General features: G+C 41.7%; 124 protein-coding genes, 1 tRNA gene, 1 pseudogene and 1 riboswitch (1 of these 127 running past the window's edge). Of the genes and pseudogenes, 34 read left to right on the top strand and 92 right to left on the bottom strand.

Annotated elements, in window-relative coordinates:
• The 23 genes from aroQ to CEQ75_RS13155 all read left to right on the top strand — a co-directional run.
• On the top strand, positions 1-287 hold the 3' portion of the coding sequence (gene aroQ / locus CEQ75_RS13265; RefSeq protein WP_089611369.1) for a type II 3-dehydroquinate dehydratase. Its footprint begins 154 nt before the window's first position; only the last 287 of its 441 coding nucleotides appear in the window; its start codon lies beyond the left edge, outside the window; the stop codon is at positions 285-287.
• A 51-nt stretch (positions 288-338) separates the two neighbouring features.
• Complete coding sequence (gene efp, locus CEQ75_RS13260; RefSeq protein ID WP_089611367.1) at positions 339-896, top strand: elongation factor P; 558 nt, start codon at positions 339-341, stop codon at positions 894-896.
• A gap of 80 nt (positions 897-976) precedes the next feature.
• Complete coding sequence (locus CEQ75_RS13255; protein WP_089611365.1) at positions 977-1,462, top strand: CD1247 N-terminal domain-containing protein; 486 nt, start codon at positions 977-979, stop codon at positions 1,460-1,462.
• A gap of 82 nt (positions 1,463-1,544) precedes the next feature.
• The gene (spoIIIAA, locus tag CEQ75_RS13250; protein ID WP_089612638.1) at positions 1,545-2,555 is read left to right on the top strand and encodes a stage III sporulation protein AA; all 1,011 of its coding nucleotides are present in this window, start codon (positions 1,545-1,547) and stop codon (positions 2,553-2,555) included.
• On the top strand, positions 2,552-3,070 hold the full coding sequence (locus CEQ75_RS13245) for a hypothetical protein (protein ID WP_157677470.1): 519 nt from the start codon (positions 2,552-2,554) through the stop codon (positions 3,068-3,070). The genes spoIIIAA and CEQ75_RS13245 overlap by 4 nt, the downstream gene beginning before the upstream one ends.
• Before the next feature lie 69 nt (positions 3,071-3,139).
• On the top strand, positions 3,140-3,343 hold the full coding sequence (locus CEQ75_RS13240; RefSeq protein ID WP_089611361.1) for a SpoIIIAC/SpoIIIAD family protein: 204 nt from the start codon (positions 3,140-3,142) through the stop codon (positions 3,341-3,343).
• Positions 3,344-3,362: 19 nt separating this feature from the next.
• Positions 3,363-3,755 carry a stage III sporulation protein AD gene (gene spoIIIAD, locus CEQ75_RS13235; protein WP_089611359.1) on the top strand — a complete coding sequence of 131 codons (393 nt, stop codon included), beginning with the start codon at positions 3,363-3,365 and terminating at the stop codon, positions 3,753-3,755.
• A gap of 42 nt (positions 3,756-3,797) precedes the next feature.
• Entirely contained in the window at positions 3,798-4,970 is a 1,173-nt protein-coding gene (spoIIIAE, locus tag CEQ75_RS13230; protein WP_089611356.1) for a stage III sporulation protein AE, read from the top strand.
• Between the two features lie 9 nt (positions 4,971-4,979).
• On the top strand, positions 4,980-5,519 hold the full coding sequence (gene spoIIIAF / locus CEQ75_RS13225; protein ID WP_089611354.1) for a stage III sporulation protein AF: 540 nt from the start codon (positions 4,980-4,982) through the stop codon (positions 5,517-5,519).
• Positions 5,465-5,653, top strand: coding sequence for a hypothetical protein (locus CEQ75_RS13220; protein ID WP_089611352.1), 189 nt, complete (start codon positions 5,465-5,467; stop codon positions 5,651-5,653). Before spoIIIAF ends, CEQ75_RS13220 begins: the two co-directional genes overlap by 55 nt.
• Positions 5,646-6,260, top strand: a complete 615-nt coding sequence (locus tag CEQ75_RS13215) for a hypothetical protein (RefSeq protein ID WP_089611350.1) — start codon at positions 5,646-5,648, stop codon at positions 6,258-6,260. Before CEQ75_RS13220 ends, CEQ75_RS13215 begins: the two co-directional genes overlap by 8 nt.
• Positions 6,261-6,276: 16 nt before the next feature.
• Positions 6,277-6,834, top strand: coding sequence for a SpoIIIAH-like family protein (locus tag CEQ75_RS13210; protein WP_157677469.1), 558 nt, complete (start codon positions 6,277-6,279; stop codon positions 6,832-6,834).
• A 107-nt stretch (positions 6,835-6,941) separates the two neighbouring features.
• Complete coding sequence (locus CEQ75_RS13205) at positions 6,942-7,337, top strand: Asp23/Gls24 family envelope stress response protein (protein ID WP_089611347.1); 396 nt, start codon at positions 6,942-6,944, stop codon at positions 7,335-7,337.
• A gap of 71 nt (positions 7,338-7,408) precedes the next feature.
• Positions 7,409-7,945, top strand: a complete 537-nt coding sequence (amaP, locus tag CEQ75_RS13200; protein ID WP_089611345.1) for an alkaline shock response membrane anchor protein AmaP — start codon at positions 7,409-7,411, stop codon at positions 7,943-7,945.
• A gap of 12 nt (positions 7,946-7,957) precedes the next feature.
• Positions 7,958-8,179 carry a DUF2273 domain-containing protein gene (locus CEQ75_RS13195; protein WP_089611343.1) on the top strand — a complete coding sequence of 74 codons (222 nt, stop codon included), beginning with the start codon at positions 7,958-7,960 and terminating at the stop codon, positions 8,177-8,179.
• 19 nt (positions 8,180-8,198) lie between these two features.
• The gene (gene nusB / locus CEQ75_RS13190) at positions 8,199-8,615 is read left to right on the top strand and encodes a transcription antitermination factor NusB (RefSeq protein ID WP_089611341.1); all 417 of its coding nucleotides are present in this window, start codon (positions 8,199-8,201) and stop codon (positions 8,613-8,615) included.
• The gene (locus tag CEQ75_RS13185) at positions 8,612-9,562 is read left to right on the top strand and encodes a tRNA (adenosine(37)-N6)-threonylcarbamoyltransferase complex transferase subunit TsaD (RefSeq protein ID WP_089611338.1); all 951 of its coding nucleotides are present in this window, start codon (positions 8,612-8,614) and stop codon (positions 9,560-9,562) included. The genes nusB and CEQ75_RS13185 overlap by 4 nt, the downstream gene beginning before the upstream one ends.
• A 251-nt stretch (positions 9,563-9,813) precedes the next feature.
• Entirely contained in the window at positions 9,814-10,761 is a 948-nt protein-coding gene (locus tag CEQ75_RS13180; RefSeq protein WP_089611336.1) for a tetratricopeptide repeat protein, read from the top strand.
• A gap of 35 nt (positions 10,762-10,796) precedes the next feature.
• Positions 10,797-11,744, top strand: a complete 948-nt coding sequence (locus tag CEQ75_RS13175) for a DUF4037 domain-containing protein (RefSeq protein ID WP_089612637.1) — start codon at positions 10,797-10,799, stop codon at positions 11,742-11,744.
• 39 nt (positions 11,745-11,783) lie between these two features.
• Positions 11,784-12,437, top strand: coding sequence for a DUF4125 family protein (locus tag CEQ75_RS13170; protein WP_198306542.1), 654 nt, complete (start codon positions 11,784-11,786; stop codon positions 12,435-12,437).
• A 55-nt stretch (positions 12,438-12,492) separates the two neighbouring features.
• Positions 12,493-12,705 (top strand): transcriptional regulator, encoded by a 213-nt coding sequence (locus CEQ75_RS13165; RefSeq protein ID WP_242965186.1) that lies wholly within the window; start codon positions 12,493-12,495, stop codon positions 12,703-12,705.
• Between the two features lie 25 nt (positions 12,706-12,730).
• On the top strand, positions 12,731-13,381 hold the full coding sequence (locus CEQ75_RS13160) for a DUF3786 domain-containing protein (protein WP_089611334.1): 651 nt from the start codon (positions 12,731-12,733) through the stop codon (positions 13,379-13,381).
• 93 nt (positions 13,382-13,474) lie between these two features.
• Entirely contained in the window at positions 13,475-13,966 is a 492-nt protein-coding gene (locus CEQ75_RS13155; RefSeq protein WP_089611332.1) for a hypothetical protein, read from the top strand.
• A 124-nt stretch (positions 13,967-14,090) separates the two neighbouring features.
• On the opposite strand, the gene CEQ75_RS13150 is transcribed toward CEQ75_RS13155, so the two are convergent.
• From CEQ75_RS13150 to yneA, 3 genes are all read right to left on the bottom strand, one after another.
• Positions 14,091-14,405, bottom strand: a complete 315-nt coding sequence (locus CEQ75_RS13150; RefSeq protein ID WP_089611330.1) for a DMT family transporter — start codon at positions 14,403-14,405, stop codon at positions 14,091-14,093.
• Entirely contained in the window at positions 14,405-14,746 is a 342-nt protein-coding gene (locus tag CEQ75_RS13145; protein ID WP_089611327.1) for a DMT family transporter, read from the bottom strand. The genes CEQ75_RS13150 and CEQ75_RS13145 overlap by 1 nt, the downstream gene beginning before the upstream one ends.
• Positions 14,747-14,811: 65 nt before the next feature.
• Positions 14,812-14,908, bottom strand: a riboswitch (guanidine-I (ykkC/yxkD leader).
• Between the two features lie 106 nt (positions 14,909-15,014).
• Positions 15,015-15,326, bottom strand: a complete 312-nt coding sequence (gene yneA, locus CEQ75_RS13140; RefSeq protein ID WP_157677468.1) for a cell division suppressor protein YneA — start codon at positions 15,324-15,326, stop codon at positions 15,015-15,017.
• Positions 15,327-15,488: 162 nt separating this feature from the next.
• On the opposite strand from yneA, the gene lexA reads away from it, so the two are divergent.
• On the top strand, positions 15,489-16,103 hold the full coding sequence (lexA, locus tag CEQ75_RS13135) for a transcriptional repressor LexA (RefSeq protein WP_089611323.1): 615 nt from the start codon (positions 15,489-15,491) through the stop codon (positions 16,101-16,103).
• Positions 16,104-16,206: 103 nt separating this feature from the next.
• Here the strand turns inward: lexA and CEQ75_RS13130 are convergent, their stop codons facing one another.
• The 58 genes and pseudogenes from CEQ75_RS13130 to CEQ75_RS12845 all read right to left on the bottom strand — a co-directional run bounded on the left by CEQ75_RS13130 (position 16,207) and on the right by CEQ75_RS12845 (position 75,030).
• On the bottom strand, positions 16,207-17,442 hold the full coding sequence (locus CEQ75_RS13130) for a methionine gamma-lyase family protein (RefSeq protein WP_089611321.1): 1,236 nt from the start codon (positions 17,440-17,442) through the stop codon (positions 16,207-16,209).
• A 15-nt stretch (positions 17,443-17,457) separates the two neighbouring features.
• Positions 17,458-18,417 (bottom strand): AAA family ATPase, encoded by a 960-nt coding sequence (locus tag CEQ75_RS13125; RefSeq protein WP_089612634.1) that lies wholly within the window; start codon positions 18,415-18,417, stop codon positions 17,458-17,460.
• Between the two features lie 327 nt (positions 18,418-18,744).
• Entirely contained in the window at positions 18,745-18,981 is a 237-nt protein-coding gene (gene hfq / locus CEQ75_RS13120; RefSeq protein ID WP_089611319.1) for an RNA chaperone Hfq, read from the bottom strand.
• A 28-nt stretch (positions 18,982-19,009) separates the two neighbouring features.
• The gene (gene miaA, locus CEQ75_RS13115; RefSeq protein WP_089611317.1) at positions 19,010-19,978 is read right to left on the bottom strand and encodes a tRNA (adenosine(37)-N6)-dimethylallyltransferase MiaA; all 969 of its coding nucleotides are present in this window, start codon (positions 19,976-19,978) and stop codon (positions 19,010-19,012) included.
• Positions 19,979-20,010: 32 nt separating this feature from the next.
• Positions 20,011-21,822: a DNA mismatch repair endonuclease MutL gene (mutL, locus tag CEQ75_RS13110; RefSeq protein ID WP_089611315.1), complete on the bottom strand. Its 1,812-nt coding sequence runs from the start codon at positions 21,820-21,822 to the stop codon at positions 20,011-20,013.
• A 64-nt stretch (positions 21,823-21,886) separates the two neighbouring features.
• Positions 21,887-24,513: pseudogene (gene mutS / locus CEQ75_RS13105) on the bottom strand (DNA mismatch repair protein MutS).
• Between the two features lie 154 nt (positions 24,514-24,667).
• Positions 24,668-25,042 (bottom strand): YlbF/YmcA family competence regulator, encoded by a 375-nt coding sequence (locus CEQ75_RS13100; protein WP_089611313.1) that lies wholly within the window; start codon positions 25,040-25,042, stop codon positions 24,668-24,670.
• 21 nt (positions 25,043-25,063) lie between these two features.
• Complete coding sequence (miaB, locus tag CEQ75_RS13095; protein ID WP_089611311.1) at positions 25,064-26,386, bottom strand: tRNA (N6-isopentenyl adenosine(37)-C2)-methylthiotransferase MiaB; 1,323 nt, start codon at positions 26,384-26,386, stop codon at positions 25,064-25,066.
• 157 nt (positions 26,387-26,543) lie between these two features.
• Positions 26,544-26,954: an NUDIX domain-containing protein gene (locus CEQ75_RS13090; protein ID WP_089611308.1), complete on the bottom strand. Its 411-nt coding sequence runs from the start codon at positions 26,952-26,954 to the stop codon at positions 26,544-26,546.
• A 287-nt stretch (positions 26,955-27,241) separates the two neighbouring features.
• Positions 27,242-28,543: an LCP family protein gene (locus CEQ75_RS13085; protein WP_089611306.1), complete on the bottom strand. Its 1,302-nt coding sequence runs from the start codon at positions 28,541-28,543 to the stop codon at positions 27,242-27,244.
• Between the two features lie 108 nt (positions 28,544-28,651).
• A complete protein-coding gene (codY, locus tag CEQ75_RS13080) occupies positions 28,652-29,443 on the bottom strand; it encodes a GTP-sensing pleiotropic transcriptional regulator CodY (protein WP_089611304.1) in 792 nt (263 codons plus the stop codon).
• A gap of 309 nt (positions 29,444-29,752) precedes the next feature.
• On the bottom strand, positions 29,753-31,204 hold the full coding sequence (gene guaB, locus CEQ75_RS13075; RefSeq protein WP_089611302.1) for an IMP dehydrogenase: 1,452 nt from the start codon (positions 31,202-31,204) through the stop codon (positions 29,753-29,755).
• Positions 31,205-31,354: 150 nt separating this feature from the next.
• The gene (locus CEQ75_RS13070; RefSeq protein ID WP_089611299.1) at positions 31,355-31,579 is read right to left on the bottom strand and encodes a helix-turn-helix transcriptional regulator; all 225 of its coding nucleotides are present in this window, start codon (positions 31,577-31,579) and stop codon (positions 31,355-31,357) included.
• A gap of 54 nt (positions 31,580-31,633) precedes the next feature.
• Positions 31,634-32,398 (bottom strand): adenosylcobinamide-GDP ribazoletransferase, encoded by a 765-nt coding sequence (gene cobS / locus CEQ75_RS13065; RefSeq protein WP_157677467.1) that lies wholly within the window; start codon positions 32,396-32,398, stop codon positions 31,634-31,636.
• Between the two features lie 93 nt (positions 32,399-32,491).
• Positions 32,492-32,773: a translation initiation factor 2 gene (locus CEQ75_RS13060; protein ID WP_198306541.1), complete on the bottom strand. Its 282-nt coding sequence runs from the start codon at positions 32,771-32,773 to the stop codon at positions 32,492-32,494.
• Between the two features lie 107 nt (positions 32,774-32,880).
• Entirely contained in the window at positions 32,881-33,723 is an 843-nt protein-coding gene (locus tag CEQ75_RS13055) for a PHP domain-containing protein (protein ID WP_089611295.1), read from the bottom strand.
• Positions 33,724-33,742: 19 nt separating this feature from the next.
• Complete coding sequence (locus CEQ75_RS13050; RefSeq protein ID WP_242965477.1) at positions 33,743-34,675, bottom strand: dipeptidase; 933 nt, start codon at positions 34,673-34,675, stop codon at positions 33,743-33,745.
• 82 nt (positions 34,676-34,757) lie between these two features.
• Positions 34,758-35,018, bottom strand: coding sequence for a stage V sporulation protein SpoVS (spoVS, locus tag CEQ75_RS13045; RefSeq protein WP_089611291.1), 261 nt, complete (start codon positions 35,016-35,018; stop codon positions 34,758-34,760).
• Between the two features lie 111 nt (positions 35,019-35,129).
• Positions 35,130-35,912, bottom strand: coding sequence for a TIGR00282 family metallophosphoesterase (locus CEQ75_RS13040; RefSeq protein WP_089611289.1), 783 nt, complete (start codon positions 35,910-35,912; stop codon positions 35,130-35,132).
• Positions 35,913-35,934: 22 nt separating this feature from the next.
• On the bottom strand, positions 35,935-36,453 hold the full coding sequence (locus CEQ75_RS13035; protein WP_089611287.1) for a hypothetical protein: 519 nt from the start codon (positions 36,451-36,453) through the stop codon (positions 35,935-35,937).
• Between the two features lie 320 nt (positions 36,454-36,773).
• Positions 36,774-38,312, bottom strand: a complete 1,539-nt coding sequence (rny, locus tag CEQ75_RS13030; RefSeq protein ID WP_089611285.1) for a ribonuclease Y — start codon at positions 38,310-38,312, stop codon at positions 36,774-36,776.
• A gap of 376 nt (positions 38,313-38,688) precedes the next feature.
• A complete protein-coding gene (locus tag CEQ75_RS13025; protein ID WP_089611283.1) occupies positions 38,689-39,216 on the bottom strand; it encodes a regulatory protein RecX in 528 nt (175 codons plus the stop codon).
• On the bottom strand, positions 39,194-40,240 hold the full coding sequence (gene recA, locus CEQ75_RS13020; protein ID WP_198306540.1) for a recombinase RecA: 1,047 nt from the start codon (positions 40,238-40,240) through the stop codon (positions 39,194-39,196). Before recA ends, CEQ75_RS13025 begins: the two co-directional genes overlap by 23 nt.
• A gap of 117 nt (positions 40,241-40,357) precedes the next feature.
• The gene (locus CEQ75_RS13015) at positions 40,358-40,834 is read right to left on the bottom strand and encodes a CinA family protein (protein ID WP_089611281.1); all 477 of its coding nucleotides are present in this window, start codon (positions 40,832-40,834) and stop codon (positions 40,358-40,360) included.
• Between the two features lie 139 nt (positions 40,835-40,973).
• Positions 40,974-42,467: an AAA family ATPase gene (locus CEQ75_RS13010; protein WP_338031967.1), complete on the bottom strand. Its 1,494-nt coding sequence runs from the start codon at positions 42,465-42,467 to the stop codon at positions 40,974-40,976.
• A 54-nt stretch (positions 42,468-42,521) separates the two neighbouring features.
• Positions 42,522-43,031: a hypothetical protein gene (locus CEQ75_RS13005; protein ID WP_089611277.1), complete on the bottom strand. Its 510-nt coding sequence runs from the start codon at positions 43,029-43,031 to the stop codon at positions 42,522-42,524.
• Between the two features lie 90 nt (positions 43,032-43,121).
• The gene (gene pgsA, locus CEQ75_RS13000; RefSeq protein WP_089611275.1) at positions 43,122-43,664 is read right to left on the bottom strand and encodes a CDP-diacylglycerol--glycerol-3-phosphate 3-phosphatidyltransferase; all 543 of its coding nucleotides are present in this window, start codon (positions 43,662-43,664) and stop codon (positions 43,122-43,124) included.
• Complete coding sequence (gene rimO, locus CEQ75_RS12995; RefSeq protein ID WP_089611272.1) at positions 43,661-44,983, bottom strand: 30S ribosomal protein S12 methylthiotransferase RimO; 1,323 nt, start codon at positions 44,981-44,983, stop codon at positions 43,661-43,663. The genes pgsA and rimO overlap by 4 nt, the downstream gene beginning before the upstream one ends.
• 31 nt (positions 44,984-45,014) lie before the next feature.
• On the bottom strand, positions 45,015-45,806 hold the full coding sequence (locus tag CEQ75_RS12990) for a RodZ domain-containing protein (RefSeq protein WP_089611270.1): 792 nt from the start codon (positions 45,804-45,806) through the stop codon (positions 45,015-45,017).
• A 97-nt stretch (positions 45,807-45,903) separates the two neighbouring features.
• Positions 45,904-48,207 carry an FtsK/SpoIIIE family DNA translocase gene (locus CEQ75_RS12985; protein ID WP_089611268.1) on the bottom strand — a complete coding sequence of 768 codons (2,304 nt, stop codon included), beginning with the start codon at positions 48,205-48,207 and terminating at the stop codon, positions 45,904-45,906.
• A gap of 432 nt (positions 48,208-48,639) precedes the next feature.
• A complete protein-coding gene (locus tag CEQ75_RS12980; protein WP_157677465.1) occupies positions 48,640-48,840 on the bottom strand; it encodes a YlzJ-like family protein in 201 nt (66 codons plus the stop codon).
• 1 nt (position 48,841) lies between these two features.
• Complete coding sequence (locus tag CEQ75_RS12975; RefSeq protein WP_089611264.1) at positions 48,842-49,555, bottom strand: ClpP family protease; 714 nt, start codon at positions 49,553-49,555, stop codon at positions 48,842-48,844.
• A 99-nt stretch (positions 49,556-49,654) separates the two neighbouring features.
• On the bottom strand, positions 49,655-51,316 hold the full coding sequence (locus CEQ75_RS12970; RefSeq protein ID WP_089611262.1) for a ribonuclease J: 1,662 nt from the start codon (positions 51,314-51,316) through the stop codon (positions 49,655-49,657).
• A gap of 229 nt (positions 51,317-51,545) precedes the next feature.
• On the bottom strand, positions 51,546-52,427 hold the full coding sequence (gene dapA, locus CEQ75_RS12965; protein ID WP_089611261.1) for a 4-hydroxy-tetrahydrodipicolinate synthase: 882 nt from the start codon (positions 52,425-52,427) through the stop codon (positions 51,546-51,548).
• Between the two features lie 9 nt (positions 52,428-52,436).
• Entirely contained in the window at positions 52,437-53,648 is a 1,212-nt protein-coding gene (dapG, locus tag CEQ75_RS12960) for an aspartate kinase (protein WP_089612632.1), read from the bottom strand.
• Between the two features lie 170 nt (positions 53,649-53,818).
• Positions 53,819-54,421 (bottom strand): dipicolinate synthase subunit B, encoded by a 603-nt coding sequence (locus tag CEQ75_RS12955; protein ID WP_089611259.1) that lies wholly within the window; start codon positions 54,419-54,421, stop codon positions 53,819-53,821.
• Positions 54,422-54,457: 36 nt separating this feature from the next.
• Positions 54,458-55,339: a dipicolinate synthase subunit DpsA gene (dpsA, locus tag CEQ75_RS12950; protein WP_089611257.1), complete on the bottom strand. Its 882-nt coding sequence runs from the start codon at positions 55,337-55,339 to the stop codon at positions 54,458-54,460.
• Between the two features lie 92 nt (positions 55,340-55,431).
• Entirely contained in the window at positions 55,432-56,235 is an 804-nt protein-coding gene (dapB, locus tag CEQ75_RS12945; RefSeq protein ID WP_089611255.1) for a 4-hydroxy-tetrahydrodipicolinate reductase, read from the bottom strand.
• A gap of 178 nt (positions 56,236-56,413) precedes the next feature.
• Positions 56,414-56,671 (bottom strand): YlmC/YmxH family sporulation protein, encoded by a 258-nt coding sequence (locus CEQ75_RS12940; RefSeq protein WP_089611253.1) that lies wholly within the window; start codon positions 56,669-56,671, stop codon positions 56,414-56,416.
• An 85-nt stretch (positions 56,672-56,756) separates the two neighbouring features.
• Positions 56,757-57,203 carry a dUTP diphosphatase gene (gene dut, locus CEQ75_RS12935; RefSeq protein ID WP_089611251.1) on the bottom strand — a complete coding sequence of 149 codons (447 nt, stop codon included), beginning with the start codon at positions 57,201-57,203 and terminating at the stop codon, positions 56,757-56,759.
• Positions 57,204-57,242: 39 nt separating this feature from the next.
• Positions 57,243-58,481: a M16 family metallopeptidase gene (locus CEQ75_RS12930; protein ID WP_089611249.1), complete on the bottom strand. Its 1,239-nt coding sequence runs from the start codon at positions 58,479-58,481 to the stop codon at positions 57,243-57,245.
• Positions 58,482-58,742: 261 nt separating this feature from the next.
• On the bottom strand, positions 58,743-59,456 hold the full coding sequence (locus CEQ75_RS12925) for a polysaccharide deacetylase family protein (protein ID WP_157677464.1): 714 nt from the start codon (positions 59,454-59,456) through the stop codon (positions 58,743-58,745).
• A gap of 195 nt (positions 59,457-59,651) precedes the next feature.
• A complete protein-coding gene (locus tag CEQ75_RS12920) occupies positions 59,652-61,796 on the bottom strand; it encodes a polyribonucleotide nucleotidyltransferase (protein ID WP_089611245.1) in 2,145 nt (714 codons plus the stop codon).
• 197 nt (positions 61,797-61,993) lie between these two features.
• On the bottom strand, positions 61,994-62,263 hold the full coding sequence (gene rpsO, locus CEQ75_RS12915) for a 30S ribosomal protein S15 (RefSeq protein WP_157677463.1): 270 nt from the start codon (positions 62,261-62,263) through the stop codon (positions 61,994-61,996).
• A gap of 109 nt (positions 62,264-62,372) precedes the next feature.
• On the bottom strand, positions 62,373-63,335 hold the full coding sequence (locus CEQ75_RS12910; RefSeq protein ID WP_089611243.1) for a bifunctional riboflavin kinase/FAD synthetase: 963 nt from the start codon (positions 63,333-63,335) through the stop codon (positions 62,373-62,375).
• A gap of 128 nt (positions 63,336-63,463) precedes the next feature.
• Positions 63,464-64,366 carry a tRNA pseudouridine(55) synthase TruB gene (truB, locus tag CEQ75_RS12905; RefSeq protein ID WP_089611241.1) on the bottom strand — a complete coding sequence of 301 codons (903 nt, stop codon included), beginning with the start codon at positions 64,364-64,366 and terminating at the stop codon, positions 63,464-63,466.
• Positions 64,367-65,344 (bottom strand): DHH family phosphoesterase, encoded by a 978-nt coding sequence (locus CEQ75_RS12900; protein WP_198306539.1) that lies wholly within the window; start codon positions 65,342-65,344, stop codon positions 64,367-64,369.
• Positions 65,337-65,711, bottom strand: coding sequence for a 30S ribosome-binding factor RbfA (rbfA, locus tag CEQ75_RS12895; RefSeq protein ID WP_089611236.1), 375 nt, complete (start codon positions 65,709-65,711; stop codon positions 65,337-65,339). The genes CEQ75_RS12900 and rbfA overlap by 8 nt, the downstream gene beginning before the upstream one ends.
• A 14-nt stretch (positions 65,712-65,725) precedes the next feature.
• Positions 65,726-68,242 (bottom strand): translation initiation factor IF-2, encoded by a 2,517-nt coding sequence (gene infB / locus CEQ75_RS12890; RefSeq protein WP_089611234.1) that lies wholly within the window; start codon positions 68,240-68,242, stop codon positions 65,726-65,728.
• Between the two features lie 23 nt (positions 68,243-68,265).
• A complete protein-coding gene (locus CEQ75_RS12885) occupies positions 68,266-68,574 on the bottom strand; it encodes a L7Ae/L30e/S12e/Gadd45 family ribosomal protein (RefSeq protein WP_089611232.1) in 309 nt (102 codons plus the stop codon).
• A gap of 1 nt (position 68,575) precedes the next feature.
• Positions 68,576-68,851: an RNase P modulator RnpM gene (gene rnpM, locus CEQ75_RS12880; protein WP_089611230.1), complete on the bottom strand. Its 276-nt coding sequence runs from the start codon at positions 68,849-68,851 to the stop codon at positions 68,576-68,578.
• Between the two features lie 12 nt (positions 68,852-68,863).
• Complete coding sequence (gene nusA, locus CEQ75_RS12875; RefSeq protein WP_089611228.1) at positions 68,864-69,925, bottom strand: transcription termination factor NusA; 1,062 nt, start codon at positions 69,923-69,925, stop codon at positions 68,864-68,866.
• A gap of 55 nt (positions 69,926-69,980) precedes the next feature.
• Positions 69,981-70,448 carry a ribosome maturation factor RimP gene (locus CEQ75_RS12870; RefSeq protein ID WP_157677462.1) on the bottom strand — a complete coding sequence of 156 codons (468 nt, stop codon included), beginning with the start codon at positions 70,446-70,448 and terminating at the stop codon, positions 69,981-69,983.
• Between the two features lie 291 nt (positions 70,449-70,739).
• Positions 70,740-70,817 (bottom strand) — tRNA-Pro (locus CEQ75_RS12865).
• Positions 70,818-70,941: 124 nt separating this feature from the next.
• On the bottom strand, positions 70,942-72,171 hold the full coding sequence (locus CEQ75_RS12860) for an aspartate kinase (RefSeq protein WP_089611224.1): 1,230 nt from the start codon (positions 72,169-72,171) through the stop codon (positions 70,942-70,944).
• Between the two features lie 90 nt (positions 72,172-72,261).
• Entirely contained in the window at positions 72,262-73,161 is a 900-nt protein-coding gene (thrB, locus tag CEQ75_RS12855; RefSeq protein WP_089611222.1) for a homoserine kinase, read from the bottom strand.
• A 55-nt stretch (positions 73,162-73,216) separates the two neighbouring features.
• Positions 73,217-74,554, bottom strand: coding sequence for a homoserine dehydrogenase (locus CEQ75_RS12850; protein WP_242965182.1), 1,338 nt, complete (start codon positions 74,552-74,554; stop codon positions 73,217-73,219).
• A 29-nt stretch (positions 74,555-74,583) separates the two neighbouring features.
• Positions 74,584-75,030: an ACT domain-containing protein gene (locus CEQ75_RS12845; protein WP_089611221.1), complete on the bottom strand. Its 447-nt coding sequence runs from the start codon at positions 75,028-75,030 to the stop codon at positions 74,584-74,586.
• 181 nt (positions 75,031-75,211) lie between these two features.
• Between CEQ75_RS12845 and CEQ75_RS12840 the strand changes: the two genes are divergently transcribed.
• Positions 75,212-75,976 (top strand): MerR family transcriptional regulator, encoded by a 765-nt coding sequence (locus tag CEQ75_RS12840; RefSeq protein ID WP_089611219.1) that lies wholly within the window; start codon positions 75,212-75,214, stop codon positions 75,974-75,976.
• Between the two features lie 424 nt (positions 75,977-76,400).
• Entirely contained in the window at positions 76,401-78,053 is a 1,653-nt protein-coding gene (abc-f, locus tag CEQ75_RS12835; RefSeq protein ID WP_089611217.1) for a ribosomal protection-like ABC-F family protein, read from the top strand.
• Between the two features lie 114 nt (positions 78,054-78,167).
• Here the strand turns inward: abc-f and CEQ75_RS12830 are convergent, their stop codons facing one another.
• The 10 genes from CEQ75_RS12830 to CEQ75_RS12785 form a co-directional block, all read right to left on the bottom strand.
• Positions 78,168-78,572: a DUF4279 domain-containing protein gene (locus CEQ75_RS12830; protein ID WP_157677461.1), complete on the bottom strand. Its 405-nt coding sequence runs from the start codon at positions 78,570-78,572 to the stop codon at positions 78,168-78,170.
• Positions 78,573-78,893: 321 nt separating this feature from the next.
• Entirely contained in the window at positions 78,894-80,372 is a 1,479-nt protein-coding gene (gene spoIVA / locus CEQ75_RS12825) for a stage IV sporulation protein A (RefSeq protein ID WP_089611213.1), read from the bottom strand.
• A gap of 258 nt (positions 80,373-80,630) precedes the next feature.
• The gene (locus CEQ75_RS12820; protein WP_089611211.1) at positions 80,631-81,671 is read right to left on the bottom strand and encodes an NAD(P)H-dependent glycerol-3-phosphate dehydrogenase; all 1,041 of its coding nucleotides are present in this window, start codon (positions 81,669-81,671) and stop codon (positions 80,631-80,633) included.
• Between the two features lie 30 nt (positions 81,672-81,701).
• Positions 81,702-82,286 (bottom strand): glycerol-3-phosphate 1-O-acyltransferase PlsY, encoded by a 585-nt coding sequence (gene plsY / locus CEQ75_RS12815; RefSeq protein WP_198306538.1) that lies wholly within the window; start codon positions 82,284-82,286, stop codon positions 81,702-81,704.
• 130 nt (positions 82,287-82,416) lie between these two features.
• Positions 82,417-83,736 (bottom strand): ribosome biogenesis GTPase Der, encoded by a 1,320-nt coding sequence (gene der, locus CEQ75_RS12810; protein ID WP_089611207.1) that lies wholly within the window; start codon positions 83,734-83,736, stop codon positions 82,417-82,419.
• Between the two features lie 142 nt (positions 83,737-83,878).
• Positions 83,879-85,189, bottom strand: coding sequence for a DUF512 domain-containing protein (locus CEQ75_RS12805; protein WP_089611205.1), 1,311 nt, complete (start codon positions 85,187-85,189; stop codon positions 83,879-83,881).
• A 57-nt stretch (positions 85,190-85,246) separates the two neighbouring features.
• The gene (locus CEQ75_RS12800; RefSeq protein ID WP_089611203.1) at positions 85,247-85,693 is read right to left on the bottom strand and encodes a DUF3189 family protein; all 447 of its coding nucleotides are present in this window, start codon (positions 85,691-85,693) and stop codon (positions 85,247-85,249) included.
• A gap of 21 nt (positions 85,694-85,714) precedes the next feature.
• Entirely contained in the window at positions 85,715-86,173 is a 459-nt protein-coding gene (locus tag CEQ75_RS12795; RefSeq protein ID WP_089611201.1) for a DUF3189 family protein, read from the bottom strand.
• A gap of 12 nt (positions 86,174-86,185) precedes the next feature.
• Positions 86,186-87,361 carry a stage II sporulation protein P gene (gene spoIIP, locus CEQ75_RS12790; RefSeq protein WP_157677460.1) on the bottom strand — a complete coding sequence of 392 codons (1,176 nt, stop codon included), beginning with the start codon at positions 87,359-87,361 and terminating at the stop codon, positions 86,186-86,188.
• Positions 87,351-88,094: a DUF1614 domain-containing protein gene (locus tag CEQ75_RS12785; protein WP_089612628.1), complete on the bottom strand. Its 744-nt coding sequence runs from the start codon at positions 88,092-88,094 to the stop codon at positions 87,351-87,353. Before CEQ75_RS12785 ends, spoIIP begins: the two co-directional genes overlap by 11 nt.
• Before the next feature lie 335 nt (positions 88,095-88,429).
• Here CEQ75_RS12785 and CEQ75_RS12780 point away from each other — a divergent pair, with 335 nt between their 5' ends.
• The 7 genes from CEQ75_RS12780 to CEQ75_RS12745 all read left to right on the top strand — a co-directional run bounded on the left by CEQ75_RS12780 (position 88,430) and on the right by CEQ75_RS12745 (position 95,080).
• Complete coding sequence (locus CEQ75_RS12780) at positions 88,430-89,152, top strand: LytR/AlgR family response regulator transcription factor (RefSeq protein ID WP_089611198.1); 723 nt, start codon at positions 88,430-88,432, stop codon at positions 89,150-89,152.
• Complete coding sequence (locus CEQ75_RS12775) at positions 89,145-90,449, top strand: sensor histidine kinase (protein ID WP_089611195.1); 1,305 nt, start codon at positions 89,145-89,147, stop codon at positions 90,447-90,449. The genes CEQ75_RS12780 and CEQ75_RS12775 overlap by 8 nt, the downstream gene beginning before the upstream one ends.
• 102 nt (positions 90,450-90,551) lie before the next feature.
• The gene (locus CEQ75_RS19235) at positions 90,552-90,701 is read left to right on the top strand and encodes a cyclic lactone autoinducer peptide (RefSeq protein ID WP_338031966.1); all 150 of its coding nucleotides are present in this window, start codon (positions 90,552-90,554) and stop codon (positions 90,699-90,701) included.
• Between the two features lie 76 nt (positions 90,702-90,777).
• Positions 90,778-91,269 (top strand): hypothetical protein, encoded by a 492-nt coding sequence (locus tag CEQ75_RS12765; RefSeq protein WP_089611189.1) that lies wholly within the window; start codon positions 90,778-90,780, stop codon positions 91,267-91,269.
• Positions 91,270-91,753: 484 nt separating this feature from the next.
• On the top strand, positions 91,754-92,881 hold the full coding sequence (locus CEQ75_RS12755; RefSeq protein WP_157677459.1) for a hypothetical protein: 1,128 nt from the start codon (positions 91,754-91,756) through the stop codon (positions 92,879-92,881).
• A gap of 345 nt (positions 92,882-93,226) precedes the next feature.
• On the top strand, positions 93,227-93,793 hold the full coding sequence (locus CEQ75_RS12750; RefSeq protein WP_089611184.1) for an accessory gene regulator ArgB-like protein: 567 nt from the start codon (positions 93,227-93,229) through the stop codon (positions 93,791-93,793).
• 69 nt (positions 93,794-93,862) lie between these two features.
• Complete coding sequence (locus CEQ75_RS12745) at positions 93,863-95,080, top strand: IS256 family transposase (RefSeq protein WP_089611181.1); 1,218 nt, start codon at positions 93,863-93,865, stop codon at positions 95,078-95,080.
• Between the two features lie 463 nt (positions 95,081-95,543).
• Here CEQ75_RS12745 and CEQ75_RS12740 read toward each other — a convergent pair whose 3' ends face one another.
• From CEQ75_RS12740 to CEQ75_RS12665, 16 genes are all read right to left on the bottom strand, one after another.
• Positions 95,544-97,697 carry a bifunctional 4-hydroxy-3-methylbut-2-enyl diphosphate reductase/30S ribosomal protein S1 gene (locus tag CEQ75_RS12740; RefSeq protein WP_242965475.1) on the bottom strand — a complete coding sequence of 718 codons (2,154 nt, stop codon included), beginning with the start codon at positions 97,695-97,697 and terminating at the stop codon, positions 95,544-95,546.
• Between the two features lie 96 nt (positions 97,698-97,793).
• Complete coding sequence (locus CEQ75_RS12735) at positions 97,794-98,387, bottom strand: lysophospholipid acyltransferase family protein (protein ID WP_157677458.1); 594 nt, start codon at positions 98,385-98,387, stop codon at positions 97,794-97,796.
• A 4-nt stretch (positions 98,388-98,391) separates the two neighbouring features.
• Complete coding sequence (gene cmk / locus CEQ75_RS12730; RefSeq protein WP_089611177.1) at positions 98,392-99,060, bottom strand: (d)CMP kinase; 669 nt, start codon at positions 99,058-99,060, stop codon at positions 98,392-98,394.
• A 26-nt stretch (positions 99,061-99,086) separates the two neighbouring features.
• Positions 99,087-100,376: a 3-phosphoshikimate 1-carboxyvinyltransferase gene (aroA, locus tag CEQ75_RS12725; protein ID WP_089611175.1), complete on the bottom strand. Its 1,290-nt coding sequence runs from the start codon at positions 100,374-100,376 to the stop codon at positions 99,087-99,089.
• 85 nt (positions 100,377-100,461) lie between these two features.
• On the bottom strand, positions 100,462-101,580 hold the full coding sequence (locus tag CEQ75_RS12720; RefSeq protein WP_089611173.1) for a prephenate dehydrogenase: 1,119 nt from the start codon (positions 101,578-101,580) through the stop codon (positions 100,462-100,464).
• Positions 101,573-102,448 carry a 3-deoxy-7-phosphoheptulonate synthase gene (aroF, locus tag CEQ75_RS12715; RefSeq protein WP_242965180.1) on the bottom strand — a complete coding sequence of 292 codons (876 nt, stop codon included), beginning with the start codon at positions 102,446-102,448 and terminating at the stop codon, positions 101,573-101,575. The genes CEQ75_RS12720 and aroF overlap by 8 nt, the downstream gene beginning before the upstream one ends.
• Before the next feature lie 24 nt (positions 102,449-102,472).
• The gene (locus CEQ75_RS12710; RefSeq protein WP_089611169.1) at positions 102,473-103,030 is read right to left on the bottom strand and encodes a beta/alpha barrel domain-containing protein; all 558 of its coding nucleotides are present in this window, start codon (positions 103,028-103,030) and stop codon (positions 102,473-102,475) included.
• 19 nt (positions 103,031-103,049) lie between these two features.
• Entirely contained in the window at positions 103,050-103,409 is a 360-nt protein-coding gene (gene aroH / locus CEQ75_RS12705) for a chorismate mutase (protein WP_089611166.1), read from the bottom strand.
• Between the two features lie 90 nt (positions 103,410-103,499).
• Positions 103,500-103,925 carry a HutP family protein gene (locus tag CEQ75_RS12700; RefSeq protein WP_089611163.1) on the bottom strand — a complete coding sequence of 142 codons (426 nt, stop codon included), beginning with the start codon at positions 103,923-103,925 and terminating at the stop codon, positions 103,500-103,502.
• A gap of 222 nt (positions 103,926-104,147) precedes the next feature.
• Complete coding sequence (locus tag CEQ75_RS12695) at positions 104,148-104,654, bottom strand: hypothetical protein (RefSeq protein WP_089611162.1); 507 nt, start codon at positions 104,652-104,654, stop codon at positions 104,148-104,150.
• Positions 104,655-104,719: 65 nt separating this feature from the next.
• Positions 104,720-105,961: a BaiN/RdsA family NAD(P)/FAD-dependent oxidoreductase gene (locus tag CEQ75_RS12690; protein WP_089611160.1), complete on the bottom strand. Its 1,242-nt coding sequence runs from the start codon at positions 105,959-105,961 to the stop codon at positions 104,720-104,722.
• A gap of 4 nt (positions 105,962-105,965) precedes the next feature.
• Complete coding sequence (locus CEQ75_RS12685) at positions 105,966-106,730, bottom strand: fumarylacetoacetate hydrolase family protein (protein WP_089611158.1); 765 nt, start codon at positions 106,728-106,730, stop codon at positions 105,966-105,968.
• Between the two features lie 18 nt (positions 106,731-106,748).
• The gene (cobO, locus tag CEQ75_RS12680; RefSeq protein WP_089611156.1) at positions 106,749-107,291 is read right to left on the bottom strand and encodes a cob(I)yrinic acid a,c-diamide adenosyltransferase; all 543 of its coding nucleotides are present in this window, start codon (positions 107,289-107,291) and stop codon (positions 106,749-106,751) included.
• A 244-nt stretch (positions 107,292-107,535) separates the two neighbouring features.
• Positions 107,536-108,279, bottom strand: coding sequence for a pseudouridine synthase (locus CEQ75_RS12675; RefSeq protein WP_089611154.1), 744 nt, complete (start codon positions 108,277-108,279; stop codon positions 107,536-107,538).
• A gap of 83 nt (positions 108,280-108,362) precedes the next feature.
• Positions 108,363-108,896: a spore maturation protein gene (locus CEQ75_RS12670; protein ID WP_089611152.1), complete on the bottom strand. Its 534-nt coding sequence runs from the start codon at positions 108,894-108,896 to the stop codon at positions 108,363-108,365.
• Between the two features lie 66 nt (positions 108,897-108,962).
• Positions 108,963-109,550 carry a nucleoside recognition domain-containing protein gene (locus tag CEQ75_RS12665; protein ID WP_089612626.1) on the bottom strand — a complete coding sequence of 196 codons (588 nt, stop codon included), beginning with the start codon at positions 109,548-109,550 and terminating at the stop codon, positions 108,963-108,965.
• 289 nt (positions 109,551-109,839) lie between these two features.
• Between CEQ75_RS12665 and CEQ75_RS12660 the strand changes: the two genes are divergently transcribed.
• On the top strand, positions 109,840-111,270 hold the full coding sequence (locus CEQ75_RS12660; RefSeq protein ID WP_198306536.1) for a metallophosphoesterase family protein: 1,431 nt from the start codon (positions 109,840-109,842) through the stop codon (positions 111,268-111,270).
• Positions 111,271-111,393: 123 nt separating this feature from the next.
• Here CEQ75_RS12660 and CEQ75_RS12655 read toward each other — a convergent pair whose 3' ends face one another.
• The 5 genes from CEQ75_RS12655 to CEQ75_RS12635 all read right to left on the bottom strand — a co-directional run bounded on the left by CEQ75_RS12655 (position 111,394) and on the right by CEQ75_RS12635 (position 115,296).
• Positions 111,394-111,762 carry a YkvA family protein gene (locus CEQ75_RS12655; protein WP_198306535.1) on the bottom strand — a complete coding sequence of 123 codons (369 nt, stop codon included), beginning with the start codon at positions 111,760-111,762 and terminating at the stop codon, positions 111,394-111,396.
• Positions 111,763-112,045: 283 nt separating this feature from the next.
• The gene (locus CEQ75_RS12650; RefSeq protein WP_242965178.1) at positions 112,046-112,774 is read right to left on the bottom strand and encodes a CPBP family intramembrane glutamic endopeptidase; all 729 of its coding nucleotides are present in this window, start codon (positions 112,772-112,774) and stop codon (positions 112,046-112,048) included.
• A gap of 86 nt (positions 112,775-112,860) precedes the next feature.
• A complete protein-coding gene (locus tag CEQ75_RS12645) occupies positions 112,861-113,982 on the bottom strand; it encodes a D-alanyl-D-alanine carboxypeptidase family protein (RefSeq protein WP_089611147.1) in 1,122 nt (373 codons plus the stop codon).
• Between the two features lie 232 nt (positions 113,983-114,214).
• Positions 114,215-114,631: a GerW family sporulation protein gene (gene ytfJ, locus CEQ75_RS12640; RefSeq protein ID WP_089611144.1), complete on the bottom strand. Its 417-nt coding sequence runs from the start codon at positions 114,629-114,631 to the stop codon at positions 114,215-114,217.
• Positions 114,628-115,296 carry a DUF2953 domain-containing protein gene (locus CEQ75_RS12635; protein WP_089611143.1) on the bottom strand — a complete coding sequence of 223 codons (669 nt, stop codon included), beginning with the start codon at positions 115,294-115,296 and terminating at the stop codon, positions 114,628-114,630. The genes ytfJ and CEQ75_RS12635 overlap by 4 nt, the downstream gene beginning before the upstream one ends.
• Positions 115,297-115,343: the final 47 nt, after the last annotated feature.

Here is a 115,343-nt window from a genome sequence, read left to right as displayed (position 1 = left end):
ATGTGGAAGGGGAGATTATCAATCTTTTGCATGACGAAGGCAGTACCTCTGATTGTGTGATCTTAAATCCTGCTGCATATACCCATTATAGTATTGCCATTCGTGATGCTGTAAAAGCAATTCAAACTCCTGTCATCGAGGTTCATTTATCCAATATATATGCCCGGGAAGAGTTTAGGCATCATTCTGTCATTGCTCCTGTAGCTGCGGGACAGGTGAGCGGATTTGGCCATTTTGGTTATGAAATGGCTTTCTTTGCGGCTTTGAACATGATCAAGCGGCGTTAAAAAAAGTCATTTCAACGCATAAAATTTAGTTGTCAACTAGGAGGTATTTCAATGATTTCAACAAATGATTTCCGCACAGGGGTGACCATTCAATTAGATGGAGATGCCTATCAAGTGGTGGATTTCCAACATGTCAAACCGGGGAAGGGGTCTGCTTTTGTCCGTTCTAAGCTGAGGAATGTTCGTACCGGAGCAACGATTGAAAAGACCTTTAATGCAGGTGAAAAGCTTCCCAAAGCTCATTTGGAACGAAAGGAAATGCAATATTTATACCATGATGGGACAGCCTTTGTGATGATGGATGTCAATAATTTTGAACAAATGTCGTTGAATGATGATCAAATCGGTGATGGCAAAAAGTATCTCAAAGAAAACATGAACATACATATTCTCCTTTTCCAGAATCAGGTAATCGGTGTCGATTTGCCATCTCAAGTAGATCTGGAGGTTACGGAGACGGAACCGGGTATCAAAGGTGATACGGCTTCCGGCGGTTCCAAACCTGCCACAGTGGAAACCGGAGCTGTGGTGCGGGTTCCTTTCTTTATTAATGTCGGGGATCTGATAACCATTAATACGAAAACAGGGGATTATATTGGACGAGCTTAAGATTAAAACATCTTACATTAAGGCATACTAGAAAGATAGAGTTCTTTCAATTATAAGTTAAAATGATAGGAGGTTTTAAAATGAAGGATCTAAAACAACAAATTGCATACTTACAAGGTTTGGCAGAAGGATTGGGGATTTCTGAAGAAACTAAGGAAGGGAAAGTAATTAAACAAATCATCAATGTTTTGGAAGAAATGGCGCTATCCATTACTGATCTGGAAATGCAGCAGTCCGAAATGGAAGATTACCTGGAAGGTATTGATGATGATTTAACTGATTTGGAAGATGATTTCTATGATGAAGATGACGAAGATGATGACGAAGACGACACAGATTATGTAGAAGTAAAATGTCCCAACTGCAACGATATTGTTTGTTTTGATGCAGACATTTTAGAGGATGATGACCTGATCGAAGTCACTTGCCCCCACTGCGATGAAGTAGTATATATAAATGACGGCAGTTATGATGATCCCTGCACATGCTGTGGGGACCACGAGCTGGATGAATTTGATTTCGATGATGATGATGAGGAAAAAGAATCCCATACAGAAGATATTTAAGAAGGCGCAAGCCTTCTTTTTTTTGTTCTAATTTGCTTGTCCTCTTAATATGAATAGGTATAAGGAGGGGACAAAGGTGTCTATGATCTATGAAATACCTGCAATTAAACAAGAAAACCTAATCGAAGAAAAGATAAAAAAGGAAATATTTCCTTTTCTTGCTCCTGATCTGCGCATTTTATTAAACCAGCTGCTCGCTCCGGAAATCCAAACCCTGGAGGAAATCAGACTGCGCATACATGCGCCGGTGTTGCTGAAACAAAGATGCAGAGATCAGTATCTTACATCTCAAGGGGATTTAACGGAGAAATGGGAGACAAGTCTTACCCTGGGCAAGGGAACCTTGGATAAAACCGTTTCCTTATTATCTAATTCCTCCCTCTATGCCTTGGAAGAAGAATTGCAGAAAGGCTTTCTTACCCTTCCCGGCGGTCACCGGGTGGGTTTTGTCGGACGGGCAGTGCTGGAAGGAGGAAAGATCCGTACCTTAAAACAAATCTCCGGGGTCAACATTCGTGTCGCACGTTTTGTTGCCGGTTCTGCTGCCAAAATCATCGGTCATTTGGTGCAGAGGAATACTCTCTGCCATACCTTAATCATCTCTCCCCCCCAGGCAGGGAAAACCACCTTAGTGCGGGATATCATCACTCTGCTTTCAGATGGATTTCCCGGCTTTAAGTCCATCGACGTGGGTTTAGTGGATGAACGTTCAGAAATTGCCGGATGCCTGGACGGAATCCCCCAAATGCCTATCGGACATCGGACGGATGTATTAGACGGCTGTCCCAAGGCAGAGGGGATGATGATGCTGGTGCGTTCTATGGCTCCACAGGTGATCGCCACAGATGAGGTAGGACGTATTGAGGATGGCAAAGCCCTGGAAGAAGTGATCCATGCCGGCATTAAAATCTTAACTACCGTTCATGGTATGGGTAGGGAAGATCTTCTAAACCGGCCTGTGATCAGAGAATTTATCAGGGATAAGGTCTTTGAACGTTATGTAGTTTTAAGTCGCAGAAACGGTCCCGGTACCATTGAACAGATCTATGATCGGGAATGGAAGCCCTTATTGGAAGGGAGGATGAAATCATGATCAAATTAATCGGAGCGGGGATGGTGATCATCACCTGCGGCCTGATCGGTACCCTCTTGGGTAAAAACATCACCAAACATGTGGAAGAAATAAGACAGATCCAGTTTGGTCTCCAAACCCTGGAAACGGAAATCATGTATACTCTGACGCCCCTGCCTCAAGCCTTAAAAGCTGCAGAAAGCCAAACCAAAGGGACGCCGGCCAAATTTTTTCAAGAGGTTGCTCAAAGATTAAAGGATGGTCAGGGCCAGACCGTAGGAGAGATTTGGTCCGAATCACTAAAAAAATTAACTCCTTATTCTTTACTGACCACGGAAGAATTGAGTTATTTAGAACAGTTCGGTCAAGGTTTAGGCTCTTCCGACCGTGAAGACCAATTAAAAAGACTGACCCGTATCAAAAACTATTTATTGCATCGGGAAAAAGAGGTGGAAACGGAAAGGAGTCAATTTCAAAAGGTTTGGCAAACCTTAGGGTGGTCCTGTGGATTGGTGATTACACTGATATTTATTTAGCTTTGATAGCAGATCTCCTTAATATGGTATAAATAATTTGATAAATTATTTTGAGAAAGGAAGATAACAATGATGGGAGATACAGGGGTCATTTTGCTGTTGGCAGGTTTGGCCATTGGCGTGACAATTATTCAATCCTTTTTGAAACAAGCGGGAAGAGATGAATTTGCCTATCTGGTGCTGGTGGTCGGCTTAACCATTGGACTGATCAAGATCATTCCTGTGATTCTCAACCTTTTTCAGCAAGTGAAAACGGTCTTCAATCTTTACTAGCTGTAAGGGAGGAGTTTTTATGGAAGACTTATTTGCCATTATCGGGTTAGCTTTGGTCACAACTATCCTCGTTGTCTTTATCAAGGAGAGCAAAATTCCTGCCTTGGGAATGGTGATCAGCGTTTTTGTCGGGGCAGTGATTTTTATTCAAATTCTGCCTAAAATATCCTACGTTGTTTCTGCCTTTGAGGAATTAGCAACCAGAGCCAGTATCAACACCTTTTATTTAACTACCATTTTTAAGATCATCGGTATTTCCTATATTGCAGAATTTGGCGCCCAGGTATGCCGCGACGCTGGACAAGGGGCCATCGCAACAAAAGTAGAGTTTTCTGCCAAAATACTGGTCATGGTTTTAGCAGTTCCTATTATCGGAGCGATTTTGGAATCTGTTGTACGACTGCTCCCCTGATAAAAGACATATCAAGACAGAGACAGTCTGATAGGAGTGTGCATGATTGTGAAAAAATGGTACGCAACCCTTATATTATCATTATTTCTTCTCGGGTGTATACCTCCGCACCTTCAGGCTGCAGAGGATATTGCCCCCGTTTATGAAGAGGAACAATTTATTCTTTCTGAAATTGAAGAATATGTCAATCAGGTGGACCAGCAAATAAAGGAACATATTCCGGAATTAAGTCTTAAAAAAATCTATGAGGACATCAAATCAGGTGAATTCTCCTGGAATATCAAGGATATTATTCTGAGTCTATTAGGTTATCTCTTTAAAGAAGTGGTGGCCAACGGTGAGCTCATGACTCAACTGTTAATCCTGGCCGTGGCCAGTGCAGTTTTAGCCAATCTCCAGGGCGCTTTTACCCAAGGAAACATTGCCATCCTGGGGCATAGTGTGATCTATCTCGTGCTCATTTCCATAGCTTTAAACTCTTTTTCTTTGGCCGTCAATGCCGGAAAAGAATCCATCGATGCCATGACCAGCTTTTTATATGGTATTATGCCTGTTTTGTTTTCCCTGCTGGCTGCCATGGGAAATATGACCTCGGTTCTTCTTATTCAGCCGACCATGGTTATGATGCTGAGCTTTTCCACCTTCATGATTAAAACGGTGGTTTTCCCTCTCATCTACTTTATGGCGGTTTTAAATATTGTCAGTCAAATTTCTCCGCATTTTAAGGTCACCCGCCTGGCCGGTTTGTTTAAGGATGTGTCAATGGGCCTTTTTGGTATTGTAATGACCGTTTTTGTGGGTTTTCTGGGTATGCAGGGGTTAGCCGGTTCCGTAGCAAATGGATTAACTCTAAAAGCGGCAAAATTTGCCACCGGCGCTTTTATTCCGGTGGTGGGGAGGTCGCTGGCCGATGCCATGGATACTGTCATCGGTACCTCCCTAATCTTAAAAAATGGCATTGGGATTGTGGGTGTGATCGGCATTTTTCTCTTATGCATTATTCCCGGCATTAAAATCATTGCGATTAGCCTGATTTACCGAGTTGTGGCTGCGGTACTTCAACCTTTTGGTGAGAACCAATTATCAGAAGCACTTCATTCCCTGGCCAATTCTCTATTGCTTATTTTTGCTGCCGTTGCGGCAGTCGGATTAATGTTCTTTTTTGTCATTGCCATTACTATTGGTACCGCTAATATTAGTATGATGTTAAGGTAGGTGAAATCAATGCTGGATACCATTAGCAGTATGGTACGCAATGTCACTGTGATTGTGCTGATTGCCGGTTTTTTGGAAATGCTCTTGCCAAGCGGAGAAATCAAAAAATTTGTCAAGTCTGTCTTAGGTTTATTTATTCTGGTCACGATTTTAAATCCTTTAATTAGTTTATGGGATCAGAATAAGTCTGCCGAAGTTTTTGCCTGGCAAGATCCAATAGAGGGGAACAGGAGTCTGGATACGATTTTAGGTCAAAGCCAGGAAATATCTCAGGAAATGAAAGAAAAAGCCATGGTGATGTATCAGGATAATACCGCAAAACAAATGGAAACAGTGGTGAAGTTAATCAAAGGAGTATCCTGGGTGGAAGCGACAGTAAAGGTCGCCGGGGAGAATAATAATGATCCTCAAGGTGAGATTAAGCATGTGAATTTAATTATTGGACTGAAAGAAAAAGGCGTTCCTCCAGGGGAGGAAAGGGGGGTATCCAGCAAGTGGAAGAAATTAAAGTCAGCATATCTCAAGAAGAAAATCATGATCAGGTCATAACCCAAGATCAGAATCAGGATCAGAATCTGGAAGGAGCGATTCGGGAAACAATAAAAAACTATTTTAGTTTGAAAGATGAGCAAATCCAGATACAGATGATGTCGGAAGATGAAAGGAGGGAAGATCATGAGTAAAAATCAAGAGGGGAAAGAGTCCCTATTTCATATCCTTAAGATTACCAAGGATCAATGGCCATTTATGATCAAACTATTCGTTATTGCCATTTTAGGTATTGCCATCATCAACTTTGCCAATATTATGAGCAGTCCCAAGCCAACCACAACGAATATTACTTCACCTGATTCCGGCGAGAGCAAAATCAATGATCAAGGAGAAGTAGAATTGATTCCTGAGGATCAGTCATTAGAAAAAAGACTAGAAGATGTTATCTCCAAAATGGAAGGGATTGAGACGGCTGTTGTATCCATCGTTTATGCAGAAGGATCCACCCGGGAATATGCCGTCAATGTGAGCACGACTGAAAAAGTAATTGAAGAAAAGGATCAGGCTGGAGGTGTACGCACAACCAACGAGCAAACGGAAAGCGGGCAGATGGTCATGGTCCAGGGTAATAATGAACCGGTGTTAGTTAAAGAAAGTATGCCTAAGATTCAGGGTGTTTTAGTTGTCGCCAAAGGCGTTGAGAATCCGGTGGTGAAAGAAAAGGTATTTAAGGCAGTTCAGACCTTACTTCAGATTCCAGCCCACCGCATTACTATTAGTTCGAGAAATGGAGGATAAGCTTATGAAGATGATTATGATTAAAAAAAAGAATTTGTTCATAGGAATTCTTTTCATCTGTTTTCTTTGGTTCGGTTACCAGGCCTTGGATTTACATCAACTGGTGGAGGAAGATAAGGTTGATGAAACTACGGGGAAAATCGAAATTCAACCCGATTTTGCTTTGGACCCTGATCGGAAAGAACTAATAACGGCTGATTCAAATCCGGAAAATACTGCCGGCTATGATGATTTTTTTGTCAATTATCGTATTGAACGTGAAAAAATGCGCAGCCAGCAGGTCGAAATTATGCGGGAAATCGTTGATAATCCCAATTCTCAAAGTGAAATGCGCCAGAATGCTCAAGAGCAAATGCTGACGCTGACGCGCAATATGGAGAACGAATTGAAATTGGAAAACTTAATTAAGGCCAAGAATTTTGAGGAAGCGGTAGTATTAATTCAAGCAGAATCGGTTATGGTAATATTAAAAGGAACGAAGTTAGCCCAAGAAGAAAGTACCCGCGTTGCTGATTTAGTTGCTAACACCACAGGGCATCCTTATGAACAAATTTCAATTACCACCAAAGAATAAGATAAAGGATTTCTCAAATTATTGTTATTTTTCTCCTACCTTGGTATAATGAAGTGCAAAAAGATTTGACAGGACAAGTATGAACAAGGATGGAGGTGTCTTGATATATGGAACATGAGGTAGAGCAATATACAGGATCAGATGGTACCATTCGTATTGCAGATGATGTTGTCGCCGTTATCGCCGGATTAGCTGCGACTGAGGTGGAAGGTGTTGCCGGAATGAGCGGGGGTATTGCCGGTGGTATTGTAGAGATGCTGGGCCGAAAGAATCTTGCCAAGGGTGTCAAAGTAGAAGTGGGAGAAAAAGAAGCCGCAATTGATATTTTTGTCATTGTTTTATACAATGTACGCATTCCGGATGTGGCATTAAAGATTCAGGAAAACGTGAAAAAGGCCATTGAGACCATGACCGGCTTAAAAGTAGTCGAAGTGAATGTTCATGTCCAAGGTGTTTCTTTCCCCTCCATGGAAGTCAAAGAAGAAGATACTAGAGTGAAATAACAGGTTTTCCGGAACCCTGTCTGGGGTTCCGTATTTCTGTTAAAATATTCGGCGTTGCAGAGGTGAGAACATTGAAATTATTGAACAAGATTTTGACGTTGATTTTTTACTTAATCATTGGGATCATCAGCTTAATCACCCTCCTTATGACTTTGGGATGGACAACCCCTTTGCAATATTTGAATGAAGTTTTTAATGCTTTTAATACCCGCTGGATCATCGGGGTTACTGCAGCATTGGTTTTAATCGGGGCTTTATATTTATTGGTCAGTGCTTTTTTAAGGGATCCTGTTTTCAATGTAAAAATTACAAGTAATGAAACGGGAGAAATTAGCATTACCATGCCTGCCGTGGAAGCATTGGTCAAAAAAGCTGCTTTCCAAATTAAAGGCGTCAAGGAAGTTAAGCCGCTTATTAAGCATACCGGGGACGGAATCGCCTTGTTTTTGAAAGTAAGTATGCAACCAGGAACGATTATCCCCCAGTCTGCTGAGGAGCTGCAGACGCTGGTGAAAGAGTATTTGGACCAGGTTGCAGGCCTCTCCGTGGCAGAGATAAAAGTATTGATTACCCATGTGTCTCAAGAAAGTAAAAGCAGAGTAGACTAAGGGGGAAACTTCGTGGAATGGGGAAATCTTTTTCTTGATTTATGGAAACATCATCGGGGGAAAACCATAGGCGTTATCTTAGGGCTGTTTTTTGGCTTGATGGTTGTCGTTTTAGGTTTTTTTGAAGCGGTTTTCATTGCTTTCTGTGTCGTTATTGGTTATTTTATCGGTCGCCGCATAGATGACAATGTAGGATTTCGTGATTTCTTAGATCGAATATTTAATGATCATTAATCCTTAAGGAGGCACTTTAGTGAGCAGGCGGTTAGCAAGAGAAAAAGCTTTACAAATGCTTTTTCAAATGGATGTAGGGCAAAATTCATTGGAAATGGCAAAATTAACTTTACTGGGAGCGGAAATATCCCCTCAAGATGAAAGCTTTGTCCTGAAATTGGTGGATGGAACGAGGAACTGCCTGGAAGAGCTGGATACCTGTATTAATCAATATGCTGAGGAATGGGATATTGGACGCATGGCGAAGGTAGATAAAAATCTACTGCGTATGGCTTTATATGAGATGAAGTATCTTGAGGACATCCCCCATAGTGTAACGATCAATGAGGCGATTGACCTGGCCAAGAAGTTCGGTAGTGAAGAATCAGGTAAGTTTGTCAACGGCATTTTAGACAAAATCCAAAAAGAATCCGATTTTCTTAAGGGCAGGTTATGATGCATTTAGGGATAGATACCAGCTGCTATACTACCTCTATTGCCGTAATGAATGATCAAGGCCAATTAATCAAGGATCTGCGCAAAGTATTAAGGATAAAACCGGGAGACAGAGGCCTCATGCAATCGGAAGCTGTTTTTCAGCATGTGCAGAATCTGCCGCTTTTATTTAATGAGCTGGCCCAGGCATTTGATATGGACCAGCTGCAAAGCGTTTGCGTCAGCACCAAGCCCCGGCCGATAGAAAAATCTTATATGCCGGTTTTTACAGTGTGCCATGGATTTGGCCAAATGATTGCTCAGATCAAAAAAATTCCCTTTTATATGACCAGTCATCAGGAAGGGCATCTTATGGCCGGTATTTGGTCCGCCGATGGTCCCTGCTCCAATGAATTTATTGCTGTCCATCTTTCAGGAGGTACTTCAGAGGTATTAAAGGTTATAAAAGGGCAAGATCATTTTTCCATTGAAATTCTGGGCGCCACCACGGATTTGCATGCCGGACAATTTGTGGATCGTATAGGGGTCTCTTTGGGTCTGCCTTTTCCTGCCGGTGCTCATTTGGAAAAATTGGCGCATACATATCGGGGTGAAATCCCTTATTTAACAACCGGTGTGAAGGGAACTGAATTTTCCTTTTCAGGTCCCGAAACCGGAGCCCGCAAGTTATTAGATCAAGGCTTTCCTCCAGAGGCTGTGGCCAGATCTGTGGAGCATTGTATCGCAACTACCTTAGAAAAGGTTTTACGCCAAGTAATTCAGGGCACAGGATTAAAAGAAATTCTCATGGTCGGCGGCGTGGCTGCCAACGCTTACCTGCGTCAAAGATTAATCTACCGGCTGGAACATCCCGCTGTGGGGGCTATGCTCTATTTTGCAGATCCCAAATATTCGACGGATAATGCCGTGGGTACAGCCTGCCTGGGTTTAAAAAAATATCAAAATTAACGATAACAAAAGAATGCATTTGATGCGTTCTTTTTTTGCCCTATCTGAGGGGTAGAATCATTATTCAGGAGCTGATATTATTGGGATATAGATGACCCAAAACAGAAACACGTTGAATAAAGAGGGAATAGATGGTAGTATTTATACAATGGATCAAAATCTTTTGATCATTTTACCTCATCCGGATTAATATAGATGACCATGGAATGATGATCTTAGAATAATTCATATTGGAATGTGGGGTGTCTTAGATGGCAGATATTAATTCTTTAAATGCTCAAATTGATCAACTTTATCGAGAAGGGCGCTTAAGAGAGGTGGAACCTCTGCTGAAAGAGGTTGTGGAACTATTAAAAATGAAAAATGGGGGACAAATGGACTATGCCTCCGCACTTAATGACCTGGGAGGCTATTATCGGGAAATGCATGAATTTGAAAAATCAGAAACTGCATTTCTGGAAGCCACAAAAATTATATCAGAAATTTTAGGAGAAGATCATCCTGATTATGCCACAGCTATCAATAATTTTGCCGGTTTGTACCGTCTCATGAAAATTTATCCCAAGGCTGAAGAAATGTTCTTTAGGGCATTAAAGATTTATGAAAATACGGTGGGCAAAGAGCATTTTCTCTATGCCACCGGTTTAAACAATCTGGGACTACTCTATCAAGACATGGAAGTATTTGAAAAAGCAGTGGAACTTCATGAAGAAGCATTGGAGATCATTCGCAAGCTGGAGAAAAATAGAATTACCTATGCCACCAGTCTGAATAATTTAGCCAGTGCTTATCGGGCCCTGGGAAAAAATGATGAAACAACTGCTCTTTTAAAGGAGGCTTTAGAAATCTATGATGAAACAGTGGGTAAAAATCATCCATATTACGCCTCCGGTTTAAATAACCTGGGCTCTCATTATCTGGTGATCGGTCAATATCCAGAAGCAGAACCGCTGTTTCTTGAAGCTCTGGATATTTTATCCGGAATTTTTGGTCCTGAGCACCAAAAATATCTTTCCACAGCTTCAAACCTGGGATTGCTCTATGAAAAGCTGGATCAGGATCAAAAAGCAATCCAGTACCATAGTGAAGTTGCTCACACCTGTGGTAAAATATACGGTAAAAATCATCCTGAATATGAGCAAAGTATGTACACCGTCGCTCGATTGAAACAAAAACTGGGACACCAGGTAAAAGCATGATTCCATATCAAAGGGAAGAAAGTGAGGCAAGAAACATGCAGGGTCTGGATTTATCAGAACGCTATTTTAATGAATTCGGAATTCCCATGATCAAAGAAAAATTCCCTCAATATCAAGAACAAATCGCAGCCGGTCTGGTCGGATCCGGTTCAGAATGTTTTTCCTTTGATGATGAAATCTCTCGAGATCATGATTGGGGCCCATCTTTTTGTCTTTGGTTAAATCAAGAAACTTATCAGGCTATCGGTGTAGCACTTCAGAAAGAATATGAACAGCTGCCCGGAGAGTTTGCCGGAGTTCCTTGCCGTAATGTCAGTGTGTGGGGAGAAGGACGTACCGGAGTATTTGAAATCGGTCAATTTTATAAGCAATTTATCGGATTTGACCATGTTCCTGCGGACTTGTTGGAATGGCGTCTGATTCCGGAGACTTATTTGGCTACGGCCACCAATGGCCGGGTCTTTACGGATCCTTCCGGTGAATTCAGCTCTTTCCGCCAACAATTGAAAGCTTTTTATCCGGAGGACATCCGGCTCAAAAAAATTGCGGCCCGTTGCATGACCGTGGCTCAATCCGGTCAATATAACCTGATGCGCACAGTAAAACGCGGGGAACTGGTTGCTGCTCAATGCTGCGAAACAGAATTTATCAATGGGGGAATTTCCATGGTCTTTCTCCTGAATAAAGAGTACAAGCCCTTTTATAAATGGATGCACAAAGCTTTAAAAAGATTGCCAATTTTAGGGGAGGAAATGTATCAGCTTTATTTTGATTTGGTCAGAACCCACCAGGTATCAACGGGACAGGAAGTCTACGAAAAGAAAGCCATGTTTATTGAAGAGATTTGTCGGCAAATCATTGAAGAATTAAAACTCCAGGGGTTAACGGACTCGGACAGTGACTTTTTGCTGGATCATGGGCCTTTGGTGCAAAGGCATATCATGGACCCCAGGATTCAGGCGATGAACGTTTGGGTCGAATAACGGTAATGCTACCTCAAGAGTGAGGAAAGGGAGGTTTAAATGAACATGAACAAAGAATTAATAAAGCAAAACAAAGAATTAATAAAGCAAATTGTAGCAATGGAATGGACTATGTTTCAAAATGTTTCCAATCAGGGAGGGCGGGCGTCCTGTCAGGATGATCCTAAAACCTTTGAAATCATGCGTTCTAGTCAGTGGGTGACTTGGCCGGAGGAGGCTTTGGCAAGTTATCTGGAGGATTTGAAAATAGCTTTTCAAGATGGCCGAAACCTGGTAACGGAAAAATATGCTCGAATGATGCAATCTACAGCTCCCCTGGAATTTGCCCAATTTCAGGATCAACTGCCGCCTTTAAACCAGGAAATGATCCGGTTAATTGATGATATTGTTACGATCCATTTATTTTGGGAAGAAGAATTAATGACAATCTATCCATATCTTTGCCAAAGAGGACGCCCTGTTTATACCAGTGAAGACACACCCTATGCCACTTCCATTGAAACTTATCTGAGAGGGGAGTTGGGAACCTATTCCCAAAAAACGCTGAACCTGTATTATCAACATATTCTTAAGGAAAAAGCAGAGGGGATCAACGGCAGCAAACGTCTTCTGGAAAATACCGTTAAACGGTATGGGTTTAGCTCCCTGGAAGAAGCAAATGAAAATGTGAAGCTTTCGGCGATGAAAAAATAAGGTGCTTTCGAAGGCTCCTTTCTAATCCTGTTTAATAATGATGGAGGATCACAATTTGATATTTGGATTTGGAATCAGGAAAAAAACCGTGAAAGAATTAAGGAAAAACCGGGGCTATACGGCAGCAGAGTTAGCCCAGCGGTTAAAAATTAACGGGTCCGAAATTTTACGTGTGGATGACCTTCAGCTAAAAGATGTAGAAGAACCTCTCTATAGTATGATTCTCCCCATATTAAGAGGAGATGACGATGATAAAATTCCCTGGTAATATATTTGTTAGGGGGAGGGAAATAATGTTTCCTTATATGATAGCCGAGGATAAAGACACTTATAATTATAAACCAGCGTTCGAATATGCCATAAAGTGCTTTGCGGCGGAAGATCCGCTGAAGATGACGGGAAATAGTGGAGCAATCTTTGATCCAAATCAATCTATGATACGGTTAAAAAGCCTTGGTCAAGTCTTTGATATAAAATATCCGGAGGGTAATATTGTTTTTAGCGGTTCAAAGCATATGCCTACCTGGAATTGGAGATGGCTTATTCTCCACTATCTTTCCCGAGCTGATGCTGCTCCCATTAAAAATAAATTAATCACATACCGCGAGTTAGAACATGGAAACGTCAATTACTCGGCTATTTTGAGTAAATGTATTGATCCTCTTGTAAAAAATCTCTTACAGGAACCGGTAGAGCAAATAAAGGCGGCATGTCTGATACTGGATGCTTCCCTGGAGGAAGGAGCCGACGTTTGTGCTAAAATGCACCTTTTTCCCAGATTCCCCTTAACGATTAAGTTGTGGCTGGGTGATGATGAAATCAAGGGTTCTGCTAATATCCTATTTGATTTAAGTGCTAATCATTATCTGGATACAGAAGCCATTAATGAGGCAGCGATTATGGTTTCATCTTTTTTAATTATGCAATATGAATTAATTTTTTAGAGAAGGGTAGGTAAAAAAGGAAATAACTATTGCAGCATATTGGTGAAAAAGAAGACCTCGTAATGCTTTTTATGATAGTAGGAGAAAATAATAATGGGCAATGTGGATGAATATTTAAAGGTTTTTTGGTCTGCAAACACCAAATCAATAGTTAAGTTCGCAGTTTTATTTGCAATCATCATTATAATATCCGGTGGTATAGATGATGGATTAGCTGGATTTTTAGCTTTTATTTTTTTTATTATATTATTAATACGTGTTTTGCATGTTATTACTGGTTCAAAAAGGATTATGTTAACCGATGATGCAATTGAAATAAATAATAAAAAAATTCCTTGGAATACAATTAGAGAAATAAAATTTGATCGGCAGATTTATAAACCTGGTATTTACGGTTTTGAATTTGCAGGAATTTTAGATGCATTAATTCCTAACCAGGTAATAATTATCTCTATAGATGATCAAATGAAAGTAAGAATTTACCCGCGATTTTATAGAGATAATATAAAACTTCGGAAAAATATTGAGGATTTATGCATTCAAAAAAATATCAAATGGATTATTAGAGATAGGGGCTTATTATAAACACACCACGATTGATTTTTTTGACCTCGGGTTTAGGCTGGAGGACCCTCTCCCGGGTTAAAACAATATCCTAGTTTACATAATTATTATTATAGGAAGTTAACAGTATAACGTCCATCTCCCCCTATGAGACGAGCTTTAATCCTATTGCTGCTCCTATCACCATTGCAATTAATACAAGCCTCCTCCAATCCTTTGAGTCACCATAGAAGATCATTCCAATTAATGCTCCGCCAGATGCGCCAATTCCGGTCCAAATTGCATAAGCAGTTCCCATGGGTAATATTTTTATTGCAAAAGAAAGAAATAATAAACTTGCTCCAAATGTGACTAATAAAAGAATCAGGGATTGCCAGTTACGAACCTTATTAAATTTATATATCGAAGTCACACCAAGCATTTCGAATATCCCTGCTAATATCAAAGAAGCCCATGCCATTAACACTCAGCTCCTTCCTGTTCATTTTCTTCAGTTATCAATTTCAAGCCGATTACACCTATTAATAAAAGTAAAATCAAAAGTATTTTAGCTAATTTAAATGGTTCTCCAAAGAATAAAATCTCAGATATAACAGTTCCTGCTGTGCCTAGGCCTACAAAAACAGAATAGGCAGTGCCTACAGGAAGTTTCCGTCCGACCTTAATCAATAAATAGAAACTAAGAAAGAGGGCAATTGCGGTGACCGTCCAAGTCCAAAAATCATCTGCGTGTTTGAAACCAATCACCCATAGAACTTCAAAAAAAGCGGCAGCAAATACTTGTATCCAGTTTGCATTCATACAAAACCTCCGTTCTTATTCCATTTAAATTTTAAAAAAAACCCAGAAGACAACTGTTATACAGTTTCTCCCAGGCTTTTATCCTTCCGTGACACAGTTAAGCTGTGAGTTTTCTCTCGGACCAGACCAACAAAACGTTGCGGAACCCTAGAAAACATTTTTTATTAAGTTACTTATTTATTATACATAAATTTATTATTTACAGCAAGAATGTTTTTATACTTCAGGTTTTCTAATGTTTTACGATGTTTTACGGCGGCATGTTTTCTTATGACTGGGGTATCATGATGATCTGTCCGGGTATAATTTCTGTTTGTTCTAAATGATTGATTTCTTTAATTTGATAGATTATCTTCCTAAGGTCTTCTTGGCCCTGATAATGTTGCTCAGTTAGATCCCATAAGGTGTCACCGTTTTTAACGATGATTTCCAAATATGCCGAATTGTTTTTTTCCTCTGTAAAATTGGCTGCTAAAGCTCTGAAACCGAGACTAATACATACCATAAGGGCTGCAAAAAACAAGCAGAATGTTTTAAATTTGCTTAAATTTACTTTGACCTTAATATATTTTCTTTTCATATGCATCGCCTCCGAACCAATGTTCCTTTTTTCTTATTATAATCGAACAGAGGTACGTTGTCAATAAAAATTCGAACAAATGTTTGAATTTATTTAGGTTTTATGTTACAATTTAACAAAGTAATTCAACACAAAAATATTTTATTTTTGGGGGTGCTATACATGTACGAAGATTTATCAAAAAGACAAATCGAAATTTTAGATTACATAAAACAAGAAATCAAAACAAAAGGGTATCCTCCCACCGTAAGGGAAATTGGGCATGTTGTTGGTTTGAGCTCCAGTTCCACCGTACATGGCCATCTAACGGTCCTGGAGCAAAAAGGATATATCAGACGAGATCCCACTAAGCCCAGAGCAATTGAAATTACAGACGGCAGTTATATTCAGATGCAAAGAGAGATGGTCAATATCCCGATTATTGGTAAAATTACTGCCGGACTCCCTATCCTGGCGGTTGAAAATGTGGAAGAGCACTTCCCCGTTCCCCTTGATTTTATCAATGCAAAAAATGAATTGTTTATGCTGCATGTTTCGGGAGAGAGTATGATTGAAGCAGGGATTCTGGACGGAGATTATGTCATTGTTGAAAAAACAGACATCGCCGGCAATGGAGATATTGTGGCAGCTTTAATTGATGATGAAGCCACAATTAAAAGATTTTTTAAGGAAAAAGATCACATCCGATTGCAGCCTGAGAATCGTTTCTTGCCTCCTATTATTGTGAATGATGTAAAAATTCTCGGTCGTGTGATTGGATTGTATCGGGCAATGTAAGTAAGCCGGGGTATGCTCAGGAACGATCTTGAAAGCATATGCCTAAAAATAGAAAAATGGCTGCTTCCTTGGGATAGGTAGTTCAGCCATTTTTTTATACTTTTTAAAGTAATCCGTTCATGATCATTTCCCTAATTGTTTCTGTTACTGCCAGTTTCACATGCTGGCGGCTGGTTCCTCCCTGCATATAAACAATATAAGGTTCCCGCATCGGTCCATCAGCACTCAGTTCAATGGAGGAGCCCTGGACAAAGGCACCGGCGGCCATAATGACCTGATCTTCATATCCAGGCATATCCCAGGCAACAGGCGTGACATGGGAATCAATTGGTGAATAGCGTTGGATACCTTGGCAAAAGGCCAGGACCCTTTCCCTGTTTCCCATCTTGATGGCTTGGATAATATCTGTGCGTATGCCATCTTCCTGAGGCATCACTTCCAATCCCAATCCGGCACATAAGGAGGCAGTAAAGACCGCTCCCCATAGAGCTTCTCCCACTACGTGAGGAGCATGAAAAAGACCTTGATAGAAGAGCCGGTTATTACCCAAACTGGGACCGATTTCTCCGCCAATACCGGGAGCTGTTAATCTCATTGCTGCGCGTTCCACTAACTCCTTTTTCCCTACGATATATCCTCCGCAAGGTGCAATACCCCCGCCCGGATTTTTGATTAAAGAGCCGGCAATGAGATCAGCACCCACCTCCAGGGGTTCTTTTTTCTCAACAAATTCTCCATAACAATTATCAACAAAAACAATTACATGGGGCCATCTTGATTTTATCCCTTTCGTCACTACAGCGATTTCATCAATAGTGAGAGAAGGCCGCCACTGGTATCCCTTGGAACGTTGCAGGGATACCATCTTCGTTTTGGGAGAAATGGCATCCAGCACAGTGGTAAGATCAATGCTCCCATCTTCAGCTAAAGGTACTTCCCTGTACGCGATGCCCAATTCTCTCAAGGTGCCCATTTCTTTTTTTTCAGAGCCAATCACTTTGAGCAGGGTATCATAAGGTGTTCCTACTGATAAAAGTTCATCTCCGGGGAAAAGATTTCCGAAATAAGCTAAGGTAATGGCATGGGTTCCGGAAACCACCTGATGGCGTACCAATGCCTCTTCGCCGCAAAAGATTTCCCGATATACTGCCTCCAGCCCATCTCTGCCCACATCATTGTATCCATATCCTGTCGATGATTGCAGATGAAGTTCAGAAATTTTATGATTACGAAAGGCAGTTAAAACCTTATGCAAATTATAGCTGACATTTTCATTGATCTCTTGTTGCGTTTTCTCAGCCGCAGTTTCTGCTAAAACGATGCGTGTGTCCAGTTCCATGCTTTCCTCCCAAAACTATAGTTCAGTATTTTTGTTATGTTTTCTCGTCGCTTTCAAAATATCCAATGTTTCAATGGTCATTAAATCTTCCCGGGAGTTTTTGGGCAGCCCGATTAAACGAACCGCCTGCTGACGCATGGCAGATTCGACGATATTTCTAACATAGCGAGCATTACCGTCATACTCGTGTCCTGTCATTAAGTGGGTACGTAAAATTCGTTCCAAAGTCATCTTGGATTCAGAAGTTAATTGATATTGTCTAGCTTGCACCATCAGATTGGCAATTTCCACTAACTCTTCTATTTTATAATCGGGGAATTCAATCTGCAAGGGAAACCGGGATCTTAAACCGGGATTGGTTTTTAAAAACCAGTCCATCTCACGATTATAACCCGCCAAAATTAATATCATTTGGTCCTTCTTGTCTTCCATGGCTTTTACCAGCACATCAATGGCCTCTTTCCCAAAATCTTTCTCTCCGCCCCGGGCCAGAGAATAAGCTTCATCTATAAAAAGAACTCCGCCGCCGGCTTTTTTGAGCAGTTCTCTGGTTTTCTGGGCTGTGTGGCCAATGTATTCGCCGACTAAATCGGCTCTTTCCACTTCGACTAAGTGTCCTTTTTGTAGAACACCGATTTCTTTAAAAAGTTTGCCAACTATGCGCGCCACGGTAGTTTTCCCTGTACCTGGATTTCCCTTATAAATGGAATGGAGCATTGTCGATTCCGCCATTAAGTTTTCTTTGGAGCGCCTTTTTTGGATTTCGATAAAAGCTTGCACTTCGTAAATTTTTTTCTTTACTTCTTGCAGTCCCACAAGGGATTCCAATTCTTTAAATAACTCTTGAACCTTTGGATTATTGAAGGAGGATGCTTCTTCTTTTTCCTCATTTATGAGTGTTTCATCTCTCTTATTATTTTCCGAATGAGATGAAAGAGTTTCAAATATTCTTTTCCCTCCCGGTTTTAAACACATCTTAATTTCCAAATTTTTCACCTCGTGAAAAGAAGAGGTCATAGTATTATTGTATTTCGCAAAATCATGATTGTGCTTAGCGATAGGAAATTTTGACATCATTTTTCGATCCTAAAGTGAACTCGTTCAGCTAAAGCTGAACATCGGGGCTTCAGACGGGGAATCTACCCCACCTGAAGTGAAAATAGGAGCTCCCACTTATAGAAGTGGGAGTCTTGGAATTTGATAAATCAAGCAGACAAAAGGCACAACGTATTGTGCCTTAATGGGTCATCTCTCCTGTTTTTTCAAGGTCCTTAAACCTACTTATTCCGTGCCTGCATTCAATTATTCCGGTTTCTCCATCATCAGGTTCACCGGTCGGTTAGGCATAATTGTGGAAATGGCGTGTTTATAAACCATCTGTTGTTTCCCATCAACATCCATAACCACAGTAAAACTATCAAATCCTCGGACAAAGCCTTTTATTTGAAAGCCATTTACCAAAAAAATGGTGACACCGGTATTATCTTTACGCACCTGATTTAAGAAAAAGTCCTGTAAATTGAAATTACTCTTCGTCATAAAAATCCCTCCAACATTTGGTATTATATTATTCTACAGGAGCTCCTGTAGTCCCTCCCAATATTTCATAAATTTTTTCACCACAAAGGGTTTTTGTGGAAAAATTCATGACATCAAACCATTTGATTCTTGGATCCCTCTTAAACCAAGTAAACTGTCTTTTGGCAAAATGTCTGGTGTCTCTTTTCAACAGACGAATTCCCTCTTCTTTTGTCACAATTCCCGTGAGATAAGCTGCTATTTGTCGGTATCCTAATCCTTGCATGGATTTCAGACGGGGAGAATAGCCTTTTTTTATAAGTGTTGTCACCTCCTCAATTAGTCCATTTTCTATCATCTGATCCACTCTTTGGTTGATTCTGTCATAAAGAATCCCTCTTTCGCAAAATAAGCCAATCATCTCTATATCATAAGGCCTTTCCTGTTGACGATCTTGTTGTACGTGAGAGATCCTACGCCCCGTTTGATAAAATGTTTCTAAGGCGCGGACAATGCGGCGCAGATCATTAGGATGAAATTTCTCAGCAGTTTCCGGATCTATCTGTACTAATTGATTATATAAATATTGGTTACCCCGTTTTTCAGCATCTTGCATCAATTGATTTCGAAGCTGAGGGTCGTAATCCTCCGGGATAAAATTATAAGGGTCAATCACTGCGTTCACATATAATCCGGTACCGCCAACCAGTATAGGTATTTTACCTCTGGTATTAATATCACGAATTTGATTTCTTGCCAATTGCTGAAAATCAGCTACTGTAAAATTCTCGTCCGGATTCCTGATATCAATGAGATGATGAAGGATCCTTTTTCCACCGGTAGAAACCATCTCTTCGGCTTGAATTTTTGCTGTACCAATATTCATTTCCCGATAAACCTGCATGGAATCGGCAGAAATAATTTCACCGTCCAGCAGGTCAGCAAGCTCAACAGAAATGGCCGATTTTCCCACCGCCGTCGGACCCACGACAACAATCAATTTTTCTTCTGCTCCCATATTACTTTCTCCTTTTCAGCGGCCGGCCAAATTTAAGTACGCAGGAATCTCCTTTTGATCTCCTCATGGGTTAAAAGTATCAGCGTCGGCCTTCCATGGGGGCAGGTAAAAGGATTGTCAGTGCGATCCAACTGTTCTAATAAAAAAGTAATATCTGCTGACGTGATAAAACTATTCCCTTTCACAGCGCTTTTACAAGCCAGGGAAAATAATTTTTCTTCATTGATGATTTCTTTAAGCCGAACCGGAGAATCACTACCTAGTTTTTCCAAAATATCTAATAATAATTCCTGGGAATTCCCTTCAATGTGCCATACCGGTACCCCTCTTAATAAAAAAGTGCGGTCTCCAAAGTGTTCCAGCACAAATCCCAAATCCCCTAATTGAATAATATGATTGATCAGCCAGATCGTTTGGCGGGGTGTAAGCTCAATGGTGATGGGCACCGCAAGCATGTTAGATGCAGAAGGTTGTTCTGCAAACAGTTTTTTGATCTTTTCAAAACGAATTCTTTCATGGGCGGCATGCTGATCAATAATGTAGAGACCTTCATCCCCGGAAGCAATAATATATGTACCTTCGATTTGCCCCAATATTTTCAATGAGGAAAAAAACGGCTTAATTTCCTGAGACTCTGCTTGAAGCACTGAAATATGGGGTTCTTCTTGATCAGAAAAAGATGCTTTATGCTGCTCATTTCCTGCCTGATCATGATAAGAGCCGGTTTGTTCCAGAACAACTCCTCCTGGTGGCTGTTTCATTTTTTCCGGATCAAAACTATATTTTTGGAAAATTTCTTGCTGCTCCGCCGGTTTATTATCTTGCTTTACATTTGTCTTAATCTGTGGAATTGATACTGTCGGATCATTCAAAGCATTGTGGATGGCATGGATTAAAGCTTCTTTAATGGGCTGGAAATCTTTAAACTTAACCTCCAATTTTGCCGGATGCACATTGGCATCAAAAAGCTCCGGTGCCATTTCAAAAAACAAAATGGCGATAGGGTATCTTTTTTGCGGGATTCTGGTATGATAAGCTTCCTCCAGAGCTTCGGAAAGGTCCTTGCTTTTGATGAAACGTCCGTTCAGATAAAAATTATAATACTGGCGTGTTGAGCGGGTCGTTTGGACATTGGAGATATAGCCCCTGATCAGAGGACCATGTTTATATTCCACTTTGGTTAAACTACGCGTAATCTCATTTCCATAAACAGAAAAAATAACCTGGGACAAATTATGATTACCCGGCGTCTTCAATAAGGTTCTTCTCTCATGGACTAATTCAAAAGCAATGTCTGGTCTGGAGATGGCAATTCTGCCCACCATCTCGGAAACCATTCCCAGTTCATTGGAGGGTGACTTGAGAAACTTTTTCCGCGCCGGAGTATTATAAAATAAATTATCGACAATGATTTCGGTCCCGACGGGGGACCCAATTTCCCTGAGATCAGATATTTGATCCCCTTCCACTTGTAAAGAAAAGCCCACAGGGCTTTCTTCGGTGCGCGATGATAAAGTCATTTTGGAAACAGCAGCTATGGAAGGCAAAGCTTCCCCGCGAAAACCCAAGGTGCTTAAAGAATTCAAATCATCGAAAGATATAATTTTACTGGTGGCATGGCGCTGAACTGCCGTAGGTAAATCCTGGGCTTCAATGCCCCACCCATTATCCGTAATTTGAATCCGCTTTGTTCCTCCCTCTTCCAAGTATACTTTAATGCGTGTACTCCCGGCATCGATAGAGTTTTCGATTAATTCCTTGACCACAGAGACAGGTCGTTCCACAACTTCCCCGGCTGCAATCTGATTGGCTGTCAATGGATCCAGAATATTAATTTTCCTCATATCTTACTCCTTTTTATGATTAAACATTCCTAACAAGCACCAAAGTTCCCTGATGAGGATGATCTTAATCCTGATTGGCTAGTTTGCGCTGCCACTGATTAATTTTTAGGAGCGCATCCAAAGGAGTCAGATTGTTCAGATTCAGTGATTCTATTTCAGCAATCACCGGATGTTTAGGTGGTTCAGGAACAAAAAAACTCATTTGCAAGGCATGATTTTTTTCATGTATGGTGCTTTTGTTTTCACCTTTTTCATCCAAGGAAATATCTGTTTCCTCCAGATCCAGCAAAATTTCTTTGGCTCTTGTGAGCACCTCATCCGGTAATCCGGCTAATTTTGCCACTTGAATCCCATAGCTTTTATCCGTCCCTCCCGGAATGATCTTTCTTAAGAAAATAATTTCCCCATCTTTTTCTTTTACCGCCACCGAATAATTTTTCACTGCCGGATATTTTTCCGCCAGCTCTGTTAATTCATGGTAATGGGTGGCAAAGAGGGTCTTAGCGCCAATTTGGGGCTTTAAAATATATTCTACTACAGCCCAGGCAATACTAAGGCCATCGTAGGTACTGGTACCCCGCCCGATTTCATCTAGGATAATCAGGCTATCCTTCGTAGCATGACGCAGGATATTGGCGGTTTCATTCATCTCCACCATAAAGGTACTCTGGCCTCCTGCCAAATCATCTGCTGCCCCCACTCTGGTAAAAATTCGATCTACTAAACCAATTTTTGCACTGGCAGCAGGCACAAAACAGCCGATCTGACTCATCAGGACACATAAGGCCACCTGCCTCATATAAGTTGATTTTCCGGCCATATTTGGGCCTGTGAGCAAACATATTTGGTCCTTGTAATTATCCAAGTAGGTATCGTTGGGAATGTATCCACTGCCGGTAATTCTCTCCACCACGGGATGACGGCCATCTATGATCCGGAGAGTCCCATCCTCAGTAATTTCAGGTTTCACATAGCCATGATCCAAGGAAACCTGGGCAAAGGATAAGAGTACATCCAATTGAGCAACCACCAGCGCCGTTTGCTGAATTCTTTTGGCAGCTAAGGCAATTTTTTCTCTGATTTCATTAAACAGACTGAATTCCCTCAGGGCCAGCTTCTCTCCCGCGCCCAAAATTTTATTTTCCCATTCTTTCAATTCCTCTGTGATGTATCTTTCGGCATTGGACAGGGTTTGTTTGCGCATATAATGATCAGGGACCAGGGATAAATTGGCCTTGGTTACCTCCAAATAATAGCCAAAAACTTTGTTAAATCCGATTTTTAAGGATTTAATCCCTGTGCGCGTTTTTTCTTCCCCTTCCAATTGAGCAATCCATTGTTTTCCGTGCAGGGTGATGGCGCGGAGCTCATCCACTTCCTCCTGATATCCCTCTTTAATAATGCCTCCGTCACGTATCGAGACGGGCGGTTCATCCTGAATGGCTTTTTCAATAAGCTGATAAATATCCTGTATGGGATCCAGCCTTTCTGCCAATTGTGAAAACTGATGATGCTGCAAAGTCTTGATTACCTGATCAATCTCAGGCAGAACCCCCAGAGAATTTTTTAAAGCGATTAAATCTCGTGGGTTGGCATTACCAAAGGCAATTCTGCTCATTAGTCGCTCTAAGTCATATATTTTTTTTAATAATTGACGCAGGTCTTCCCGGGCAAATACATTGTTCATCAATTCTTCGACAGCTTTTAGGCGATTAATAATGTCCTGTTTATTGAGCAAAGGTTTTTCGATCCACTGTTTAATCAACCTGGCTCCCAGGGCTGTATTGGTCCGATCCAAAACCCAAAGCAAAGATCCTTTTCTTTGACGATCACGCATGGTAGCAGTAAGCTCCAAGTTTCTTCTGGTGCTTTGGTCAATCATCATAAAAGAAGAAACGGAATAAACCTGAAGATCCTCAAGATAAGCTAAATCTCTTTTTGGGTGCCGGATAAAAATATTAATATCATCCCCACCGCTATAGCAGCTTCTGATAAAGATGATAACCCTAAAGATTCCAAAGAGCGGCCCTTAAAATGTTTTTGAATTTGATCCATCGTATCCGAATATAAGTCTTGATCCTCAGAAAATTTGGTCAAGGTGGGCTGGGAAGTCCTTGTGAGTTGTTTGCGGAATGACTTATCATGATAGAGGGTTGTGGGTAAAATGATTTCCACCGGTTGAATTCTGCTGACTTCATCAAACAGCTTCTCTGCTCCTGGTTCTTCGGATATTTCTGTGGTCATGAATTCTCCTGTGGATATATCAGTATAGGCGATGCCAAAAATTCCATCCCGGGTGGTAATGGCCAAGAGATAATTGGCATTTGTTTCCTGAAGCATATTTGTTTCTAAAACTGTGCCCGGAGTAATAATTCGGACCACTTCCCGCTTAACAATACCTTTAGCGGTTTTAGGATCCTCAACTTGTTCACAAATCGCAATTTTGTATCCTTTAGCAATCAGCTTGGCCAAATATCCGTCTACGGCATGGAAAGGTACACCACACATAGGGATTTTTGTACCGTTTCCCCCATCCCTGGCGGTCAAAGCAATTTCTAATTCGCGGGAAGCAATCATTGCATCTTCGGCAAACATTTCATAGAAATCACCCAAACGATAAAAAAGCAGGGCATCTTTATGGTTGTTTTTTATCGATTCATATTGTTTCATCATTGGGGTAGGGTTGGACACAAAGAAGCTCCTTCCTGTTGCAATGTCTTTTTCAAATGCTACATTTAAATTATATCATTTCACCAAGGGAATTACAGCAAGATATCAAGAAAAGTTGCTTTCTGCCAAAATGAAAAGCCCTTGCAAAAGCATCAAGGGCTTAAAAGATTAAAATTTAATTACATCCGGCGCAGCTGGAACAGCTGCTTTCATCACAACTGCTTTCTCCCTGTAATACCTGAGAGATGGCACGATTGATATACTCCAGAACCCGGCCTAACTTTTCCTGGGCCGTGATATAATCCAAAATTAAAGGGTTTTCCTGTAATTTTGCGCGGAGATTTTCCATTTCCTGTTCTAACTCTTTTGAGGGCTCTTGTCCTGCTACCTGAACGTTATAGACCTCCATTTGCTTATTGCGGAATTCATGCATCAGACTCATGGCGGTTTGATCCTCATTCATCCGTTTTTCTGCTTCGCGCATTTGGAGAAGCTCCTCGCTGTTTTCCAAAGCATTTGCTAATTCTTGAGCCTTATTTAATACCTCCATTATTTTCCTCCTTTATGATTTTTATGATTCTATTTTTTCCCCCTCGAGATGCCAGGTCTTTGCAGCTGTTATTTTGATCCTGATAAGCTCTCCCGCAAGATTGATTTCTCCGGGGAAATTGACAATTTTATTTGTTCTGGTCCGGCCGGTTAGAGTCCGGTCACTGGTTTTACTTTTTCCTTCCACAAGAACCTCTTCTATTTTTCCCACCAGGCTTTGATTAATCCGTAAACTGATACTATTTTGTACATCCATTAATTGCTGTAAGCGTTCCCTTTTGATTTCCTGAGGAATCTGACCGGGCATTTTGGCGGCAGGCGTTCCCGAACGAGTGGAATATAAGAAGGTATACGCCACATCAAATTCAGCTTCGTGTAATAATGCCAGAGTATCCTGGAAATCCTCATCGGTTTCCCCGGGGAAACCGATGATCAGATCGGTGGTAATACTGCAATCAGGAAATTGATCTTTAATAGCCCGCACCAAAGAAAGATAAGTTTCCCTGGTATATCCTCGGTTCATTAATTGCAGGATATGGTTACTGCCTGACTGAATGGGCAAATGAAAATGTTCACAAACACTGCTACACCCAGCAATAGTATCGATCAGTTTTTGGTTAAAATCCCTGGGATGGGAAGTCATATAGCGAATTCTCTTAATCTTTTTTGTTGCATCCAGCTCCTTTAATAAATCTGCAAAGTCATAGGAGGTGGAAAAATCCAATCCGTAAGAATTTACATTTTGACCCAGGAGCATGACTTCCTTGAATCCTTCATTCCCCAAAGCAATAAATTCTTTTTTGATGTTTTCCGGATGTCGGCTTCTTTCCCTGCCCCGTACGTATGGCACGATACAATAGGTGCAAAAATTGTTGCATCCTTGCATAATAGAAATTTGAGCCTTAATATGGCCTTGTCTCTTAACTGGCAAATCGTCCTGGATGTCCTGTTCCTCATTGTCTATCTCCAAAACATGTCCGCCATGACGCACCTCAGTGATTAATTGGGGCAACCGGTGAATGTTATGGGTACCAAAAACAATATCAACATGCCCAGCCTTCTTCAAAAGCTTTTCTCCCGCCCCAGGTTGTTGAACCATGCAGCCCCCGATGCCGATGATCAGCCGGGGATTGATTTGCTTTAATCTTTTGAGATTACCGATATAGCCGCGAATCTTATTCTCGGCACTTTCCCGCACACAGCATGTATTAACAATAATGATGTCACTTTGATTAAGATCATCTTCTGCTTCGTATCCTAAGGATTCCAGCATGCCGCCCATTATCTCGCTGTCATGTTCATTCATTTGACAGCCAAAAGTGGTCACATGGTATTTTGGTCTCATTTAGCACTTCCTTTAATGCAAATCTTTAAATATTATATCACATTGTTCTCCTTGTGACAAAAAGTATTCTCACTTACTTTAGGGACAAAGTACAAAAAAATAAGGAGTTATCACTCCCTATTTTCCCATGAAAATGAGCCCAGAACGCTGTGCTGTTTTATAACTCCTTATGTTGTTTATAAGCAATATTCAGCAAAGCTTTATCTTGACTGTAGGTGACCTTGCTTAAGGCATCAATGATGTTGAAAAACCCGCCATTTTTAAAATTCAGTTCTTTATTAATCTGGTATTTTCCGGAATCGCTTTTCATTAAAAACCAGGTAATTTGATTACAAACAGGCTCTTGTCTCGTACAGGAATAAAACTCATAATTCGTTTCCCCAATGGGACTGACAATTTCAGCTTCAATTCCTGCTTCTTCTTTAACCCGCTGCAAAGCGACCTCATTGGCGCTTCCTAAATTTCTGATGACACCTTTGGGAAATACCCATTCATTTTTTTCGTTTTGCAGCAATAAAACTTTGTCGTTAAAAAAGACTAAGCCACCGGCGCATTGTCTAAAAAGCATAGGCCTACCTCCACTTTTAATTTTATTTTAAATTATTTTCTAATGCTTAAAACTTAAGCATATACTTCGCCAACAAGTAATCTTTTCCTTCTAATCATTAAAAAAATGTTAAATATCGATTAATGATAAGAACGGACTGCATATTCCTTTTATCAATTTCCAAGACTTCCACTTCTATAAGTGGGAGCTCCTATTTTCACTTCAGGTGGGTAGATTCCCCATCTGAAGCCCCGATGTTCAGCTTTAGCTGAACGAGTTCACTTACCTGTTTCATTGGGCAGGAAAATTCACATTTCCGGCGTCACTTCTAACGAAGGATCAGCTGCCTTTTGATCATTAATTCCTGTGTCCAAAATCTCTGCTTCCGGAGCAACCTCTTCGCCCAAAATCTCGCTCTTCTTATTCTCTTCCACAGGAACCGGGGGCAGAACCTCAATTTTTCCTTTGGGAGGAATCTTCTCCGGCAATTTTTCTTCTTCATTGATTTCGATCACGACTTCCTGGTTTACCGGAACTGTCTTTTTCTCTTCCTCTTTCTTATTGTTCTCTTTGATTCGATCCATTACTTTTTTATTGCCGGCTTCTTTTTTGTCTTCAGCTTTTTTGGTGTTTGATTGCTTTTCCACCGGATGTACTTTAGCTGTATTCTGCTCTGCCGAATTATCTTTTTCAGCGATGCGGACAGGTGATGTGGTATCAATTACTGATCCGGAATTTCCTGCAAAAACCTCTAATACCACCTGCTGCGCTTTGGATTCATCCACATACCAATAACTTCCGCCGTTAATGTCCATAAAATTGCCTGGCAAGGTTTGGGAAACAATTGATCCGGAGGCAAATTCGCTGAAATCCTTACCTAAGCCAATCATCTGGGCAATGGTTAAATCAGTTTCTATAGCTTCGTTCATCTGGGGAATCAGCACGGGCAGCTTCACAATATTTTTACTTTGCATCATTTCCGCGGCTAAAGCAGACAAAAACTTTTGCTGCCTTTGTGTGCGTGTAATGTCGCCTAGCTTGTCATGTCTGTAGCGCACATACTGTAAAGCTTTTTCTCCATCCAAGCGCTGAACCCCTTTTTCTAAATCAATCATGCCATCATAAACACGATACTTCATGTTTTGTTCTACATCAAGCTCTACTCCCCCTAAGGTATTAACAATATCAACAAATCCATTAAAATTTGTCAAGACATAATAATCAATAGGCACCTTAATCAACTGGGAAATACTTTCTTTTACTAATTCCACACCTCCAAAAACATTTGCCGTATTAATTCTATTATCTCCATATACTGGAATTTTTACTCGGGTATCCCGGGGGATAGACAGTAAGCTGATTTGGTGCTGTTGCATATCCAAACTGGCAAGAATGATCGTATCAGTGCGGGATTTGTTCATAAATTCTTCATCAGTGCCCAATAGCAAGATATTAATGCGGTCTTTACCTCTGATCCAATCCTCCTGTCCCGGTTCCATCTGGGAATGCTCAAGGTTCCCCTCTGTGCTGATCAAATAAATGGCACCGGCGGAACCAACCAGGAACAAAACTAATAATACGGTCATCAGATTACGAAATTTTGATGACAAAAAATTCACCTGCTCTCATAATAGAAATCTACTAATAATTTACTCTATTTTGCCGCTTAATTCAATGGTTAATCATACCTATATTCAAAGAAAACAGCCTTTCGGCTGTTATATTCTACCATGAGTAGCTTGGATTCTTTTTAATTCTTCCAGAAGATAATCATTCAGCACTCTGATATAAGTTCCTTTCATGCCCAATGATCGCACCTCTACAACACCAGCGCTTTCCAGCTTTCTTAGAGCGTTCACAATCACGGATCTGGTAATCCCAACCTTATCTGCGATTTTACTGGCAACAAGAAGACCTTGGCTATCCCCTAACTCGTTAAAGATATGATCTACAGCTTCCAATTCTGAGTAAGATAATGTATCAAAAGCAATGCTCACGGCTGCTTTTTGCCGGGCTATTTCTTCGATTTTTTCTGTTTTTGCCCGGAGAATTTCCATGCCAATAACAGTGGCTCCGTATTCCGCCAAAATCAAATCACTGCTGTCAAATTCTCCTTCTTTAGAAAGCATCAGAGTACCAACTCGTTCACCACCCCCGACAATAGGTACCACAGTGGTGAATTTGTTTTCTATGGGACATTCCCTTTCCGGAATGAATGCACATAAACCTTTGCGATCAATATTCGCCTTTGTCTCCATTGTTTTCAATAAATGCTCATTATAATCGTCAGGAAATTGGGCATCTTCTTTAACAACTTCTTCCATGGTAGAACAATCAAAGCCGTCCAAAAAATCATAGCCCAACACATTGCCCTTTTTCCCCAATATATAAGTATTTGATTCTGTATTACGAGATAATACCTGCGCCATTTCAGCAAAACTAATAGGATAACCTGCCGCAGTTTGAATTAATTTATTTATTTCTCGTGTCCTCTCCAATAACGTTTTCAAAATAATCCTCCTCAGAATATTTCCATCTTTTTCCTCTAGCTGTCTATGGTGTATCTATTAATGATTTGACATGCCTGCTCGCAAAAGCCTAATGCTTTAAGAGCTTTTGGATCTATAGTTTGTTACCAATAGAACTTTCGTTATTTTTAAAGCTTTCCCTTCTTTTTTTAAAAAAAATTTTATTTAATGTGAATATTCTTTAATGTCGCAATTGTTTTTATAAACAGAGTACTTAGCACAATGTGAAATTTTTATTCCATTAGATGCCGGAACTAAATTTTCCAAGGATTCATAATGTAGAAGCTCATCTTATAAACTATAATTTGGCGCTTCCTTGGTAATCTGCACATCGTGGGGATGACTTTCAGCTAATCCTGCAGCGGTAATTCTGATAAATTTAGAATTTTTCTTCAGGTGTTCAATGGTTGGAGTACCGCAATAGCCCATCCCGGCTCTTAAGCCGCCAATTAATTGAAAAATAGTCTCTGCCAGAGAACCTTTGTAGGGTACTCTTCCTTCAATCCCTTCTGGGACAAGTTTATGGGCATCGTCTTGGAAATAGCGGTCTTTACTCCCTTGTTTCATGGCAGCGATGGAACCCATACCACGATATACTTTAAAACTTCGGCCCTGGTAAATTTCAATGTCTCCGGGGCTTTCTTCTGTACCGGCAAAAAGGCTGCCCACCATCACAACATCTGCTCCGGCTCCAATTGCCTTAACGATATCTCCCGAATACTTGACGCCGCCATCGGCGATAATAGGAATCTCGTATTCAGCAGCTGCCTGAGCACAATCATAAATGGCTGTGATTTGTGGTACGCCAATACCTGCGATTACCCTGGTGGTGCAAATAGACCCGGGGCCTACCCCTACTTTGACGGCATCTGCTCCGGCATTGATCAATGCTTTGGTTGCTGCTCCCGTGGCTACATTTCCCGCGATAATACCTTTATCCGGAAAGGCATTTTTTAATTTCTCAACGGTTTTAATCACTCCTATAGAATGGCCGTGAGCTGTATCTAAAACGATGAGATCTGCTCCTGCTTTAAACAGTTTTTGAGCTCGTTCCATAGTGTCGGAAGTAACACCCACAGCCGCAGCAGCCAGCAATCTCCCATTTTCATCCTTGGAAGAATTGGGATATTGACGGGTCTTCTCTATATCTTTAATGGTAATTAAACCTCTCAGATATCCTTTTTCATCTACAATCGGTAATTTTTCTACTTTATGCTGTTGTAAGATTTCTTTCGCTTGTTCCAAATTTGTGCCGACAGGAGCTGTAATTAATCCTTCTTTGGTCATCACTAGATCGATTTTTTTGGTAAAATCTTTCTCAAAACGCAAATCACGATTGGTCAGAATACCCACCAGTTTACCCTCAACTGTAATAGGTACGCCGGAAATATGATATCTTTCCATGATCGCCAAGGCATCGCTAATCAGGTGGTTCGGGCTGAGAAAAATTGGATCGGTAATAATGCCATGCTCCGATCTTTTTACTCGATCCACTTCCATCGCCTGGGCTTCAATAGACATGTTTTTATGAATAACGCCAATTCCGCCTTCACGTGCAATCGCAATGGCCATACGTGAATCTGTTACCGTATCCATGCCTGCACTCATCAGAGGAATTTTCAAACCGATTTTTTTTGTTAATTTCGTGGCAACATCAATTTCTTTTGGTAAAACTGCCGATTCTTGAGGAACCAGTAATACATCGTCAAATGTCAATCCTTCTTTGCTAAATTTATCCTCCATGATTATGCGCACCTCTCTTATGATCCATCTCCCAAATATTTTTCCTATTATAGCATAACTCACTTAAGGTTGCCATAACTACTTAAAATATTGTATCACAATTATTCTGTCAGGTGAAAATGAAATTTCACCTGACAGAATAAGAAATTTTTAATCCTGCCCTATGACAGAACCGATGCCATACTGTTCAAAATGATTCCTCAAATGCTGCACGGTTTTTTCTGACGTATTTAGGTCGACGGCAATTTCTTGATCACTTTTATTCCCGGCAAATGCTTCAATTAATTGGTTAAAGTCTATGTTTTCCTCGGCACATAATTCATTTAAATGCGGCTGCCAGTTCCATGGAACACGTGCAGGAAAATCATCATACATTATTAACACTTCCTCTCTTTTTTTTAGTATCTCCAAAAGAGAAGGAAAAATGTTTTAAGATCCCATGGTCATAAAAAAATATTCTGTGATCAGGTAAGCCAGAATAAAAACAACCTCCGATAGTTCAGCCACTGCGCCGCATACATCTCCGGTTAAACCGCCCAAGATCTTGGCAATCGATTTGCAAAAGTACCACATGATAAAAAATGCCAGCACAAAAGGAATCAATGTCAGCCATTTTTGAAAAATGATGATGGGTAATAATGTCAGGATCGAGGCCAAGGGGAAATCCCATTTTCTTTGATAGGTCATAAAAATATGACCTAAACCTTCTTTGCGGGCACCAGGGAAATATAAGAGAGAAAACACCATCATCCAGCGGGAAAAAATAAAAGCCATGGGAATGATCCAAAAAATATTCAGATGGTTTTGCCCGATGACCCCATATAGCACGAACTTCAAGAGTAAAAAAACGATGACTGCAGTAACACCATGGGCACCTACATGACTGTCCTTCATAATTTCCAGGATTCGTTCCCTGGTACGGGCAGAAAAGATCCCATCTGCCGTATCTATGAATCCGTCTAAATGCAAGCCTCCGGTTAAAAGTACCCCAGTCAGCAAACCTAAAATTGCTGCTAACTGATAATCGATAAAACTAAAGGCATACAACACTGCGGCAACAGCCAGTCCGATCACCAAACCAACGATAGGAAAATAGCGGGAGGTTTTCCCCATATCTTCCTCTCCATAGATAAAATTAATTTTTAATGGAATTCTTGTTAAAAAGGTAAATACGATTAATATTTCTTTTATCATTGAAACCTCTCCCCGGATCGGAAAATAAAAACGAAAAAACCTCAGCCTTCCAGCTGAGGATATACATTTAACTGCATATCTCTTCATAATATTCTAAATAGATGATGGAAATGAATCTTTCGATGGTTCGGATGGTTCCATATTAGCTTCTAATTCCATAATTCTGCGGTTTTTTGACAGTATATTTTGAGCATAGAGGGCATTGCTTCTCTGCAATTTTCGATTTTCTTTTTCCAGTTTTGTTAAGACATTGCTGCGCTCTTTCTCTAATTTTTCTACTAAATTCATTAAGACCCTGCGGCTCACTCGAAGATGTTCGATTCTTTCCTCCAATTCTTCAATGCGTTTTTTCATCATCAGATTATCTGTGGACATGTATTCTCCCCCAAGACGCATATTTTTATCTATTATATTCCAAGAAGAGAATCTTTAGTCATTTGAGGCTTTAAAATGCTTAATAAATTATTTCAAAAATTATCGTTTCAAAGGGATGGAGCAGAATTTTGTTCTTCTTTAAGGAGCAATAATTCATCCCAGATGGCTGACCCCACATATTTGCTGCCCAAAATGGAACGCTTTCCGTCTGGAATTCCGTGAAAGTCTGAACCACCGGTGATGATCAAGCCATATCTTTGAGCCAGTTTAAGGTATCTTGATTCATCGGACAATTTATGATCCGGGTGATAAACCTCAATGCCCAACAAACCTGCATGACAAAGAGATTGGATCAGATGGTCGGCTTTTGATAATCCAGGATGGGCTAAAACCGGTATTCCGCCGGCTTTTTTGATCATTTGTACAGCTTCTGTCGGTTCCAATTTAAATCTGGGTATATGGGCAGGACATCCTCTGCCGATCAACTTCTGAAAAGCTTCTTGAACCGAAGCGACCTGGCCTTTTTTATATAAGAGATAAGCAAGATGAGGTCTCCCCACAGAACCTGCCCCAGCCAGGGCAAATACTTCTGAACCGGTTATATCATAACCCAATTCAGTTAGTTTATCAACCATTTTGATAATTCTGTCAATACGAGCCTTTTGCAATTGATTCATTTTCTTCCGGAACCAAGGTAAGTGAAAATCTATGAAATAACCTAAAATATGAATTTCTGTATTTTGATAATCTGTACTGAGTTCAATGCCGGGGATAATGGGGAAATTTAACTTCTGTCCCACTTCCACAGCCCTATCTAAGCCTTCTACAGTATCATGATCAGTGATGGCAATGCCGTCCAAATTTACCTCTTGGGCTAATCGAATAATTTCTTGAATGTCAAACGTTCCATCTGAAGCTTTTGTATGAATATGCATATCGAATCCTGGCATGCTTTCTCCTTTAACGGTTTTATGATTGAGGAAGAACAGTTTTAAAAAGTCTGATAAAATTTCCTCCCATTATTTTTTCAACATCCTTCAAAGGATATCCTTTCTTTAATAATTCTTCACCAATGCAGGAAATTTTGGTCACATCCTCCAATCCCCGGGGCATGGTTTCCGTACCGTCAAAATCTGAGCCCAATCCTACATGATCAGGACCGGCTAAAGATACGGCATAATCAATGTGTTCGATAACATGCTCAATACTAATATCTCCGGCCCCTAAAAAATCCGGAACAAAAGTAATCCCCATTACGCCATCATTTTGGGCCAGGGCTTTGATCTGATCGTCATTAAGATTACGCCGATGGGGATATAGCCCATGGCAATTTCCATGGGAAACCATCACGGGATGGTGGGTGTGCTCCAAGACATCCCAAAAACCTGCCGGGGCAATATGAGCTAAATCGATTACCATGCCCAGCTTATTCATTTCCTGAACCACCAGGGTGCCGAAGGATGTCAACCCTCCTTTGGTGACTGATTCCCCGCAGCCATCGGCGATTTCATTTCTTTGATTCCAGGTGAGCCCAATACTGCGCACCCCTAAGCGAAAAATGAGATGCAGTAAGGGGAGCCTGCCGCAAAGGATCTCCCCTCCTTCCACAGCAAGGAGGGCATGGAGGATATCTTTTTGATTAATAGTGGCAAGATCCTCCTGAGAACAAACCAGCTTGACCTGCTCTTGATTCTGCTCCACTGCCTGATGAAATTTTTCAATTAAAATTAATCCCTGTTGCAAGGACTGAAAGGGTTTATAAGATGAGTCAATATAGGCAGCAAAAATTTGTAAATTGACGTTTGCTAATGCTCTTTTAAAATCCAAATGGGCTGCACTGCCTAAATCAAATAAATCACAAATTTCGTTAGTTTTCAGGATGCTGTCACAATGACCGTCCACAACAATCAAAATTCTACCTCCTTGAAATAGTTTTCGGATGAAAAAGGACCTACTTAATTATTAAGCAGGTCTTCATTGATCTTTATCTGGGTTCCACAATTAATTTTATCGCAGTACGTTGTTCACCATCAATCATAATATCGGTAAAAGCTGGGATACAAATTAAATCAACTCCACTGGGAGCAACAAAGCCTCGTGCAATCGCCACAGCTTTCACAGCTTGATTCAAGGCACCTGCACCAATTGCCTGGATTTCAGCTGTCCCTTGTTCTCTTAAAACTCCTGCAAGTGCTCCAGCGACAGAATTTGGACTTGACTTCGCCGATACTTTTAACACTTCCATGATTTTACCCCCTTAGCGTCATCCATTACTATTGCTCTTTCTTTAAATATGTATATTCGCTAAATTAAGGAAAAATCCTCTGAAAAAAAATTTTTTTAAAGCTTCAGGCATTTAAAGTGCTTCCAGCATGGTTTGTACCGGTATTATTGAAATAGCTTTGCCCTGCTTATTTAATTCCAATACAGTTGCATTCAACTGAATATCCCCATGGGCAATTTCAAATTTTACCGGCATCGAGGTAATAAATTTTTTGATCACAAGATCTTTATCCGTACCTAAAACAGAATCTCTGGGTCCTGTCATACCCACGTCTGTCATATAAGCCGTACCCCGGTGTAAAATGCGGGCGTCTGCCGTCTGGATATGGGTATGGGTACCTAAAACAGCACTGACCCGTCCATCTAAGTACCAGCCCATTGCTTGTTTTTCTGAAGTTGCTTCGCCGTGAAAATCTACAATCACATTAGGAGTCAGATCTTTGATCTCTGCTAAGATGCGTTCCATTGCCTGGAAAGGGCAGTCTAAAGCAGGCAAAAAAACTCGTCCGGCTAAGTTAATGACAACAATTTTAACCTGATTGACAGAGAAGATGTTCCAGCCTTTTCCTGGGGTACCGGGGGGATAATTAGCAGGACGAATGATGCGTTCTTCATGATCGATAAAATCCAAAATTTCTTTTTTGTCCCAGACATGATTACCCATGGTCACCACGTCCACACCATAATTACTGATTTCTTCGAATATTCTTTTGTTAATCCCCGTACCATTGGCTGCATTTTCACCATTGGCAATGGTAAAATCAATGTGATATTGATCTTGAATCTCATTTAATTGTTGCCGCAAAATTTCCCGGCCCGGTTTACCTACAACATCTCCAACAAACAATATTCTCAATACTCTTTTCCTCCTAGCGGGACTAACGATTAAAAACCAATACTTTTCCTTCTTCTCTGTAAGCAACTAATTTGTTATCTACGATCCCGTTTTTAATTCCTTCCAACATATGGCCGATCATTTCATCCTGTATTTGGATATCTTCTGCCCACATTTCTTCACTAATATCCACAATGAGAGCATAAGGAAAATGGATTTGAATTAATTCCATTAACAGGGAAATTTCGTCCTTAGTTAAGGTATCCACATCTCTTTTTACATCAATCATCGAATAATGATCATGTTGCTTTTCTTCAACGGCACAAAGCTGAGGTTTAATTATTTCTAATTGATGATACGTTTGCAAAGCCTCCAAAATGGCTTGCCTTTTCTCAGCAATCTGCAGTATTTTTCTATCCCCTGAAATAATAAAGGTTAAACGTATTTCATGAGTTTGTGGATCAAAATGAATTGAGCCCACTTCCGGATAACGTAATAAAATTGAGATGAGGAGGCCTACACATTCAGAGACACCTTCCCCATGCTTATATGATACGGACACAAGTAGCACCACCTTTTTCGTAGGTCATATTCTGATTCTCCAACATATTGATAAACTCCTGCTTTAGGGCGGTAAGAAAAATAATGTTATATCATGTTAATATTTAGTCACAGGTGGCCGGAATTGTTGGATTCCGCACTGGAAGTAATAAATAAAACTTGGTTTCCGCCAAGCCGAAGGCTTTACGGAAACCTTAGTTGCACTTATACTTTCAACTTTAAATTTTTTACTTCCTGAAAGTAAAAAATAAGGGAACCTGAAAGTTCCCCCACAGAAAATTTCATATATATTTAACAATTAAGTCTGCTACAATTTAAACCTTATTTTGCATAATCCACTGATCTCGTTTCCCGAATTACAACAACTTTAATTTGTCCCGGATACTCTAATTCTGATTCGATTCTCTTGACAATATCTCGGGCTAAGCGAGGTGAGGAAATGTCATCTACCTTATCAGGTTTAACCATAATACGGATTTCACGTCCTGCCTGAATGGCAAAAGCTTTTTCTACTCCTTCATATGAATCCGCAATTTCTTCTAATTTTTCTAATCTTTTGATATAAGATTCCAGGGTTTCTCTTCGGGCGCCTGGTCTTGCTGCTGAAATCGCATCTGCTGCCTGAACTAAAGCTGCTTCAATGGTTTTTGTTTCGATATCTCCATGGTGAGCGGCAATGGCATGAACGATTTCCGGTGATTCCCGGTACTTTTTCGCCAAATCTGCACCAATGGTGACATGGGGTCCTTCCACTTCATGATCGACAGCTTTCCCCAAATCATGAAGCAAGCCTGCCCTTTTTGCCATTTGTTCATCGGCGCCTAACTCAGCAGCCATAATTCCTGCCAGATGGGATACTTCAATGGAATGCTTCAAAATATTCTGTCCGTAACTGGTGCGATATTTGAGTCTGCCTATTAAGCGAATGAGTTCCGGATGCAAGCCATGAACCCCTGTTTCAAAGGTTGCTTGCTCCCCTTCTTCCCGGATTCGCTGATCCACTTCCTTTTGGGCTTTTTCCACCATTTCTTCAATGCGAGCAGGATGAATGCGGCCATCCAGAATCAGTTTTTCTAAAGCAACTCGGGCAACCTCTCTTCTGACTGGATCAAACCCGGAAAGAATCACAGCTTCAGGCGTATCATCAATGATCAGGTCAATCCCGGTTAATGTTTCTAGTGTACGAATGTTTCGCCCTTCCCGTCCGATGATCCGACCTTTCATTTCATCGTTAGGCAGAGCAACAACTGATACCGTTGTTTCTGCCACATGATCTGCCGCGACTCTTTGAATCGCCAACGTAATGATTTCGCGCGCTTTTTTTTCTCCGTCTTCTTTCGCTTGCTTTTCAAGATCTTTAATCAAAATAGCAGATTCATACTTAATTTCTTCCTCAATATTGGATAAAAGAAGTTCTTTGGCTTGTTCTGATGTCATACCTGATAATCGCTCAAATTCTTCCACCTTTTTTTCGTGTAATTCAGAAATAGCATTTAATTTGTCCTCTGCTTCTTGCTCTTTTTTAACCAGAGAATCTTCTTTTCGTTCGATGGCATCAGTTTTGCGATCCAAATTTTCTTCTTTTTGAACCAATCTTCTTTCCAAACGTGTTAACTCATTGCGCCGATCTTTATTTTCTCTCTCAGCATCAGATCTCATACGGTGAATTTCTTCTTTTGCTTCTAAGAGAACTTCCCTTTTTTTCGCCTCAGCGTCTTTATAGCCGTCTTCAAGGATCTTTTTGGCTGCTTCTTCAGCGGAATTAATTTTCGCCTCAGCAAGCTTTTTCCGCACTAAGTATCCTATCAAAAAGCCAACGGCAATGCCTGCCAAAATATAAATTACATAGTATAGCCACAAATTGTCCTTTCACCTCCCAGCGTATTTTTTTATTTCATAATCGTAATATTGACAAGGAAATTTCCAGGTTCAATAGATTTCTTACGCCCCAGTGTATTATTTCTCTTGGTGCTTAGATATCATTAAAATAAATGAATCCTGACGATAAAAAAACCGAGTATAAACTCGGTTTTAGAATACAAACGAGATAAACGAGTGCTATGGATCTCAAACCAGCAAAGGAAAATTCTGTTTACATCAGCGCACCATAAAGCAAACATATTAACAAATATGTATCATGATTTGCTCTTCCTCATGTTTTATGCCTCAGTTTTAAGATATATTAAACCCGTTCCAGGTCTTATATTCTAATCCTTGTTCTAATAGAGACATTTTATTATTTTTCTGGATAAATGTCAAGATTAATAGCCTGAAACCTGTCAAGCATCTCCAAAATATGATGCAGTTTAAACCCCTTTCTTACCAGCTGCGCAACCACCTTTTGGTGTTCCTTCTCAATATTTTTACTTTGTTCCAATATTCCTTTAATGGATTTCTTCTCAATCAAGTGCAGCAAACATTTCTTTTCATCCTCTTCAGAATAAAAGGCATCAAAATGTTCTTCCAAATCAAAAGGGGAGACACCTTTGGCAGCCAATTCCTTTCTTACCAGCCAACGGCCTTTCGGTGTAATATGTTGACGATAGTAACACCAGCTTTCGATAAAACTGATATCATCTAAATATTTTAGTTGAATCAGTTGGGAAATTGCTTGATTTATCTCTTCCAGAGGATATTCTCTTTCTAAAAGCAGGGTTCTTAGTTCTTCAATTGACCTGGGGCGAATTGTTAATAATTTTAAAGCCCGTGCCATCAGGCTGCAGGAGTTCTTTGTTTTATTATTATTGATCTTCTTCATCATCATTCATTTCACTGCCGGAAGCGCCAACGCTGATTAATGGGATTCCTTGGGCATTTTCCCGAATTCTCCGCTCAACCTCTTGAGCCATTTCCGGATGAGTTTTAAGATATTCTTTGGCGTTTTCTCTTCCCTGGCCGATTCTTTCATCCCCGTAAGAATACCAGGAACCACTTTTATTAATAATATTCAACTCCGCACCGATGTCTAAAAGATTTCCTTCTTTGGAAATTCCTAAGCCGTACATAATATCAAATTCAGCTTGTTTAAAGGGAGGCGCTACTTTATTCTTAACAATTTTTACCTTGGTTCGGTTGCCGATCATATCTGATCCCTGTTTTAACGTTTCCGTTCTTCTGACCTCCATGCGAACAGATGAATAGAATTTTAACGCCCGCCCCCCCGGTGTTGTTTCCGGGTTACCGTACATGACTCCTACTTTTTCTCTGATTTGGTTGATAAAAATCGTTGTCGTACGGGTCTTGCCAATAACAGCTGTAAGCTTTCTCAATGCCTGGGACATTAATCTGGCTTGTAAACCGACATGGGCATCACCCATTTCGCCTTCGATCTCAGCTCTTGGCACCAAAGCAGCTACAGAATCGATGACTACGATATCGACGGCGCCGCTGCGGACCAAGGCTTCTGTGATTTCCAAAGCCTGCTCTCCGGTATCCGGTTGAGATACCAGCAAATTTTCTAAATCTACGCCGAGATTTTGGGTATAAAGGGGATCAAGGGCGTGTTCCGCATCGATAAAGGCAGCTGTCCCTCCCATTTTTTGAGCCTCGGCTATGATATGCAGAGCCACCGTTGTCTTTCCTGAGGATTCAGGTCCGTAAATTTCCACAATTCTGCCTCTGGGGACTCCACCTATTCCTAAGGCCAGATCAAGGGCCAGGGACCCCGTAGGAATTACATCGATTCCCGCTTTTGCAGCTTCCCCTCCTAAACGCATAATGGATCCTTTACCAAATTGCCTTTCAATTTGACTTAGTGCCTGATCTAAAGCACGTAATTTATCGGACATCTTTATTTCCCCCTCTTCAAACAAATGTTCGTATTTATTGTACTAGGTTTATCTGGAGTTTGTCAACTGTCAATTTGAAAATTATTTCCTGTTTTTAAATAAATTTCACAGCCCCGACTATTTAAAATAATGAAGTACTAAATTGATCCCCTCTTGCACCGTTGCCATCCTGATCTCGTGCCGCGGGCCGGTAAAATAAAATTTCCGCACAACACAAGAATCTTCCAGAGCCAAAGCCATATAAACCAGACCCACGGGTTTGGTTTCAGTTCCACCTGAAGGACCGGCAATACCGGTAAAGGAAATTCCTAAATCAGATTGAGCCAACCTTTTTACTGATTGAGCCATAAAAAAAGCGGTCTGATAACTTACCGCACCAAATTGATTTAAGATTTCCCAGGGAATGCCAAGTTGTTCATGTTTAGCCAAATTACTGTATGTAATTACACCTAAACCGAAACAATCTGAACTTCCTGGAATTTCAGTTAACGCACCGCTAAACAATCCGCCGGTGCACGATTCAGCCACGGCAATTGTTTTTCCTTTTGCTTTTAATCTTTCAATCAATAATTGCAATAATTGATTATTCATCATCCTAATCACCACCTCAATCAATGCACTATTCAGATTTCGTTCTGAACAAGATAAAATCCTTTTATTTGATTAAACATTTTCTAATTAAAAATCAAAACTCAGACCGTGACCGATCCGAGCTTTGATAAAACACCCAAGACTAAATGTTTGAAACATTAAGTGATGGATTTTGAAGCATTTCTCTCAGTGCTTCTCCGGCAATGTGTTCCTGGTCATCGAGGATATCCACCATTCGGTGTAAAATATACTCCCCTTTACGGATCATGGCCCGAGTCATTTTCTCTTGAGCATCGAGAATAAAACCGATTTCTTCGTGGATTAAGTCCTTTGAAATCAATTCATGATCCACAATACCCAGACGGGAAAAGCCACACTCAATGATTTGCTTTGCAAGGGTAATCGCCTGCTTAAAATCGTTTAAAGATCCGGAGCTTTTGCTTCCCAAAAATATTTCTTCTGCAACAGCACCTGCTAAGGCAATTTTAATTTGATGCTCTAAGTATTCCTTGGTGTACAAATAAATATCGGAGGCAGGTGCCTGCCGCATATAACCCAGAGCTTTTCCACGGGAGGTAATGGTAACATAGGCCACAGAATTTTGACGTAAGGTTTCACTCACCAATGCATGCCCTGATTCATGGTAAGCGATGCGTTTTTTTTCTTCTTTCGTAGGTGTTTTTTCCGCCCTTTCACCCATCATCACTTTATCAATGGCTTCCTTGAGATGTTTCTGGCAGATGAATTTTTCTTCCTCTCGCAGGGCATAGATCGCGCCCTCGTTGCAGAGGCTTTCTAGTTGAGCCCCCGAAAAGCCAAAAGTTTCTTTGGCAATTACCGACAGATCAACATCCTGACATAAAGGCTTGTTGTTGGTATGGATCTTTAAGATTTGTAATCTGCCCTCAACATCGGGCAAATCCACATTAACAATACGGTCAAAACGCCCCGGTCTCAGTAAGGCATCATCAATCAAGTCCGCCCGGTTTGTCGCACCCATGAGCAGAATTTGCAATTCGGGATCGGTATTGATACCATCCATTTCCACTAGCAGCTGGTTTAATGTCTGGTCATATTCTAAGTGACTGGAATGACTGCCCCTTTTCCCCCCCAAAACCTCAATCTCATCGATGAAAATAACGGCACTTCTCTTTTTCAGCTTTTGAGCTTGATTTCTTGCTGATTGAAAAATGCTGCGTATCCGCTGCGCGCCCACGCCGGCATACATCTCAATGAATTCTGATCCGGATGCCGCTATGAATACCGAATCCGTGTAGGTGGCCGCGGCCTTTGCTAAAAGGGTCTTGCCTGTTCCCGGAGGACCGGTGAGCAAAATTCCTTTTAAGGGTCGAATGCCCATGACTTGATATTTATCGTAATGTTTCATAAAGTCTAAAGCTTCCTGAATCTCAAGTTTAGCCGGTGCTTGTCCGCCAATATCATCAAACCGTATCCCGGGATGATGGACAGCTGTTCCCATAAAAGAATTCTTTAATAATCCTTTCTTCTCAAGTAAAATATATAGCACCACGCCCATAACAGCCAAGATCAGAACCGGAACCACATCATAACCGGAAAAACCTAAAAAAGCTGCCAGAGCAAGAAGCATCCCGATCACAATTTCTTTTTTCATCATTCAGCCCCCCTTCTTTTGTACTTTTGATAATATTCATGAGTCCAGCGGCATTCTTTAGCTATACATAGAAGGGCTGAAATCCGGCCGCTCGATGATCCGATAAAGATAATGGTTTTCTGAAGAGATAGACAAATAGATTCTCTCTTGATCAAGAAAGATTCTGGCATCTATGCCCCGATTCCGGCAAATTTCCTGAATTACCCGGGTCATTTCTGTAAAGTTGCCCCGCATCAGACCTTCCTGAAGAGGTATTTCACATTCTAAGACAAGAGATTCCAGTTCTTTTGAAGGACGGTCTTTTATGATAATTTCATAATCACGTTTCCCGACAATATTAGCAGCTTCCTGGAAAGATGCTTTGATATTGCTAACTTTGTTCATAGTAAGGATAATCTTTCGATCCTCAATTCGGACCTCTGTTACGCCCGGAATATCTCCCAATTTTGCCTGAAAACGATCTGCCATATATTGGTTTTGATAAAGAAATCGGCCGCCCATCAAAAGGGCGAAAAAAAGGCTGGCAATGACGAAAGTCAATCCCAGACTCTTGATATGATGTTTCACAGATATCACTCTCCTTATCTGATAAGAAAAGTATAACATGTGATCACTATAGAAACCTTATGAAATGTTTGGAAATAACGAGAAATTGGCTTAGTTTTCTTTCAGTAATTTTCTAGCTTTCAAGAAATAATCCACGCCGGAGGCAATGGTAAAACCAACAGCAATATACAATAAATATGAACCGATGGGATTGGGAAAAACAGGCCAGTATAAATCATGTAAAAGAATCACTGAAATTGCCACAATTTGAGAAACTGTTTTAAATTTTCCCAATTTAGACGCAGCAATGATCACACCTTCACTGGCAGCAATTGCTCTTAACCCGGTGACGGCAAATTCCCGTCCGATAATAACAATGGCCACCCAAGCCTTAATCATGTCCAACTCCACCAGAGAAATAAGAGCGGCGGAAATCAATAGTTTATCCGCTAAAGGATCCATCAGTTTCCCTAAATTCGTTACCTGTTTACGGGAGCGGGCAATATACCCGTCCAAACCGTCGGTACTGGCAGCAATGATAAAAATGACTGCTGCCAAAATATCTCCGTATTTTGGAATCCTGGTAAGCAGAATAATCATAAAAACAGGGATTAAAAATATGCGCGCTAAAGTAAGTTTGTTTGCCAGATTCATGATTCGATTATCTCTCCTATTAAATCATAAATGTCAGAACCGGTCACTAGAACTTGTTTGATTTCACCCTCAGGCAGCGTATCTCCTTTTATTAAAACAACTCCGTCAACGTCAGGCGCCTGATAACGGGACCTTCCTTTGTAATATTCGGGGTTATCCGACAATTTTCCTTCAATGATGACAGAAATTGTTTTTCCAACCCATTTACTTTGATTTTGCTGGGAAATCTTGCTTTGCAAGGACATTAAACGATGGTATCGTTCTTCTTTTACTTCCTCAGGAACCTGATCCTTAAATAAAGAGGCAGGGGTATCCTCCTCCTGGGAATAAGTAAATGCTCCCAACCAATCAAACCTGCATTTTTCAATAAAATCCAATAAAACTTGAAATTGTTCCTCTGTTTCTCCGGGGAAACCAACCATGAAAGTTGTCCTGAGAGCCACATCCGGCATCATCGTCCGAATATGAGTAATAAGCTTTTCCAAGGAATCTCTTGACCCTTTGCGGCCCATTCTTCTAAGAATATTCTGGTCGGCATGTTGAAGAGGGATGTCCAGATAATGACAAATATTATCATGTTTGGCCATGACCTGAAGCAGTTCATCAGTAATTCGTTCCGGATAACAGTAAAGAACCCTGATCCACTGAATTTTCTCTTGAGCGATGGTATCCAATAGTTCAGGAAGTTTTTCTTTTCCATATAGATCTAACCCATAATAAGTTGAATCTTGGGCAATAAGGTTAATTTCTTTGACCCCTTTAGCAATGAGAAGACGCACTTCAGAGAGGATTTCTTCTATCGGCCTGCTTCGATAAGCGCCGCGTAATTGAGGAATCAAACAATAGGTGCAATGATTATCACAGCCCTCAGCGATTTTTACATAGGCCATGTGCTGAGGTGTTGTCAAGTAACGATCCGGGTTCAGAGCCTGGATTTTACCGGAGTGTTTCGGGATCATCCCCGCTAGTTTCTCTTGGATTAAATCCCCGATTTGAGAAAATTCAGAAGTGCCTAAAATCCCATCAATTTCAGGAATTTCTTTCAGCAGTTCTTCTCGGTATTTTTCGGCTAAACAACCGGTAACGATGAGCAGCTGACATCGTCCCTTCTTTTTATAGGATGCCATTTCCAGAATCGTTTCAATGGATTCTTTTTTGGCAGGAAGAATAAAACCACAGGTATTCACTACAATAATTTGCGCTTGGGAAAATTCTTTGGTAATAATAAATCTATCATTACGCAAAATTCCCAACATGATTTCACTATCCACAAGGTTTTTAGAACAACCCAAGCTGGTTAAAGCAACATAAAAATCCAATCTTAAACCCCTTTTCCCATATAGTTATGTATCAATTTCTTTCCGGATATTCTTTGGTCAGAACCTGGTTTTTAGCTCCCACCGGATAGATTCGATCCCCATTGGTAATGGTCTCAACCACGCCGGCATTTCCGTATTTAATAACAATCTTTTCCTGCCCGGCAAAAGTGCGGTTATCACCTGCTGTTAAAGTACCTTGGTAATCCTTTTTACCGTCAATGGTCACCCCAATCCAGCAGCTGTCTTCTCTAACGATCACAGTGACGGAAACTCCGTTAATCTCTGTTTCGGGATTTATTCCGGTATTATTTTCAGTTGTCCCCACAAGGGCAGAGGTTTCAGGGTTTTTATCCAACGAGTTTTGACCGTTCGGTATCTTCTGAGGTTCCTGACCATCGGATGACTCACTTCCTGAAATTCCGTCCTTGGGAAGGTCTGAATTCTGATCCCCCAAAAAGGCCGAAACGATCCCGCCTAAAAGAAAAATTCCCAGCAGGACACCGATTAGAAATAATAATCTGGGTTTCTTCACACGAATCTTAATCTTCTTCTGCCCTACTCTTCCTTTTCCTTCTTCACGATGAACTTCTGTTGGTAAATTAGTTTTTAAAATGTGCACTAATTCTTCATCATTCAATCCTAAAAAACGGGCGTATGTTCTGAGGAAGCCAATGAGATAAGCCCTGCCTGGGAGGGCATCAAAATCATTTGCTTCCAGGGCGATCAAATACTTCATTCTGATTTTTGTATTATCTTCAGCTTCACGGAGGGATATGTGCTTAGCTTCCCGCGTCACACGTAGTTTTTCTCCAATGTCATCCATGAAGATCACCTCATTTCTAGGTTTTAAACGGGATGATTCCGACAGAAACAGTATATCAAAGATCAATTTTTGTTACAAGATAGGGCCCGGGAATCCTTTAGAACTCATTTTCCTGCAATCGTTCAAATTGTTCCAAGGTGATAAGAATATTTCTTGGTTTTGATCCTTCATAACCGCCCACAATGCCTTTATTCTCCAGCATATCCATTAATCTGGCTGCTCTGGAATAACCAACACGCAGACGGCGTTGAATCAGGGATACGGAAGCCTGGCCGGTGGTAAGGATTAATTTTGCTGCATCTTCAAAAAGTTCATCTGTCTCCCCACGTTCTTCCTCTTTTGTCAGCTCATGTTGAAAAATCCCGTCCAAATATTCCGGTTTTGCTTGATGGGCGCAATGGGACACGATGGAGCTGATTTCTTCTTCAGATACATAAACACCCTGCACTCGGATGGGTTTTGCGGCCCCCACCGGATAAAAAAGCATATCTCCCCGGCCTAGCAACTTTTCGGCACCTGCCATATCCAGAATGGTTCGGGAATCAATTTGAGAAGAAACAGCAAAGGCAATACGGGATGGAATATTGGCCTTAATCAAACCGGTGATGACATCAACGGAAGGTCTTTGGGTTGCGATCACAAGATGAATGCCGGCTGCCCGCGCCATTTGTGCCAATCTGCAAATGGCATCTTCCACATCATTGGGGGCCACCATCATCAGATCCGCTAATTCATCGATCAAGACCAGCATTTGCGGCAATTCTTCTCCGGTACCCTTTTTTAATTCATTAAAACGGTGTAGATCCTTAACGCCTGTTGAGGCAAAAACATTATATCTGTTTTCCATTTCGTGTACAATCCATTTTAAGGCCCCGGCTGCTTTTTTTGGATCAATAACCACTGGTGTTATTAAATGGGGCAGCCCATTATAATTTGCTAATTCCACCATTTTGGGGTCAATCATTAAAAATTTAACCTCAGAAGGCTTGGCTTTATATAAAATACTGCAAATCAGAGAGTTCATACAAACACTTTTGCCCGAACCAGTGGATCCTGCAATGAGCAGGTGGGGCATGGAGGACAAATCAGCCACAACCCCATTACCGCTGATGTCTTTGCCCAGAGCAACTGTTAATTTAGAAGAGGCTTGTAAAAACTGGGGTGTTTCCAATACTTCACGGAATGAAACCGTGGATATTTCTTTTTTGGGAACCTCAATCCCGATTACGGATTTGCCCGGAATCGGTGCTTCAATTCTTACGGACGGGGCTGCTAGATTTAATGCAATATCATCCGCTAAATTAACAATTTTACTGACTTTTACCCCGGGACAAGGCTGCATTTCAAACCTTGTGATAGCAGGACCACAGCTTACCTGGGTCACTTTTACCTTGACCCCGAAGCTGTCTAAAGTGTCTTCCAAAATACGAATGCTGTCTGTAATTTCCTTGTTCATTCTGGGGCTTTTTATTTTAACCGCACTTTGTAATATGTCCAGGGAAGGCAAACGATAAGAATCATCTTCTATTTTATGATTCATGGGCAGGGCAGGCTGGTCTTCCTGCTCCTTGGTATTTTTATGATTAGCTACTTGAGGCATAAACTCTAAAGGCTTCGGCACGGAAATAATATTCTGATCATTTTCTTCCCAGGGTTTCACAGGTTCCGGGGAGTTGAATTCATGATCAATAATAATCGGCAGTTCTTCATTTTCTTTTATGGCCTTTTTTTTAAAAAGTGATTTTCTAGGGTTTTCTTTCCTTTCTTTCTTTTGTTTCTTTTCGTCCTCATCTTCATAGATAAAATTGGTCACAGCAAGTTGAAATTTATGTAAAATATTGCCTAGCGTCTTCATGAGGCGCTGCAAAACAGAAAAGATTGAAATCTCAGTAATAAGAATAATGCTCACTACGGTTAAGGCGCTTAAGATGATTTGGGTGCCAATCACACCAAAGCCCTTTTGCATGAGATAACAAAGAACGGCCCCGATGAAACCGCCGCCTTCCCCCCTAATTCCGGTGGCAACAAATGATTTAAAATTATCCGCATCAATATAAAGGTGTAACAAAGTAATAAAACATAAGAAAAGCAGTATCATGCCCCATAATTTTTGCTTAATAAAACTGTAAGGCTGCTTTTTAAATAACAAAATCCCAAAAACTATCATCAGTACGGCAACTAAATATCTGCCCATACCAAATATTCCAGCGAGCACCTTGACGGCAAAAATTCCAATGGTCCCCATTTGTTTAGGATCCCCAATATTATTAATCGGAACTAAATAAAAACTGATTAAAAGCAAAATACCCAGAGCGATTAATGAAATCCCCAAAATCTCATGTCTGGCTCCTTCTTTCAGCAGTGCAGCATCTGCTTTTGATTTTTGTTTAGGTTTAGCCATCGTTTCACCTCAGAATCTTATCATGAAAAAATTATTTATTAAACTCTTGAAGAAAGCGCAACATTCAGTTGCGCTTTCAAAAAAATGTAATAGCCATAAATAGTAAAGCTTCTAAGCATGTTAATAATTAAGGATTAAAGCATGCTCCGATTGTTTTAGATCTAAATAATTATACCATATAATTATAACATGCGTCTCTTATCTTTTCTATCATTTCACTAATATATTAATGAAATGCATCCATTACACCCTGCTGGTAACTTGGGATTACCTAATTGCACTCAACCTTTAAAATTTATATCCTTTGAAAGTATAAAGAAAACTTTCTTATACAGGTCAGCCTGCATTAAGAAAGTTTTCTTTTGTACTTTCTGAAAGATGCTCCTCATTCGGACGGATATTCTTTCATTGATCTGAAAATGTTGACCTAGATTAATGGAATCCATTTCCAGGCCCAAAAGATTGTTTTAGAAAATCATTAGGATCTGTACTGAGCAACTGGACAATCACATCCTGATTGTTTTCACCAGACTCGACAATGAAATCTCGCCCCATGAATTTTTTTACCTGGTATTCCCGTTTCTGATCATAACCTTCTAAAATCATTTCTTCCGGCATAATGGTCCATAACAATTTAATGCACCTCGACATTTTTTGTAGTGTTTTCTTCAATCAAAGAGTTCATTTTCCTAATTGCTTCTCCGACACCACCTACTTCATCGATCAGACCCAGCTTGACCGCTTCTTTACCCACGACAATTGTGCCCACATCCCGAGCCAATTCACCTGTTGTCGTCATGAGTTTTCTAAAATTACTTTCATCCATCCGGGAATTTGCTGTGATAAAATTAATCACACGATCCTGCATCTTATCCAAATAGTCAAAGCTTTGCTGCACACCAATCACTAATCCTGTTAAACGAATCGGGTGAATGGTCATCGTTGCGGAATGGGCAATGAAGGAATAGTCTGCCGCTACGGCAATGGGAACACCGATGCTGTGTCCCCCGCCTAAAACTAAAGAAACAGTAGGCTTAGATAAACTACTGATCATTTCCGCAATGGCCAAACCTGCTTCAACGTCACCACCTACCGTATTTAATATGATCATGAGACCTTCAATATCCGGGTTTTGTTCCACCGCAACCAGTTGAGGAATAATATGTTCATATTTTGTCGTCTTATTTTGCGGAGGCATGACCAAATGACCTTCCACCTGACCCACAATAGTAATTACATGAATATTACTTTTTGATACCGGTAATTGAGTTTGTCCCAGCTCCGTAATCAAATCTGCTTTTTCTGGAGATTGGTCATTTTCTTGAGGTTCAATCGTAGGTTCTTCCATTTTTTACTTCACTCCTTCTCATGCTTTAGATCTAGTATGAGAAGAATGAAGAAAAAAAATACACAGTGTCTCCACTGCGTATTCTTAATTAAAATTTTATTACATTTCACTGATAATGGGAATAATCATCGGTTTTCTTTTTGTTTTTTCGTATAAATATTTGCCCAGGGTATCCCGGATGGAAGATTTTAGATTGGACCAATCCTTAATTTTTTCCTGATCATACTTTTCTATAACGGATAAGATTTTTCTTCGGGCATCCTCCATCAGTTTTTCTGATTCTTTTACATAAACAAAACCTCGGGATACAAGATCAGGTCCGGCGGCAACTGTGCCGGACGCCTTGTCCACGGTAAGGGTAATAATCACAATCCCGTCTTGAGATAATTGTTTACGGTCTTTTAGCACCACATTGCCTACATCACCCACACCAAGTCCATCTACTAAAACTCTGCCTGCTTGAACTTTACCGGCCAGTTGTCCTTTTTTCTTGGTAAAATCAATGACTTGTCCATTTTCACCGATGAAAATATTTTCCGCCGGAATGCCCATTTGTTCGGCTAATTTGGCATGTTTATAAAGCATGCGGTATTCACCATGGACAGGCACAAAGAACTTTGGTTTCACGATATTAATCATGAGCTTAAGCTCCTCCTGGCTGGCATGCCCGGATACGTGAATGCCGGCTATCGATTCATAAATCACATCAGCACCCAGTTTAAACAGATGGTCGATGGAACGGGCAACAGATTTTTCATTGCCGGGAATAGGCACTGCTGAAATAATAATGGTATCCCCCGGCACAATATGAATCTGCCGATGATCCCCCATAGCCATTCTTGTCAAACCTGACATCGGCTCACCTTGACTTCCCGTTGTCAAAATCACGACCCGGTTACCTGGTACCTGATCAACTTCATCAATTTCAATCAGAGTATTTTTGGGTATTTTCAAATAACCCAGTTCAGAGGCAACGTTGACCACATTTACCATGCTGCGCCCGATTACGGCCACTTTGCGATTATATTTGGCTGCAGCCCAGATGGCTTGTTGAACCCGATGAACGTTGGAGGCAAAAGAAGCGAGAATAATTCTGCCTTTTGCCTGTCTGAAGGTTTCATCAAAGGTCTCTCCCACAGATCGTTCTGATTGGGTGTAACCCAAGCGTTCCACGTTGGTGCTGTCCGACATCATCAGCAGTACGCCCCGTTCCCCTAAAGCAGCAAATTTATGAAAATCTACAGGCTCTCCGTCAATCGGCGTCATATCAATCTTAAAGTCTCCGGTATGAAGAATGATGCCTAAGGGCGTATGCACAGCCACCGCCACTGCATCGGCAATGCTGTGGCTTACCTTGATAAATTCAACCTTAAAAGGTTCGATTTTTAATATATCTCTTGGTTTCACCACATTCAAAGTTGCGGTAACGTGATGTTCTTTTAACTTCCCTTCAAGTAGACCTAAGGTTAATTTTGTTCCATAAACCGGTACATCCAAATCTTTTAAAACATATGGTAGTGCGCCAATGTGATCTTCATGCCCGTGGGTCAGGATAATTGCTTTTACTTGTTCTTTATTTTCCAACAGATAGGTGTAATCCGGAATGACCATATCCACACCTAGCATTTCATCTTCTGGAAACATCAAACCAGCATCAATTACAATCATGTTTTCTTCGTACTTGATCACTGTCATATTTTTCCCGACTTCACCGAGACCGCCTAACGGTATCAAGGATATCTTTGCATTTTTATCTACCATTTGTCCACCTCCTTTATTAAAAAATTTTGGCAGCAGAAGACCTGCAAGATCAACTGCTGCTCTTATATTGTTATCCAAAGATTGTTTATCACTTTTTCCTGTTATAGGATTGAAATGAATAGTTAAACCTTGGGATAAAAATCATAATCCATAAAAATTCCGTGCACCAAATTATATTATAACATAAACATAATATATTATTGCCATTCTTGCTAGAAGAATCCATAAATTATTTTAGTAATTTGTATTGTTTTAACAGCTGTTTAATAAAACCTTGTTCTTCTGCTGTTGCTTCCGTCAAAGGAAGCCGAAAGCCGCCTACATTCCATCCTAACATATTTAATGCCGTTTTGATAGGTACAGGATTGGTGGTAACAAATATCCCTTTGAACAAATCAAAAAGTTGCAGGTGGATCTCCAGAGCTTTCTGAGAGTGACCGGACTTAAATAATTCGATCATTTGTTTGATTTGCTTCCCTGCTAACTGAGCCGCCACACTGACAACCCCTGCACCACCCAGGGAAAGCATGGGTAATGTGGCAGAATCATCTCCGGAATAAATCGCAAAATCTTCCCCCGTCAATTTTCTGAGCTCTGAAACCTGATCCATATTTCCCGCCGCTTCCTTAATAGCAACGATGTTCTCTATTTCTGCCAATCTTTGTACAGTCCTGGGCAGCAAATTGCACCCGGTTCTGGTGGGAATATTATAAAGCATAATTGGGATGCTGACACTCTCTGCGACCGCCTTAAAGTGTTGATAGAGGCCTTCCTGGGTGGGTTTGTTATAATAAGGGACCACCAGAAGCAAACCGTCCACGCCTACTTTGGCTGCCGCCTCCGATAATTGAATGGTTTCTTTGGTATCATTACAACCCGTTCCTGCAATGATGGCACCTTTCCCGGCGATCCCTTCTTTCACACGGGAAAATAAGGTTAGCTTTTCCTCAAAGTTCAGGGTGGGGGATTCACCGGTTGTTCCAGAAATAACCAGGGAATCAGATCCATTTTCCAATAAATATTGGGCAAATTTCTGAGCCTGATCAAAATGCACGCTGCCATTTTGGTCAAAAGGGGTGACCATGGCGGTGATCACTGAACCAAAATTCATATTTTCACCTCATCCTAAATTAAACTTCTCATGTAAGGCACGAACGGCTTCTTCCATATCCGATTGGGGTACCAAGCACCAAATGCTGGTATATGAGTCGGCGGATTGCAGTATTCTGATATTTTTCTCTGTCAATGCTTCCACAATTTTCGACATGACACCTGGAATTCCTGTCATCCCAGCCCCGACTGCGGCCACTTTGGCACAGTTGAGATGAGTGCTGATTTCCAGACCCAGATCCTGAATCAGCGAGATTGCCCGGGCAGAGACATCATCCCTGACAGTAAATATGGTTTCTGTTTCATTGATCGTAATAAAATCTACGCTGATTTCATTTGCTGCCAGCACTTTAAAAACCTGCTGGGAAACATGTTGATCCTTCGCCGGGTTATGAATAATTAACTGAGATACATTCGTTTTTTGGGTAATTCCCGTAATCGTGTTATCATTGATGCTGTCTGTGACGGTATCACCGGCGGCGCCATTTGCCACCATAGTGCCGTTCCCATCCAGAAAAGTGCTGAGCACCCTTAAAGGAACATTGGCTTGCATGGCAATTTCAACGGCCCGGGGATGAATCACCTTCGCTCCTTCATGAGCCAATTGGCAGATTTCGTTATAGGTAATCCTTTCCAGAGTTTTTGCATTATTGACAATTTTGGGATCGGCAGTTTTAACACCATCCACATCGGTATAGATATCAATACGATGGGCTTTCAGGGCCGCTCCCAGGGCCGCAGCAGTGGTATCGCTTCCCCCCCGGCCCAGGGTTGTGATCTGACCTTCTTCTGTCATCCCTTGGAAACCTGCTACGATCACAACCTGATTTTTTTCCAGTTCCCGATAAATCTCAACCGGGTTTACCCGGACAATGCGGGCATCGTTATAGCTATCATCGGTGATAATACCCGCCTGACCACCAGTTAAACAAGCAGCCTGAATACCTGCGGCAGCCAATTCACTGACCAAAACAACGCTGGAAATAATCTCACCGCAGGACATTAATAGGTCTAAATCTTTTTTGGAAAGGATCTTGGCGTCAGGAACCAGATCTTTCAGGGTATCCGTAGCATATGCCGCACCCCTTCTTCCCATCGCAGAAACAACTGCGACAACTTGATTCCCATCTCCGATTGCCGCGCTGATTTTTTTGATGACAAGTTTTCTTTGTTCTTCGGTAGAGAGGGAAGTTCCGCCAAATTTTTGTACCAGAACCCTCATCTTTTCACCTCTGTCTTCCATTTTCACGATACTTCAAGCCTCAATATCCAAGGTCTTTGATTATTATGTCCAGAAACAGAGTTTTTGACTTTAGTCCGGGTTTTTACCATTAGATGCTTATCGATAGATGAATAGAAAACAAACTTGGCTGACGCCAAGTTTCCGGCCCATTAACAACAGGCTTCTTCATATTGAACTAAGACAGGCTGTATTTGTTTTCCCTGCAAACTGCCCACCACGGTATCGGCGATTTTGCTCATATGTGCAACTAAAGAATTAGATTTTCCGGCAGGATTGTCTTGACCGAAAGGTACAAAATAGATGTTCTTCGAATTTAGTAATATCCCTAAATTACAGGCAGCAAAGCCCAGACCGTCGTTGGTTGAGATTGCCACAACCACAGGATTCTGGTTTCTTAATGTCGCTTTTGCTGCCATTAAGACCGTACTATCGGTGATGCCATGGGCCAGCTTTGCCATGGTGTTCCCTGTGCATGGAGCAATTACCAAAACATCCAGCAAATTTTTTGGACCGATGGGTTCCGCTCCAACAATGGTTGTAATAACTTTGTTTTGGGTAGTTTTTTCCAAAGCTTCTTTCCAGTGGGCTGCGGTGCCAAAACGAGTATCCATACTATCCACCGCATGGGATATAATTGGATAAACCTCTGCCCCTTCTTCATGAATCAACCTTTCGATTTCCTTAATGACTTTCTCAATGGTACAATGGGAACCAGTCAGGGCAAAGCCGATTTTTTTATCCTTCAAACGCATAAAAGCACCTCCCGAAAAATACCAAAGACCAACCTTTTAATGATGAGTTGCAAGGATGCCTGGATAGGCCTCCGCTAAAATCCTGCCTGCAGTGAGGGGCGCAACTTTGCCGGGCAATCCCGGAGCCAAAACAGCTGAGATACCTAATCTTTTTGCTGCCTCAAAATCCGTGCCTCCGGGATGTGATGCCAGATCAATGATCCATACTTCTTTTTTGACCTGCTGCAAAACCTGTTCATTGATGATTAAGGCCGGAACAGTATTAAAGATTAGATCTTCGAGATGAACATCATCGGATAATTCGGCTAAGGTTTTTGTATCATAAGCAAGACTGTGGCATTTAGCTAATTGAATTTTATTTCTCGCGCAAACCGTAACCTTTGCCCCTAAACATTTCAAGCGTATCGCCAATGCCTCGCCAATTCTGCCATATCCGATAACCAAAGCCCGTGAACCGTGGATCGTCATGGGCGTTTTTTCCATCGCCAATTGAATGGCTCCTTCTGCTGTGGGAACAGCATTGGGAATGGCAATCTCATCTAACTCCGCCACCTCAATTAGAAAAAAGCCCAGGGATGCAGCTAATTCTTTTAAATAGCAAGATGCCCGGCCTACCAAAACAGGGACATGTTCTTTGATGCCAGCCAGATCCTCCCGAGAGATGGTTATTTTCTCCTGGTGCAATTTGGTGTAGAGAATGCCCAGATCATTAACCCCCGGCATGGGAAGAATTACTCCTTCAGCATTGTTAACGGCCTCCCGGCAGGTAGTGCAATTATGTATGCGGGAAGGCAAAAGGTTCTTTGGTAAACCAAATGTTTTTATTTCATATCCTTGCTCCAACAATAACTTGATCAGGATAATTTCCCGTTCATCTCCGCCCAACACAGCCAGACATTTTTTTGCAGGGATATCCATTTCCTTACCTCCTCTCGGATAAGGTTACCAGCTTAGCTAGTTATAATATATGATTGGTCAATATTAGAGGTGCCTGAAAGATATGTAGTTTTTTACCAAAGCAATTTCTCTAAACCGTATACAACTCCCTTCATATTTAAAATGTTTCTTATCGCTAATAACACGCCGGGGACAAAGGAATCTCTGCTTAGAGAATCATGTCGAATGGTCAGTGTTTGCCCTTGCCCGCCAAAGATGACTTCCTGATGGGCGATGAGTCCGGGCAGCCGCACACTATGGACACGCATCCCTTGATAATAACCCCCACGACTGCCAGGTATTTTTTCAAATTCGTGACTGGCGCCCTGATGCATCTCTTTTCTGCTTTCTGCAATCATCTCCATCGTTTTCAAGGCGGTACCGGAAGGAGCGTCCATTTTTTGATCATGATGTTTTTCAATCACTTCAACGTGAGGAAAATATTTGCCGGCCTCTTGGGCAAAACGCATCATCAAGACCGCACCCAGAGCAAAGTTCGGGGCAATAAAAACAGGGGTCTGATGTTTTTCTGTCAGTTCTGCTAATTCTTCCACATCATGCGAGGTTAAGCCTGTTGTGCCTACGACAGATGCAACTTTATGAGATAAGGCTGTGCGAATGTTTTTCATCACAGCCTGGGGATTGGTGAAATCAATCATAATTTGTGGTTTTGTATCAATAATTACTTGTTCCAGCTTGTCCTGAATCGTAACGTTAATAGCTTCTTCCCCGGCATAAAATCCAATATCTTTGCCGATCATCTTAAAATCAACTGCGCCCACCACTTGAATATCAGGTTCTTTCATAATTCCTGCTAAAATATCCTTGCCCATTTTGCCGCCGGCACCCGTTAGTATGATCCGATATTTTTCCGTCATTTTTATCACAACCTCCTATAAGATTCTATCACTAGTTATATTCCATTTTACAAAAAAAAATCCTGCCTTCAGACCGAAGAAGCCCTTCAGGTAAAATAAATAGCCAAGGTATGAATGCACAGGCATGTACAAACAAACCTTGGCTCGCGATGCAATCTGACATGGGGATTAAATTCCCTTACCACATCCTCCCATGAGATTCATCAAGATCAACAACAACTACTTCTGAACCGACTTTTTTTACGGACTCCCAGGGAATGATAAGCTGCTGTTTCTGAAACCATAAATTTAAGAGATGACTTTTATTGGGCAGGATGATGGATTCTATGCCTCCGGAAAAGGGGTCAATCACTAAGTCTGAATCTCCGATGGTACCTAAGATTTCTCCATCATAAACATTGACAATTTTTTTTCCGACTAATTCACTTAATCTCATAACGATCACCTTTTCTTCGATTGTTATAAAATTATATGCTTTATTTATGTCGGTTATGCCTGTTTTTTTTATTTGCTTTTAGACATTACAGTCCTGTATGCCCAAAACCACCCTCATTTCTTATGGTTTCATCCAAAACTGCTTTCTCGAGAAGCTCTACCCGTGTTACTTTTCCGATTACTAATTGGGCAATGCGCATACCCCGGGAAATGACAAACCGCTCCCGGCCAAAATTAATTAATAGCACCTGGATTTCTCCCCGATAATCTGCATCAATGGTGCCCGGTGAATTTAATACGGTAATACCGTGATTTAATGCCAAGCCGCTGCGCGGTCGAACCTGTGCTTCAAAATCACAAGGAAGTTCAATCTTGATCCCGGCAGGAACCAATTGATAGGCCCCGGGTTCGATAATAAGGTCTTCCCTTACTGCAGCCAACAGGTCCAGGCCGGAAGAAGCGGTCGTCTGATACACAGGTTTGGGAAGTCCCTGATAATGATCACAATATGAAATATTAATCTTTACAGTCATGGAATTTCCACCTTGCTAATGGCCCGGCTGGGTCAATTGTTATAGATTAAGCTGAGGCTTTTCTGCTCCCACTGCAGCAATCACCAGTTTTTCTTTAACAAATAGTTTATGAGCAATCTGAGCTACGTCTTCATTGGTAACTTGTAATACGCTGTTTACCACCTCTTCCGGAGTGATAATCCGGTCGTAACAAATTTCCGATTTTCCAAGACGGTTCATGCGATTACCCACATTTTCCAAACTTAAAAGCATCGTACCCTTGATATGCTCCTTGGTGTTGGCCAATTCTTCTTTCGTGATCCCCCGGTTTTTGATATCGTCAATCTGTTCTAAGATGATCTCCACTACTTCCGGTGCATTTTGAGCACTGGTTCCGGCATAAATGCCAAACAATCCTGAATTGGAAAAACCGGAGTGAAAGGAATAAATGCTGTATGATAATCCTCTTTCTTCCCGCACCTTTTGAAATAAGCGGGAACTGAGTCCGCCGCCCAGGACATTATTAAGTACAGTCAGGGCATAGATATCATCATCCAAGCTGGGAATACCGGGAAATCCCAAGCACAAATGCATTTGTTCAATCTCTTTATAGACGAAAGCATTTTCATTAAAGGATTGAGGAATGGTAATAATTTTGGGCACCTTATTTCCCTTTAATTTAGAAAATAAGGTTTCAGCACCCTTTAAAACCAAATCCCGTTTGATATTGCCGGCCACAGCAATAACGACATTCTGGGGCACGTAGTGATTTTGATAATAAGAAACCAACTGTTCCCGGGAAATTTCTTCTACGGAATTAACGGTGCCGATAATGGACTGACCCAAAGGATCTTCTTGCCAGACTGTTTTGGTGTACACATCATGCACCAACTCATCCGGTGTATCCTCATACATCTTAATTTCTTCCAAAATCACATTTCTTTCCTTTTCTAAATCCTCAAGGGTAAAAAGAGAATTTAGGAACATATCGGCTAACACATCAAGCGCCAAATCAAAATGGTCATTTAAAACCTTGGCATAATAGCAGGTATATTCTTTGGAGGTAAAGGCATTAATTTGCCCGCCCACAATTTCTAAACTTTCTGCAATTTGTTTGGCCGTCCTATTTTTTGTACCTTTAAACAACATGTGTTCTAAAAAATGGGAAATTCCATGATCCGCACCCTCTTCATGTCTGGAACCTGTTCCGACCCAGATTCCGATGGATACCGAATGTACGAAAGGAATTTCCTCTGTGATCACACGGATGCCATTAGCCAGGTTGTCTTTATACAGCATATTTGCCTCCCTCAATAACTTCTCTTCATCTGAATCAATACCGTGAATCTTTGATCTACTTTCAGAAAGTATAAATTTTAAAGGTTGAAAGTATAAGTGCAACTAAGGCTTCCCCTAAAGGACTGGAATTTCTAAGCATTGCAAAAAACTCAATGCAAGAAATTCTGGCGCGCCTAAGCCTACGGCTTGGCGTAAGCCAAGTTTTCTTTATTTATCTTTGAATAGCACTTCTTCTGATGAGAAGCGTTATTTTCCTCTCTTCTATTTAATATTATCAGATACGGTGACTAAACGATACCCCTGGCTGATGAGATTGGGAATCACTTCAGACAGTGCTTGCACCGTCGGTTCAGTTGGATGCATCAGTACAATAGCTCCATTATGCGCTTTATCCAAAATTTTTGCAACAATAACATCAGAGGAAGGACGTTTCCAGTCGATGGTATCAATACTCCATAAAACTGTCTGATAACCTAATTCATGGGCTGCTTTAATCACATGGTCTTCCCGCTCTCCGGAGGGCGGTGCATAAAGCATGGTATCTTTTCCTGTGGCTTTTCTAATAATCTGGGCACTTTTTTGAATATCACCCTGGAGATTTTCTAAAGACATCTGATTTGGACTATCATGTTTATACCCATGATTGCCAATTTCATGACCATGATCGGCAATCAGCTGCGCCATTTCAGGGAACTTCTCTGTCCATCGTCCTGTCAAAAAAAAAGTGCATTTAATCTTTTGCTGATCCATGATTTTTATCATTTCTGGAAGATACTCTTCTCCCCAGTCTACATTGATGGCAAAGCTCATTACTTTTTGACCGGAGTTACCCTGATATATAGGCGATATTTCTGTGGTAGGTACCGTTAAATTTCCATAAATATAGTGGATGATGAACGCGCATACCAGTATCATCAACAAGCCCAAAATTATTTTTTGTGCAAAGTTCCTTCTCGTAATGTAATAAATTCTCAATCCTTTCTCCCCCATTTTTATCCTTGCTAAGATATTGTCAGATTACATTCCGTGCTGATAAGGATTTTTGTTTTAAGATATTCATCCCTTGAACAATATATGTTGATTCTTTAAGGAAAGATGTGGGGGTGATGAAAAATTCATTGAGGAGGCAAAGTAAAAAAGCACCCTCGGTGCTTTCTTTGGCATTACAATTTATTTTGTTTCTTCTTTAATAACTTCTTTCCTGGAAAGTTTGACCCGACCCTGGTTATCAATACCAATCACCTTAACCCTGATGGGATCTCCTTCTTTCACCACATCAGTAACCTTTTCCACCCTTTTGTCTGACAACTGGGAGATATGAACCATTCCTTCTTTTCCCGGCAAGTCGAGAACACCGGGAACGATTTCCACGAAGGCCCCAAAGTCCATTATTTTCACGACCTTGCCGTCATAAATCCGGCCCACTTCCACATCCTTCGTAATGGATTCAATAATCTCCAGGGCTTTATCGCCGTTTACGCCGTCAACACTGGCGATAAAGATCCGGCCATCGTCTTCAATATCAATTTTTGCACCTGTTTCTTCAATGATTTTTTTAATGATTTTCCCTCCGGCCCCGATGACTTCTCTGATTTTATCCGGATGAATTTGAGCCTTAATGATCCGTGGTGCATAAGGCGAGAGTTCAGTCTTTGGTTTACTGATAACCTCCAGCATTTTACCTAAGATATGCATGCGTCCGTCTTTTGCTTGCGCCAGAGCCCGGCTAAGCACCTCCTGGTCAATACCGGTAATTTTGATATCCATCTGAATAGCGGTAACACCTTCGGCAGTTCCTGCCACTTTAAAATCCATATCGCCTAAAGCATCTTCCATGCCCTGAATATCAGTTAAAACCGTGATATGATCTTCATCTTTAATTAAGCCCATGGCAACACCGGCCACAGGTGCTTTGATCGGTACTCCGGCATCCATTAGAGAAAGAGTACTGCCGCAAACACTCCCCATGGAGGTGGAACCGTTGGATTCTATGGCTTCTGATACTAAGCGAATCGTATAAGGAAATTCATCTTCGGAAGGTATCACTGGTTCTAAAGCCCTTTCCGCCAAAGCCCCATGTCCGATTTCCCGGCGTCCCGGTCCCCGAATAGGCCGTGCTTCCCCGACGCTGTAAGGAGGGAAGTTATAATGATGCATGTATCTCTTGGATTCCTCCACCCCGAGTCCGTCAAGAATCTGTTCGTCACCCACAGCTCCAAGGGTACAGACATTCAAGATCTGGGTTTGTCCTCTCGTAAACAAGGATGAACCATGGGTTCGGCTGAGCACGCTAACCTCCACTTCAATGGGACGCACTTCCGTAATTTGTCTGCCGTCAATTCTGATTTTTTCTCGGGCAATGATACGACGCACCACTTCTTTTTCAAACTTATCTGCCAACCCGGCGATCATCTTGAGATCTTCAGGATATTCCTCTTCGAATTGAGCAATGATGTTACTTTTAATCGCTTTTAAGTATTGCTCACGATCTGATTTGATCATTTTTTCCGCAGCGCATTTATGTACTGCTTCCGTAAACTGATCGATCGCCACGGAACGAACACTTTGTTCCAGTTCTTCCGAAGGCATGGGCGGAACAAACTCAACCTTTTCCTTTGCTAATCCCAAGGCAAGAGCTTCGCGCCGGAATTCCTCAATAAAGTCGACGATTCTTTTAATTTCTTCATGGCCAAACATGATTGCCGCCAGGATTTCTTCTTCCGGAACCTCAAGGGCACTGGCTTCCACCATATTAACAGCATCTCTGGTACCGGCTACGGCAATATGCATATCACTTTTGGCTGCTTCATCCACAGTGGGGTTAATAATTAATTTTCCGTCAATGCGCCCCACAATGACAGCGCCAATGGGACCCAAAAAAGGAATGTGAGAAACATGGAGTGCTGCAGAGGCACCATTTAAGGCAGTCATATCCGGAGGATTATCCTGATCCACAGATAAAACCGTGGTGACTACCTGCACGTCATTGCGATATCCCTTGGGAAACAATGGGCGGATCGGACGATCAATGATGCGTGATGTTAAAATGGCCTTCTCGCTGGGTCTCCCTTCCCGTTTAATAAATCCACCGGGAATCTTTCCGACGGCATAAAGCCTTTCTTCATAATCAACTGTGAGGGGGAAAAAGTCAATCCCTTCTCTCGGTTCAGAAGCACCCGTCGCCGCAGCTAAAACCATGGTATCCCCGTAAACGGTAAAAACGGCGCCGCTGGCCTGTTTTGCCATGCGACCGGTCTCCAGGGTTAAGGTCCTGCCACCAATTTCAATACTTTTTCTTAAATTCTTATTTAACATAAAAGCCTTATTGAACCTCCTGTTTTTTTGTAATTTTCGTTCATTTGATACTGTTTTGTCCGGAGCGAGCAATTATTCTATTCTTCGACATTGATTCTATTATTTCCTTCTTATGCCAATCCTATAAGCAAAAAAACAAAATTGTAAATAAAAAAGCAAAGAGCGGTTAACCCGCTCTTGCCAAGCTTGCACTTTATTTACCTGCGTAAGTTAAGGTCTTCAAGAATTTGACGATATTTGTCAAAACTATTCTTTTTCAAATAGTTTAAAAATCCTCTGCGCTGACCAACCATTTTTAATAACCCTCTGCGAGAATGATGATCCTTTTTATGAATCTTCAAATGCTCTGTCAGATGATTGATTCGTTCCGTTAAAATAGCAATTTGTACTTCGGTGGAACCGGTATCTGTTTCGTGAGCCCGAAATTTTTCAATAATTTCCTTTTTCTTCTCTGTAGTCATGGTCATGCTGCTTCACCTCCTTTATTATTTATCACCGTATCCAAGAAGAGCGTCGGAGTAATCGCTAATCCTAGATTACGGTTATTAAAACGACACAAACAGATTATACTTTATTTTATTTATGATGGCAAGTTATTTTCCAATCCTTTCTATTACGCAGATATTCTTCTGCAGCAGATATATCAGCCTGAACCTGAAAGGTGAGTTCCGAAAGATCAGAAAACTTTTTTTCCCCACGTAATTTTTCCATAAAAAACACACGAATTTCTTGATCATACAAATCCAAATTTTTATTGAGCAGATGCACTTCAACATTTTCCGGCAAATTATCTCCAATGGTGGGCCGGTTGCCTACATTGGCCACCCCATCAAAAAGCTGATCCCCGACTTGAACCTTGACCGCATATACCCCTTTTTCAGGAGTCAGAAGTCCGGGCATAATATTGAGATTAGCTGTAGGAAATCCCAGTTTTCGACCTAATTGCTGCCCAGGCACCACCATACCTGATAAGCTATATGGATATCCCAAAAAACGATTGGCTTCAATAATGTTTCCTTTTTTTAGAAAATTTCTGATCTTTGAACTGCTGACATGGATATCATCAATCTTTATTTCCGGGACAACGTTTACCTCACAGCCATAAGAGGGGCATAGGGATTTTAATAACTCAGGATCGCCCATTGCCTTGCGTCCGAAAGTAAAATTGTAGCCGATAAAAATTGCTTTCGCTCCCAAGCCATCCATGAGGATATCTTTGACAAAATTCTCCGGCATCATCTCGGCAATTTTTTGATCAAAAGGGAAAGGAAAATAAATATCCGTACCCAGACTGCGGATAAGCCATTCCTTCTCTTCCTGAGTGTTCAAAAATAATAAATTGTTTTTCTTTTTCAGAACCAGCAATGGATGGGGGTGAAAAGTAAAAACTACTGCTAGTCCGTTTTCCTGATGTGCTTTTGCGACCATCTGTTGAATTAATTTTTGATGACCCCGGTGGACACCATCAAAGTTTCCCATGGCGACGGCAACAAAATTTGATTCTCTGGGAAAATCCGCTAAATTATTTATGACTTTCACTCAGAATCTCTCCCTTATGTCAAACTTATTCAGTATTATTAAAGTATTTCGATTTTCAAGCATCGGTGGGCATAATCAGAGTTTTTGGCGTCCGGTGGAGCTTTTACTCTGTCTGATGCCTGTCTTGTTTATCCCAAAACCTTTAAGGGCTTAAAAATAAAAGCATCTGCCCCGTCCATGATGATCCTGCCTAAGGCAATCAACTTATGATCAGGTCCTTGTGCCTGATAGATTCGGTCCATTTGATAATGATCCTTTGGCAAGAGAATAGATTTCCCGTGCAGGAGCTCTTTTTCCTGTTCTCGTCCCACGGCAAGGGCCGAAATAAAAGAAATGCCAGCTTCCATAGGCAAGAGGAAACTTTCATCCCGGGCTGCCGCTAAAGATGATATTTCCTCCAGGGTATAAGCATTTTGAATCTGAAATCCGGCTGTTTTAGTTCTGATCAGAAATGATAAACAAGCGCCGACACCCAACTTCATACCAATGTCATGGCAAAGGGTACGAATATAGGTCCCTTTGGAACAGGAAACATCAAAAATTACTTTTGGATGGGGCAAAGACCAATCTTTATGGATGATATCAATGGAATGGATGATCACACTCTTCTGCTTCCTCTCCACCTCAATCCCTTTACGGGCCAAATCATAAAGCCGCTGCCCTTCTACCCGAACGGCAGATGTCATCGGCGGCAGCTGTTGAATTTGCCCGATAAAAGATGGAAGGACGGTCAAAAAGTCTTCATATTGAAGATGGGTACATTCTTTTTCCCATAAAACGCTGCCATAAGCATCCTGACTGTCGGTGGCACGGCCAAAGGTGATTTCACCCCGGTAACCTTTTGTTTGATCTGTGATATATTCCGACAAACGGGTTGCCTTGCCCACACAAACAGGAAGTACACCGGCAACTCCCGGATCCAGGGTCCCGGTATGTCCTGCCTTCTTTTGCTGAATTTTTTTACGTACAAAACCAACCACATCGTGAGAAGTCATGCCCGGCGGTTTCAATACATTAATAAAACCGTCCACCTATGATCTTGCCTCCATCATCTCATTTGTCACAGTAATTACACGCAAAATGGCGGACTGAAGAGGACCTTCTACAGTACAGCCGGCTGCTAATTGGTGTCCTCCGCCGCCAAAAGAACGGGCAATCTTGTTCACATCAAAACCGGTACGACATCTCAATCCCACTTTGACTTCCCCGTTTGTTAACTCGCGAAAAAATAACCCGATTTTTACATTTGCCAGGGAAATGGGATAACTGACAATACCTTCACAATCTTCTGCTTTGGCTTGCAGCCTTTTCATGACAGCCTGATCCAGATAGGTCCAGGCAATTTTACCGTCTGCAGCAAAGCTTATATTACCAATAGCCTCCGCCAGTAAATGATAATTTTTCAGGGATTTTTGCTCATAAAGATGCTCCTTGATACATGAGAGCTGTACCCCTTGCTCTAATAAAGCAGCAGCTGTTTTTAAAGTATGGGGCGTTGTGCTTTCATATTGAAAGGATCCGGTGTCCATCACAATACCTGTGTATAAAGCAGAGGCAATATCTGCCGAGATGGCGATACTCAGTTCCCGAACCAGGGTGTAAACGATCTCTGCCGTTGCTGCCGCTTGAGGATCCACCAAATTATAGGAGGCAAAAAAGCTATTGCTCACATGATGATCAATGTTGATGCTGGGCACATCCTGCAGGTAAGGTTCTGACCAATCGACCCCGGCCCGAGATCTGTCGGTGCAATCAAGAAAAATGACGAGCTTAGGTATTGAGCCAAGTTGATGAGGCAAGGAAATTTTTTCGGTACCCCTTAAAAAACGATACATGGCGGGAACCGGGTCTTGCATCACCATCTCAACCTTTTTTCCTGCAGCTTCCAAAGCCAGTCCAAAGCCTGTCAAAGATCCGATACTGTCTCCGTCAGGTAAAACATGGGCTGTGATCAAGATAGAATCATGGCTCCTGATCAAGCCCAAGATTTCCGAAAGTTGATTATTCATTTTTTTCCTCGTCTGGTTTTTCCTCTTCCGGCAGGACATCGGCGAGGATTTTAGATATTTTGACACCGTGCGCGATGGAATCATCATAAACAAAGGTGATTTCAGGTGTATATCGCAGTTGAATGCGTTTGGAGATTTCGCGGCGGATAAAGCCTGAGGCACTTTTTAAGGCAGCCATGGAATCCTGCACGGCTTTTTCACCTCCTAAAACACTGACAAAAACCTTGGCATGCCTTATATCACCTGACACTTCGACAAAAACAACAGAAACAAATCCCACCCGGGGATCTTTCACATCATTTTTAATAATATCAGCAATCTCTTTTTTGAATTCCTCCGATAAGCGACCGGACCGATATTGCACCATATTTTCTACCTTCCTTATAGTTCTCTTTTCGTTTCTTCCATGACGAAGCTTTCAATGACATCTCCCTCTTTAATATCATGGAAGTTTTCAATGCCAATTCCACATTCAAAACCGCTCAGGACCTCTTTGACATCATCTTTTACTCTTCTCAAGGATTCCACATGACCTTCGTGCACCACGATGCCGTCTCGAATTATCCGTACTTCGGATTGGCGGGTGATCTTACCGTCCAGCACTTTACATCCGGCTACCATACCAACCTTAGGCACCTTAAAGACCTGGCGTACTTCTGCATGCCCGATGATAACCTCTTTGAAGGTGGGATCCAGCAAACCGCTCATAGCCGCTTTAACATCGTCGATCGCTTCATAGATCACCCGATAAAGTTTGATATCTACTTTTTCCTGATCAGCAATTCTTCTGATGTTCATGTCCGGCCGTACGTTAAATCCAATGATGACTGCATTTGCTGTGGTAGCCAGCATCACATCTGTTTCTGTAATGGTACCTACCCCGCTATGCACAATGTTAACCCGCACTTCATCTGTAGAAAGGTTATTCAAAGACTGGGCCAAGGCCTCAATGGATCCCTGAACATCAGCTTTTATGATCAGATTTAAGTCTTTGACAACGCCTTTAGAAATTTGATTAAAAAGGTCATCCAAGCTGACTCGTGATGATTTATTTAATTCTTCTTCCCGTTTCTTCAACTGATACTTTTCTGCAATATACCGGGCGTCTTTCTCTTCTTTGATGCCGACAAATTGCTCTCCCACAGGAGGAACATCAGAAAAGCCCAATACTACCACTGGAGTGGAAGGTCCGGCACTTTTCACCCGGCGGCCTTTATCATCAATCATAGCTCTTACCTTACCAAAGGTCGTCCCCGCCACAATATTTTCTCCGATGGTCATCGTGCCTTTTTGCACTAAAACGGTGGCTACAGGACCTCTGCCTTTATCCAGTTCGGCCTCAATCACCGTTCCTCTGGCTTCCCGGTCAGGATTGGCCTTTAATTCTGCAACTTCTGCAACCAGGAGAATCATTTCCAATAGATGGTCAATGCCTTCATGAGTTTTCGCTGAGACCGGAACCATGACCGTATCCCCGCCCCACTCTTCAGACACCAAGCCGTGTTCTGTCAGTTCCTGTTTTACCCGATCCGGATTGGCATCCGGTTTATCTATTTTATTAATGGCAACAATAATAGGCACTTTGGCTGCCTTGGAGTGATTAATAGCTTCGATGGTTTGAGGCATCACTCCGTCATCTGCCGCGACAACAATAATGGATACATCCGTTACCTGTGCCCCTCTAGCCCGCATCGCTGTAAAGGCCTCATGGCCGGGGGTGTCTAAGAAGGTGATCTTTTTATTATTTATCTCTACCTGATAAGCACCAATATGCTGGGTAATCCCGCCTGCTTCTGTTGCGGTAACCTTCGCTTTTCTGATGGCATCAAGGAGAGATGTTTTACCATGATCCACATGGCCCATGACCGTTACCACAGGCGCACGCTCCACTAAAAGACCCTCATCATCCTCATCATCCTGGTCTTCCATAATTTCCATGGTTTTATCCACGCGTACTTCAACCGGAATGCCTACCTCGGAACCGATTAATACGGCTGTATCCGAATCGATCTCGTCGTTGATAGTTACCATAACGCCCATGCCCATGAGCAGCTTGATCAGCTCAGCAGCGGTTTTACTCATGCTCTTCGCCAATTCTTGTACCGTTACCGATTCGCCGATTACAACCTTTTTAGGAATGGCAGGGGCGATTTCTGCTTTCTGGTAATGACCTTTTTTCATTCTCCTATTCTGCTGATTTTTCTTACCACCGGTGCGAAAGTTCTTTTGTCCTGGTTTTTGGGAAGAAAATTTAGCTTTATTGCCGAAATTATCTCCCGATTCATTTGTGCGCGGAGGCGCACCTTTGCCTTTATTTTGTTCTGTTTGTTTCTGGATATTTTTTTGAGAACCTGGTTTTGAAAAAGCCGATGATGTGGTTTGGTTTCCCTTCCCATCAGCTGGTTTTTGTGCCCCGGATTTACCAACGAAAGCGGGTTTGCCCCCATCCTCCTGTTTACCTTGATTTCTTTTAAAACCGGAGTTTCTGTTTTGATCATTTGGTTTGTAAGGCCCTTTATTTTGAGGACCGGCATGATTGCCGTTGTTTGGAGCGGAACTTGTTCTGCCTTCATGATCATTTTTCTGGTTTTGAGGGCGACGGGACATATCAGTCCGTCTCTCGGCATTTTTTTTCTGCTGATCAAAATGTTGTCCCTTTTTAACCTCATTTTTAACCTCATCAACCTTGTTTCCGGAAGGACGGGCTTTTTCTTCCTCTGCTTTTTCTGTCCTTTTAGGATTAGGCTTCACCATTTGCCTTAATTCATCCGCAAATTTATCATCAACAGTACTCATATGGTTTTTTGCTTCCATGCCCATTTTGGAAAGACGCCGAATAACTTCTTTGCTCTCCATGGATAGTTCTTTTGCCAACTCATATACTCTTAGTTTTCCCATGAATCCACCCCCATCGTTGAAAATCATACACTTGACATCAAAATTTTAAGTATGGCACTGGCAAATCCCTTTTCCGTGACCGCAAGCACGGCCCGGGGAGACTTACCAATACTGTTTCCTAAATCTATTTTTGAACCCCATTCCCGACACTCGATCTTATTTTGCCGGCAAAGGAATTTAATTTGTGTTTTTGTACTTTCCGCAGCATCTGCTGAAAAAATAACCAATAAGGCTTTTTTATGTTTAATGGCAGCAGTACAGCCTGTTTCACCGGAAACAATCTTCCCTGCTTTTTGAGCAAATCCCAATAGAGTAAATACCTGATGATTCATCTTAGCTTTGTGGCTCCTTCGGCATCTGTCCTTTTAAAACCTCATATACTTCCGGAGAAATTCTCGTTTGCAATGACCTTTCCAATCCTTTAGATTTGATGGCCAATTGTAAGCAGGATTCATCCGGACAAACATAGGCTCCCCGCCCGGATTTTTTGCCTGTGATATCAATTAAAATTAAGTCCTCCGGCGTTTTGACAACTCTGATCAAACTTTTCTTCGCCTTCATTTCTTTGCAGCCCACACACATTCTTTGAGGAATTTTTTTGACGCGCATAAAAAAACCTCCTTATTCCATTTCCATATTTTCTGCTGATCCCATGGCCTGAGATTCACTTTTGATATCAATCTTCCAACTGGTAAGCTTAGCCGCCAGCCGGGCATTTTGACCTTCTTTACCGATCGCTAAGGATAATTGATAATCCGGTACCACTACCCGAGCCACCTTTTCGTTCAAATCAATCTCTACGGAAACAACCTTAGCTGGACTTAATGCGTTTTCTACAAAAACGGCCGGGTCGGAACTCCATTTTACAATGTCAATTTTTTCTCCCCGCAGTTCATTGACGATGGCTTGCACTCTCATTCCTTTTGGTCCCACACAGGCACCCACGGGATCAACATTTTCATGTTTGCTGTATACGGCAATTTTTGAGCGGGCACCGGCTTCCCGAGCGACAGATTTTAATTCAACGGTGCCATCATGAATCTCAGGTACTTCCAGTTCAAACAATCGTTTTAACAGTCCAGGGTGTGTACGGGAGAGCAGAATTTGAGGACCCTTGGTGGTCTTTTTAACTTCTACAATATATGCTTTGATGCGATCACCTTGATTATATTGTTCCTTGGCAATTTGTTCGGTGGGCATTAATACTGCTTCTGCCTTTCCCAAATCGATAAAAACATTTTTCATTTCATGTCGCTGTACAATGCCTGTCACAATATCGCTTTCCCGGTTGACAAATTCTTCGTAAATATTTGATCTTTCTGCTTCTCTAATCCGTTGCACCACAACCTGTTTTGCAGTTTGCGCTGCGATTCTGCCAAAGGTTCTGGGGGTGACCTCTGTTTCCAAAATATCCCCTGCTTCATAATCCGGTCTTATAATTCTCGCCTCTTCAAGAGAAACCTCCAAGCGAGGATCTTCCACCTCAGAAACGATATCACGTCTGTTATAGACATGAATTTCACCGGTGTCTCGATTCACTTCAACCCTGACATTCTGTGAAGAACCAAAATTCTTTTTATATGCGGATATTAAAGCAGCTTCGATGGCTTCTAATAAGATATCAATTGAAATATTTTTTTCCTTTTCTAATTCTTTGAGTGCTTCAATAAACTCAGCATTCATCATGACCTCTCCTTATTAAGTTTTTTGTAATACAAAATACCATGCACCAAGCGCTTTAATTAAAATCCACAATTAATTGGGCACTGGCAATTTCATCTAAATCAAATAAAATTTTGCTACTGTCCGTAGCTAGGGCAACTTGATGATCTTCCATGCCCAAGAGAATTCCAATAAATTCTTTTTGTTTATTCTTAGCAGCAAATAATTTAATATGTACTTTTTCTCCGCTAAAGCGTACAAAATCCTTGGCTGTTTTTAGAGGACGCTCAATACCTGGAGAAGAAACCTCTAAAATATAGGAATGGGGAATCGGATCCCTTTGATCTAACTCATCCCCCACCAAATTGCTTACCTGCTCACAGGCAGTATGATCGATGCCGTTGTCATGGTCGATAAACAGGCGCAAATACCAATTACCGCCTTCCTTTTTGTACTCAAGATCCACCAGGTCATATCCGGCGGATTCAACCAACGGCCGTAAAATATTTTCTACCGTCTCTTTGACACTGCTGTTTTTCTGCATATATCCTTCCTCCATGCTTGAAATATTTTCTAAAGGATATGTTTCCCATGTCTGGGGTGGAAATACTTCTGCTAAAAAATCCTCTCTGATCCGATCTGATCTTAAAATGATTTTGCTATACTAAAGGAAAGAGTGGGTTTAGACCCACTCTTTCCAGAATTTTTTGAACTTTATACCATTTGATAGTATACCATATGCTCTAATAAATGGCAAGGCTTTCAGCAAAACCCGGAAAATCATAGATAAATTAAAAAACAAAGAGCCGCAATTAATTGCGACTCTAGAATTTCCTGGTCGGAGCGACACGACTTGAACGTGCGGCCTCTACCACCCCAAGGTAGCGCTCTAGCCAAACTGAGCTACGCCCCGAAACGACAATACCTATATTATAATAAAATATATCAACTGTCAAGGATAAATTTACAATAAAATCAGATCGTATTAAAGTATTTTCATGCTTTCAATTAGCTGTTCATTTAGCTTTATATGCTATTTATTCATGCTCAAGTTCAAAGGCGTCATGAAGGCTGATGACTGCCTTTTTGGCCAGCTCTGCCCTGATTACGCAGGAAACTTTAATTTCTGATGTGGAAATCATTTCAATGTTAATACTCTGATCCGCTAAGGTTTTGAACATGCGTGCGGCTACCCCGGGATTGGTAATCATTCCGGCACCCACGATGGAGATTTTGGCTACCCCGGAATCAAAAGAAAAATCTCCTGCCCCAATTTCCTTGGTAACCTGACCGATGATTTCATTGGCTCGCTCCACATCATCTCTGGTCACGGTAAAAGAGATATCGGTCACGCCTTCTCTTTGCTGACTTTGAATAATCATATCCACATTTATTTTTTCCTCGGCTAACGCACCAAAAAGTTTGCTCGCTGAACCCGGTTGATCCGGAATATCAAAGACGGTAACCTTCGCCGTGTTCAAATCATAGGCAACACCCTGTACCACCATATCTTTTTCCAAAATCTTGTCCACACTCTCAACCTCCTGCACAATAGTTCCTTCGTTTTCATTAAAACTGGACCGAACATGAATTTTTACATTAAACTGTTTGGCCACCTCTACGCTTCTGGGATGCAGCACGGCAGCGCCCAGGCTTGCCAATTCCAGCATTTCGTCATAGGTAATACTGGTTAGCTTGCGTGCCTTTGGTACCAGCCTGGGATCTGTGGTATAAACCCCCTCCACATCGGTAAAGATCTCACATACATCTGCGCCTAATGAAGCAGCCAGGGCAACAGCACTGGTATCTGAACCGCCCCTTCCCAAGGTAGTGATTTCATTATCTTGTGTCACACCTTGAAAGCCGGCGACGATCACAATGTGATTTTGTTTCAATTCTTTTTCTAATCTGGAAGTGTCAATACTTAATATTTTAGATTTGGCATAAACCATGTCGGTGTGAATCCCCGCTTGCTGCCCGGTTAGAGATACAGATGGATAGCCGATATGCTGAAGTGCCATGGCCAATAAAGCCATGGATTGCTGTTCCCCTGTGGAGAGCAGCATATCCATCTCTCTTTTTGGTGGATTTTTGGTCACTTGTTTGGCCAAATCGATTAAATGGTCCGTCGTGTCTCCCATCGCGGAAACGACAACAACGACCTGATTTCCCTGATCAAATGCAGCACCAACTCTTTTGGCAACCCTTTTAATACTTTCTGAATCGGCAACAGAACTTCCGCCGAATTTTTGCACCACAATCGCCATTTATCAAATTTCCTCCCCGCCCAATAATGGGAACCTTTTTATAGTTTAATTTATAAAGTTCATCGAAATCTTTTCAAGCTATTTTCTGAATTAATCTCTGATCAATACTGTCCCTTCTGCATCAGGATATAAGTCTAAAGTACGACATGGAATCCCTTCCGATAAAAATGCGTCTTGCATCGCCAATGCCACTTTTTCTTCATGATCCACCACAAAAGCAATAATCGTGGGACCGGCTCCACTAATGGCTACAGACAAAGCCCCGGCTTCTTTTGCTCCGGAAAAAACCTTTTTGATCCCAGGGATCAAAGACATGCGGTATGGTTGATGCAGCCTGTCCTCCATCATCTTGCCAAATAAAGGCAAATTTCCTTCCATCAAGGCCCCGATCATCACTGAGGTGCGTCCAATATTAAAAACAGCATCACCCCGATCTACTCTGGCAGGAATGACCTGTCTTGCTACATTGGTGGATAAATGAAAATCCGGGATGGCGACAATGGCATGCAACTCTCCGGGAGGAAGGATCTTGATATAATCCACCTCTTGGACTCCCTTTACCGAGGCAGTCACGCCGCCCATTAAAGCAGGGGTAACATTATCCGGATGCCCTTCCATATCTACGGCCATTTTTAAAATTTCTTCTTTTGTCAGATGACCGCCGGAGATCAAATTTGCCCCGACCATTCCGCCGACGATACTGGATGCTGAGCTCCCTAATCCGCGGGACATGGGGATGCTGTTATCCTGAATAATTTTCAGGCCTTGCGGTTGGAAATTGACCCGATTAAAGACCTGCAGGGCTGCCTGATAAACAATGTTGTCTTCTACCCGGGAAAGCTCATCTTCCCCTTCGCCGGAAATTTCAATTTGCAGTCCGGAAGACAAAATATCAAAAGTAAGATAATTATAAAGCTGAAAGGCCATCCCCACGGTATCAAAACCGGGACCCAAATTGCCAGATGTCCCGGGAACGCGTATTTTAATCATTTTTTGACTGCTCTCTCCTATGCATGATGTTTTGTATTTTCGCCCGTTTTTGTTTTTAATCCGATTCTTCAACTCTGATGATGTTTTCCATTTTTTCTACGCTGGATAAACTTCGAATGATAGCAATAGCATCCCTGATGTGATGTTCCTCCACCTGATGGGTAATAAGAACCAGCTCTGTACTAAACTTGTCCTTCTGCCTTTTTTGAATCACGGTTTCAATACTAACATCCTGATTGCCTAATACTGCTGCAATACTGGCCAGTACGCCCGGCTGATCTTTAACCAACATTCTTAAAAAATATTTGGTCCTGATCTCACCGATGGATTTGATCCTTTTATGTTCAAAGCAAGTACAGCCCAGACGGCCCCGAGACGAAAACTGAATATTTCGGGCCGCCGCGATCAAATCGCCCACGATCGCACTGGCTGTTGGCAATTCTCCCGCCCCTGCACCATAAAACATGGTTTTACCTATCGCATCCCCTTCAACAAAGACGGCATTAAATGCATCGTTTACGGAGCTCAAGGGATGATTTAAGGGAATCATGGCTGGATGCACCCGCACCTCAATTTCGTTATTTTCTTCTTTGGCAATACCTAAAAGTTTAATTCCATAGCCTAACTCCTGGGCAAAAGCAATATCCCGGTCAGTGATATTGGTTATTCCCTCCACATAGACATTGGTATCGGTAACCCGGGTGTTAAAAGCAATGGATGCCAAGATCGCTACCTTGCGCGCCGCATCATACCCTTCTACGTCAGAGGCTGGATCGGCTTCCGCATAACCCAATTTTTGCGCCAGCGCTAAGACCTCATCAAAGCTCTTTTTCTCCTGAGTCATTTTTGTCAGAATGAAATTGGTGGTTCCGTTAACGATACCCATAATACTATGAATCACATTCCCGGCCAGGCTTTCTTTCAGCGACTGGATGATGGGCACACCACCGGCCACACTGGCCTCAAATAATAAATAAACCTGATGAGCGGCGGCGACGTCAAAAAGTTCTTTGCCCCGGGCAGCTATCAAGTCCTTATTCGCGGTAACAACACTTTTCCCGTTTTCCAAAGCTTTTATAATAAACTTTTCCGCCGTTTGAATCCCGCCCATGACTTCAACGATGATGTCAATCTCCGGATCCAGCACCAAATCATTGATATCTGAGGTCACAATCGACCCATCCATGCCCAGTGCCGCGACTTTAGCGGAAATCCCCTCCACATCTTTATCTAAAATTCTTTTTACTTCCAGCCTGGCCCCCACCTTTTTGGCGATGCTTGTTTCGTTTTTTAATAAAACCTTAAGCACACCGGTGCCAACCGTACCGGCACCCATGAGGCCGATATAAATCACCTGATCTAACTCTTTATCCATTTCTAGTTCTTTTTCCATTTCAAAACCTCCAGCAGCTAAGTTTTTGATCAAATACTTTGTCCTACCAATTCAACCTTTAAAACGCCGGGTATCGCTAAAAAACATTCCAGCAGCTCAGGAACCGTCACCTGCATTTGTGCTGTTTCCAAGGATAAGGTGACATTCGCCATGTTTTGCAAAGGAATGCTCTGATTAATCGTAAGAATGTTTCCCTGAACAGTGGCAATGGTGTTGATTACTCCTGAAAGGACGCCCAAGCGGTGATCCAGAATCATGTTTAAGGTCACAATCTGTTCTCGTCGTTCCTGATAAAAAGGAAAAATCCCGTCCCGGTATTTATAGAAAGCACTTCTGCTCAGTTCAACACGATCCACAGCCTGATTAATGGTTTCCGCTTCTCCTTTTGCTAATAATTCTTTTGCCTGAGCGGTTTTAACCATCGCTTCCGGTAGAATATCTGCTGAAACAATGTAAAATTGACGGCTTGTTTTCATGATATTCCCCCAATGTGTCCCCTGTGAATACTTTTATCTCTTCAATGCGAACATTATACCAAATGCCCTCTATGCCTGGCAAGGATAATTTTTATGCCAGAGAATTAAACTATTTTTATTTTTCCTCTTTACATTGACGTGGCGTTAAGGTGTATTCTTAATCTTGTCAGGAGGTGATCACATGGAATACACAGTGCAAAAATTGGCTCATTTGGCAGGAGTCAGCTCGCGAACTCTTAGATACTATGATGAGATCGGGATTCTTAAACCGGCTAGAATTTCTTCTTCAGGATATCTGATCTATGGACAACAAGAAGTTGACCGTCTGCAGCAAATTTTATTTTACAGGGAGTTGGGCATGAGTTTGGAGGGAATTAAAGATATTGTAACCTCTCCTGATTTTGATGGAGCCAAGGCACTAAGGGAACACCGTGTTAAGCTTCTGGAAAAAAGAGCGCAATTGGAGCAACTCATTGAAAATGTTGAAAAAACCATTGCTCAAAAAGAAGGGAGAATCACTATGTCCGACAAAGAAAAATTTGAAGGATTTAAACGTAAGTTAATTGAGGAAAATGAAGCCAAATACGGTGAGGAAATTCGGGAAAGGTATGGAGAAAAGACCGTCGAGGAATCCAACCGGAAACTTATGAACATGACCAAGGAGCAGTACGATGAGTTCACCAGGCTTGGTGAAGAAGTGCTGGACACCCTTTGTGAAGCCTTCAAGACCGGAGATCCTGCCGGGGAGCTGGCTCAAAAAACGGCCGATCTCCATCGCCAATGGCTCGCATACTCCTGGCCAAGTTACTCTAAGGAGAATCATGGCGGGCTGGCTCAGATGTATGTGGATGATCCGAGATTTACAGCCTATTATGATGAAAGACAGCCGGGAGCCGCGGAATTCCTTAGAGATGCAGTCTTTATCTATACGGGGATGAATGAGTAAAGGAGAGAGTTTGTCGTCCGATTATTGCATCCAAGGATGACATTCTGATATTCAATAGAATATGTCACAGAAATGCGCTGAATTGACAACGGGTGGTAACGACTTTATAATATTAAAGAGAAGTCTTCGACTAACCCAATTTGATGAAAGGTAAGGTATCTGCAGAAAATGATTGGTTAATTCACTTAACAAGGAAATATGCTTTTAAGAAAGCCGTGGTAACGGCTTTGCAATCTATGCATTTTTATCTGTGAGTGGATAGTGATTATTCTCTGTGGATAGCTTTTCATACAACTGCACCTTACTGTATATTCTAAAATGCTTATGACCGAAATGTGTCTCGAAACATAAGTAGAATTACAGTTTATTGTGTTGTAATCTGAAATGACACTATCCTCTCCGGTATCGCTAGGAGGGGTTTTTTATTTTATTAGTTGAATGCGGCAATGTAAAAAAATATTTCGGAGACCGGCTGATCCTGGATATCAAGAAATTTAGCATTTACTCCGAAGACAGAATCGGTATTGTTGGTATTAATGGAGTGGGTAAAACCACCTTGCTCAACCTTCTCAGTCAGAAGCTTGCACCTGACGAAGGATGGGTGAAAGTCTATGGCCAACCTTCCACAGTTTCCCAGCTGGAACCACCTGAACTTGAACTGATCAGCGAGGAAAGGGCATCGAAATTTAACATTCCTATGATCTATAGCGAGAGCATGAGCGGCGGGGAAAAAACACGCTTTAAGCTGGCATCTTGCTTTAGCCAAAACAGCGCCATGATCTTTGCCGATGAACCCACCAGTAATTTGGATATGGCAGGAATTGAACTGATTGAGCGCTACTTTGCGGGGTATTTCGGCGGATTATTCCTCGTTTCCCACGACCGTACCCTCCTGGATGGTCTATGCAATAAGATCTTGGAATTAGAAGATGGCCGGATTAAATTTTATCCGGGCAATTATAGCAGCTTTTGTGAACAGAAGGCGAGAGAGAAAAAAAAAGTCCGGATCGAATATGATCAATACGTTTCAGAGAAAAAGCGGCTGGAGAGAGTCGTAATCGAGACTAGTGAAAAATCAAAATCGATCCGCAAAACTCCCCGGCGCATGGGGGATTCTGAGTCCAGGCTCCATAAGATGGGGAATCAAAAAGCTAAAGCTAACCTTAACCGAGCCCAAAAAAGCGTGGAGACGAGAATCGAGCAGCTGGAAGTTAAGGAAAAACCTAAAAAAGACGAGAGGATCAAGCTGGATATCACTGATGCCAAGAAACTTCACAGTAAGGTTATTATCGAAGGTAAGCAGCTCAACAAAGCCTTTGAAGATAAAGTGATCTTCCAAAATGCGGAGTTCCGTATTGAAAATAAGGCCAGAGTGGCTTTGATCGGACCTAATGGGTGCGGAAAGAGTACCCTGCTCAAAATGATCGTCAATCGGGAAGAGTCTATCAAGATTACTCCCAGCGCCAAAATCGGCTACTTTAGTCAAGACTTAAGGATCTTAGAGGAAGACGCCAGTATCTTAACCAATGTGATAAAAGAAAGCATCCATGAGGAGAGCTATGCAAGATTATTGCTGGCTCGGCTGCTCTTTAAAGGAGATGCAGTCTATAAGAAAGTGAATGTGCTGAGCGGAGGGGAGCGGGTAAAGGCTTCCTTTGCCAAGATTCTCTGTCAGGACCTTAATTTGTTGATTCTAGATGAACCGACCAATTACCTTGATATCAACGCTATGGAGGTCATTGAGGAGGTTCTGAAAAACTACGAGAACTCCCTGCTGTTTGTTTCCCACGATCGTCGCTTCATTAGCTCCGTAGCCAATCAGATCATGAACATTGAAAAGAACAAGATCAAAGTATTCAAAGATAGCTATGAAGACTATCTGGCACAGCAAAATAAAGGGGGCAACAGGGTTAAAGAAGAAATCGAGGAAGAAATCTTCGTTCTTCAGAATCGCCTGACGGAAGTGATTGGCAGAATTTCCATGCCTGCTAAAAAAGATAATGTTGAAGAGCTTGATAAAGAATATTGTGCTATTTTGACTGAATTAAAGCGGCTCAAAGGAATGCTGGTGTTATAGAAGTTATTTAAGTTATTTAAGTTAGGGCAAAAGTGGGTTTTGCCCTAACTTTTTGCATGCCGGGCGTGGCACGTTACTGATGGTGAAAGTCTGTAATTGCGGTCTTTCCAATGGTTATGAGAAAACATACAAATCAATAGAGAACTCTGCCTTTATAGAATTAGCAAATTCGATTAGCTCAGTGTCAAAGTAAATAGCAGGCGTTTGATTGTTTTCAATATTGATCACTATAGAAAACAAAAATTTAATACAATAATTATTTTTTAACTCCAATAACGAGTCTTTTTTGTGTTTAACTAATAATAGTACTTTTGAAAGTTGCTCATTAATATCAAGGGACTCTTCATATCCAGTGCTTATTAACCAACAGGTATCGATCATTTTTCTATTTTCACTCAAAGTATTTTCACCTTTAATCCAACCCTGACTTGGATTAATTTGCAATGTCTTTGTTACAATTTCTGGATTAAAATCTTCTCCAATAATGCAGAAATCAACCATAATGTTTGTTGCATCCATAATAACCATCCTGAATTATTTATTTTGGCACGTTTGTTATAGGAGTGAGCAACTCTTATCATGATATGATATTTTCCAATTTGCTTTTTTGCCTGACATATCGGGACATATGATTACCTGATTACCTACACTAATATATTTACGTTTATTATACCAGATACCAGATAAAAAGTGAGGAAGCACGAGAATAGCCTCATTTTACCCCTTTATCTGGGGTATACAAAGACAAAAAAGGCAGTTGCTGACAGCAACCGCCTTCCAGATTTTTATGATTTTTTTAAGGCTAACCCGTTTATACTTTTATATAAATTAAAATTAATTTTAAAGAATAATACAGATAAGTCCGCCGCCTCCTTCGTTGGCAATGCGTTGCAGGGTTTCCTGGAATTTCACCTGGGCATTTTCCGGCATCCGATATAATTTACCTTGAATCCCTTCCTGGACCAGCTCATGGAGTGATTTGCCGAAAATATTGGTTTCCCATATTTTTTGCGGATTATCTTCGAATTCTTCCAGGATATAACGCATTAACTCTTCACATTGTTTCTCTGAGCCGATGAGTGGGGTGATCTCCGTATAAATATTGGCTCGAATTAAGTGAAAACTGGGCGCACTGGCCTTTAATTTCACCCCAAAGCGTCCGCCCTGCTTAATTAATTCCGGCTCTTCCAGGGTCATTTCTGCTAAGCTGGGCGTCACCACCCCATAACCGCCCATACGCGCTTCTTCAACGGCATAGGACACTTTTTTCCATTCTCTGTTGGCATGGCTGTATTCCCTTAGTAATCTTAATAAGGTATGATCTCCTTCAATGGAGGTGCCGCTTACTTCTTCCAGGATGCGATGGAAAAGTCCGTCCTGCATTGTAATTTCTATGTTGGCTACCCCTGTGCCCAAATCCATCAGGCTGAGTTGTACAGTATCAATAATTTCCGGTTGTGATAACTCTTCTAAAGCCAGATCAATATCACGGAGTTTGCGCACATTTGAGACAGCATTTTTTACGCTGTCTTCACATTGACTTCTTAACCAATGAGCCGAATCCAATTCTTCAATCCACAGTGGCAGATTAATATTTACTTCAGTGACGGGAAATTCATACAAAGATTGCTGTAAAACCTGCATGATATCCTCATGCTCCATGGAATAAGCATTCACTGGAATCACGGAAACATTATAGCGCTCACTGAGTGATTCCGCCAATTCGATTGTTTCGGGAGCATAAGGATGAATTGAGTTTAAGACAATAACAAAAGGTTTGTTTAATTCCTTTAACTCTAAAATGACCCGTTCTTCTGCCTCCAGATAATTTTCCCGGGGAATTTCTGTCACACTGCCGTCAGTTAAGACGACAATGCCGATGGTGGAATGATCTGTGATCACCTTTCTTGTGCCGATTTCCGCTGCTTCCTGAAAGGGTATTTCATCGTCAAACCAAGGTGTATGCACCATACGCGGACCTTCTTCTTCTTCAAAGCCAACCGCTCCCGGAACGGCATAACCCACACAATCGACTAACCTCACCCTCATGTCAAGGCCTTCCCGAATGGATATCTCCACCGCCTCCGAAGGTATAAATTTCGGTTCAGTGGTCATGATGGTGCGGCCGCCGCCGCTTTGAGGCAGTTCATCCTGAGCTCTTTCTCGTTCATGGAATTCGACAATATTGGGAAGGACAAGTAATTCCATGAACCTCTTGATAAAAGTAGATTTTCCTGTACGCACAGGTCCAACTACCCCTAAATAAATGTCACCTCCAGTACGTTCCGCAATGTCACGCATAATATCAAACTTTTCCATTAACCTTTTCCCTCCCTTTTAATAACATTGATTACCAGATGAATCCTTTCCGGAAATATCCCTTTATCCTTCTAAGGAAGGCGGAATGTCCCAACGTTCATGACATACTTAATCCTATATATATGATTCCTTCTGGTAATTATGACCAACAAAAAAAGTACGGAAGTTTTTCCATACTTTTTATGCTCATTTTATTAATATTATGTATGTTAAATTTTAAATCGCTGATGGCAATATGGTTCTAAGAATAATATTGCTTTAGAGGGGGTCATTACCAGATGATAACATTTCACCTTCTCCCTCATGGGTTTTGGAGCGGGTCATTAAGCTGATGACCGCGTTTTCAGGATCCTTCCCGTGAAAGAGCACCTGGAACATTTGCTCTGTAATGGGCATAATCACCCCTGCCTGACGAGCCAAATGATGGGCAGCCTCAGTGGTATTGACACCCTCCACCACCATGCCCATATTTGATAAAACTTGTTTTAATGGCTTTCCCTGACCGATTTGGATGCCTGCCCGGCGATTTCTGCTGTGCATACTGGTACAGGTGACAACTAAATCCCCCAGACCGGCCAATCCGGAAAAGGTTTTGTCGTCAGCGCCAAAACTCACACCTAAGCGGGTTATTTCTGCCAAACCCCGGGTGATCAAAGCTGCTTTGGTATTATCTCCATAGCCTAACCCGTCGGAAATACCCGTGCCTAAAGCAATGACATTTTTAAGTGCGCCGGCCAGTTCCACGCCAATTAAATCCAAATTGATATAGACGCGGAAAAATCGGTTCATAAAAATATCCTGAACTTTTTCTGCGCTGCTCTGACAGTCGCCAGCTACCACCAAGGCTGTGGGTAGATTTTTTCCAACTTCCTCGGCATGACTGGGTCCCGATAACAGAGCGATGTGATCATGGCAATAGTCCGGCAACTCCTCCTTCAGAACCTGAGAGAGCCGAAGATGAGTTTTTGGTTCAAAACCCTTGGCCGTGTTAATTATGATCGTCCCTTCATGAACATAAGGACATATGCTTTGAGCGATTTCCCGTACGCTATGGGAGGGAACCGCTGAGACAATAAATTCTGTGTCCGAAAGAGCTTCCTGGATATTATTACAAAGCGAAACCTGATCAGGAATTATCACTCCCGGCAAATATTTTTTGTTTTCTTTGTCGGCAGAAATTGTTGCGCATTGTTCCTGATTTCGAGCCCATAAGTTAACCTCATGACCGTTATGAGCCAAAAGTACCGCTAATGCGGTCCCCCAACTTCCTGCCCCTAAAACAGCAATGGGATTTTTCATCTTCAATTCACCCTTATTAGATTTTTTATATTATTTTCCGATCTTACTTTCCGTACCCTCGATTAATCTCCGGATATTAGAGTGATGCTTGACAATTACAAAAGCTGCCGCCACAATACTAAATAAAAGATAAGGCAATTCCTGATTAAAGATGATCGTGGAGATGGGAACGGTTAATGCCCCCACAATTGTTCCCAATGACACATAGCGTGTCAGAAAAATAACTGCCAGCCACACGACCACGGCTATAAGTGCTTCCAGGGGAAGCAATGCCAGCATGACCCCAAAACCGGCCGCAGCCCCTTTGCCTCCTTTAAAACCTAAATATATGGGATAATTATGTCCCAATAACACCATTATACCTGCTAAAGCTGCGATGGTGGGTGTTGCTAAGTATTTGGCCAATAAAACGGCTGCGGCGCCTTTACCAATATCCCCTGCGAGCACCAAGAGCGCCGGTCCTTTACCGATGGTACGTAAAGCATTGGTAAAACCTACATTGCCGCTGCCCACCTGCCGAATATCAATTCCTTTTACGGCTTTTGTCACGATATATGCCCAGGGAATCGCACCTAAAAAATAAGCGATGACCAGACACAATATGGATTTCATCATTCCTCTCCCCTCAGCAGTATCTTTATCAAATTCCAAGACTCCCACTTTTATAGTGGGAGCTCCTATTTTCACTTCAGGTGGGGTAGATTCCCCATCTGAAGCCCCGATGTTCAGCTTTAGCTGAACGAGTTCACTCTTTTTCTCTTTTACGTATCATCAACCAGATAGTCGTACCTTCAAAGCCAAAATTCTTCCTCAGCTGATTTTCCAGGTAGCGCTGATAAGAAAAATGCATTAATTCCGGTTCGTTGACAAATAAAACAAATTTAGGCGGTTTAACCCCCACCTGGGTCACATAAAAGACCTTTAATCTTTTCCCTTTGTCCGTAGGAGGGGGTGTCATGGCCAAGGCCTCGGTGATCACCTCGTTCAATCGGGCGGTTGGTACTCTCATGTTCTGCTGTTCAGCAACAAAATCTACTAGTTCCAGGATCTTATGCACCCTTTGACCACTCAGGGCAGAGATGTAAAGGATAGGGGCATAATTCAGAAAACCCATTTCTTCCCTGATCTTTTGATCGAATTGATGCATCGTCTTATCATCTTTGACCACCAGATCCCATTTGTTCACGATCAGGATCATTCCTTTACCCGCCTCGTGGGCGTAGCCGGCAATTTTTTTATCCTGTTCCGTAACCCCATCCACACCATCAATGAGCATTAAAACCACATCACTGCGATCAATGGCTCGAAGTGAACGCATCACGCTGTATCTTTCGGTGGGCTCATTGATCCGGGATTTGCGCCGCATTCCTGCCGTATCAATAATCAGATAATGCTTGCCCTCTTCCTCCAACAAGCTGTCGATGGCATCTCGCGTCGTACCGGCGATGTCGGATACGATGGATCGTTCTACCTTCAAAAGCTGATTGGCTAATGATGACTTGCCCACATTAGGCCGGCCGATCAAAGCCAATTTAATTGTTTCCGGCGGCAGATTCTCTCCTGCATCGGAAGGGAATTGTTCTACCACCGCATCTAATAAATCCCCAGTATTCATACCGTGGATAGCTGATATGGGAATAGGTTCCCCTAAGCCCAATTGATAAAAGTCGTATACCGCATCCTGTTTATCAAAATTTTCGATTTTATTCACCGCTAAGACAACGGGTTTCTTGCTTTTTCTGAGTAATTGAGCTACACTTTCATCATCAGGTGTGATGCCTGATTTTCCGTCCACCACAAAGAGAATCACATCCGCCTCTTCAATGGCCAGTTCTGCTTGCTGTCTCACTTTCGATTCAATACTGCCGTCTTTGCCATAAAATTCAATGCCCCCGGTATCAACCACGGTAAAATCCCGGTTGATCCAATCCGCATCCCGGTACAGACGATCCCTGGTTACTCCGGGATAATCCTCCACAATGGCCTCACGACTTCCCGTAAAACGATTGAATAAAGTGGATTTTCCTACATTTGCGCGTCCTACAATTGCTACGATCGGTTTCATAACTTTCTAGCCAGCCTTTCTCCCCGCTTATCCCCTATTTATATCCATATGTTTTGTTTTATCAAATATCATCATACATTATCATACATCGCGAACATCACAAAAATCCTATCCTATAGATACACATAGCAAAAAGCATTTATTAATTTCCAATGGCTTGAACAATACTTTTCCCCTGGGGTTCAACGACCCTGATGCGGCAATGCAATTGCTCCTCTACCTGGGGCACAGTCAGATCGTCCAAAAATAAATTTTCCTCATCCTTTAACATGGCAGAGGTAATAAAAATCTCCGGCAGATGATCGATTTTTTGCCGCCAATCTTTAAGTCCCAGCATCAGATCCGAGCCGGTCAAAAGACCTGAGACAGTGACGGTATGGCCAAAAAATTCATTTTGCAGTGGTATGACTTCCACGGTTAAATTTTCAATCTCATTCAATCTCTGCACAATTGGAGCCAAAGCCCTTTCTCCTGATACGCCGGTGACAAAATAAATCTTGCGCGGCTCCTTGATCCTTTGGGGCAATGATACTGCCTCTCTTTCAAAGTCCTCCCATAGATAGCGCACCAAGCCCACGCCGTTTTCAATCTGGGCAAACTCTTCATAATGATCGTAAGAGGGAATTTCCTGTTCGGCCAGGAAATAAAATTCATCGGCCAAAAAGACAAAATTGCTATCAATCTCATTTTTAAACCCTTGCTGCCGGCGGGAAATATCCCGGACAATTTCCGCTGCTTCTTCTTTTGTAAAGGGGCGCATATGTTCGTTCTTTTGATATTTGGTAATACCCACCGGAACCACCGCTGCGCTTTGCACCTGAGGCCAATATTTCTTAAGATTTGTGATGGTATCGGCCAAAGGCTTTCCATCATTCACCCCCGGACAAAGCACGATCTGGGTATGCATCTCAATGCCGGCGGCAGCCAAACGGGAAATTTTATCGATGATCTCTCCCGCCTGAGGATTATTTAACATCCTTTGACGCAAAGCCGGATCTAGGGTATGTACGGAAATGTAAAGCGGGCTGATATGGAACTGAATGATACGCTGGAGATCCTCATCCTTGAGGTTCGTCATGGTGATAAAATTGCCATAAAGCAAGGACAGGCGATAATCATCATCCTTGACATATAAGGAATCCCTCAAATTAGGAGGCATTTGGTCTACGAAACAAAAGATGCATTTATTTTTGCATCTTTTTACTCCGTCAAATGTATTATGGGCAAAAGTCAAGCCCAGGTCTTCATCCTCACCTTTTTCAATCTCAATTATCATCCGTTCTCCATCAGCCTTTTCAATTTCAACATCAAGATCTTCATCTGCCAACAGAAATCGATAATCAATAAAATCCTGTGGTTCCACGCCGTTCATGGAAATCAGAAAATCTCCTTTTTCCAAGCCCAGTTCTGCTCCGATACTTCCCGGGATGACACCGGTTATTTCTGCCTTCATAGGGATTCACCGCTTTCAATAATTTCACCATTATTATCCTTCATCCCCTGAATGATGTCAATACCAGGGATCTTCCTGTTTGGGACTAACTTTCTTGATTAAGGAAGGGAGGTTTCTTTTCAGCCCCTGTGTGGCTAAAAAATTTCCCGCATGTTGCAGACCCTTGGTTGCTAACTTTTCGCCCCATTTAGTCCAGTTATTTAATCCATCAGCGGTATTGATCAGCTTAAGATCTGCGGAGGAAACAAGGGCGATGCGCAAAAAATCCTCGATTCCTCTTGCTATCAGTGCCGGCTCCCCTCCCACGCCCAAAGTATAAACTTGATTGCCTCTTTCATCGTCCCCCAGATATCTGATTTTACTCCCTCGATCCGGATGCCCATAAAAAGGAAGATCCTGAAATAAAAGAGGGACTGCCTCTTGGGAAGAAAACTTGCCCAAATAAACTGCCCCGGCTAATACAGCGGAATGAACTCCACTATAGCTATAAAAGATAATTTTCATTTAATTACTCCCGTAGTAGCTTTATCTGATGCGATTCTTTTTTACTCTATGCACCAACTTGGATATTTTTTGGTAGGCATTTTGTGTACCCCGAATAACAAGGGGTCGGCCCAACTTCACCCAGCCCAACCGTCTGGAAGTAAACCCACCCACCATCATCATCCAATTGACAGCAGGCATGGTGTCAACAAAAACAAATTGTTTCCGGTCTAAGTTTAACAAATCAATGATTTGACTGAGGATCACCTGGAACCTTTTTCTGGAATTGTGCATCCCGATAATATAAACTTGATTCCCCTGGGCATCTTCCCCCATGTATCTAAAATATCCGTGGTCCTGATTAGTTTGGATATCATAATAAGGGACCTTCATCAATTCCTCCGGGGCGGGTTTCCCCCCTTCCGAAAGGAGCTTCAGATGAGCGGCGGCTGCTGTGACCGAGGAATGACTACCACCGTAACAACAATAAATAAAAATCATTTTTCTTCGGTTTTATTTATCCTTTCTTTTAAAGACATCTTTAAATTCACTGCCTGTAAATTCTTTCAGCTTTTTTACTCCTCCGCCGAAAGATCCGGTACTAATGACCAAATATAAGCCTCCGCCCACAACAACAATTCCTAATAACCACCAAATGGCCGGCCAGGATCCGGACTTATTCCTGGTTGTTCCCGGAGCAGCAATCTGTTCTCCCTGAGGCTGTGCTCCTTTATTTTGATAAATTCCTAACACCTTGGGTACGGTATCGGCCAATAAAGCGACCCCTCTTTCCGCATCCTTCCTGCTGTTTTCATGAGAACCGGCTTCAATCAGCATCATCCGGGGACCTAAATCCTGGTTGTAATTACCTTTCGCCAAAAAAATTCCTTCAAATAAACCGGGATGGGTTTTATCCATGGCTGCTTTCATGGTTTTCGCGAATTCCAGGTTGGCTTGTTTAGTTTGATTTTGACGCCCGACCACCAACTTAATTTTTGTTACCGGTTGTCCATTAATTTCATTTTTATAAACATCCGCCGGTACGGCATCCCGATGCACATCAAACATGATGGCCGGCTGATTTTTTAGTAAGCGCACTGCTGTTCTTCGGGACCTTTGATAAGCACCGGCATCATGAGGATCATGAGGTGTTTTATCATGATATACCGTAAGCCCATTTTTTTCTAAGCTATTGGTAAAGGCATCCCCTACCTTTAAAATGCCGCCGTTACCCCGCTCACTGGATTTTCCGTCTGTCGGTACATAGGACTCATCTGCATGAGTGTGATAAACACCGACCACATTGTTTTGATTGTTTTTTGCTTGGACAGTGATATCGGCAGAGGCAGGAATCAGATCCCATTCATCCAGCCAGGCAATCTTATCTGTGCCCAGATATTTGCAAGTGGCCGTATACCTGTTCACCTTGGTGACCCGATAATGCTTATTATCAGCCGCCCAAAATTCATCTCCTACATGGACGGGAAGCGCAGTGCTTGTGATCACCTGGTTAGATTCATCAAGCAACTGAAAATACTTCCCTTCCCCAGCTTCCGTTTCATAACTAATCCCCAGGAAATCAGACCAGTTGGAAGCAACGACCGAGGAATTATGTTGGATGTAAAGGGAGCTTCCTAAAATCAAAATGGCTGCCAGGAGAATTATGCTCAGGAATCGCCTATTTTTCATTACCGTCGCCTCCTTCTTTTGACTCTTTTTGATTTGTTTCTTCACCTTTACCATCAAGAGAGTGAGATGGATTTTTAAGACCTTCCAATAATTTTTTTGGTCTTCCTGCCAGGGCAGGACCACCCTGGAGCCTTTCTCTCAGTTCACCGATAAATTCCGCCAGCAAAACGGCAATGATACCCGAAAGGATAACGGCATCCAGGGCACCTGCCCCCCCAAAAGCCACTCTTCCGGGAGTCCCAGTGCGCAGCAGCCAAAAATAATTAACCACATCAGCCAGGATTACACTTAAAACGGCAGTAATAAAAGCGCCTCTTCTGGAATGGCTGATTACATAGGCAGTTACACCGGCAATAATGGGGGTCACCCACAAGGGATCAATCATCATGGTTTCCGGATCGGCGGAAATGAATCGGTTGACGGTTACCAATAAAAAAGTGGCAACAACCGTTCCCGCCACCGTTCTGCCCCATTCTTTGGCCGTCCCGGCAGTGAACAAAAGGTAAAGGACAAAGATTAAAGGAATCAAAGCACCGCCTAGATTAACACTCATGGCCGTCCTTCCCGTGACGATGGGGATTTCAATAAAACTCCCGATAATGATCGCAGCGATGAAAGCCAATGCTCCCCGGTCTGTTAATTTCATGCGGTCTAAAACCCGTTGGGCCAACCCAAAATAAATTATTACCGATAATATAACAAGAATGATCATTCCTATAGGTACTTGCGGCATTTTTTTAACTCCTTTCATAATATCAATCTCATGATCTATGATTTGCTAAATGCCGCCGGAATATACAAAAAAAGCGCGACCTAAATTCCCGTGTTCATAGGGATAAAATTTCGATTACGGTATTTTAAGGTAAGCGGACAACAACAGATATAGCTATCTTCCTTTACCGTTAAACACCATAAATTATTAATCAAAACGGAACTTCTACAGAACAAATAAAGTAGTTTTACGTCTAATTAGGTAATAAACAAATTTTCAAGGAAAAACACCTAGAATATAATCCTTTATATCCCTAAATAGGATATGATTACAAATATATAGGCAGGTGATAAGATATGATGTTGCGTGTTGCTATTTGCGATGACGATAACACAATTTGCTCTCAAATTGAAAATATATTGTCCAAGCCCAGCACAGGAAAAATGGAAATCGAAATATTTTATTCAGGGGAATCACTACTCCAATATATATCAAATGGAGTATATTTTGATCTTATCTTTTTAGATATTGAACTTCAGATCCTAAATGGCGTAGAGGTAGGGAAAAAAATTAGGGATGAGATGCATAATGAAAATACACAAATTGTATTTATTTCTTGTAAAGACAGTTATGCTATGGAGCTTTTTGAAACAAGACCTTTGAATTTTTTAATTAAGCCGCTTAAAGAAGAGGAAATAGAAAAAGTCATAAAAAAAGTTATTGAGTTAGCGGCAAAAAGCAATCATTTTTTTGAATATAAAATTGGCCGCACACAAACTAAAATACCTTTAAAGGATATTTTATATTTCGAAAGTTCCGGCAAAAAAGTAAAGATATTTACCCAAGACGTAGTTCATGAATTTTATGGAAAGCTTTCGGTTATTGAACGACAGCTCATTAACAAAGACTTCATACAAATTCACAAATCTTATTTAGTAAATTATTTCCATGTGATTAAATATCAATATGAAAATGTAAAATTATCTGATTATACAGTGTTATCAATTAGCCAGCAGCATAGAAAATCAGTAAGTGACAGACTATTGCAACGCTGGCAGGAGGATAAAGGAAATGGATAATTATGACATCATTTATTTTTTATCCAATATTTTTGGGACCTATATCATTTATAGATTTATGTATATTTTTTTTGAACGACGTTCAAAAAACAAAAAAGTGGAATTGATATCATACATACTCTATTTTTTGGCGATTGGGATAATATATATATCCCATAATACCCCTATTGTTAATCTCATCTGTAACTTAATCATGTTTTTTCTGCTAACGCTAAATTATTACTCTAATTGGAAGATGAAATTGACCGCGGTTGTTTATGTTTATGCAATATTAATTTCTGTTGAAACAATTACTATAATCATATTGAACATACTAAATTTGAACGCACTTATTAAAGGTGTTGATTTACAATTAATTCTTGCTCAAATAATTAGTAAGATTTTATCTTACATTGTTGTTCTAGTAATTTCAAACCTTAAAATGATTAAAGCGGAATACCATATCCCATTATTGCATTGGATTGCAGTTTTTATTATTCCGCTTGGAACGCTATTTTCTACTTTTATATTAATGAAAGAAAGCAATCCTGAAAATTTTCCTCAAATTTTCATTAGTATTGCAATATTATTTATAATAAATGTATTTGTTTTTTATTTATATGATATTCTGCTACAGTCTTATCAGGAAAAAACTGAGAAAAATCTATTGAGACAACAAAATAATGCCTATATTAAGCAGCTAAAAATCATAAATCAATCACTTAAGAATATTAAGATACTCCGTCATGATATTAAAAAACATATGTTGGCATTACAAACTTTAATTGAAAAAGGTAATAATGATTTGTCATTGCAGTATCTTCAAAATGCTTTTAATCTTATAAACAATGTCAACGAATACGTTAAATCCGGTAATGCGGAAGTCGATAGTATTCTAAACTATAAAATATACGAGGCAAAAAGAAAAGACATAGATGTAATAGTAAATTTAAAAATTCCTGAAAAACTGAGTATTCAATCATTTGATTTGGTAGCTATTTTAGGAAACCTACTTGATAATGCAATAGAAGCAACATCTATATACACAGGAGAAAAAAGGATAGGGATTTTTGTTGAATTAAACAGAAACGTACTTTATGTTAATATAACGAATCCTTTTCAAGAGAAATTACATTATGGATTTAATAAATTGAAAACTACTCATAGAGATGCAGAAAATCATGGTTTTGGGTTAGAAAGCGTGAAGAAGGCTATTGAAAAATATAACGGTACTATGAATATCAAGCATACGGACAATACTTTTCGTGTTGATGTGCTAATCTATAACCGTAATTTTAGTGCGGAAGAAAAAGTTTAAGTTTTACCAAAAAAATATATTAGTTTTACCACCTTTCTGCACAAAGGCAATTTTTATGATAGATTTAGATTGCCAAAAGCAATCATGTGTTGAAAGGAGGTAATGGCTTTGAAGAATCTTCTTATGAGATTCGGCGGGGTAGTCGCGAGTCTAGCTTTACTGGTAACATCAATGAATGCCAACACAACTTGCATCTGCTTTATTCATCAACCCAAACCGCCAAAAGATATGAATAAGCTTCGAAAATTTTAGTGGTAGCTAATTTTTTGGTCAAGAGAAGGGAATAGTTTTTGAAGCAAAATAAAAAAAGTGAAAGGATGATATAATAATGAAAAAGATAACAAAGTTTACAGGGTATGTTAGTATCATGTTAACTATTTGCTTGTTGCTTGGAGCAACATCCGTATTAGCTGGAGGCAGTTTCGATGGGCTGACAAAGAAAGAGATCAACAAAAAACTGATGGATGATATGATGAAAGAAAGTGAAGGAGTAAACATCTATGACTTTGATGAAGGTGAGTTAAAAGTTCAGGAAATAGCAAAAAAAACCGGCTTTCATAGAAATCAGGTAACCGGGCTTTTGGGCAAGGGTTACACCGAAGAAGAAATATACGCTATGGACTTGGATAAAGTTGATGATATATTGACTGAGGGTTTAGGTGACGATGAAAAACTTATGTATTATACTCATGTTGCTCCGAGACCTTTTAATGAATATGTGGACAGGTTCCCGGAAGGATATTTCTCTGAGCAGGGGTTAGCAAGAGGATTGGTTTATTGCAGCATTTGCGGCTATTCTCATTCTAATTTGGTTAACTGAACTCATATCACAGCTACCGCAGGCTATAATGGTGATGGCTGCTTTCATGAGGATAGTCAACTCACTCAAAGTAATATAAATACTGCCTGTTATCGGTCTAAGCTAGCCGGTTTTAATATATTTAATCTGACCAGCAGTACCTACCTGGATTTTGATTATCATTTATTTGGAGAAGATCAGAGTGCTGCTTATCCTCACTGGGCTCATGAAGGGGTGGATCTTAATTATACCGGGGCAAATGGACGCAATGTATATGCACCCATATCCGGTAATCTACAACGCATACCATATCCATCTTGGAGTTTGTACGGATAGAGGAGCAAACTGTACTGAGATTCATACTGGACGAGACCCAGAGATCGTTCTGGAGTGTATCCCTCCGTATACTTATATTGATTAATATACATTTATGTAAAGGAAGGGTTGTGGTGTCTCAGTGAAAGCTCTAGGTATTATTGCTTTTTTTGCAGGGATGTTGGCTTTGATGCTAGTGTTGTCTGGCTGCCAATCATCAAATGATGTGGACGCACCCGTCTCAGAGGTTGATGGACTGGTAGAGTTGAATATTTCTCCTCTCTTTAAAGAGGGGGAAGGGAATTTTATCAAAGGCTGTCTGTGGTTTGATGAGAATACTTTGATTTTAGCCAGTCAAAAAAAGGAAGAGATAAACCTGGAAACCCATCAGTCAAACCTGGGTGAAACGGATATTTACCTCTATGATATCAATAAACAGCAGGCGACCTTGCTGCCTTGTGATTATCCCTTTAGTTCACATTGGGATTGGAATCGGTATATCCCCATCAGGAATGAGGAGGTAATTGGCTTTGGCGAAGGAAGCGCCGTTACTTTTGATCTTGATGATCCGACCAAAATAAATATGATTATAAAAGAGGATGATAATCTTCGTGTATTCTCTCCGGATCTCTCCTACATGGCTGAAGTGGGTAACTTTGGTCCGGATTCCGGGAATGATCTTCAGAACGGTGCGATGTTATTATTGCATAATCTTAAAACGGGGGAAGTAATTGAATTAGACCGTTCGCTTATCGTAGTAGGCGGGGGCGTTGTGGCGACGGAGTGTTATTGGTCGTTTGACAGTGCTACTTTAGCCTACCTGATCGATTATAACCATCTGCTGATTTATAATGTTGCCTCCGGGGAGAGTAAAAGGATAACCCTGGAGGAACTGAGGGGTAACAGAGATATTGAAATTCATGAATTTTTCAGTTTATCCTTTACACCTTCCAGCAAACTATTGATCACCGCACTACACTCTTCCGGTTATGCCCAGGCTGTGCTGGAGGATAATTATGAACTGATGGAATGGGCAGTGGATGAAACACCACCCAGCCTTTTTATCATTGGTGAAAGCGATGGCAGGGTCTTTGCCGAGGGCAAAAAACCATCCAAGGAAGATTCCTTCGGCGTATCCGGCGTAGTATCTTATGGCGAGTCCCCCCGGAAAGATATGGTTTTCCACAGGGATGGAGAATCCTTCAGCGCGGGAGCGTTATCACCCGATGGTAAGCGTTTGGCTGTAATTACACATGACATTACACGTGAAGCTGGCATTAATCACGAACAACATCTGCATATTTTACCCGTAGAATGAAACATGTGAAAGGCAAAGGAACTGCCCTATAAATTTTATTTTCCCTGAGCTCCAGACTGAGTCTATCCTTGATTATGTGTAAACTTCCGAGTTAGTGTAAAATATAAGCGCTAATTTAACGAACTATAAATTATATGAACGCCCTATATTTCTAACTAAGCAAAAGCCGCGGGTTTCATACCGTGGTTTTTTTAAAATTATTTTTAAGTTTTTCCAAAAAGACATATCAATTTTACCAAATTACCGTACAAAAACTTATTTTATGATAGGATAGGTTTGTCAAAATAATAAAAAAATTTTTGGAAGGGGGGTAATGGCTCTGAAGGAGAGCCTTCGTAAATTTTAATGTCGGCTAATTTTTTGAACAAGGCCATAGATCAACTTGTTGAGGTAAATATTATAAATAGAGATGACAAAGAATTATATTTCTATGGTCTAGAACAAGGTCTGATTATGTTAGCTAATGTCATCACAATTCTCATGATTGGGCTTATCTTCGGAATGGTTTGGCAAAGCATTGTTTTTATTGTGGCATATCTCCCCTTACGCTCATATGCAGGAGGCTATCATGCCAAAACTCAGATCCAATGCTATCTGTTTTCCATAGTACTTATTTTTGCAGTCCTTTTTGCAATTAAATTTATCTCATGGACAAGTTTAGTTTGCTTTAGTTTAGCATTTGTTGCAGGAATAATAATCTTTATTTTGGCACCCTTGGAGGATAGCAACAAGCCCTTAGACGACATAGAGAGAGCAGTATATAAAAAACGAACAAGGATCATCTTGGGTGCAGAGTTTTGTATGTTGTTGGTAATGTTAGTTCTTGATGCTAATCAAATTTCAATTTGCATCTCTGTATCCTTTTTAGCCATGGGCAGTATGCTCTTATTAGGGAAACTAAATATGGCGTAAAAAGAACGGAAAGAGAACGCTTAAAATTTCGTGTAATTGGTAACAATAACCATAAAGGAGATGTTATCAATGAACGAAAGAGCAAATGAATTAGTAAAACTATTGGCACAGGAATGCAGTAGCATGGAGGACATCCATTCCATGCTGAAAAACCTGTTCAGCGGAACAATTGAAGAGATGCTGGAAGCAGAAATGGATGAGCATTTGGGATATGATAAGCATAGCCCAGCAGGGGATCTGAGCGGAAATAGCCGGAATGGCTACAACAAAAAAACGTTACAAACGCAAATGGGAAAGACGGAAATAAAAGTTCCACGAGATCGAAATGGTGAATTTGAACCGCAATTGATTGAGAAATATCAAACAAAATCAAATAATTTAGAGCACCAAGTGATAGCCATGTATCAAAAAGGAATGTCTACCCGTGATATAGAAGACCACCTGCGTGATATCTATGGAGTAGATGCATCACCGGCTCTGATCAGTCGAATTACAGACAAAATCATGCCGCAGCTAATGGAGTGGCAATCAAGACCATTGGAGAGCATATATCCTGTAGTCTTCTTTGACGGAATAGTCTTCAAAGTGAGAAAGGATGCCAAGATCATCAACAAATGTGCCTATACAGTATTAGGGATTAATATGGAAGGCAGAAAAGAGATATTAGGTATTTGGATCAGCGAAAATGAAAGTGCAAGCTTTTGGGCAACTGTAGTCAATGAGATGAAAAATCGGGGCATAAACGACATTTTAATTGCATGCCACGACAATTTAAGCGGATTATCGACAGCGATAAACAGCGTTTTCCCGAAAACAGAGCAGCAGCTTTGCATCATCCACCAAATCAGAAACTCAACAAAATATGTTTCATACAAAGATTTAAAAACTATTATGGCGGATTTAAAAATGATCTATCAGGCTCCATGTGAGGATGACGCACTTTATCATCTTGAAGAATTTGGGGAGAAATGGAGTAAAAAATACCCACAGATAGCAAAGTCATGGCGAGATAACTGGAGCGAGCTTTCGGTATATTTCAAGTATCCAGAGAATGTTAGAAGGCTAATTTACACGACAAATTCAGTAGAAGGATTTCATCGGATGTTACGGAAATTTACAAAAACCAAAACCACCTTTCCCGGCGATGAATCACTAAAAAAATCAATCTACTTGTCCATTATGGAAATTGAGAGAAAGTGGAGTTTACCAATTCGCGATTGGGGAATAATAATGGGGCAGATGTCTATCTTCTTTGAGGAACGTCTGACGGACAGCAAAGGTGCATAACTTCTCGGGGGCTCTGCCCCCGAACTCCCGGAGTTTTCCGGGTTGGGAATCTAAGCAATAGAAAATGAAAAAGCAGCCCCATTTGAGACCGCCTTTTCAATTGCTTGAGTTCCCCAGTCAGACCCTCAGGTTGCCCTCCGGCAGAGCCTTGTCTTTCTGACTGTACTAAAATTTTACCCATTATTGCAAGGTATTAAACCTTGTTGGGAATAGCCAATTACACGAAATATGAAACACTCCCAACGGAAACCATATTTGTTTTATGGTTTCCGTCTTTTCCGAATCGGTTTTGGGTACGGTTCAGTAAGTTTCCCTATTGAACCGTGCCTAAGTCTGCGCTTTTTTTATCAAATTCCACTTCTATAAGTGGGAACTCCTATTTCCACTTCAGGTGGGGTAGATTCCCCATCTGAAGCCCCGATGTTCAGCTTTAGCTGAACGAGTTCACTTCATTGACCTGATTTTATTCTTGATCCTTGGTCAGATCCTTACCGATCAGATCTCCAATGGTTACGCCAAATCTTTCCTCGGATGCATCCTGATGGGTATCCATTTCAGTCTCTTCCGGGACTTCTTCCACCGGTTTTGTTTCTTCAACAGGAAGATCAAGAGCTTCTTTGATACTTAGGCTGATTCTTTTTCCTTCTTTATCGACACTTAAAACTTTTACCTGAACTTCATCGCCGGGGGATACCACATCCTCGGTCTTCCCGACCCGATGATGAGCCAATTGAGAAATATGCACCAAGCCCTCTACCCCGGGTTCCACCTGAACAAAAGCACCGAAGGGAGCGGTACGCACTACCTTGGCATCCACAATCGTTCCTACGGGATAGTTAACATCTACCTGATCCCAGGGATTAGCAAGGAGCTGTTTTAAGCCTAAGGAGACTTTTTCATTTTCCCGGTCTATGCCCAGAATCAGCACATCCAATTCGTCATTTTCCTTTAAGACATCGGAAGGATGACTGACTCGGTACCAAGCCATTTCTGAAACATGTAGCAAACCGTCAATGCCCCCGATATCAATAAAAGCTCCGAAGCTTGTTAAGCGGCGTACAATACCGTGCACTGTTTGCCCTTCGCTGATCTTTTCCCATGTTTCTGCTTTCTTTTTGGCTGATTCTTCCTGAAGAACAGCTTTGGCGGAAAGAACCAGCTTATTGGTATTGCGATCACATTCCAAAACCTTTAGGGTAAGTTCTCTGCCCACATATGGTTTCAGATCCTCCACATAACCCAATTCAACCAATGATGCCGGGATGAATCCCCGTACACCTACATCGGCCAATAAGCCGCCTTTTACCACTTCTGTGATCTTACCGGTAACATACTCACCGGACTCCATAGCGTCTATCAGTTTTTCCCAGTTCTTTTCCTGGTCTACCCGGCGTTTTGACAATACGGGATGTCCTTCGTCATTTTCCTTTTTCAAAACGACAACTTCTATCTGATCACCCACTTTCAGGGCTTCATGTATGTTTTCTGCTTCGAAGGCAGTCAGTTCCGATCTGGGGATCACACCCTCAGATTTTCCGCCCACATCGACCAGCACCTCAGAATCACGTACCTGGACAATCACACCACTGACTCTTTCGCCTCTGCGTACCTGCTTGATCCCTGTGTCAAAGGAATCGGCAAAAGAGGCGTCACCGCTTGGTGCCTCCGGAGCAGGGGTTTCTTCCTCTGTTTGGACCGAAACATTTTCTTCGGTTACCTCTTCGTTACTTTCTTTAACAGTTTCTTCAAGATTCTCCGTTGCATTTTCTTCCGTTCTTTGTTCTTCCTGATCAGTAAATTCCATCATCCTCTGTAATACCTCCTTAATAATCCAGTCGGGGGTGGATGCCCCAGCCGTAATACCCACCTGATCTTTACCTTTAAGCCATTCAAAATCGATATCCTGTGCTTTTTCGACAAGGAAGGCAGGTGTTCCGGTTTCTCTTGCTATTCGTGCTAATTTTTGCGTATTAGCACTATTTAATCCGCCTACTACTAAAACAAGATCAACTTCTTGGGCTAATTTTTCTGTTGCTTTTTGTCTTTCGGCAGTAGCAAGGCAGATTGTATTATGTATCACCAGATGGGGATTTTTATTCTTTAAAACCTCCGCCACCTGTTGAAAATTGTGAACTTGTTGAGTAGTTTGCGCAATCACGCCAACTTTATCTCCCAAAAGGATTTTACCAGCTTCTTCAGCATTTTCTACGACGCAGGCTTTTTGGTTTGACCAGCCTACAATGCCTTCAACTTCGGGATGGTTTCTGTCACCAACTACCACCACCCGATAGCCATTCTCCGCCAAGTCTTTTGCATAAAGCTGTGCCCGTTTTACAAAAGGGCAAGTCGCATCAATCAGTGAAATATTCAGTTTTTCTGCCTGTGAAAAAATCTCCGGACTTACCCCATGGGATCTGATAATGGCTCTTGACCCTGTCACCAGATTTAAGTCATCAACGGCAACAATGCCCTTTTGTTTCAGCCGTTCCACCTCTTGGGGATTATGTATCAAAGGTCCAAGAGAACAAACCATGCCATAGGATTCCACAGCTTCTTCCGCGAACTGCAGTGCTCTTTTTACGCCAAAACAAAAACCGGCATTTTTGGCCATCACCACACGCAATCATTTCCACCCCATTAGCTTTTCTATTATTATATCAAATTTTCGCAATCAAGATAAGTTTCGTTAAAAAAAGTAATATTCCTGCAAGAATTATTGATTTTTCGAAAGTAAATCATAAACCGAATGCCAAATTTTTTGGTTTAAAGCTTCCAGCTCTTCCTTGGAAGGTCGATCCTCGGATTCTGGATAAGGGATCGGCTTCCCGATGATAACCCGTACCGGATAACGCCAGCCCAAAAGCACCTTGCGGGAATTAATTACGGCCATGGGAAGAATGGGGCTGCCGGCTTTATAAGCGATCATATTGATCCCTGATTTAAAAGGAAGAAGGGTTCCGGGCTTAGCTCTCGTTCCCTCCGGAAAGACCCCAATGAGCTCATTATCCTGCAAGAGTTTAATGGCTGTTTTTAAAGCGTTTCGATCCGACACCCCCCTTTTAATAGGAAATGCCCCTAACTTATGAAGGATATTCTTAAAAATAGGATATGAAAAAAGTTCAGCTTTGGCCATAAAATGTACTTGCCGGGGCAGGGCACAGCCAACCAAAACCGGATCCCAATAACTGATATGATTGCAGACGGCAATAAAAGGGCCATTTTTCGGGACATGCTCCAGCCCTTCAACCTTCCACCGACCCAAGAGGACCAGTATAATAAGGCAAATTCTTTTAGCAAATGAATACAAACCCTCACTCTCCTTTCTCACATCGATCAAGAATTTTTCCGACGATGGTTTCGATGGAAAGTCCGGTAGAATCAATTAAAAAAGCATCCGGCGTTTGCATTAAAGGACCGACCTTGCGCAACGTGTCCAATAGATCCCTCTGATCAATATCCTCCTGCACCTTTTTAGGGGAAACGTGATAGCCCTTTTGAGCTAATTCCAGGCAGCGTCTTTTACCCCGTTCTTCCACAGAGGCCGTTAAAAAAATTTTGCAATCAGCCTGGGGTAAAACAATGGTCGTAATATCTCGTCCGTCCATAACTACGCCGCCTTTTTGTGCCAGCTGCTGCTGCATTCGGACCATCTTTTTGCGTACACCGGGTACGAGGGCTACGAGGGAAACATTTTTGGATACTTTGGGATCCCTGATTTCCTGGGTAACATCTGTTCCATCACACAATACTTTCAACTGACCTTCTTGGCTGAATAAGGTAATCTCTGTATTTTCTGCTAATTCGGTCAGGGAAGCTTCATTCTCCAAAGGAATATTCTTAATCATGGCTTTATATGTGAGCGCCCGATACATGGCTCCGGTATCAATATACAGATAATTTAATCTCTCTGCCACTATACGCGCCACCGTGCTTTTTCCCGCCCCTGCCGGTCCGTCAATGGCAATCACCTTTTTAGGCATGATAACCTCCTGTGCCTTTATTAAGATTAAAGGGTCAGTTTTCTCAAAAGCTGGTAGAAATCAGGAAAAGAGATATTGACACATTCTCCCTGCTGAATCACCGTCTCCCCTTTTGCCCGGGTTCCTGCCACTGCCAAAGCCATGGCTATGCGGTGATCAAAAAAGCTGTTCACCGGGGCGCCCTTTAATGGACGCCCCCCCTGGATGATCATTCCATCTTCTTGGGGTTTGATGTCCATCCCTAATAAAGCCAGTTGTGATGTGATCGCATCAATGCGATCCGTTTCTTTGACCTTTAACTCCCCGGCGTCTTTAATGATAGTTTCACCTTCGGCAAAACCTGCTGCTACTGCTAAAATGGGAATCTCGTCAATCAGACGGGGAATCTCCTCCCCTGCTACCGTTACGCCATGGAGGGGACTGTATTGTACTACTACATCTGCCACCGGTTCCCCTGCCTCTATTCTTTGATTTTCTAAGTTTATTTTTCCTCCCATTTTTTGCAGCACATCAATGATGCCTTTGCGTGTAGGATTAATCCCCACATGCTCCAGGATAAGTTCCGAACCGGGGGTTATGGCTGCGGCCACCATAAAAAATGCGGCAGAAGAAATATCCCCCGGTACGATGATTTTTTGTCCCCGGAGTTCAGGAAATCCCTGGACAGAGGATTTTTTATCTTGAGACAAAATTTTCGCTCCAAAGGAACTTAACATGCGTTCCGTATGATCTCGGGATTTTTCCGGTTCCTCCACCGTTGTGGTCCCCTCTGCATATAAACCGGCTAACAAAAGGGCAGACTTTATTTGTGCGCTGGCCACCGGCGATGAGTAGCTGATTGGATGTAAATTTCCTCCCCGGATCCCCAAGGGTGCCTTGTTCCCGTTTTCCCGCCCATCACTGACCGCACCCATCAAACTGAGAGGTTTGACCACACGTCCCATAGGACGGCTGCTTAAAGAAGCATCCCCTTTAATAATACTATGAAAGGGCTGCCCTGCCAAAAGACCAAGGATCAGACGTAAAGTAGTTCCGGAATTCCCCGCATCCAATACCTCCAAAGGTTCTTTCCATCCCAAGAGTCCTTTGCCGTGAATGGTCAGCTGACCGGATGGCCGAACCGTGACATCGATCCCTAGTTTACGCACACAATCCACCGTGCTCAGACAATCCTCCCCCATGAGAAAGCCCTCTACTTCTGTAATACCTTCTGCAATGCTGCCTAGAAGTACACTGCGATGGGAAATGGACTTATCTCCCGGCACCTTGATGTTACCTTGAATTTTTCTGTTCGTACCTTTAATAATTTCTTCCATACTGCACGCCCCTTATTCTGCCGGTGCATCACCTGCTTACTTTGTTTCCCCAGATTTCTAACTTTCACCTACACCCCTGTTGCTGTTAAGCCGTGGGTAATGATACAGAAAGTCCTTTTTCTCTTAAGATAATCAATGCTTTGTCCAAATCAGATTGATGCTGAAAAGCAAGACGGATGGCTCCTTCATGATTTTCCCGTACACGCAGCACCTCGATTTCCGCAATATTAACCTCTGCTGCTCCTAAGCTTCCTGTGATCAGGGATAACATGCCCGGTTGATCCGGTATGGAAATCAATAATTCATAAATCTGGGGCAAACCGCCCCGATATGAAACGGGAATCCCTTCCCGCAGGTTTTTGGATGACAAGAAAAGTTCTTCCAGCCGCTCCCCGTCCCCTTTAATAAGGTATTCTTTCACCTGATCCAGCTGTTTTTGAAAGGCATCGATCATTTCAATCAGATTTTCCTGATTTGATAAAACAATATCCCGCCACATGACGGCATCTCCCCCGGCGATACGGGTGGTATCCCGAAAACCTCCCGCTGCCAGCAAGGGTGCGTCAGGAATTTTGTGCCCAAGTTCTCCCACCGTCTGCACCAGGCTGACTGCCGCTAAATAAGGCAGGTGGCTCACCCCGGCCACGGCCTGATCATGAACCTCAGGTGACATGATTTTGGGCTTGGCACCAAGCCATTCAATAACCTGAAGCACTTTATGCAGATTTTCCGGGCTTTCTTCTGCTTTTGGGGTGATAACATAAATTGCATTTTCAAAAAGATAATCTTTGGCGCCTGAGATTCCAGCCTTTTCGGAACCGGCCATGGGATGACCTCCGATGAAAGCGATATGAGCAGGCAGGATCCGGCTCATTTCTTTGATGATACTTTCCTTGGTGCTGCCCACATCAAAAAAAACACAGCCATCTTTTAAAAATGGCAGGATGCTGAGAACCGTATTTTTGATTTGGCCCACGGGAACAGCCAGGATCACCAGATCCGCATCTTCTACGGCTAATTTCAAGCTCATGGTGCCCCAATGAACTGCTCTCATGGCAACAGCCTGTTGGACGGAGGTAAGATTCAGATCATATCCGACCAGGGCGGGAATCTGTCCCTTTTTGTTTAAAGCCAGACCTAAAGAACCGCCAATGAGTCCCAGGCCGATGATAGTAATTTTATTGAGTGCATTCATTTTACTCATGCTCGTCTACCCTGGACAAAGGTCTCTTAACCGCCTGGGCAATGGCAGCCACTTCCTCAACAAGCTTTTGAAAATTTTCTTCCGTCAAAGATTGTTGTCCGTCAGATAAGGCCTTGGAAGGGCAAGGATGCACTTCAATCATCAAGCCGTCGGCTCCGCAGGCGATGGCAGCTTTTGACATGGGGGTGACTAAGGGCCATTTTCCGGTGCCGTGGCTTGGATCCACAATGACCGGCAGATGGGATAGCTGTTTCAGCATGGGCACGGCGCTTAGATCCAAAGTATATCTCGTTCCGGTTTCAAAGGTGCGAATGCCCCGTTCACAAAAGATCACCTGATGATTGCCGGCGGCCATGATATGTTCTGCGGCCAGAATCCACTCTTCAATGGTTGCTGCCGGACCTCGCTTCAGGAGGATGGGTTTGCCGGTGGCGGCTGCCTCTCTGAGCAGGAAAAAATTTTGCATGTTCCGAGCGCCAATTTGTAAAATATCCGCATATTGTGCTACCAGATCCACATTTTTCGTATCCATAACCTCAGTCACAAAGGGCATCCCGGTGACTTCCCGAGCCTGGGCCAGAATCTCCAATGCTTCTTCTTCCATGCCATGAAAGGAGTAGGGTGAGGTCCGGGGCTTATAGGCGCCGCCCCTGAGCAGCACCGCCCCCGCCTTTTTCACACTACGAGCAGTTTGCAGCAGTTGGTCCCGGCTTTCCACCGCACAGGGACCGGCAATAATCACGGTTTTGTCCCCGCCGATTTCTATTCCCCGCACCTTAATCACGGTTCTTTCCGGTTTAAATTCCCTGCCTGCTAATTTATAAGGAAGGTGCATAGGGGTCGCACCATCGTTCATGATTTCAATCATATCCATCCCTCCCCGCAGCTATTTCTAAAAAGCAGCTAAAAATTCGGCATCTTCCCATTTATTCTTGGCCACATCAAATTGAACCGCGAAAGGTGCATATTCTAAAATTTTAGCCACCCATTCTACCCGGCTGAAGGAACCATCCAGTATCAAGATTCTTTCTTCTAGTGATTGGGGAGGTATTTTCATAACTGTTTTTTGATCTAACGAGAGCACAATGCCCGAGAGGAGATCCGGCTGACAATAATCCTGCAGATGCGGCAAATTGTCTTGATTAAAGGTTTTTAACATATGCTCCGGATATCTTTCAAGATCCTCCGGTTGTTCTTGTCCTGTAAAGTGCAAGGTATCAAGATGGCAAAAGGTCACCAATTCCTGGATAACATGTCTTTTTTCATCGGCAAAAATACCTGCCCGGGTAACAAACACCGGCAAAGAAAAGAATATTTCCCGCGCCAGCTCCGGATGCACCTCTTCCTTTTCTTTTGAATAGCCTATTTTGATTCCCACCGCAGCTGCACCCAAGTTCACTGCCCTTCGGGCATCCTCTTTTGTTTGAATTCCTGTCATATAAACCTTCATTTTATCACCTGCTTACCTGCTATACTAAATCCGGACGAAGGGCGGCGGCCCTTTTCAGGTAAATATGTTTAATTTCGTCTTGAGCCGACTCTGTATTCCAATGAATCATGACGCGAATAATACCCCTGATACTACCGGGTACGTCCATTTCCCAGGTACACATCATGGGTACATTTTCCCAACCCATTTCCCGGGCGGCACGAGCCGGAAACTGGGCATCCAAATCACTTGTTACCGAAAACAATACACTGGCGATATCTTTGGAATCAAGATGATTCTTTTCCATGATTTCACCAATCAGTTCCCGAGTCGCCTGGCTGATTGCTTCCTGAGCATTATTTTCTACTGATATCGCTCCTCTTATCCCTCTTACCGCCATTTACTTTTCATCCCTTTCTGCTATGTAACGGCTGTATCATCCTTAAGGCATCTAAGCTACCGAGTCACTTCACTAAGTAGAGCACTGCCTTTAAGATTCCTGGGTTACCGCCCGATGGGCTAGTCCAACGGCAATCTCGTCTAAATGGATCATACCGATGCCAAAGAATACGGCCACGCTAACATGGTCACAGTATCGGGCAATGCCGATTTTCCCTCCAATATTCAATCCGATGGATTTGGGCATAATCTGGGTTAAGGCATCGTGGGTAGCTCCGGCCACTGCTCCTTCACCGGCATGGGTATCCTTGATGACCCCTTCTCTCTTCGCTGCGACCACTGCCCGTTCAATAATTTTTGCCACCGAGGACAAAAATTCTCCTCCGTAATCCACCGCGGCCGTGGTAATGCCCTCTGCTTGATAAAGTTTTTTTAGTTCTTTTTCTTCCTCACGGCTTTCTGAAAGTGCTAATTTAATGGCGATGCCGGCGACTTTCTTACTTCCAATCGGAACCATAGAAAATTCCTCCTTGTAATCAGAGCTTTTGGCCGCTTTTTCTGCGCCGTATTTTATACTTTCAGAAAGTATAACTTCGCTCACCTTCGGCTTGGCGTAAGCCAGAACTCATTATCATCAACTCAAAACAGCACTCCCGGATAGGAGTGCAACAATTTTAGCATATCAACCCTTCCATCCTACATTAACTATTATAGAAAGCAGGGCAAGAAATAGCAACTGTTATTTAAATTGAACCTGGGGAAAGGATTCCAGAGAGCGATTGGTTTCGATTTGCTGATAAAGAACAGGTGCAGCGATATTAGAGGAGCTTTCCGTAATGCGAAAAGTCAAGGGCCGATGGTAAAAAGAACCGTCTACGGAAACAACGTCATTGGATGAAACCTTTACGGTGATCTTTTTATTCCGGAAATCAGCCACTTCTTTTCCATTGATAAAAAGCTTCGCCTTGGCCAAGGATGAGAAATCCTGCAACTCGATGGTAAGATGGGCAAAAAGAGGGGATTCCGTATCAAGCACCCTGGCTGAAGGCTGGGACCACTCTTGAAAAGGCTGTCCCTCCAATCTTTCAGACCAGCTTAAATAAAAGCGCAGAGGATCGGATGTAAGGAGGGATTGGGCCGCGACCAATAATACCAAACTTATGATGATCATTCGGACCAGGATCTTTTCACTCCGGGTAAGCAACTGCCAAAGGTTTTGATCCCAGTTTATTTTTCTTTTGGTCATATCTTTGCACCGCCTATCTTATCAAGGTTGTATTATCTATATAAGATATGCGGGGCAAGGAATTTTTATTCGGCAGCAGACGATCCTGCGACCCAGCCGGTAGAAAAGGCAGCCTGAAGATTATAGCCTCCGGTGTAACCGTCAATATCCAGGACTTCTCCTGCAAAGTATAGTCCCTCAACAATTTTTGATTCCATTGTTTTGGGATTCACTTCCTTCACGTGAACCCCGCCTGCGGTAACAATGGCTTCCGCCAATGGGCGGGTTTTGGTTATGGTTACCGTAAAATGCTTTAATAAATGAACAATTTCCTCCCGTTCCTCTTTGGTGATCTGATGAACAAACTTTTCCTGGGATACGGACAAGTTCTTGAGAAACACCGGGATCAAAGATTTGGGCAAAAGATCACCTAAAGCATTGGCAAGAATTTTCCGGGCGAATTTTTGAAAATCTCTTTGGATGCGCTGATCCAGTTGTTCAATTGATAATGCCGGCTTTAAATCGATCACCACTGTGATGGGCTGCTTGGCGTCAGATTTTAAAGCGGCGGCTACAACGTTGCTTAATGATAGAATAATCGGCCCGGACAGGCCAAAGTGGGTAAAGAGCATTTCACCGAAATCGGAGGCTATGATTTTACCTCCGGATACTACAGCAGCACGGACATTTTTTAAGCTTAATCCTTGCAGTTCTTTAACCCATGGCTCCCGTGTTTCCAAGGGTACCAGGGAGGGCTTTAAAGGAGTGATTTGATGGCCGATTGATGCGGCCATACGATACCCGTCTCCCGTTGATCCGGTACCGGGATAAGAGGATCCCCCGGTGGCGACAATGACTCGATCCCCGGGAAAGAATCGATCTCCCTTCACCCTGACTCCCAAAACTTTGCCCTGATTGATCACCAGCTCTGCTCCTACCTGTTCATATTTGATCTCGACACCCAGCTTTAAGAGATATCTCTTTAGGGCTTCCACCACATCCTGAGCCCGGTCGGAAACAGGAAAGACCCGGTCCCCCCTTTCGACCTTGGTGGCAACACCAATGCGCCGGAAAAAATCAATGACATCAAAATTGGAGAATTGGTTGAGGGCAGAATATAGAAATGTACCATTCCCCGGGATATTTTCAATAATATCCTCCCTGGTACCGGCGTTGGTGATGTTACAGCGTCCCTTCCCGGTAATGAGCATTTTTTTGCCGATTTGCTTGTTTTTTTCTAATAGGGTGACGCGAGCGCCTCGTTCTTGGGCGGCAATTGCTGCCAAGATACCCGCTGCTCCGCCACCGATTACGACAATTTTGTGCACAGACTCATCCGGCCTTTCCCACAAGATTGGTTAAAGTGCCGATTCCTTCAATGGTTACGGAAACCTCGTCTCCGATTTCCATGGCGCCAATACCTGAAGGAGTGCCGGTAATAATCACATCCCCCGGTAATAAGGTCATGACTTGACTTAAATAATGGATTAAATAAGGTATGCCAAAAATTAAATTCTTCGTATTTGATTGCTGTTTGAGCACACCGTTGAGCCTGCTGGAAATATCCAGTTCATTCCAGGGTAGGTCCGTTACGATCACAGGTCCTAATGGGCAAAAGGTATCAAAGGATTTGGAAACGGTCCATTGGCCGTCTTTTGGCTGAATGTTACGTGCCGTGACATCGTTGGAGCAGGTATAGCCTAATACATAATCCAAAGATTCTGCTTCCGGAATATTTTTCCCGGTTTTCTTTATGACCACAGCCAGTTCTCCTTCATAATCCAGCCGCTTGACAAAATGATCGGGATAAATAATCTCTTCCTCAGGCCCGATCACCGTGGTAAAGGGTTTCATAAATATAACCGGCCATTCGGGAATGACTAAATTCATCTCTTGGGCATGATCAGCGTAATTTAATCCCACACAAATAATCTTGCTGGGTTCGCAAGGAGCCAGCAGTTTGACCTCATGCCGGGGCCAGCCCTTCTCCTTGATATGAAAATCGCCAAAATAAGAACCCTCCAGGGGAAAGACCTGCTCATCTTGTAAGACTCCCTGGAAAACTGTATTATCTTTTTGAAAACGGATCAATTTCACCTTATTTTCCCCCTGCCTTTAATATTCAATTCCTTTTCTGCTTTTGATACCCATTTGATAAGGATGCTTGATCTCTTTCATCTCCGTCACTAAATGAGCTCTTTCGATTAATTCCGGTGGGGCATTGCGTCCCGTTAATACCAATTCCACATGCTCCGGTTTTTTATCCAGCAAATTCAATACTTCTTCCACAGTAAGTAATTCAAAGTAAAGGGCATTATTGATTTCGTCCAGGATTAACAGATCCGTCTCCGGGTCCAGCAACGCCTTTTCAGCATGTTCCAGGGCTTGATGAGCCAAATCAATGTCTTCTTTCAAGACACCTCTTCGATGAACAAAACCGTTCCTGCCGTAAGAATGAAGCTCTACTTCCGGAGCCAGCCGTTTTAAACCGCTAATTTCACCATAATAAGTACCGGTTTTCATAAACTGAATGATGACCACCTTAAAGCCATGCCCGGCTGCCCGTACGGCCAAACCGAATGATGCCGTACTTTTACCTTTCGCATTACCGGTGTAAATCTGAATCAAACCTTTTTCCAGTTTCTCTTTTTGAGTCATGTTAAGAGCCATCCCTTTCTCTGAGCTCAAGGCATTAGAAAACTTGGCATACGCCAAGCCGTAGGCTTAGGCGCGCTAGAATTTCTTGCATTGGGTTTTTTGCAATGCTTAGAAATTCCAGTCCTTTAGGGGAAGCCTTAGTTGCACATATACTTTCAACCTTTAAAATTTTTATTTTCTGAAAGTACAAAACGATGCAGATAGATAAGCTTTGAGCTCCTTTATAAAAATTTTATCATTAAACTTATCTATTCGCTACTATCCCCTTAGTTCCTTTTAATTTTTTTAAAGCTGCTACTTCCTGGTTGGTTAAATAGCGCCATTCTCCTGGTTTCATCTTGTCCAATTTTAAAGGACCGAAAGCGATGCGTTTCAGCTTCAGCACCGGGTGGCCAATGGCTTCAAACATTCTGCGCACCTGACGTTTTTTCCCTTCATGAATGGAAATATCCAGTAAGGCATTACCATTTTCTATTTTTTTTAATTTGATTTCTGACGGTGCTGTTTTCCCATCTTCCAACATAATCCCTGCCGCCAATTGTCCTAAACTTCTCCCTAAAGGCACACCTTTGACCAAGGTACGATAGGTCTTTCGCACTTCATGGCTGGGATGGATTAAACAATGGGTTAAAGCGCCGTCATTAGTCAGGATCAGAAGACCGGAGGTATCATAATCCAAACGGCCTACGGGATAGACCCTCTCCGGCACTTCACTGATTAAATCCATAATTGTACGTCTTTTGCGAGGATCATGCACCGTGCTAAGGTAACCCACCGGTTTATATAATAAAAGATATTTTTTCTTTTCTGCTCCGGATATCATGACACCGGAAACTTCAATCATATTTTTTTGGGGGTCTACTTTCACGCCAAGTTCCGTAACGGGTTTTCCGTCTACCTTTACTTTACCGGCTAAAATCAACTCTTCACAAGCCCGGCGGGAAGCAACTCCTGCATGAGCCAGAACCTTTTGTAATCTCTCTTCCATAACACACCTCAGTTAATAAATTCTGAGAGAATTATAGCAATAAAGATGGGAACAAGCAAACCATATCCCAGGAATATTTTCTTTTAGGTTCCAAAATAAAGATGACAGATGATTACCGAAGCGATAAAACTGGTAATATCTGCAATTAAGCCTACCTGGACGGCATAGCGGTATTTAATTACTCCGACAGAACCGAAATAAACCGTCAGGACATAAAAAGTGGTATCCGTGCTGCCCTGCATGGTGGATGCCAATCGGCCGATAAAAGAATCCGGGCCGTACTGATTGATTAATTCCGCTGTGATGCCCAAAGCGCCGCTCCCCGATAAAGGTCTCATTACCGCCAAAGGCAGAACTTCTCCCGGGATCCCCAAAAGATTGGTCAGAGGAGATAAAAAATTGATCAGGGCTGCCATAGCACCGGAAGCACGAAAGACGCTGATCGCTACCAGCATACCCACTAAAAAAGGCAGAATCCGAAAAGCAATCTTAATCCCTTCTCCTGCCCCTTCGACAAAGACTTCATAGACATTAACTTTCTTGATATACGCATATAAGGGAATGATAAATAACAGGACGGGAATGGCCCAGCGGGAGATTTGGGTCAATAAATCCATCAAAACAGCTCGCTCCTTTCATGGATCATCTTTCGTATTGAATTTCTTTTGCTTGTCGATCTGATATTAAGTTTTATTCCGATACTTTTTACGCAGAATAATATCGGCACAGATTGCGCAAATCGTTGCACAGGCAGTAGCTATAATGGTTGTACCTACAATTTCTACTGGATTTGCTGAACCCTCCTGCACCCGGAGGCTGATAACCATGGCGGGAATTAAAGTGATACATGATGTATTAAGGGCTAAAAAAGTAATCATGGCATCGGAAGCAACGTTTTTATTCTGATTAAGCTCCTGTAATTGCGCCATGGCTTTTAACCCAAAAGGGGTGGCAGCATTACCTAAACCTAAAATATTGGCACTTAAATTCATAATGATGGATCCTAAAGCGGGGCTGTCTTTAGGAATACTGGGAAAAAGCAAAAGAGCAACAGGACGCACCAGTCTGGAGATAGCTTGCACCAGGCCGGATTGTTCCGCCAATTTTAATAACCCTAACCAAAGTGTCATCACACCGATGATTTCAAAGGATATTTTTACTCCGGTCTGGGCAGCCTGGAAAGCGCTCTCTGTCACCACCTCAATATTGCCATTCAGTCCCGCTGTAATAATACCGGACAACAAAAGCACCAACCAAATCAAATTGACCACGTTTTTCATCCCTTCCCTATTAGCATGTATCCCGCTCATGAATTCATATGAGGACAAATCGTAAAATATGCGAAAAAAAAACCGACCACGAGGGCGGTTCTTTCGGTTTAGGGGTTTTCTCAGAGATATCGTTAAATAAATTAACCCATATTTTACTAATCCATAATTTATTGTTAAACAAAATATGATAGTTTTAAGTATAAGAAAATATTTTAAGAGAAAGGAGTATGAGAAGAAGCTAATCCTTACGGCAAATGTAAAATCAACTTTTAAAAAGGGGGTAATATTAATGAAGAAAAGAATTTCAATTATTTTTGCATTGCTGATATTGTTATTGTTTGCAAATTCAGCATTTGCACAAGGTACAGTTACCTACACAAAACCTTATCTGCTAACCTTGAGTCCCTCTAACGAAATGAACGTTCTTTGGTTGAGTAAGGTAAGCAGTGAAGGAGTTGTAGAATATGGACTTACGAAAGAACTCGGACAAACCATTACTACAGAGGAATACAAAATTGATGGGCTTAAAACATCAAATACACCAACCGGATATGATTCGGATCCTGCAAACAACCCTGAATTAAATGTGTTCCAACAAATTGGCACATTAAAAGATCTTGAACCGAACACGACTTACTATTACCAAACAACTACCAAAGTTGACGACAAAATTGAAAAATCTACAATATACAGTTTCAAAACTGCACCTGTAAACGGTGAAGACTTTACGTTTGCATTATTGTCAGATCTTCAATTAAAGGCAGAAAGCCCAGCAACAGTAAAACAAATAGGCCAACAAAAACCTGATTTCATCATTTACGGGGGCGATCTTCAAAACACACCATGGAAAGCCGGAGAATGGTTTTTTGTAGAGGACTGTTTTATTGCACCTAATGAACTTGGTAAAACCTGGTTTGAAATTATGCAACAGGAAGAAGATGGATCTGAATTACTGCAATATACTCCTATTTTTGTCACTCCCGGTAATCACGAAGTAGATGATCAACGAATCATGTCATCAAAAGAAATGACAGTAAATAATGTTGATGACTGGTCACTCTCCATTTACATGCAGATATTCAGACCTTTATATCCGGAACAGGAGTATTATCCTAACGGAAGACATTGGTACAGTGCAGACTATGGCGATTTGCATATCTCCAGCATCTCGGCTTTCAGATGGCAAGCGTGGAGCGGTCTGGAATCCCCTGGTTGGATGATGTTTGATGACATTTCCCAAGGAAGCCCCCAAGTGAAATGGCTTCGTGATGACCTAAAAGAATCTGATGCTCAATACAAATGGGTGAACATGCACTGGCATATGGTTAACAGAGGAGATGACGGCTGGTATCCATATTCTGAACCATTAGTCAAAAAGGACGGCAGCGTAAAATATCCTCATGGAGACTACGCTTGGAATGTATTAAGACCTTTATATGAAAAATATGGCGTAAACGGTGTTAATTTTGGACATTCCCACGTTTATGAGAGATATTTAATTAATGATGTAAATTATATTGAAGCGGCATCTATTGGCAATAACTATCGTGGTCAGGATGATCCATATCACCCATCAGGAAATAAACCTATCTTTGAAGAAAATTCCATACGCTCTTTTATGATCATAACACGAGACGAAAATGGACTTAATGCCAAAGGCATAGCGGCAAGCGGGCCAAACAAAGGCCAAGTATTTGATAGCTTTACAATAGCAAAATAATACATTAACTCCCAATCACAAACTGAATAGATTATCTGCATTGAAATGTACCCAATTGTTAGACCAATAGATAACAATTGGGTACAAAAAAACCCAAAATCGACAACGCTGGCGGTATGTGGTTCAGATAACGACAGCTTTGACAATCAAACAGATTACAAACAGCCAAATCAGGGCGATGGGAATTGCATAGTACCACTTCTTTGGCTTCCCATTCTGCCACATTCCCTCGGCTTCTTTTCGGAATTGTTCAAAAATATCTTGGGGAATCAGGCGAATTGTCAGTGCGATTAACGCGGGTAAGATAATAACATCATCAAGGTAGCCAAGTACAGGAACAAAGTCCGGAATTAAATCAATGGGTGAAAGGGCATAGCCAATCGTGATCCCTGCAAAAATTTTAGCTGGCAGCGGCGTTTCCTTGCTTTTCAAACTTAAAAACACTGCTGGAATATCTATTTTTAATTGTCTTGCTCTTTCTTTAAGATTCAAAGCACTCATCTCCCAATTCCGTTTTATCGCTGCATAATAAAATAATTCTTATGCTTGCGCGTTCTTATTGAACTTTTTGTTTAATTTAAAGAACAAGCATCCCGCTGATAAACACAAGATCTCTCCATATTGCTGATGTTACGCATATTTTTCATCTATTATGAGCGGAATGTCTGTTTTTGCTGTGCTCCGCTTTTCCAATAGACAAAAAGGACAATCAGGAATGATACCGATTGAGCAATCGAAATGCGTATTACCTGTAATTCATCTGCGCCTGAGATCGTTATGACATGCAAAAGATTGATGATAGTGTTGTTAAAAAATGGTCAGCCATCGGCATCCAAAGCGAACCCGTAATTTTAGTAAGTAAACAGAATTTTACTCCCGTAATTCCTGTGGTCAAAATAAGCATCAAGGCAGACATGACCGCTCCAGTTACGCTCAAATCTCCATCCCACAGGCTGCGTACCGGGGCCGCAATATGCCAGATCCCAAAAAACATAGAGGAAAGAAGCACCGCTTTAATAAAAGAAAACCTCGTTTCAGCAAGTTTGATAAATAAGCCGCGAAAAACGCCTTCCTCCATAACCACATTGATAAGATTGCCCACAATACAGAAAACAAAAAACAATAACCCAGTTTGACGGCCCAGGTTACCATCCAACGAATATCTGGTCACATAGACTTGAAAGGAAGGGCTGCCTCCTCGTGACAGTTGGATAAGAAACTCGGTTCCATAAGCGATAATAAACACAACTGCGCCAAGCAGCAGACCATAAAGCACATATTTGCCTGCCGACTTTAATGCAAACCCGATTTCCGGCAATTTTAATGAAAAGTACCGTATTGCCAACATGAGTACGAGTATACCTGCCAGTTTATGTATAAACGCCTCGCCAAAAAAGCTTTGATCTGTACGGATAACCATGTATTCAATGGCTCTCAAAACAAAACATATTAAGTATATGACTATAATAGACTTCACTGGGTTCAACTGTTTATTTTCTTTCACAGCAATGCTCCCATCTTATAAGTATTCTTATTATTGCGGTCATCGTTCTGCTTAATTATTTATTTAAAAAAGCACCCCAAGGGGTGCTAAATTATGGCGCTGATAAAGGTATCCCAGAGATAAGCAAAAAAAGAGCTTTTCCCTACATCATTGGCAGCAACCAACTCAGTGGTGACAAAGGTGTTCTCATCAATTTTAACTACTGCCGATCCTAAGCGCTGCCCTTCTTTAACTGGGGCTTTAATTTTCTCAGGCAGATAGATGCTTGGTTCCAGGAGGTCCTTATCTTTTATATTAAAAGCAACTCCCAAGGGTGCTTTTGCTACTGCATGCACCGTTTTTGAGGTGCCGCCTTTCACAGGAATCTGCCCGGCTGTCTGATTCTCTTCAAAAATCTCTTTCTTTTGATAGTTTTGGAATCCGTAATCAAATAAGGCAGTCATTTCCTGATACATGCCATTGCAATTTAGGGTCACGGCAATTAATTGCATGCCATTGCGGGTCGCAGAACCTACCAGACAGCTTCCTGCTTGTCGGGTAAAACCTGTTTTCACTCCGTCTGCTCCTTCGTAGGTTTTGAGGAGGCGATTGGTATTATAAGCAACCCGATTATATTCGTTTCCTTCCCAGGGAATCTCATATTTATTGGTGTTTACAATCTCCCGGAATTTTTCATTTTTAAGTGCTTCACGGGCAATCATGGCCAAATCATAAGCTGAGGTGTAATGTCTCTCATCATTTAAACCATGGGGATTAACATAATGGGTATCTTTTAAACCCATCTCTTTGACCCGTTTGTTCATCATTTCAGCAAATTGCTCCACGGAACCGCCGATATCAATGGCGATGACCTCTGCCGCATCATTAGCCGATTTTAAGAGCAGAGCGTAAAGAAGATCTTCCATGGGATGGACTTCACCGGGCCCCAGGTAAATATTGGATTCACCGGGATTCACAAAATCTGCCGGTACTTGTACCTGTTTTGACAAATCAGCATTTTCCAAAGCCAAAAGGGCAGTGGTTATTTTAGTGGTACTGGCTTGGGGCAGCCTTTCATGGGCATTCTTTTCAAAGAGGATTCTGCCGGATGATGCATCAATTAAGATTGCTGATTTCGCCGTTACCTCCGGGCTTGCATAAGCAGTTCCTGAAACAACTCCAAAGGTCATGACGATAATCATAAATATGTTAAATAAACTTCGTTTCAATTTTCAGCCTCCTACTTTTATCTTCCATTTATTTTGCCTTAATATGATCAAGTAAAACTTCCATCAGTGTTGGTTTTACGGATTTGTCGATAGGTGATAATATTTGAAAATTCGTGAAAATTTTCGCCAATCTCTATGATTCTAGATCATTTTCAAAAATCCTCCCCCCAAATAATAAAAATTTAAAAAATACAAAATACAAAATGTAAAAGCAAAAAACCCTTGCGGGTTTTTACATGGGACAATTTTGATTGATCACAGAGTGATTTTTATTTTTGTTAATCAGCGATTGCATTTGATTTAATACTTGGGGTGCCAGATCCAGGAGCCGGTCCGCTACTAAATTCCCTTCCACAGGAATCAAGCGGATTTGATTTTGTCCGACGACCAAAAATCCCATGGGTTGGACTGAAACACCTGCGCCGCTACCCCCTCCAAAGGGGGTTTTTCCTGTTTGAGTTTTTTCTTCCGGGCTCGTGCTGTATTCTCCGCCTCCGGCGGCAAAACCACATGATACCCGGGAGATAGGAATTATTACCATGCCATCTTTCGTTTCTACGGGGTCGCCGACAACGGTATTAACATCAACCATTTCTTTGATACTTTCCATCGCTGTTTTCATCAAAGCTTCAATCGGATGGTCACTCATCTATAATCACCGCCTTTTTTTAAGATCCATAATAAGGGAAGCATTTTTAAGCCGCCAATCATAATATGACCTAAACGGATCTCAAATATGCAGTTCAATTGGAAAAAAGCTTTCTCCTGCTGAAAATCAGGAAGCACAGAGATTTGCGGTCGGCAGCCCACATGCTTCACCTGATGCTGCAAGTAACCATAGAGGAAGGTCTTGATCGACCAGAAAATCCCCGTTAAAATTCCTGTTTGGGCAGCATCCCTGGTACCGATTTCTGTGCACCAGAAAAAATCTCTTAATGAAATTTTACTTAAAAACCAGTCCCCAATTTTTTTCATTTTTTTTGAATTTTTCAAAAGCAAAATTATGCTTCTGCCCAGTCTTTTCAATTGTACCTTGCCTAAAATTTCTTGCTGTTCTTTTTCCATCCATGGCCGGCCCTTTTCTCCTGCTATTTTAGTCACCATTTTTATCATCGGCCATAAGGCTGCGGTTGAAATTTTGATAAAGGGGATTTCTAATTTAATGCCCCATATACCTGGAATCACTTGCCAGGTGATGCTGATAAAATCATCCTTTTCTTTTTTTAGGTAATAAAACCGAAAACGCAGGGGTAAAAAAAGCCCAATCAATAATAGCAGGATAAAGACTAATAACAGGATGGTACCAAATTTCAACGGTCACACCTCGAATCAAATGCAAAAAGTTAAAACACTATTACTAT

It is taken from the genome of Dehalobacterium formicoaceticum (genome assembly GCF_002224645.1).
GTDB lineage: Bacteria > Bacillota > Dehalobacteriia > Dehalobacteriales > Dehalobacteriaceae > Dehalobacterium > Dehalobacterium formicoaceticum.
This window is presented reverse-complemented; position numbering and strand designations above follow the sequence as displayed.

Excerpts from the sequence above, each read along its gene's own strand:
- efp (WP_089611367.1), top strand. The coding sequence starts at position 339 with ATGATTTCAACAAATGATTTCCGCACAGGGGTGACCATTCAATTAGAT.
- CEQ75_RS13255 (WP_089611365.1), top strand. The coding sequence starts at position 977 with ATGAAGGATCTAAAACAACAAATTGCATACTTACAAGGTTTGGCAGAA.
- spoIIIAA (WP_089612638.1), top strand. The coding sequence starts at position 1,545 with ATGATCTATGAAATACCTGCAATTAAACAAGAAAACCTAATCGAAGAA.
- CEQ75_RS13245 (WP_157677470.1), top strand. The coding sequence starts at position 2,552 with ATGATCAAATTAATCGGAGCGGGGATGGTGATCATCACCTGCGGCCTG.
- CEQ75_RS13240 (WP_089611361.1), top strand. The coding sequence starts at position 3,140 with ATGATGGGAGATACAGGGGTCATTTTGCTGTTGGCAGGTTTGGCCATT.
- spoIIIAD (WP_089611359.1), top strand. The coding sequence starts at position 3,363 with ATGGAAGACTTATTTGCCATTATCGGGTTAGCTTTGGTCACAACTATC.
- spoIIIAE (WP_089611356.1), top strand. The coding sequence starts at position 3,798 with ATGATTGTGAAAAAATGGTACGCAACCCTTATATTATCATTATTTCTT.
- spoIIIAF (WP_089611354.1), top strand. The coding sequence starts at position 4,980 with ATGCTGGATACCATTAGCAGTATGGTACGCAATGTCACTGTGATTGTG.
- CEQ75_RS13215 (WP_089611350.1), top strand. The coding sequence starts at position 5,646 with ATGAGTAAAAATCAAGAGGGGAAAGAGTCCCTATTTCATATCCTTAAG.
- CEQ75_RS13210 (WP_157677469.1), top strand. The coding sequence starts at position 6,277 with ATGATTAAAAAAAAGAATTTGTTCATAGGAATTCTTTTCATCTGTTTT.
- CEQ75_RS13205 (WP_089611347.1), top strand. The coding sequence starts at position 6,942 with ATGGAACATGAGGTAGAGCAATATACAGGATCAGATGGTACCATTCGT.
- CEQ75_RS13185 (WP_089611338.1), top strand. The coding sequence starts at position 8,612 with ATGATGCATTTAGGGATAGATACCAGCTGCTATACTACCTCTATTGCC.
- CEQ75_RS13180 (WP_089611336.1), top strand. The coding sequence starts at position 9,814 with ATGGCAGATATTAATTCTTTAAATGCTCAAATTGATCAACTTTATCGA.
- CEQ75_RS13175 (WP_089612637.1), top strand. The coding sequence starts at position 10,797 with ATGCAGGGTCTGGATTTATCAGAACGCTATTTTAATGAATTCGGAATT.
- CEQ75_RS13170 (WP_198306542.1), top strand. The coding sequence starts at position 11,784 with ATGAACATGAACAAAGAATTAATAAAGCAAAACAAAGAATTAATAAAG.
- CEQ75_RS13160 (WP_089611334.1), top strand. The coding sequence starts at position 12,731 with ATGTTTCCTTATATGATAGCCGAGGATAAAGACACTTATAATTATAAA.
- CEQ75_RS13155 (WP_089611332.1), top strand. The coding sequence starts at position 13,475 with ATGGGCAATGTGGATGAATATTTAAAGGTTTTTTGGTCTGCAAACACC.
- CEQ75_RS13150 (WP_089611330.1), bottom strand. The coding sequence starts at position 14,405 with ATGGCATGGGCTTCTTTGATATTAGCAGGGATATTCGAAATGCTTGGT.
- CEQ75_RS13145 (WP_089611327.1), bottom strand. The coding sequence starts at position 14,746 with ATGAATGCAAACTGGATACAAGTATTTGCTGCCGCTTTTTTTGAAGTT.
- yneA (WP_157677468.1), bottom strand. The coding sequence starts at position 15,326 with ATGAAAAGAAAATATATTAAGGTCAAAGTAAATTTAAGCAAATTTAAA.
- lexA (WP_089611323.1), top strand. The coding sequence starts at position 15,489 with ATGTACGAAGATTTATCAAAAAGACAAATCGAAATTTTAGATTACATA.
- CEQ75_RS13130 (WP_089611321.1), bottom strand. The coding sequence starts at position 17,442 with ATGGAACTGGACACACGCATCGTTTTAGCAGAAACTGCGGCTGAGAAA.
- CEQ75_RS13125 (WP_089612634.1), bottom strand. The coding sequence starts at position 18,417 with ATGTGTTTAAAACCGGGAGGGAAAAGAATATTTGAAACTCTTTCATCT.
- hfq (WP_089611319.1), bottom strand. The coding sequence starts at position 18,981 with ATGACGAAGAGTAATTTCAATTTACAGGACTTTTTCTTAAATCAGGTG.
- miaA (WP_089611317.1), bottom strand. The coding sequence starts at position 19,978 with ATGGGAGCAGAAGAAAAATTGATTGTTGTCGTGGGTCCGACGGCGGTG.
- mutL (WP_089611315.1), bottom strand. The coding sequence starts at position 21,822 with ATGAGGAAAATTAATATTCTGGATCCATTGACAGCCAATCAGATTGCA.
- CEQ75_RS13100 (WP_089611313.1), bottom strand. The coding sequence starts at position 25,042 with ATGGAGGTATTAAATAAGGCTCAAGAATTAGCAAATGCTTTGGAAAAC.
- miaB (WP_089611311.1), bottom strand. The coding sequence starts at position 26,386 with ATGAGACCAAAATACCATGTGACCACTTTTGGCTGTCAAATGAATGAA.
- CEQ75_RS13090 (WP_089611308.1), bottom strand. The coding sequence starts at position 26,954 with ATGCTTTTTAGACAATGCGCCGGTGGCTTAGTCTTTTTTAACGACAAA.
- guaB (WP_089611302.1), bottom strand. The coding sequence starts at position 31,204 with ATGGAGGATAAATTTAGCAAAGAAGGATTGACATTTGACGATGTATTA.
- CEQ75_RS13070 (WP_089611299.1), bottom strand. The coding sequence starts at position 31,579 with ATGTATGATGATTTTCCTGCACGTGTTCCATGGAACTGGCAGCCGCAT.
- cobS (WP_157677467.1), bottom strand. The coding sequence starts at position 32,398 with ATGATAAAAGAAATATTAATCGTATTTACCTTTTTAACAAGAATTCCA.
- CEQ75_RS13060 (WP_198306541.1), bottom strand. The coding sequence starts at position 32,773 with ATGTCCACAGATAATCTGATGATGAAAAAACGCATTGAAGAATTGGAG.
- CEQ75_RS13055 (WP_089611295.1), bottom strand. The coding sequence starts at position 33,723 with ATGCCAGGATTCGATATGCATATTCATACAAAAGCTTCAGATGGAACG.
- spoVS (WP_089611291.1), bottom strand. The coding sequence starts at position 35,018 with ATGGAAGTGTTAAAAGTATCGGCGAAGTCAAGTCCAAATTCTGTCGCT.
- CEQ75_RS13025 (WP_089611283.1), bottom strand. The coding sequence starts at position 39,216 with ATGATGATGAAGAAGATCAATAATAATAAAACAAAGAACTCCTGCAGC.
- recA (WP_198306540.1), bottom strand. The coding sequence starts at position 40,240 with ATGTCCGATAAATTACGTGCTTTAGATCAGGCACTAAGTCAAATTGAA.
- CEQ75_RS13015 (WP_089611281.1), bottom strand. The coding sequence starts at position 40,834 with ATGATGAATAATCAATTATTGCAATTATTGATTGAAAGATTAAAAGCA.
- CEQ75_RS13010 (WP_338031967.1), bottom strand. The coding sequence starts at position 42,467 with ATGATGAAAAAAGAAATTGTGATCGGGATGCTTCTTGCTCTGGCAGCT.
- pgsA (WP_089611275.1), bottom strand. The coding sequence starts at position 43,664 with ATGAATCTGGCAAACAAACTTACTTTAGCGCGCATATTTTTAATCCCT.
- CEQ75_RS12990 (WP_089611270.1), bottom strand. The coding sequence starts at position 45,806 with ATGGATGACATTGGAGAAAAACTACGTGTGACGCGGGAAGCTAAGCAC.
- CEQ75_RS12985 (WP_089611268.1), bottom strand. The coding sequence starts at position 48,207 with ATGGCTAAACCTAAACAAAAATCAAAAGCAGATGCTGCACTGCTGAAA.
- CEQ75_RS12975 (WP_089611264.1), bottom strand. The coding sequence starts at position 49,555 with ATGGAAGAACCTACGATTGAACCTCAAGAAAATGACCAATCTCCAGAA.
- CEQ75_RS12970 (WP_089611262.1), bottom strand. The coding sequence starts at position 51,316 with ATGGTAGATAAAAATGCAAAGATATCCTTGATACCGTTAGGCGGTCTC.
- dapA (WP_089611261.1), bottom strand. The coding sequence starts at position 52,427 with ATGAATTTTGGTTCAGTGATCACCGCCATGGTCACCCCTTTTGACCAA.
- dapG (WP_089612632.1), bottom strand. The coding sequence starts at position 53,648 with ATGAGGGTTCTGGTACAAAAATTTGGCGGAACTTCCCTCTCTACCGAA.
- CEQ75_RS12955 (WP_089611259.1), bottom strand. The coding sequence starts at position 54,421 with ATGCGTTTGAAGGATAAAAAAATCGGCTTTGCCCTGACTGGTTCCCAT.
- dpsA (WP_089611257.1), bottom strand. The coding sequence starts at position 55,339 with ATGGATATCCCTGCAAAAAAATGTCTGGCTGTGTTGGGCGGAGATGAA.
- dapB (WP_089611255.1), bottom strand. The coding sequence starts at position 56,235 with ATGACGGAAAAATATCGGATCATACTAACGGGTGCCGGCGGCAAAATG.
- CEQ75_RS12940 (WP_089611253.1), bottom strand. The coding sequence starts at position 56,671 with ATGAGATTAAGTGAATTAGTCGGAAAAAAAATTGTCAATGTTTATGAT.
- dut (WP_089611251.1), bottom strand. The coding sequence starts at position 57,203 with ATGACTGTAAAGATTAATATTTCATATTGTGATCATTATCAGGGACTT.
- CEQ75_RS12930 (WP_089611249.1), bottom strand. The coding sequence starts at position 58,481 with ATGCTGTATAAAGACAACCTGGCTAATGGCATCCGTGTGATCACAGAG.
- CEQ75_RS12920 (WP_089611245.1), bottom strand. The coding sequence starts at position 61,796 with ATGTTAAATAAGAATTTAAGAAAAAGTATTGAAATTGGTGGCAGGACC.
- rpsO (WP_157677463.1), bottom strand. The coding sequence starts at position 62,263 with ATGACCATGACTACAGAGAAGAAAAAGGAAATTATTGAAAAATTTCGG.
- CEQ75_RS12900 (WP_198306539.1), bottom strand. The coding sequence starts at position 65,344 with ATGAATAATCAACTTTCGGAAATCTTGGGCTTGATCAGGAGCCATGAT.
- rbfA (WP_089611236.1), bottom strand. The coding sequence starts at position 65,711 with ATGGTGCAATATCGGTCCGGTCGCTTATCGGAGGAATTCAAAAAAGAG.
- infB (WP_089611234.1), bottom strand. The coding sequence starts at position 68,242 with ATGGGAAAACTAAGAGTATATGAGTTGGCAAAAGAACTATCCATGGAG.
- CEQ75_RS12885 (WP_089611232.1), bottom strand. The coding sequence starts at position 68,574 with ATGAATCATCAGGTATTTACTCTATTGGGATTTGCTCAAAAAGCAGGG.
- rnpM (WP_089611230.1), bottom strand. The coding sequence starts at position 68,851 with ATGCGCGTCAAAAAAATTCCTCAAAGAATGTGTGTGGGCTGCAAAGAA.
- nusA (WP_089611228.1), bottom strand. The coding sequence starts at position 69,925 with ATGAATGCTGAGTTTATTGAAGCACTCAAAGAATTAGAAAAGGAAAAA.
- CEQ75_RS12870 (WP_157677462.1), bottom strand. The coding sequence starts at position 70,448 with ATGCAGAAAAACAGCAGTGTCAAAGAGACGGTAGAAAATATTTTACGG.
- CEQ75_RS12860 (WP_089611224.1), bottom strand. The coding sequence starts at position 72,171 with ATGGCGATTGTGGTGCAAAAATTCGGCGGAAGTTCTGTTGCCGATTCA.
- thrB (WP_089611222.1), bottom strand. The coding sequence starts at position 73,161 with ATGATTAAAATACGCGTTCCCGGGACATCTGGCAATTTGGGTCCCGGT.
- CEQ75_RS12850 (WP_242965182.1), bottom strand. The coding sequence starts at position 74,554 with ATGGAAAAAGAACTAGAAATGGATAAAGAGTTAGATCAGGTGATTTAT.
- CEQ75_RS12845 (WP_089611221.1), bottom strand. The coding sequence starts at position 75,030 with ATGAAAACAAGCCGTCAATTTTACATTGTTTCAGCAGATATTCTACCG.
- CEQ75_RS12840 (WP_089611219.1), top strand. The coding sequence starts at position 75,212 with ATGGAATACACAGTGCAAAAATTGGCTCATTTGGCAGGAGTCAGCTCG.
- CEQ75_RS12830 (WP_157677461.1), bottom strand. The coding sequence starts at position 78,572 with ATGGATGCAACAAACATTATGGTTGATTTCTGCATTATTGGAGAAGAT.
- spoIVA (WP_089611213.1), bottom strand. The coding sequence starts at position 80,372 with ATGGAAAAGTTTGATATTATGCGTGACATTGCGGAACGTACTGGAGGT.
- CEQ75_RS12820 (WP_089611211.1), bottom strand. The coding sequence starts at position 81,671 with ATGAAAAATCCCATTGCTGTTTTAGGGGCAGGAAGTTGGGGGACCGCA.
- plsY (WP_198306538.1), bottom strand. The coding sequence starts at position 82,286 with ATGATGAAATCCATATTGTGTCTGGTCATCGCTTATTTTTTAGGTGCG.
- der (WP_089611207.1), bottom strand. The coding sequence starts at position 83,736 with ATGAAACCGATCGTAGCAATTGTAGGACGCGCAAATGTAGGAAAATCC.
- CEQ75_RS12805 (WP_089611205.1), bottom strand. The coding sequence starts at position 85,189 with ATGAAGGCAGAAATAACCGGTGTCATCCCGGGAAGTATCGGAGCAGAA.
- CEQ75_RS12800 (WP_089611203.1), bottom strand. The coding sequence starts at position 85,693 with ATGAAAATTATCTTTTATAGCTATAGTGGAGTTCATTCCGCTGTATTA.
- CEQ75_RS12795 (WP_089611201.1), bottom strand. The coding sequence starts at position 86,173 with ATGATTTTTATTTATTGTTGTTACGGTGGTAGTCATTCCTCGGTCACA.
- spoIIP (WP_157677460.1), bottom strand. The coding sequence starts at position 87,361 with ATGAAAAATAGGCGATTCCTGAGCATAATTCTCCTGGCAGCCATTTTG.
- CEQ75_RS12785 (WP_089612628.1), bottom strand. The coding sequence starts at position 88,094 with ATGCCGCAAGTACCTATAGGAATGATCATTCTTGTTATATTATCGGTA.
- CEQ75_RS12780 (WP_089611198.1), top strand. The coding sequence starts at position 88,430 with ATGATGTTGCGTGTTGCTATTTGCGATGACGATAACACAATTTGCTCT.
- CEQ75_RS12775 (WP_089611195.1), top strand. The coding sequence starts at position 89,145 with ATGGATAATTATGACATCATTTATTTTTTATCCAATATTTTTGGGACC.
- CEQ75_RS19235 (WP_338031966.1), top strand. The coding sequence starts at position 90,552 with ATGGCTTTGAAGAATCTTCTTATGAGATTCGGCGGGGTAGTCGCGAGT.
- CEQ75_RS12765 (WP_089611189.1), top strand. The coding sequence starts at position 90,778 with ATGAAAAAGATAACAAAGTTTACAGGGTATGTTAGTATCATGTTAACT.
- CEQ75_RS12755 (WP_157677459.1), top strand. The coding sequence starts at position 91,754 with ATGCTAGTGTTGTCTGGCTGCCAATCATCAAATGATGTGGACGCACCC.
- CEQ75_RS12750 (WP_089611184.1), top strand. The coding sequence starts at position 93,227 with ATGTCGGCTAATTTTTTGAACAAGGCCATAGATCAACTTGTTGAGGTA.
- CEQ75_RS12745 (WP_089611181.1), top strand. The coding sequence starts at position 93,863 with ATGAACGAAAGAGCAAATGAATTAGTAAAACTATTGGCACAGGAATGC.
- cmk (WP_089611177.1), bottom strand. The coding sequence starts at position 99,060 with ATGCCTAAAAAGGTGATTGCCATTGACGGACCGGCAGGGGCGGGAAAA.
- aroA (WP_089611175.1), bottom strand. The coding sequence starts at position 100,376 with ATGGAAGAAATTATTAAAGGTACGAACAGAAAAATTCAAGGTAACATC.
- CEQ75_RS12720 (WP_089611173.1), bottom strand. The coding sequence starts at position 101,580 with ATGAGTAAAATGAATGCACTCAATAAAATTACTATCATCGGCCTGGGA.
- aroF (WP_242965180.1), bottom strand. The coding sequence starts at position 102,448 with ATGATTGAAATCATGAACGATGGTGCGACCCCTATGCACCTTCCTTAT.
- CEQ75_RS12710 (WP_089611169.1), bottom strand. The coding sequence starts at position 103,030 with ATGAAGGTTTATATGACAGGAATTCAAACAAAAGAGGATGCCCGAAGG.
- aroH (WP_089611166.1), bottom strand. The coding sequence starts at position 103,409 with ATGGCGGTAAGAGGGATAAGAGGAGCGATATCAGTAGAAAATAATGCT.
- CEQ75_RS12700 (WP_089611163.1), bottom strand. The coding sequence starts at position 103,925 with ATGGTTCCGATTGGAAGTAAGAAAGTCGCCGGCATCGCCATTAAATTA.
- CEQ75_RS12695 (WP_089611162.1), bottom strand. The coding sequence starts at position 104,654 with ATGACCAAAAGAAAAATAAACTGGGATCAAAACCTTTGGCAGTTGCTT.
- cobO (WP_089611156.1), bottom strand. The coding sequence starts at position 107,291 with ATGACTCAAAAAGAGAAACTGGAAAAAGGTTTGATTCAGATTTACACC.
- CEQ75_RS12675 (WP_089611154.1), bottom strand. The coding sequence starts at position 108,279 with ATGGAAGAGAGATTACAAAAGGTTCTGGCTCATGCAGGAGTTGCTTCC.
- CEQ75_RS12670 (WP_089611152.1), bottom strand. The coding sequence starts at position 108,896 with ATGGATTTATTGACCCAAATCTCCCGCTGGGCCATTCCCGTCCTGTTA.
- CEQ75_RS12660 (WP_198306536.1), top strand. The coding sequence starts at position 109,840 with ATGAAGAAAAGAATTTCAATTATTTTTGCATTGCTGATATTGTTATTG.
- ytfJ (WP_089611144.1), bottom strand. The coding sequence starts at position 114,631 with ATGAGTGACCATCCGATTGAAGCTTTGATGAAAACAGCGATGGAAAGT.